At 66.2% G+C, this 115,343-nt stretch carries 70 protein-coding genes and 17 pseudogenes (1 of these 87 running past the window's edge); 31 read left to right on the plus strand and 56 right to left on the minus strand.

The window, feature by feature from the left end; translation table 11 throughout:
* Positions 1-50: 50 nt before the first annotated feature.
* The 3 genes from OHB49_RS43195 to OHB49_RS43205 all read right to left on the minus strand — a co-directional run bounded on the left by OHB49_RS43195 (position 51) and on the right by OHB49_RS43205 (position 6,344).
* Positions 51-3,431 carry an AfsR/SARP family transcriptional regulator gene (locus OHB49_RS43195; RefSeq protein ID WP_329167057.1) on the minus strand — a complete coding sequence of 1,127 codons (3,381 nt, stop codon included), beginning with the start codon at positions 3,429-3,431 and terminating at the stop codon, positions 51-53.
* 94 nt (positions 3,432-3,525) lie between these two features.
* The gene (locus OHB49_RS43200) at positions 3,526-4,038 is read right to left on the minus strand and encodes a sigma-70 family RNA polymerase sigma factor (protein WP_329167058.1); all 513 of its coding nucleotides are present in this window, start codon (positions 4,036-4,038) and stop codon (positions 3,526-3,528) included.
* A gap of 1,208 nt (positions 4,039-5,246) precedes the next feature.
* Positions 5,247-6,344 carry a sugar-binding transcriptional regulator gene (locus OHB49_RS43205; RefSeq protein WP_329167059.1) on the minus strand — a complete coding sequence of 366 codons (1,098 nt, stop codon included), beginning with the start codon at positions 6,342-6,344 and terminating at the stop codon, positions 5,247-5,249.
* A gap of 585 nt (positions 6,345-6,929) precedes the next feature.
* On the opposite strand from OHB49_RS43205, the pseudogene OHB49_RS43210 reads away from it, so the two are divergent.
* Positions 6,930-8,081: pseudogene (locus tag OHB49_RS43210) on the plus strand (IS110 family transposase); the annotation flags it as partial.
* Positions 8,082-8,086: 5 nt separating this feature from the next.
* Here OHB49_RS43210 and OHB49_RS43215 read toward each other — a convergent pair.
* A pseudogene (locus OHB49_RS43215) lies at positions 8,087-8,889 on the minus strand (ISAzo13 family transposase); the annotation flags it as partial.
* 285 nt (positions 8,890-9,174) lie between these two features.
* Here OHB49_RS43215 and OHB49_RS43220 point away from each other — a divergent pair.
* A pseudogene (locus OHB49_RS43220) lies at positions 9,175-10,559 on the plus strand (NF041680 family putative transposase).
* 86 nt (positions 10,560-10,645) lie between these two features.
* On the opposite strand, the pseudogene OHB49_RS43225 reads toward OHB49_RS43220, so the two are convergent.
* The 5 genes and pseudogenes from OHB49_RS43225 to OHB49_RS43245 all read right to left on the minus strand — a co-directional run bounded on the left by OHB49_RS43225 (position 10,646) and on the right by OHB49_RS43245 (position 16,296).
* A pseudogene (locus OHB49_RS43225) lies at positions 10,646-11,081 on the minus strand (heat shock protein transcriptional repressor HspR).
* Positions 11,082-11,086: 5 nt separating this feature from the next.
* A complete protein-coding gene (gene dnaJ, locus OHB49_RS43230; RefSeq protein WP_329167060.1) occupies positions 11,087-12,244 on the minus strand; it encodes a molecular chaperone DnaJ in 1,158 nt (385 codons plus the stop codon).
* Between the two features lie 93 nt (positions 12,245-12,337).
* Complete coding sequence (gene grpE / locus OHB49_RS43235; protein ID WP_313938426.1) at positions 12,338-12,988, minus strand: nucleotide exchange factor GrpE; 651 nt, start codon at positions 12,986-12,988, stop codon at positions 12,338-12,340.
* Positions 12,985-14,838: a molecular chaperone DnaK gene (gene dnaK / locus OHB49_RS43240; RefSeq protein WP_313938425.1), complete on the minus strand. Its 1,854-nt coding sequence runs from the start codon at positions 14,836-14,838 to the stop codon at positions 12,985-12,987. Before dnaK ends, grpE begins: the two co-directional genes overlap by 4 nt.
* 546 nt (positions 14,839-15,384) lie before the next feature.
* On the minus strand, positions 15,385-16,296 hold the full coding sequence (locus OHB49_RS43245) for a glutaminase (RefSeq protein ID WP_329167061.1): 912 nt from the start codon (positions 16,294-16,296) through the stop codon (positions 15,385-15,387).
* A gap of 73 nt (positions 16,297-16,369) precedes the next feature.
* Between OHB49_RS43245 and OHB49_RS43250 the strand changes: the two are divergent.
* Positions 16,370-16,456: pseudogene (locus OHB49_RS43250) on the plus strand (IS5/IS1182 family transposase); the annotation flags it as partial.
* A 122-nt stretch (positions 16,457-16,578) separates the two neighbouring features.
* Here OHB49_RS43250 and OHB49_RS43255 read toward each other — a convergent pair.
* From OHB49_RS43255 to OHB49_RS43280, 6 genes and pseudogenes are all read right to left on the minus strand, one after another.
* Positions 16,579-17,511 (minus strand): PfkB family carbohydrate kinase, encoded by a 933-nt coding sequence (locus tag OHB49_RS43255; protein WP_329167458.1) that lies wholly within the window; start codon positions 17,509-17,511, stop codon positions 16,579-16,581.
* 398 nt (positions 17,512-17,909) lie between these two features.
* Entirely contained in the window at positions 17,910-18,659 is a 750-nt protein-coding gene (locus OHB49_RS43260) for a sigma-70 family RNA polymerase sigma factor (RefSeq protein ID WP_329167064.1), read from the minus strand.
* 385 nt (positions 18,660-19,044) lie between these two features.
* Positions 19,045-19,503: pseudogene (locus tag OHB49_RS43265) on the minus strand (RidA family protein); the annotation flags it as partial.
* Positions 19,500-20,909, minus strand: coding sequence for an amino acid permease (locus tag OHB49_RS43270; RefSeq protein ID WP_329167067.1), 1,410 nt, complete (start codon positions 20,907-20,909; stop codon positions 19,500-19,502). The gene OHB49_RS43270 and the pseudogene OHB49_RS43265, both read right to left, overlap by 4 nt.
* A 52-nt stretch (positions 20,910-20,961) precedes the next feature.
* A complete protein-coding gene (locus OHB49_RS43275) occupies positions 20,962-22,146 on the minus strand; it encodes a M20/M25/M40 family metallo-hydrolase (RefSeq protein ID WP_329167068.1) in 1,185 nt (394 codons plus the stop codon).
* 615 nt (positions 22,147-22,761) lie between these two features.
* Positions 22,762-23,883 carry a diaminopropionate ammonia-lyase gene (locus OHB49_RS43280; RefSeq protein WP_329167070.1) on the minus strand — a complete coding sequence of 374 codons (1,122 nt, stop codon included), beginning with the start codon at positions 23,881-23,883 and terminating at the stop codon, positions 22,762-22,764.
* Positions 23,884-24,000: 117 nt separating this feature from the next.
* Here OHB49_RS43280 and OHB49_RS43285 point away from each other — a divergent pair, with 117 nt between their 5' ends.
* The gene (locus OHB49_RS43285) at positions 24,001-24,921 is read left to right on the plus strand and encodes a LysR substrate-binding domain-containing protein (protein WP_329167071.1); all 921 of its coding nucleotides are present in this window, start codon (positions 24,001-24,003) and stop codon (positions 24,919-24,921) included.
* Between the two features lie 50 nt (positions 24,922-24,971).
* Here OHB49_RS43285 and OHB49_RS43290 read toward each other — a convergent pair.
* Positions 24,972-25,139, minus strand: a pseudogene (locus OHB49_RS43290) (IS5 family transposase); the annotation flags it as partial.
* Positions 25,140-25,830: 691 nt separating this feature from the next.
* Between OHB49_RS43290 and OHB49_RS43295 the strand changes: the two are divergent.
* From OHB49_RS43295 to OHB49_RS43310, 4 genes are all read left to right on the plus strand, one after another.
* Complete coding sequence (locus tag OHB49_RS43295; protein ID WP_329167073.1) at positions 25,831-25,986, plus strand: hypothetical protein; 156 nt, start codon at positions 25,831-25,833, stop codon at positions 25,984-25,986.
* A gap of 765 nt (positions 25,987-26,751) precedes the next feature.
* Positions 26,752-27,552, plus strand: coding sequence for an RICIN domain-containing protein (locus OHB49_RS43300; RefSeq protein ID WP_329167074.1), 801 nt, complete (start codon positions 26,752-26,754; stop codon positions 27,550-27,552).
* A 797-nt stretch (positions 27,553-28,349) separates the two neighbouring features.
* Positions 28,350-29,444 carry a sugar-binding transcriptional regulator gene (locus OHB49_RS43305; protein WP_329167075.1) on the plus strand — a complete coding sequence of 365 codons (1,095 nt, stop codon included), beginning with the start codon at positions 28,350-28,352 and terminating at the stop codon, positions 29,442-29,444.
* A 307-nt stretch (positions 29,445-29,751) separates the two neighbouring features.
* The gene (locus tag OHB49_RS43310) at positions 29,752-30,780 is read left to right on the plus strand and encodes a CAP domain-containing protein (RefSeq protein ID WP_329167077.1); all 1,029 of its coding nucleotides are present in this window, start codon (positions 29,752-29,754) and stop codon (positions 30,778-30,780) included.
* Between the two features lie 850 nt (positions 30,781-31,630).
* Here OHB49_RS43310 and OHB49_RS43315 read toward each other — a convergent pair.
* The 9 genes from OHB49_RS43315 to OHB49_RS43355 all read right to left on the minus strand — a co-directional run bounded on the left by OHB49_RS43315 (position 31,631) and on the right by OHB49_RS43355 (position 39,384).
* A complete protein-coding gene (locus OHB49_RS43315; protein WP_329167079.1) occupies positions 31,631-31,948 on the minus strand; it encodes a hypothetical protein in 318 nt (105 codons plus the stop codon).
* 48 nt (positions 31,949-31,996) lie between these two features.
* Positions 31,997-32,251 (minus strand): hypothetical protein, encoded by a 255-nt coding sequence (locus OHB49_RS43320; protein ID WP_329167081.1) that lies wholly within the window; start codon positions 32,249-32,251, stop codon positions 31,997-31,999.
* Positions 32,252-32,468: 217 nt separating this feature from the next.
* The gene (locus OHB49_RS43325; protein ID WP_329167083.1) at positions 32,469-32,618 is read right to left on the minus strand and encodes a hypothetical protein; all 150 of its coding nucleotides are present in this window, start codon (positions 32,616-32,618) and stop codon (positions 32,469-32,471) included.
* Between the two features lie 209 nt (positions 32,619-32,827).
* On the minus strand, positions 32,828-34,066 hold the full coding sequence (locus tag OHB49_RS43330) for a branched-chain amino acid ABC transporter substrate-binding protein (RefSeq protein WP_329167085.1): 1,239 nt from the start codon (positions 34,064-34,066) through the stop codon (positions 32,828-32,830).
* Positions 34,067-34,180: 114 nt separating this feature from the next.
* Positions 34,181-34,828, minus strand: a complete 648-nt coding sequence (locus OHB49_RS43335; protein WP_443079717.1) for a GTP-binding protein — start codon at positions 34,826-34,828, stop codon at positions 34,181-34,183.
* Positions 34,767-35,135, minus strand: coding sequence for a DUF742 domain-containing protein (locus OHB49_RS43340; RefSeq protein ID WP_329167087.1), 369 nt, complete (start codon positions 35,133-35,135; stop codon positions 34,767-34,769). The genes OHB49_RS43335 and OHB49_RS43340 overlap by 62 nt, the downstream gene beginning before the upstream one ends.
* A 59-nt stretch (positions 35,136-35,194) precedes the next feature.
* The gene (locus OHB49_RS43345) at positions 35,195-35,647 is read right to left on the minus strand and encodes a roadblock/LC7 domain-containing protein (protein ID WP_329167089.1); all 453 of its coding nucleotides are present in this window, start codon (positions 35,645-35,647) and stop codon (positions 35,195-35,197) included.
* A gap of 1 nt (position 35,648) precedes the next feature.
* Complete coding sequence (locus tag OHB49_RS43350) at positions 35,649-38,228, minus strand: sensor histidine kinase (RefSeq protein ID WP_329167090.1); 2,580 nt, start codon at positions 38,226-38,228, stop codon at positions 35,649-35,651.
* Complete coding sequence (locus tag OHB49_RS43355; protein WP_329167091.1) at positions 38,215-39,384, minus strand: hypothetical protein; 1,170 nt, start codon at positions 39,382-39,384, stop codon at positions 38,215-38,217. The genes OHB49_RS43350 and OHB49_RS43355 overlap by 14 nt, the downstream gene beginning before the upstream one ends.
* Positions 39,385-39,612: 228 nt before the next feature.
* Between OHB49_RS43355 and OHB49_RS43360 the strand changes: the two genes are divergently transcribed.
* Together OHB49_RS43360 and OHB49_RS43365 are read left to right on the plus strand one after the other, a co-directional pair.
* Positions 39,613-39,969, plus strand: coding sequence for a hypothetical protein (locus OHB49_RS43360; RefSeq protein WP_329167093.1), 357 nt, complete (start codon positions 39,613-39,615; stop codon positions 39,967-39,969).
* 58 nt (positions 39,970-40,027) lie between these two features.
* A complete protein-coding gene (locus OHB49_RS43365; RefSeq protein ID WP_329167094.1) occupies positions 40,028-40,429 on the plus strand; it encodes a hypothetical protein in 402 nt (133 codons plus the stop codon).
* Positions 40,430-40,439: 10 nt separating this feature from the next.
* Here OHB49_RS43365 and istB (OHB49_RS43370) read toward each other — a convergent pair whose 3' ends face one another.
* Positions 40,440-41,210, minus strand: a complete 771-nt coding sequence (istB, locus tag OHB49_RS43370) for an IS21-like element helper ATPase IstB (RefSeq protein WP_329167095.1) — start codon at positions 41,208-41,210, stop codon at positions 40,440-40,442.
* Positions 41,207-42,625, minus strand: coding sequence for an IS21 family transposase (istA, locus tag OHB49_RS43375; RefSeq protein ID WP_329167096.1), 1,419 nt, complete (start codon positions 42,623-42,625; stop codon positions 41,207-41,209). The genes istB (OHB49_RS43370) and istA (OHB49_RS43375) overlap by 4 nt, the downstream gene beginning before the upstream one ends.
* Before the next feature lie 130 nt (positions 42,626-42,755).
* Between istA (OHB49_RS43375) and OHB49_RS43380 the strand changes: the two are divergent.
* A pseudogene (locus OHB49_RS43380) lies at positions 42,756-43,112 on the plus strand (transposase); the annotation flags it as partial.
* Positions 43,113-43,347: 235 nt separating this feature from the next.
* On the opposite strand, the gene OHB49_RS43385 reads toward OHB49_RS43380, so the two are convergent.
* Together OHB49_RS43385 and OHB49_RS43390 are read right to left on the minus strand one after the other, a co-directional pair.
* Positions 43,348-43,827 (minus strand): hypothetical protein, encoded by a 480-nt coding sequence (locus OHB49_RS43385; RefSeq protein ID WP_329167097.1) that lies wholly within the window; start codon positions 43,825-43,827, stop codon positions 43,348-43,350.
* Between the two features lie 66 nt (positions 43,828-43,893).
* Positions 43,894-44,364 (minus strand): hypothetical protein, encoded by a 471-nt coding sequence (locus OHB49_RS43390; protein ID WP_329167099.1) that lies wholly within the window; start codon positions 44,362-44,364, stop codon positions 43,894-43,896.
* A 596-nt stretch (positions 44,365-44,960) separates the two neighbouring features.
* Here OHB49_RS43390 and OHB49_RS43395 point away from each other — a divergent pair.
* The gene (locus OHB49_RS43395; RefSeq protein WP_329167100.1) at positions 44,961-46,073 is read left to right on the plus strand and encodes a transposase; all 1,113 of its coding nucleotides are present in this window, start codon (positions 44,961-44,963) and stop codon (positions 46,071-46,073) included.
* A 2,426-nt stretch (positions 46,074-48,499) separates the two neighbouring features.
* Positions 48,500-49,315, plus strand: coding sequence for a hypothetical protein (locus tag OHB49_RS43400; protein WP_329167101.1), 816 nt, complete (start codon positions 48,500-48,502; stop codon positions 49,313-49,315).
* Between the two features lie 68 nt (positions 49,316-49,383).
* Here OHB49_RS43400 and OHB49_RS43405 read toward each other — a convergent pair whose 3' ends face one another.
* The 3 genes from OHB49_RS43405 to OHB49_RS43415 form a co-directional block, all read right to left on the minus strand.
* Positions 49,384-49,902 carry a transposase gene (locus OHB49_RS43405; RefSeq protein WP_329167102.1) on the minus strand — a complete coding sequence of 173 codons (519 nt, stop codon included), beginning with the start codon at positions 49,900-49,902 and terminating at the stop codon, positions 49,384-49,386.
* Entirely contained in the window at positions 49,902-50,339 is a 438-nt protein-coding gene (locus tag OHB49_RS43410; RefSeq protein ID WP_329167103.1) for an IS110 family transposase, read from the minus strand. The genes OHB49_RS43405 and OHB49_RS43410 overlap by 1 nt, the downstream gene beginning before the upstream one ends.
* A 366-nt stretch (positions 50,340-50,705) precedes the next feature.
* Positions 50,706-50,927 carry a hypothetical protein gene (locus OHB49_RS43415; RefSeq protein ID WP_329167104.1) on the minus strand — a complete coding sequence of 74 codons (222 nt, stop codon included), beginning with the start codon at positions 50,925-50,927 and terminating at the stop codon, positions 50,706-50,708.
* Between OHB49_RS43415 and OHB49_RS46055 the strand changes: the two genes are divergently transcribed.
* Positions 50,899-51,324, plus strand: a complete 426-nt coding sequence (locus tag OHB49_RS46055; RefSeq protein WP_443079718.1) for a DUF3732 domain-containing protein — start codon at positions 50,899-50,901, stop codon at positions 51,322-51,324. The two genes, OHB49_RS43415 and OHB49_RS46055, sit on opposite strands and share 29 nt — an antisense overlap.
* Positions 51,325-51,468: 144 nt before the next feature.
* Here the strand turns inward: OHB49_RS46055 and OHB49_RS43420 are convergent, their stop codons facing one another.
* Positions 51,469-52,101 carry a C40 family peptidase gene (locus tag OHB49_RS43420; RefSeq protein ID WP_329167106.1) on the minus strand — a complete coding sequence of 211 codons (633 nt, stop codon included), beginning with the start codon at positions 52,099-52,101 and terminating at the stop codon, positions 51,469-51,471.
* A gap of 313 nt (positions 52,102-52,414) precedes the next feature.
* A pseudogene (locus OHB49_RS43425) lies at positions 52,415-52,754 on the minus strand (transposase); the annotation flags it as partial.
* Positions 52,755-53,102: 348 nt separating this feature from the next.
* On the opposite strand from OHB49_RS43425, the gene OHB49_RS43430 reads away from it, so the two are divergent.
* Positions 53,103-53,405, plus strand: coding sequence for a hypothetical protein (locus OHB49_RS43430; RefSeq protein WP_329167108.1), 303 nt, complete (start codon positions 53,103-53,105; stop codon positions 53,403-53,405).
* 30 nt (positions 53,406-53,435) lie between these two features.
* Here the strand turns inward: OHB49_RS43430 and OHB49_RS46060 are convergent.
* Positions 53,436-53,699, minus strand: a pseudogene (locus tag OHB49_RS46060) (WhiB family transcriptional regulator); the annotation flags it as partial.
* A 208-nt stretch (positions 53,700-53,907) separates the two neighbouring features.
* Positions 53,908-55,569 (minus strand): annotated as a pseudogene (locus tag OHB49_RS43435) (IS200/IS605 family accessory protein TnpB-related protein).
* Between the two features lie 1,421 nt (positions 55,570-56,990).
* Between OHB49_RS43435 and OHB49_RS43440 the strand changes: the two are divergent.
* Positions 56,991-57,113, plus strand: coding sequence for a hypothetical protein (locus OHB49_RS43440; protein ID WP_329167109.1), 123 nt, complete (start codon positions 56,991-56,993; stop codon positions 57,111-57,113).
* Between the two features lie 4 nt (positions 57,114-57,117).
* On the opposite strand, the pseudogene OHB49_RS46065 reads toward OHB49_RS43440, so the two are convergent.
* The 7 genes and pseudogenes from OHB49_RS46065 to OHB49_RS43475 all read right to left on the minus strand — a co-directional run.
* Positions 57,118-57,668, minus strand: a pseudogene (locus tag OHB49_RS46065) (transposase); the annotation flags it as partial.
* Between the two features lie 104 nt (positions 57,669-57,772).
* Positions 57,773-58,627 (minus strand): reverse transcriptase domain-containing protein, encoded by an 855-nt coding sequence (locus tag OHB49_RS43450; RefSeq protein WP_329167111.1) that lies wholly within the window; start codon positions 58,625-58,627, stop codon positions 57,773-57,775.
* A gap of 407 nt (positions 58,628-59,034) precedes the next feature.
* Complete coding sequence (locus OHB49_RS43455; protein ID WP_329167113.1) at positions 59,035-59,556, minus strand: hypothetical protein; 522 nt, start codon at positions 59,554-59,556, stop codon at positions 59,035-59,037.
* 356 nt (positions 59,557-59,912) lie between these two features.
* On the minus strand, positions 59,913-60,299 hold the full coding sequence (locus tag OHB49_RS43460; protein ID WP_329167114.1) for a transposase: 387 nt from the start codon (positions 60,297-60,299) through the stop codon (positions 59,913-59,915).
* Positions 60,300-60,504: 205 nt separating this feature from the next.
* The gene (gene istB / locus OHB49_RS43465) at positions 60,505-61,308 is read right to left on the minus strand and encodes an IS21-like element helper ATPase IstB (protein WP_326603524.1); all 804 of its coding nucleotides are present in this window, start codon (positions 61,306-61,308) and stop codon (positions 60,505-60,507) included.
* Entirely contained in the window at positions 61,308-62,555 is a 1,248-nt protein-coding gene (gene istA / locus OHB49_RS43470; RefSeq protein WP_329167116.1) for an IS21 family transposase, read from the minus strand. Before istA (OHB49_RS43470) ends, istB (OHB49_RS43465) begins: the two co-directional genes overlap by 1 nt.
* A 75-nt stretch (positions 62,556-62,630) precedes the next feature.
* Complete coding sequence (locus tag OHB49_RS43475; protein ID WP_329167117.1) at positions 62,631-62,759, minus strand: hypothetical protein; 129 nt, start codon at positions 62,757-62,759, stop codon at positions 62,631-62,633.
* A 488-nt stretch (positions 62,760-63,247) separates the two neighbouring features.
* On the opposite strand from OHB49_RS43475, the gene OHB49_RS43480 reads away from it, so the two are divergent.
* From OHB49_RS43480 to OHB49_RS43490, 3 genes and pseudogenes are all read left to right on the plus strand, one after another.
* Positions 63,248-64,345 (plus strand): SgcJ/EcaC family oxidoreductase, encoded by a 1,098-nt coding sequence (locus OHB49_RS43480; protein ID WP_329167118.1) that lies wholly within the window; start codon positions 63,248-63,250, stop codon positions 64,343-64,345.
* A 277-nt stretch (positions 64,346-64,622) separates the two neighbouring features.
* Positions 64,623-64,988 carry a VOC family protein gene (locus OHB49_RS43485; RefSeq protein ID WP_329167119.1) on the plus strand — a complete coding sequence of 122 codons (366 nt, stop codon included), beginning with the start codon at positions 64,623-64,625 and terminating at the stop codon, positions 64,986-64,988.
* Positions 64,989-65,154: 166 nt separating this feature from the next.
* Positions 65,155-65,739: pseudogene (locus OHB49_RS43490) on the plus strand (transposase family protein); the annotation flags it as partial.
* A 208-nt stretch (positions 65,740-65,947) separates the two neighbouring features.
* On the opposite strand, the gene OHB49_RS43495 reads toward OHB49_RS43490, so the two are convergent.
* Positions 65,948-66,214: a hypothetical protein gene (locus tag OHB49_RS43495; protein WP_329167121.1), complete on the minus strand. Its 267-nt coding sequence runs from the start codon at positions 66,212-66,214 to the stop codon at positions 65,948-65,950.
* A gap of 268 nt (positions 66,215-66,482) precedes the next feature.
* Here OHB49_RS43495 and OHB49_RS43500 point away from each other — a divergent pair, with 268 nt between their 5' ends.
* The 3 genes from OHB49_RS43500 (at position 66,483) to OHB49_RS43510 (ending at position 68,264) form a co-directional block, all read left to right on the plus strand.
* Positions 66,483-66,818, plus strand: coding sequence for a transposase (locus OHB49_RS43500; RefSeq protein WP_443079720.1), 336 nt, complete (start codon positions 66,483-66,485; stop codon positions 66,816-66,818).
* A gap of 382 nt (positions 66,819-67,200) precedes the next feature.
* Complete coding sequence (locus OHB49_RS43505) at positions 67,201-67,785, plus strand: LAETG motif-containing sortase-dependent surface protein (protein ID WP_329167123.1); 585 nt, start codon at positions 67,201-67,203, stop codon at positions 67,783-67,785.
* Positions 67,786-68,051: 266 nt separating this feature from the next.
* Entirely contained in the window at positions 68,052-68,264 is a 213-nt protein-coding gene (locus tag OHB49_RS43510; RefSeq protein ID WP_329167124.1) for a hypothetical protein, read from the plus strand.
* Positions 68,265-68,866: 602 nt separating this feature from the next.
* On the opposite strand, the gene OHB49_RS43515 is transcribed toward OHB49_RS43510, so the two are convergent.
* Positions 68,867-69,798, minus strand: a protein-coding gene (locus OHB49_RS43515; protein WP_443079468.1) for an IS5 family transposase whose coding sequence is annotated in 2 segments (ribosomal slippage) — positions 68,867-69,393 and positions 69,393-69,798 — 933 coding nt in all. Because the reading frame shifts where the segments join, the coding sequence is not laid out codon by codon here.
* 143 nt (positions 69,799-69,941) lie between these two features.
* Positions 69,942-70,277 (minus strand): hypothetical protein, encoded by a 336-nt coding sequence (locus OHB49_RS43520; protein ID WP_329167125.1) that lies wholly within the window; start codon positions 70,275-70,277, stop codon positions 69,942-69,944.
* Positions 70,278-70,520: 243 nt separating this feature from the next.
* Here OHB49_RS43520 and OHB49_RS46070 point away from each other — a divergent pair.
* From OHB49_RS46070 to OHB49_RS43540, 3 genes and pseudogenes are all read left to right on the plus strand, one after another.
* A protein-coding gene (locus OHB49_RS46070) for an IS630 family transposase (protein WP_443079721.1) occupies positions 70,521-71,533 on the plus strand; the annotation gives its coding sequence in 2 pieces (ribosomal slippage) (positions 70,521-70,923 and positions 70,923-71,533; 1,014 coding nt in all).
* 74 nt (positions 71,534-71,607) lie between these two features.
* Complete coding sequence (locus OHB49_RS43535; protein WP_329167127.1) at positions 71,608-71,970, plus strand: hypothetical protein; 363 nt, start codon at positions 71,608-71,610, stop codon at positions 71,968-71,970.
* Positions 71,971-72,119: 149 nt separating this feature from the next.
* Positions 72,120-72,443: pseudogene (locus OHB49_RS43540) on the plus strand (transposase); the annotation flags it as partial.
* Between the two features lie 119 nt (positions 72,444-72,562).
* Here the strand turns inward: OHB49_RS43540 and OHB49_RS43545 are convergent.
* The 5 genes and pseudogenes from OHB49_RS43545 to OHB49_RS43565 all read right to left on the minus strand — a co-directional run bounded on the left by OHB49_RS43545 (position 72,563) and on the right by OHB49_RS43565 (position 78,278).
* Positions 72,563-73,453 (minus strand): hypothetical protein, encoded by an 891-nt coding sequence (locus OHB49_RS43545; RefSeq protein ID WP_329167484.1) that lies wholly within the window; start codon positions 73,451-73,453, stop codon positions 72,563-72,565.
* Positions 73,454-73,790: 337 nt separating this feature from the next.
* Positions 73,791-74,431, minus strand: a pseudogene (locus tag OHB49_RS43550) (transposase); the annotation flags it as partial.
* A 279-nt stretch (positions 74,432-74,710) separates the two neighbouring features.
* Positions 74,711-76,021 carry an amidohydrolase family protein gene (locus OHB49_RS43555; protein WP_329167462.1) on the minus strand — a complete coding sequence of 437 codons (1,311 nt, stop codon included), beginning with the start codon at positions 76,019-76,021 and terminating at the stop codon, positions 74,711-74,713.
* Positions 76,022-76,386: 365 nt separating this feature from the next.
* Positions 76,387-77,073: a helix-turn-helix transcriptional regulator gene (locus OHB49_RS43560; RefSeq protein WP_329167128.1), complete on the minus strand. Its 687-nt coding sequence runs from the start codon at positions 77,071-77,073 to the stop codon at positions 76,387-76,389.
* Between the two features lie 653 nt (positions 77,074-77,726).
* Positions 77,727-78,278 carry a site-specific integrase gene (locus OHB49_RS43565; RefSeq protein WP_329167129.1) on the minus strand — a complete coding sequence of 184 codons (552 nt, stop codon included), beginning with the start codon at positions 78,276-78,278 and terminating at the stop codon, positions 77,727-77,729.
* Positions 78,279-79,246: 968 nt separating this feature from the next.
* Here OHB49_RS43565 and OHB49_RS43570 point away from each other — a divergent pair.
* A pseudogene (locus OHB49_RS43570) lies at positions 79,247-79,597 on the plus strand (enolase C-terminal domain-like protein); the annotation flags it as partial.
* An 8-nt stretch (positions 79,598-79,605) separates the two neighbouring features.
* Here OHB49_RS43570 and OHB49_RS43575 read toward each other — a convergent pair.
* On the minus strand, positions 79,606-97,017 hold the full coding sequence (locus tag OHB49_RS43575) for an ADP-ribosyltransferase (protein WP_329167130.1): 17,412 nt from the start codon (positions 97,015-97,017) through the stop codon (positions 79,606-79,608).
* A gap of 232 nt (positions 97,018-97,249) precedes the next feature.
* On the opposite strand from OHB49_RS43575, the gene OHB49_RS43580 reads away from it, so the two are divergent.
* The 5 genes from OHB49_RS43580 (at position 97,250) to OHB49_RS43600 (ending at position 103,148) form a co-directional block, all read left to right on the plus strand.
* Positions 97,250-97,639 (plus strand): hypothetical protein, encoded by a 390-nt coding sequence (locus tag OHB49_RS43580; RefSeq protein ID WP_329167131.1) that lies wholly within the window; start codon positions 97,250-97,252, stop codon positions 97,637-97,639.
* A 1,049-nt stretch (positions 97,640-98,688) separates the two neighbouring features.
* A complete protein-coding gene (locus tag OHB49_RS43585; protein ID WP_329167132.1) occupies positions 98,689-99,843 on the plus strand; it encodes a hypothetical protein in 1,155 nt (384 codons plus the stop codon).
* A gap of 721 nt (positions 99,844-100,564) precedes the next feature.
* Positions 100,565-101,230 carry a bifunctional DNA primase/polymerase gene (locus tag OHB49_RS43590; protein WP_329167133.1) on the plus strand — a complete coding sequence of 222 codons (666 nt, stop codon included), beginning with the start codon at positions 100,565-100,567 and terminating at the stop codon, positions 101,228-101,230.
* Entirely contained in the window at positions 101,227-102,750 is a 1,524-nt protein-coding gene (locus tag OHB49_RS43595) for a DNA primase family protein (protein WP_329167134.1), read from the plus strand. The genes OHB49_RS43590 and OHB49_RS43595 overlap by 4 nt, the downstream gene beginning before the upstream one ends.
* The gene (locus OHB49_RS43600; protein WP_329167136.1) at positions 102,747-103,148 is read left to right on the plus strand and encodes a DUF6009 family protein; all 402 of its coding nucleotides are present in this window, start codon (positions 102,747-102,749) and stop codon (positions 103,146-103,148) included. The genes OHB49_RS43595 and OHB49_RS43600 overlap by 4 nt, the downstream gene beginning before the upstream one ends.
* 38 nt (positions 103,149-103,186) lie before the next feature.
* On the opposite strand, the pseudogene OHB49_RS46075 reads toward OHB49_RS43600, so the two are convergent.
* The 4 genes and pseudogenes from OHB49_RS46075 to OHB49_RS43615 all read right to left on the minus strand — a co-directional run.
* Positions 103,187-103,396: pseudogene (locus OHB49_RS46075) on the minus strand (ISL3 family transposase); the annotation flags it as partial.
* Positions 103,397-103,739: 343 nt separating this feature from the next.
* The gene (locus OHB49_RS43605) at positions 103,740-104,150 is read right to left on the minus strand and encodes a roadblock/LC7 domain-containing protein (RefSeq protein ID WP_329167137.1); all 411 of its coding nucleotides are present in this window, start codon (positions 104,148-104,150) and stop codon (positions 103,740-103,742) included.
* Between the two features lie 4 nt (positions 104,151-104,154).
* A complete protein-coding gene (locus OHB49_RS43610) occupies positions 104,155-105,822 on the minus strand; it encodes an ATP-binding protein (RefSeq protein WP_329167139.1) in 1,668 nt (555 codons plus the stop codon).
* Positions 105,823-106,436: 614 nt separating this feature from the next.
* Positions 106,437-115,343: the 3' portion of a neuraminidase-like domain-containing protein gene (locus OHB49_RS43615; RefSeq protein ID WP_329167140.1), read on the minus strand. The gene runs 1,125 nt beyond the window's last position; only the last 8,907 of its 10,032 coding nucleotides appear in the window; its start codon lies beyond the right edge, outside the window; the stop codon is at positions 106,437-106,439.

The following is a 115,343-nucleotide window of genomic DNA, read 5'->3' on the forward strand; positions in this document are numbered from 1 at the left end:
TGCCGCCGGGTGAGCTGACCACGCAGAGGCGCGGGCAGCCGCTGCCCCCTCTATGCCTCGGTACGCCCCGAACGCTCTGGAGCCGTGCCGGGGTCGGGGCGGTGATGCGCAGGGAATGCGCCGCTGTGGGGCAGTGGGTCGACGAACGTTCCGGCCGGTTCGGTGGACAGGGCCAAACCTCGTGTCAGCTGCTCGCCGAGGAACAGCGTCACCACGCGGCCGGGAGTCTCCGGCTCGTCCGGGCACAACCCCTCCAGCCAGCAAGTGCTGTCCAAAACGTGAACGCGGTCCTGGACTTGGGTGGTCCAGGCCGCCATCTCACGCTCCGCCCTCTGCACGGACCAGCGCAGCCATGGTGCGAGGTGCTCCGTCACGGCGGAGAACTGCTCGGTCCAACGCGACACGGCGGTCCGATCGTCGCGCAGCTGGGCGATGTGGCGCAGCGTCAGAGCCGTCACCGCCCGTCGCACAGGATGACCGTGCGGACCGAGCAGCTCGAGGGCGGTCAGGAGAGTCCGCTCTGCGTCGTCCGGCCTCCCCAGCAACAGCTGCGCCATGGCGCGGAGGTTGAGCGCGGCGGTCGGCAGGTCATGGCCTGGGAGATTCTGGAACACGGGGTCGTTCAGGGATTCCAGGGCCGCTGCGTACCGGGCGGCTGCGACGTCGGCGTAGGCCAGCCGGAAACGGCCCTGTATCTCCCAGATATCCTCGCGGGCTTCGCAGGCGATACGGACGACGTCCCGCCAGTGCTGCCGTGCCTCTTCTGGCTGCCCGCCGACGTTTCGGATGTCGCCCAGCCGCAGTAGTGCGCCCAGGAGGTGCGTCCTGTTGCTGGATCGGAGGGCGCTGTGGACGGCGGCCTTCGCCTTGCGCGCGGCAGCGTCGACATTCCCCTCGATCACGTGGCAGCTTGCCCACAGGGAGTCGAGCGGTGAGCGGGCCGCCGTCTGGCCTTCGGCATCGGCCGCCTTGTCAGCCTCGATGAGCGCAACGCGGGCCTCGTCGAGCGTCCCGTGGCTCACGGTGGTCCAGAAGGTTAGCCCAAGGGTCTTGATGAGGACATCGGTGTCCGTCAGGAGTCGGGCCACGTCCACCGCTTGCCATGCGTGCAGGATGGGGTCGGCCAGCAGTCCGCTCACGGCGCCGAGCCATGCGTACCAGCTCAGCGCATGGGCCAGTGACAGTTGGTATTGAGCCAGAGTGACCGGGCCGAGCGACCCGTCGGGCTGTGGACCGGGAGGATCTTTCCGGTCCAGCAGGTTCTGCAGCCAGTGGACCGCCTCGGCGCCCATGCCCATGGCGGCCCAGTAGTAGCCGAGTCGTCCAAGAAGGACTACGCGGCATACGTGCTCGTCGCGGCTCTGCAGCCAGTCCAACGTGTACCGCACGTTGGCGTGTTCGGAGGTGAGTTCCCACATGTATGCCACCGGCAGTCGGTACTGTTCTGAGGCCAGTTGGGCGGTCGCCTCGAGCAGCCAGTGGGCCATCCGTTGGTGCACCTCCTCGCCCCGCCCGTCGGCCATGAGCCTAGCCCGGGCGTACTCGCGCACCGTGTCGAGCATGCGGTAGCGCACCTGGTCGTTGGCCTCTGTGTCCGTACGGAGGAGGAGCGACTTGTCTATCAGCCGACTGAGCACCTCGGTGAGCGGTGACGAGGCGGTCAGATCGGGGCCGCAGACTGTCTCGGCCGCGGTCAGAGTGCATCCGCCGGCGAACACAGAGAGGGCCTGAAGCACGCGCCGTTCGGACGGGGTCAGCAGGTCGTAGCTCCACTGCAGGGCGGCTGCCATGGTCTGGTGTCGTGGTGGTGCGGATCGGGAGCGAACGGCCAGCAGAGGGAAGCGGTCTACTAGCCGCCGAGCGATCTCGATCGGCGGCAGCAGGGCCACCCGGGATGCCGCCAGTTCGACCGCGAGCGGCAACCGGTCCAACTTCGCGCAGATCTCGTGAATGGCTGAGTCGCCCGCTTCGAACGGCAAGTCGGGACGTTTGAGTTCGGCCCTCAGCACAAAGAGCTCTACGGCCTCCTGCTGAGTGAGCGGCGGAAGCGGGAGCAGACTCTCCCCGTCGATGGCCAGTGCCTCGCGGCTGGTGGCTACCACCACGACCCACGGGCATTCCAGCAACAGCGACTGGATGAGCTCGGCCACCTCATCGATCACGTGCTCGCAGTTGTCAAGGATCAGCAGCGCCCGGCGGCCGCGCAGCCCGTCTATCAGCTGGGCTCCGGGCGAGTGTGCTACCGCGTCGTCGGGGTCATTCGGCTGCACCACGCCGAGAACCCGCTCGGTGACGTTGTCGCCGCGGCCCAGCACAGACAGGTCGACGAACCAGGTTCCGTCGGCGTAGCGATGCGCGATGGTACGGCACACTTCCAGGACGGTTCGTGTCTTTCCCACGCCTCCTGTGCCCACCACGGTGACCAGCCGGTGTTGGCCGATCTTGGCGCGCAATGATTCCAGGGTCGAGGCGCGGCCGACGAACCGGTCCAGTGGCGCCCGCAGATTGCCGATGGTTGAGGCGGCCGGTGCGGCGGAGGGGATCGGGGCTTGTGGTACGTCCCTCCCGTCCTTGCGCAGAGCGATGCGGGAGCCGTCATCCCGGTCGGCCGATGCGGGAGCGCTGGGCTCCGTGCGGCTAAGTTCCGCAGCCGCGGGCCGGGCCGCGGGGTCATCCCGGTCGCCCGAGGCGGCTGACAGCGAGCGGTCGTGCTGGAGGATCAGCCGGTGCAGCCGCGCCAGTGGAGGGGACGGTTCGGTGCCCAGAGTGTTCGACAGGAGGCGGCGGAGTTCAGCGTAGGAGTCCAGAGCTTCGGCTTGCCGACCGGTTCGGTACAAGGCGAGCATCAGCTGGGCGCGCCGCCGCTCTCGGTACGGGTGGCGGGCAACGTCGACCTCGAGCTCGGGTATTAGCTCCGCGTTGTCTCCCAGGGCGAGAGCGGCGTCGGTTCGGTCCTCCTCAGCCAACTGCCGGAGCCGGGTCAACTGGGTGCGAGCCGCCTCGACGCTGCTGCTGCTGGGAATGCCGACCAGCATCTCACCGCGCCAGAGCTGGAGGGCCTCGTCCATCAGCCTGCGTGCGGCGGTGAAGGAGTGCCGGCGTAGGGCCTCCTTGCCTTCGGCGGCCAGCTGTGCGAACCGGCTGCTGTCCAGCGCTGCCGGGACCGCGAGACGGTAGTTGTCACCAGACCGCTGCACGGACTCAGAGCCCAGCCGAGCGCGCAACTTGGAGACATGGGCCTGCAATGCGTTCAGGGGGTCCCGACCTTCGTGCTCGCCCCACAGCTCGTCGATGAGCTGGTGGGTCGATGCCGGCCCGGGCAGCCTGAGCAGCAGCAGAGCCAGCAGATGCCGCAGCTTTTCGCCCGGCAGCTGGATCAACTCGCCATCTTCGTCGGCCACTTCGAGAGGGCCGAGCAGCCGAAACTCCACACGAGGAGTATGGCGTAAAACGCCAGGTAGCTGAGGTCTTCGACCGAATCATAGTGATGTTTCGACTGATGTGGTTCCATGCATCCACCCCGGATCAGCCGGCGCGCTCGGCACGGGCGTCCGCCCGGTCCAGAATCGCCCGCATCGATCGCAAGGCGTAGAACAGCCGCGACTTGACGGTTCCCACCGGGATGCCGAGCCGATTGGCTATTTCTTCCATCGAGAGGTCCATCAGATAGGCGAGACGGAGGACCTCCTGCTGCTCGGACTTGAGCTTCGGCAGCGTCCGCTGCACGGTTATAGCGGCAACGACTTGAGCGTACCCGTCGTGGCTGTGTGGCATGTTCCATGTCAGTGTGGCGTCGCAAGCCACCTCCTTGGGCCTGGCCTGGCGGCGCCGATGGGTGTCGACAAGCACGTTCTTGGCGACGGTGGTCAGCCACGCCTGCGTGGCCTCAGGGCAGGTGTCCAGCCGCTCGGCATTGCGCCAGGCGCGCACCATGGTCTCCTGCAGGATGTCTTCCGCCAGGTGTCTGTCCCCATCGACCCGAGACAGCAGCAGACACATCAGATACCGGTAGTGGTCCCGGTAGACCTGCTCGAGCACGGCCTCGCGCCGCGACGGTGTCAGAGCGGGGAGCGACGTGCCCTGAGGCACAAGCGACCCCTGCCATCCGGCGTGCGGGCGAGGCATGGGGTTCGGCGCCTTGTTGGGCGCCTTCCATGGAATGGCAGCGGACACAGGCGACTTTGGTCCATGGGCGGGTCCGTCCACCTTTACGTCGGTGGACGGTGCGTATGTAGCGGGCGCGAACATGGCTCTCTCGCTTTCTGGGGCGGCGGCAAGCCGAATTCCGTTTGCCCGGACGGGCATGTGACGGATTCCACCCGGTGGCGCTGAAGAGTTCCCGACGTGGCGCTGACGTGGCGGCCATTCGCTGACGTGCCGCTGAAAGTCGCAGACCGGAGGGGCCCCGATGGTCTTGCCTGAACATCTCCGGCGTCAGCGGGGGAGCGAAACGCACGGCAGCAGTCCACGTAGCTCAAGGGGATTCGGGCGTTCGCCCCGGAGCGTCAGGGACGCTGGTCCCTCTCCCTGCAAGCGATGCTTGGTCGTCTCGGCAAGACATTCTCCGTGTTCTTCCGCCGTATAAGTGCCGGGGGCAAGCCGGGTTACCCACGTCTTCGCGGAGTCGTCCGCTTCGAAATGGTGGACTTCCCCAGGTACGGCGACGGCTGCCAGTGAGACTTCACCCCGCACGGCCTTGTTACCCGCGTGCGCTTCCAGGGCATCGGGCACGTCCCGGGTGCACCAGCATCGTGCCTGGCCGGCAAGGTCAAGTCCGTCTCGGTCAAGAGTGAGAGCAAGCGCTGGTACATGGCCCTGGCTGTCGAGCGGTCCGAGCCCGCGCCGCTGTCGCGACTGGCAGTAATTTCGGCATCGCGAGGGGCATAGCCTCGTTTCTCACCGCATTCACCGGTGAGCGCGTCTGCCAACCCGCGCCACGGCAGCAAGGCCGCAGCGAAACTCGAAGCCGCACAGCAGTCGCTCAGCCGGTACAAACAGGGATCGGAGCGTCGTCGTAAGGCCGCTGTCAAGGTGGCCACTCTGCCACGCAAGGTACGTCGACGGCCCCTGTGCCACGCACGCAAGACTGCGCTTGATCCCCGAGGAGGAGCCGACTGAGCGGCGGTCGTGGACGCTGCCGTCGCTGCGGAAGGCATTCAACGAGGACAAGCGCACCAACCCGCGCTTCGCCGGCTGGAGGGAGGAGAACTCCAAGGAGGCGTACAACGCCGGCCTCAAGGCGAGCTCTACCCGACCCGGACGGCCTCCAGAGGAACTGCGGCGGATATATCGCGCACGATCGCCCCAGTCGCCGCACGTGTCGGCGGCCGACGGGCAGTGTCGCGCACGGGCAGATCACCGGACGGGGGGACGCTCAGGATATGGAGCGCCGCTGCCCTGTCCGTGACGATCCCCGTCAGCAGGCCGGATGTAAGGACTGCGCCGATCGCCTCCGCTTTCTGAGCGCCTCCGGCGACGCCGATCACCTCAGGAATGTGGACGAGCTGCTCATTGGTGACGGAGATCGTACGCTCATTGAGATCGGTCCTGATCACGCTGCCGTCGGAACCGAAGAGCAGGGCCGTCATCTCCGCGACGACCCCGAGCTTGCGGTAGAGCTCGCGTTCCTCTTCGCAGAGGGCGTCGTAGACGGTGGAGAGGGTGGGGCCCCAGCCGCCGATGGGAACGACCGCCTTGGTGACTTGGTTGAACTGGTCGAGGGACTCGGCGATGCTTGGCTGGCAGCGGAGGATGTCGGCCGTGAGTTTGTTGGGCAGGACCAACGGTGCGTAGATGGGATAGCTCTTGCCGCCGGAGATGGCCGCGGTCTTGCGGACTGCCTCAACGGAGTTCGCGTTGATGGGTTCAAGCGGGTGCACGCCGGTCAGCTGGACCACGGTGCACGGGGGCAGTTTGGTGAAGCCCTCGCTCACGGAGTTCACGGCGCGGCCCCATGCCAGCCCGAGGACGTCGTCGGGCTCCACGATCTCCGCGATGAGCTGGGCGGCGACCGGGCCAAGCCACTCCGTGACCGGCTCGGGACCCGCTGGGTCCTGCGTCGGCGCCTGTACCACGATCGCATGCTTGAGGCCGAACCGGCGGCGCATCGCCGCCGACAGCCTTGCGTCGATCTCCGCGGGGACCGTGATCCTGATTTCCACGATGCCCTGGGCCACAGCTGTTTCGAGGAGGCGGGCTACCTTGAAGCGGCTGATGTCGAACTCCTCGGCAATCTCCACCTTCGACAGGTTGTCGAGATAGAACCGCCTGGCGACAGAGGCGGCAAGCAATACCTCGGTCGGCGGCAGGGGAGACGGCGCACTACCCGTGTCTGATCCATCCATGTCTGCTCTCTTTCACGGCGCATGGGAGGCTTCAGTACGTGCCACCCCATCCCGGAGCAGGTGTGGCCTGTCCCGCCGGGGAGCACTCAGTCATGGCATCAACATGCTGTCCGGCGGGATCTGCAAGGAAGCTCTATTAGTTCAACGCAGTGGGCGTGAGCTGGTTCAGCGGGATCTAGTGCCGCATCAGGTTCGTCGGGTTGGGCGGTCTGCGCCGATAGCTCCGTGACTCCTCCCCCTCGTGCACGAGGGGGCTGCTCGCTATGCCGGTGAGGCTTCGCGACGGGCCAGCCCGGCCCGTAGAACGTTCAGGGCGCCCACCGTGTCCGCGTGCGCGCTGTGGTCGCACGAGACGCAGTGATAACTCGTTGGAGTTGGTGGTGCGAGCCCGTCGCACGGTGATCTCTTGCATTCCCCGAGCCGTCCGAGCTCTGGGAACAGACCGAAGCCCGTGCGGTGAGCTGGTGCCACGAACGGCTTGTGAGGTGTCGGCCCGTTCCCTGATCGAGGCCTGGAATTAGGTCGCTGCGTGGCCCCGCATGCGCTCGTGACCAGCGCAAACACCCACACTTCGGGGAGGGAAAGTTGATCTACTGCGGCATCGACTGGGCCGAGAAGACACACGACGTCGCGCTGGTCGACGACGACGGCACACTACTCCTGGCCAAGCGCCACATCACCGACGACGCGACCGGCTACAAGATCCTGCTGGATCTGCTCGCCGAGCACGGCGACACCGAGGACACCCCGATCCCGGTTGCCATCGAGACCTCCCGCGGCCTGCTCGTCGCGGTCCTGCGGACCGGGAAGCGCCAGGCCCGCCGCCCTCGACGCCTACCTGCACTGGCAGAACTGACTCTGCCGCCCCGCGACCCGCATCCTGCTCGTGGCCGCCGCACGCTACCGCGACCGTCACGCGGTCACACGGAAGAAGTCCGGCCCCGGCGACGCCCTCGTCCCGGCGAACATCCTCCGCACCGATATGCACGCCCACCGGCCGTTGCCCAAGGACAGCGATCTCGCCCGCGCCATCGCCGTCCTCGCCCGCGCCCAGCAGGACGCCATTTGGAACCGGCAGCAGCTCGCCAACCAGCTCCGCTCGCTCCTGCGCGAGTACTTCAGCTCGCCCCCACACCCTCACGGGCGGCCCGGCTGTCGCTCGCGCAACTGCGCTCGGCACTCAAGCGCGCCGGCCGCCAGCGCCGCATCGACGCCGACGCCGAGCGCATCCGCGAGGTCCTGCGGGCCGAATACGCGCACCAGCCACCGCTGGTCGAGGACGCACTGGGCAAACAGATGCTCGCACTGCTGCGGCAGCTCGACGCCGCCTGCACGGCCGCCGACCAGCTCGCCGAGGCGGTGGAAGAGGCCTTCCCTCAGCATCCGGACGCCGAGATCATCCTGAGCCTCCCCGGGCTCGGCACCCAGCTCGGCGCCCGGATCCTCGCTGAGATCGGGGACGACCACGCCCGCTTCGCCACTGCCCGCGGAATGAAGGCCTACGCCGGTGCGTCCCCCATCACCAGGGCGTCCGGCAAGAAGTCCAGCATCACCAGACGCTGGGTGAAGAACGACCGGCTCAACCACGCCAGCTACCTGTGGGCCTTCGCCTCACTGACCCACTCACCGGGCGCAAAGGCCCACTACGACCGCCGCCGCGAGGCCGGGGACTGGCACGCCGCCGCTCAGAGAAACCTCTTCAACAAGATGATCAGCCAGTTCTACCACTGCCTCCAGAAGCAGGCGAGTTCGGTCTTCCAGGTGCGGGTGCGATATCCGTTGGAGCCGACGGCATCAGCGTGATCAGTGGCCGGTCGGCTGTTGGATAGGCGGTTCGTCCGGCGCCGTTCCACCATCGGCGGATCGATTTGACAGCGAATGCGGCGGTGTCGTGGTCGGTGCCCACGTTGACCCAGCCGGTGTTCGTGGTGACGTCGTAGATGCCGTAGGGCACTGCTCTGCCCAGCTCGCAGTCGGGGAAGTCGTGGGTGTCGACTCGCACCGGCTCGCCTCTCGGTTCCCATTCGCGGCCGTTGTTCTTGAAGGGGCCGACCAGTTCCTTCTTCTTCGTGTCCACGCTGATCACCGGAGCCCCGCCGTCCTGATGGTCGCGGGCCTGTTCGTTGAGGTAGTGGAACTGCGCGTCTCGGTCGGGGTGCTGCTTGCCTTCAAGGGTCTTGGCGTTGCTCTGCAGGCTGAAGCCCTCCTCGCGCAGGAGGTCGCCCACCGTGTCCGCGCAGATCCTGTGGCCCTGCCGGGTCAGCTGTTCGGCGAGCTTGCGGGTGGATTTGGTGGTCCAGCGCAACGGCGACATGGGATCTCCGCGGACATCGGGCTCGACCAATGCGAGAAGCACCTTGCGGACGACTGGGTTGAGGTTGGCGACCCGTTTACGGCCGCCGCCAGGCCAGCGCACACGTCCCAACGGCGCTTCTTGAGAGCCGAATTCTCGCACTCCGGCCGAGACTGTGGCCTCACGAACACCGACGGCACGAGCGACTGCTCTGATCCCGCCGTGACCGAGGGACTGGGCCTCCGCCCCCATCAACAGACGACGCTGCCGCTCATCGAGATGCGGCAGAATCACCTCGAACTTCACTGCCAACACGTCCCGTTGCTCTTCCAGCCCGCTCACGCCAGACCAACGAACCACCGAGCGGAAAGCTACGAGTTAATGATCTGCACGCCCATAGCTTGGCGTTTATGGTCTGGGGTCGAACATGGCCTCGAACTTGCTGATGGGTTTGGTTGTCCCCCGGACGTGAGAGCGGCCTTCGTATGATCCTGTGCTCCGTCACAGAGGCATGGGATCAGCACGAAGGCCGTATCAATGAGTCTGCTGCAACACCGCGTCCCACGGGATGCGTTTGCCGAACTGTCACGCTTTCGGACGGAGCTCTATGCCTGTCTGACCGGGCGGCGCGATGCACTGTTCGAGCTGAGCGACGCCCTGCTGTGCACGGACGGGCCGGTGAAGACATTGGTCGAGCTCTCGCTGGCGCCCGAGCACCGACGCGGGCATGGCGCCTGATACGGCGGTCTGAACTGCGGGAATCTGGATGTGGCACGGCTGCGTACAGCGCTGGCGGGACCTGCGCTTCCCCGCACGGCGGAGGGGCGGCTGGTCCTGGCCGTCGATGTGAGCAACTGGTTGCGGCCGGATGCGAATACCAGCCCGGAGCGGCTGTTCTGTCACACATACGGTCGGGGCAGGGGCTCGGCTCAGATGATCCCCGGTTGGCCCTACTCCTTCGTTGCCGCCCTGGAGCCGGGTCGGACGTCGTGGACGGCATTGCTGGACGTGCTCCGGCTGCGGCCGTGGGACGACGCGATCGCCGTCACCGCAGTCCAGGTGAGGGAGGTGTTCCAGCGGTTGTATGTGGCCGGCCAGTGGCAGATTGGCGACCCGCCCGTTCTCATCGTCGTCGATGCCGGCTACGACGTGACCCGTCTGGCCTTCTTGCTTGCAGACCTGCCCGTGGAGTTACTGGGGCGGATGCGGTCGGACCGGGTCCTGTTCTTCCCGCCTCCGCCACAACCGGCAGGCAAGCGCGGACGCAAGCCCAAGCACGGCGCGAAGAGGACCCGTCCACCCATCCCGTCCCGTCCATCACCACGGTGACCGACACAGCTCACTACGGACAGGCCACCGCCAGGGCCTGGGACCGCCTGCATCCGCTGCTGACCCGACGCTCGGCATGGACCGACCATCTCGCGGAGCTGCCGGTCATCGAAGGCACCGTCATCCGTCTACAGGTAGACCACCTCCGCGGCGACCGCAACCCTCGGCCCATCTGGCTGTGGTGGTCGGCCACCGATGCCACCGCAGCAGACGTGGACCGGCTCTGGCAGGCCTTCCTGCGCAGATTCGACCTGGAACATACCTTTCGGATGTTCAAGCAGACGCTGGGCTGGACAACTCCCAAGCTCCGCGAGCCGGCTGCCGCTGACCGCTGGACCTGGCTCGTCATCGCCGCCCACACTCAGCTCCGCCTGGCCCGGCCCCTGGCCGAAGACCTCCGCAGACCCTGGGAGCGGCCTGCACGTCAGGGGCGTCTCACGCCAGCACGGGTCCGCCGAGGATTTCGCCGCCTCCACGGCAAGGCCCCTCAGCCGACCAGTGCACCGAAACTCAGTACCGCTGGCCCGGGCCGGCCCATCGGCATGAAGAACAAGCACCGCGCACAGGAACGCACCGTCGGGAAACAGGGCTAACCGGACCTCACGGCAACCATCACAAGTAGCAGAGCTGGATAAACGTCAAGCTTAGGCTGACGCGGTTCTGTTAGATGCCGGGCGAGTCAGGCGTTCCGCTTCGGCCGCCACACCACGAGCGCGCTGGTCTGCTGCATATCCTGGTACGGCACCAGATCACGCCGGTACAGGGCGTGCACCTGCGCCTCGCGCTGCTGCATCGCTGCCGCGCCGTCGAAGGCCGCCTGGAGTTCGGCGCCCTGGGACTGGAGGGCGGCCACCTGGTTCTCCAGCTCGATGATGCGCTTGATGCCCGCGAGCCCTCGTCCTGCGACAGTTGCTGAACCTGGCGGAGCAGTTCGATGTCGCGGGCGCCGAATAGCGGCGGCTCCGGCCGGCCGTGCGGTCCGGGGAGACCAGACCGAGGCGGTCGTACTGGCGCAGTGTCTGCGGGTGCAGACCCGAGAGCTGGGCCGCGATCGAGATGACGTAGACCGCGGTATTCTCGGTCAGTTCATCCGGGTTGCGTCGTCGGCCGTCCATGTGACTCATGCTCTCTTCAAACCCTGGAACAGGTCCGCTCGCGGGTCCTCGCCCGCGGTCGCCTCGCGGTACGCCTCCAGTGCGTCACGAGCCCTCCCCGACAGGTCCCTGGGGACACTCACCTCAACGGTGATCAGAAGGTCGCCGCGGACGCCGTTCCTGCCGACCACGCCCTTGCCCCGCGCCCGCATGAGGCAGCCGTTGGGTGTGCCGGGCGGCAGTTTCAGGGTGACAGCGGGGCCGCCGAGGGTCGGGACCCGGACCTCGCCGCCGAGCGCCGCCTCGGTGAACGTCACCGGGACGGTCACCATGAGGTTGTCGTCCTTGCGGCCGAACACCCGGTGCTCGCCGACGTGCACGACGACATACAGGTCGCCGGCTGGGCCGCCCCGTCCGCCGGGGGTGCCCTTGCCGCGTAGCCGGATGCGCTGCCCGTCGGTCACGCCTGCTGGGATGCGGACCCGCATCGTGCGGGACGATATGGCTCGGCTGCTGCCTTTGCACTCCATGCAGGGGTGCTCGGAGGTCAGGCCGCGGCCCTCGCAGTCGGGGCACGGGTCGGTTAGTGAGAAACCGCCACCCGAACCCTGAGCCACTTGACCGCTGCCGACGCAGGTCGGGCAGACCCTCGGGGTGCCGTTCTTGTCGCCGGTGCCCGAACACGCCTTGCAGGGGGCCTGGCTGGACATCCGCAGCGGGACCGTGGCCCCGTCGACCGCCTCGGTGAAGCTGAGCGTCACCTCGGACTCGATGTCCTGGCCGCGCTGGGGCTGGGTACGGGTTCCCGCGGCGCCGCCCCTGTTGAACGGGTCCCCCAGGACGTCATCGAAGCCGGCTCCGCTGCCTTGGGTGCCTCCGAAGAGGTCGCCGAGGTCGAAGTTGAAGTTGCCTCCCGCACCACCGGGCCCGGCCCGGAAGCCGCCGTTGCCGAAGAGGGCGCGCGCCTCGTCGTACTCCTTGCGCTTCTTGGAGTCGCCGAGGATGTCATTGGCCTCGGAGATCTCCTTGAAGCGCTCCTCCGCCTTGTCGTCGCCCTTGTTGGCGTCCGGGTGGAACTCGCGGGCGAGCTTGCGGTACGCCTTCTTGATCTCGGCGTCGGTGGCGTCCTTGGGGACGCCGAGGACCTTGTAGTAGTCCTTCTCGACGAAGTCCTTCGTGCTCATCGACGTCCCTCCTTCCGGACGATCGGCCGGGCGACCGGCCCGAGGGCCGGTCGCCGGGGCAGACGGTGGGCCCCTCGGTGGTCGGACGAGATGTCAGACCTCCTCGGTGCCACCGCTCTCCTCGTCGTCTGTCTGCTCTTCCTTCGCCGCCGCAGGGGCCGCCCCCGGCTGGGGTTCGGCCACAGCCACCCGCGCGGGGCGGATGGTGCGCTCGCCGATGCGATACCCCGGCTGGAGGATCGCCACGCAGGTCGTCTCGGTGACGTCCGGCGCGTACGAGTGCATCAGCGCCTCGTGGATCGTCGGGTCGAAGGGCTCGCCCTCCTTGCCGAACTGCTGCAGGCCCAGCTTGGCGACGACCGTCTCGAGCGATTCGGCCACCGACTTGAACCCGCCCACGAGCTCGCCGTGTTCCCTGGCGCGACCGACGTCATCGAGCACGGGCAGGAGCTCGGACAGGAGACCCGCGACAGCGATCTCCTTGACCGTGACCCGGTCCCGCTCGACGCGGCGGCGGTAGTTCTGGTACTCGGCCTGGAGCCGCTGGAGGTCGCCCGTGCGCTCGGCGAGCGCGGTGCGGACCTGGTCCAGCTGGGCGGTGAGGCCGACTGTCTGTACTGAGTCCCCGGCCGGGGACGCCCCCTCCTCCGAAGAGGGGGCGGCGTCCTTCGGCTCAGCTCCGTCAGGGGTGGCGCCGGAGGGGACGTCAGGCTTCTCCTCGAAGCCCGGAGTCTCCTCGGTCACACCGCACCGCCCTTGGCGTCCCGCTCGTCGTCCACGATCTCGGCGTCGACGACGTCGTCCGCGCCGTCGGCGTGCGCCTGGCCGGGCTGCGGCTCGGCCTGCGGGCCGCCCTCGGCCTGTGCGTTGGCGTACATCGCCTGGCCCAGCTTCTGCGAGACGGCCGCGACCTTCTCGGTGGCGGTACGGATCTCGGCGGTGTCCTCGCCCTTGAGCTTCTCCTTCAGCTCGGTGAGCGCGTCCTCCACCTCCGTCTTCACGTCACCGGGGACCTTGTCCTCGTTGTCCTTGAGGAACTTCTCCGTCTGGTAGACGAGCTGCTCGCCCTGGTTGCGGGACTCGGCGGCCTCGCGACGGCGGTGGTCCTCCTCCGCGTACTGCTCGGCCTCCTCACGCATCCGGTTGACCTCGTCCTTCGGCAGCGAGGAGCCACCGGTGACGGTCATCTTCTGCTCCTTGCCGGTGCCGAGGTCCTTGGCAGCGACGTGCATGATGCCGTTGGCGTCGATGTCGAACGCGACCTCGATCTGCGGGACACCACGCGGGGCCGGCGGCAGACCGGTCAGCTCGAACATGCCGAGCTTCTTGTTGTACGCCGCGATCTCGCGCTCGCCCTGGTAGACCTGGATCTGCACCGACGGCTGGTTGTCCTCGGCCGTCGTGAAGATCTCGGACCGCTTGGTCGGGATCGTGGTGTTGCGCTCGATGAGCTTCGTCATGATGCCGCCCTTGGTCTCGATACCGAGGGACAGCGGCGTGACGTCGAGGAGCAGAACGTCCTTGACCTCACCCTTGAGGACACCGGCCTGGAGCGAGGCACCGATGGCGACGACCTCGTCCGGGTTCACACCCTTGTTGGCCTCCTGGCCACCGGTCAGCTCCTTGACGAGCTCGGCGACGGCCGGCATACGGGTCGAGCCACCGACGAGAACGACGTGGTCGATCTCGGAGAGCTGGATGCCCGCGTCCTTGATGACGTTGTGGAACGGGTTCTTGCAGCGCTCCAGGAGGTCCGCGGTGAGCTGCTGGAACTGGGCGCGCGTGAGCTTCTCGTCCAGGTGCAGCGGGCCCTCGGCGGATGCCGTGATGTAGGGCAGGTTGATCGTGGTCTCCGTCGAGGAGGACAGCTCGATCTTCGCCTTCTCCGCGGCCTCGCGGAGACGCTGGAGAGCCATCTTGTCCTTGGACAGGTCCACACCGTGACCGTTGGCGAACTGCTTCACCAGGTAGTCGACGACGCGCTGGTCCCAGTCGTCACCACCGAGGTGGTTGTCACCGTTGGTGGCCTTCACCTCGACGACGCCGTCGCCGATCTCCAGGAGCGACACGTCGAAGGTGCCGCCACCGAGGTCGAAGACGAGGATCGTCTGGTCGTCCTTGTCGAGCCCGTACGCCAGCGCGGCGGCGGTCGGCTCGTTGACGATACGCAGGACGTTCAGGCCCGCGATCTCGCCGGCCTCCTTCGTCGCCTGACGCTCGGAGTCGTTGAAGTACGCCGGGACGGTGATCACCGCGTCGGTGACCTTCTCGCCCAGGTACGCCTCAGCGTCGCGCTTCAGCTTCTGCAGGATGAAGGCGCTCATCTGCTGCGGGTTGAAGCTCTTGCCGTCGAGGTCGATCTTCCAGTCGGTGCCCATGTGGCGCTTGACCGACCGGATGGTCCTGTCGACGTTGGTCACCGCCTGACGCTTGGCGACCTCGCCGACCAGCACCTCGCCGTTCTTCGCGAAGGCGACGACGGACGGCGTGGTCCTGGCGCCTTCGGCGTTGGTGATGACGGTGGGCTCGCCGCCTTCGAGAACGCTGACGACGGAGTTAGTCGTGCCCAGGTCGATGCCGACCGCACGTGCCATTTCAATTCCTCCAACTGATGTCGCATGCGGAAAGCACGTGCGTCGGGTAGCTGCAGCCCACCCGATACTGACACTCTCCTCCAGGTCCACGCGAGAGGACTCACTTCGGTTCAGCCAACCTGCATCAAGGAGGGAGCTTGCAACACAATCACGAGTGGGCCTTCTTGAGCAGCTCGAGCAGATGAAGATGCTGGCCAACGAGACGGGAGGGCGTTGTGAAGTTCGAGTCTTCGTTCCCAGGGGGTTGACTTCTCTCCGCCCTGATGGAGGTGGCCTCTCGCTATTGCTTGGTTGGCGTTGCGACGCTCCAGCCGTGATCGAGCCGCTGATGCCGCACCCAGCTGTACAAGGCCGCGCACCTCCCGTTGGTGGGGGTGTGCGCTTGCGGCGACCCTGCGCCCGTACCTGGGTTGGGCACGAACCCGCCGTCCGAGTCGGCGAGGAAATGCGCGATGCCCAGGTCGATGCCGACCACCGACCCGGTCGCCGCGAGCGGTCCTGTTCGGCGGTCAGCACGTAGCCTAGGGATGCCGCTCCGCCGACGTCTCAGAATATAGAGAGCCCGGTGGCAGTGGTGAACGCCTCGATCGCCGCCACTGCGCCTACGGAGTTACCAGCCCGGTCCAGGGCAGGACTCCAGGCGCACAGCGCCGCCCGGCCCGGCAGTATCGCGAGCACTCCACCCCCGACGCCGCTCTTGGCAGGCAGACCGACCCGGTAGGCGAACTCCCCAGCGGCGTCGTAGGTGCCGCAGGTCAGCAGGACGGCGTTGACACGCTTGGCCTCGGTGCTGCTGAGCATCCGCGTTCCGTCGGCCCGCACCCCGTGACTCGCGAGGAAGCGGCCTGCGAGGGCCAGGTCGCCACAGCTGGCGCTGATGGAGCAGTGAGCGAAGTACTCCTCGAGCACGACGGCGACAGTGTTGTCCAGATTGCCGTGGCTGGCGATGAAGTGGGCCAGGGCTGCGTTCCGGTGGCCGTGGGCCGCCTCGGACGCGGCGACCGCCGGATCGATGCTGATCCCGGGGTTTCCGGACTCGGCTCGGAGGAAACCGAGGACACTCCGGGAGGCGTCCCCGGTTAGCGTCTGCAGCCGGTCGGTGACGACGACGGCGCCTGCGTTGATGAACGGATTGCGCGGGATGCCGCGCTCGGCCTCCAGTTGCACGAGTGAGTTGAATGGCGTCCCGGAGGGTTCTCGCCCGACACGGGTCCATAGCGCGTTCCCTCCCTCGGCCAGGACCAGTGCCAGGGAGAACAGCTTTGAGATGCTCTGGATGGAAAAGGGTTCCTTCCAGTTCCCCACGCCGTGGAGCTCACCGTCGACTGTGGCCAGCGCCATCCCGAAGGCGTCCGGGACCGCCCCTGCCAATGCTGGGATGTAATCGGCGACATGCCCCTTTCCCGCCTCACGGTGAGCCGCGACCATCGCCGTGCGCAGGAATTCCGGGTAGTTCATGCCGTCCTTCAGGGCTGCGTTGATGATTTCTGCGCAGAATAGCGGCCGCTCACACCCGCCCCGCGCACGCGTGCGCATCGACCGCAAGGGCATCGAGTCCAGCGAACGATTAGGACCTCGTCGATGGGTCATCGAGCGGACCATGTTCTGGCTGACCGGCTAACGAAGACTCAACCACCACTACGAACGCTATCCGCCGTGCGTCCGCGGGCGCAACGAGTGACGGCGTTTGCGGTCATCAGTTGATGCGTCAGCCTGCCACGGAGTCCGGCCGGAGCGGCGTCAGGTGCGCGCCGGCCCTGATGGTTCCGCGCTGACCTGTCCGCACACGGAGGCGGCCGTCTCGGAGGCGAAGTTCAGCATGGCCTCAGCCTCGCGAGCAGTGAGTGCCGCCGCCGACCGGCCAAGCCGGATGCCCGTGGTGCCAAGCCACGACAGCATCCCTGCCGTGAAGGCGTCCCCAGCCCCGATGGTGTTGAGAACATCCATCGGAGCGGCACCGACGGAGAACGGCTCGGCGTCTGCGGTGAAAGCCGTACTGCCGTGGGCCCCGCGAGTCATGACGATCAGGCGCCCGGCCCGGGCAAGTGTCCGGGCGATGGCCTCCGGGTCCCTTCCGGGCCAAAGGCGGACCAGGTCCTCGTCACTGGCCTTGACGACGTGGGCCAGGGATACCAGTCCCCGCAGGAGTCCTCGGCACACCACCGGTTCCAGCATGCCGAACTCACGCACGTTCGGGTCCACCACGAGCAGCGAAGTCCGGGCCGCTGCACGAGCCGTAGCCGCGACGACACGCGCTGCTGGGTCGACGACGGCGGCGAGGCCACCCACGTATACCGCTTCGAAACGGCTTAGCGTCGGCCTGAGGTCTGGCAGCTGGAAGCTGGCGGTTTCCTTGAAGTGGCAGTTGTAGCTGGCACCGGCCCCATCCGAGTCGCTGACGGCCAGCGCCGTGGGAAGGCCCGAACGGACGCAGAGGGAGAGGTCGACACCAGCCGAGTCGAGTCGTTCCTCGAGCATCCGGGCGAAGGCGTCTTCACCAAGCCCTCCCGCGAGCGTCGGCGACATCCCCAGGCGACCCAATCCGACGGCCACGTTGGCCGGCCCGCCGCCGGGCTGCACGTGCAACAGGGTGGGCTCGCCGACCGCCTGTTCTAGCACCGGCACGAGGTCGACGAGAGCCTCGCCTAGCACGAGGATGTCTCCGCGACTCATGGCTGCACCACGATCGTGCGGCCGCAATCGGCCCGGAACCGGTCGAGCGTTTGCTCGCTATCCCCCAAAGACACGCGGTCGCTGATGAAGGTGCCCGGCCGGGCAGGGAGCACGGGCAGATGCCCGTCATGCTGGTGCGCCGCGGGTGCCGCCCCTACCCCCAGGCTCTCGCCGACCCTCCGTTCTCTGCGCTGACGTCGCATGGACATGGAATCTCCTGATCATTCGTAGTGACCGATGGTTTCGGGTCTGTCGAAGGAGTTCGTGAACGCCGTTACGGTGTGGCTTCGATGGCAGGCGGTTCGACGCCTAGGAATTCGCGGCTCGACGACCGAGGCGCTCCGCCTGGGCCCGCTCTCCTGCATCGGACACGGCCGCTGCTAGCGAGTCCAGTTCGGTTAGCGCGCTCTGTCGGCACGGGCGTCTGCGCGCTCCAGGATCTGCCGCATCAACCGCAGCGCGTAGAACAGACGTGACTTGACCGTGCCCGAAGGTATGCCGAGTTGGTTGGCTGCCTCCTCGACGGAGCGCTCCGACAAGTAGATCAAGCGGACGACGTCGCGGTGCTCTGGGCTGAGCCTCGGCAGAATTTCCTCCACGGTCATGGAGGCCAGGATGTCGGCGTACTTGTCGTGGGTGAGGGGCGTGCCGTGTTCCAGATATGGCTGGTAGGCAACCTCCTGTGGTCTGGTCTGGCGGCGTCGATGGGAGTCGATGAGCAGGTTTTTGGCGACGGTCGTCAGCCAGGCCTGGGTAAATTCAGGGCCGCCGTCAAACTTCTCGGCGTAGCGCCAGGCGCGCAGCATCGTCTCTTGGACGACGTCTTCCGCCAGTTCCCAGTCGCCGCCGGCCCGTGAGCGCACCAGACATCTGAGGTAATGGGAGTGGTCTTTGTAGACCTGCTCGAGCAGCGCGGTGCGCCTTGCCGGTGTCAGGGGCGAATTCGGTGCTCCGGGCGGCTCTTGCGCCGGCGGGCCTGCCGAGCCCGGGCGCGACTTCCGCCGCGGAAGCGTGGAGGAGGCGTAGCCACGCTGCTTGGGGATGAACGCCCGGGGGAGGCTCTTCGCCGAAGCGGGAGTGCAGGCAGGCAGTGCAAGGCGGGCGACGGCGCGAATGCCAGGGCGTTGTGCTGCGGTTGGAGCGAACAAAGGATTCTCGCTTCCGGGATGTGGCGTAGGGAACACACCTAGCCCGCAGCGACGAGACGGTGCTCTCTGGCAGGCGCGATGCAATTGGTATTCGTGGTGCGTGGGGTGAACACGGTGAGTGCAAACGGCACAGGGCCGGTGTTGTCGAACGCAGTGCCGGAGGAGCAGTTGATGAGGTTGGACTGTCCCTTGACCGGTTCCCACCACCAGCCGAAGGCGGTGAAGCCCCCGGTGGTGGATGCCAGGACCACCGGTTATCGACAGGGTGGGGATGCCGTCCGTTGTCCACACCATGTGCGGGTTATGGGTGCCGCGGGTTGCCCCTTCGCACCCTCGCACGCCCTGAGTCGACGATCAGGCTTCCTGCAGGGCGGTCCGTCGTATCAGCCAGCTCGACCAGAAGCTCGACCTCAACTGGAGCGTTGAGCGGGAGGACCGCGACGCCGACCGCGCTGCGGGCGTGGACGCCCCGGTCTGCCAGGACTTCGCCGAGCAGTTCGCTGGCGCCGTTGATGACGCCGGGCTGGCCGGTGAAGTCCGGCGCGGAGGCGACGTATCCGACGACCTTGACGACGCGGGCGATGCGATCGAGGTCACCAGCGATCTGCTTCACGGCGGCCAGCGCGTTTAGGGCGCAGGTACGGGCAAGTTCCTTGGCTTGCTCCGGGGTGACGTCGGCGCCGACCTTGCCGGTGAGTGGCAGTGAGCCGTCGACGAGGGGGAGCTGGCCTGAGGTGTGGATGAAGGAGCCAGCCTGGACGGCGGGGACGTATGCGGCGAGCGGGGGCGCGACCTGGGGCAGGGACAGGCCCAGGGCTTGGAGGTTCTTCTCCGCGGTGCTCATCCGCGTGCCTTTCGGGTGAGGGTGAGGTAGCCGGCGCTGAGCAGTGCGAACCAGCTGGCCCAGACGTAAAGCGCCATGCGGGTGTCGGCGTCCATCCCGATGAGGATCACGATGGAGAAGAGAGCGGCAATGGCGATCCAGTTGGTGACGGGAGCGCCGGGCATCCGGAAGTCGGTGGCGGGCAGGAGGCCGGCGCGGACCTTGCCGTGGTAGCGCAGGTGGGCGGCGAGGATCATGGTCCAGGTCCACAGGCCGGCACAGGTGCCGACGGCTGTGATGTACACGAACGCCTTGTCCGGGGAGACGATGTTGATGACGACACCGATGCCCATGACCAGTGTGGACAGTGTCAGGGCGGCGAGCGGGAGTCGGCGGCCGTTGAGCTTCTTCACGACGTCGGGGGCTTCGCCGTTGACAGCCAGGCCGCGGAGCATCCGGCCCGTGGAGTAGATGCCGGAGTTGCAGGAGGACAGGGCGGCGGTCAGGACGACGAAATTCATGATTCCGGCGGCGCCGGGTATGCCGACCTTGGCGAAGACCTGGACGAACGGGCTGACGCCGGGGGCGTATTCGGTCCAGGACTGGACGGATAGGACGACGACGAGTGCGCCGACATAGAAGATCGCGATGCGGACAGGGAGGGTGTTGATCGCCTTGCGGAGGGTCTGCTTGGGGTTTTCTGCCTCGCCGGCGGTGACGCCGACGAGTTCGACGCCGAGGTAGGCGAAGACGACGCCTTGCATGGCGAGCAGGGACTGCCAAGCGCCGTTGGGTGCGAAGCCGCCGTCGGCCCACAGGTGGGTGACGGAGGCGGTGTCCCCGATGGAGGAGAACCCGAAGGTGAGGACGCCGGCGCCGATGACGAGCATCGCGATGATGGCGACCACCTTGATTGTGGAGAACCAGAACTCCAGCTCGCCAAAGACCTTGACGGAGACGAGGTTGGCGATGAAGAGGATGGCGAGGGCGGTCGCGGCCGTGGCCCACACAGGTACCGAGGGCCACCAGTAGGCGATGTAGTGGCCGGCTGCGGTCACTTCGGCCATGCAGGCAGAGACCCACACAGCCCAGTACGACCAGCCGGTGACGAAGCCCGCGAAGGGGCCGAAGAACTCGCGGGCGTAGTCGGCGAAGCTGCCGGAGGTGGGACGGTAGGTGAGCAGTTCGCCCAGGGCCCGCATGATCAGGAAGACGACGACTCCGGCGCCGGCGTAGCAGGCGATCAGGCTCGGTCCGATCCGGGCGATGCCGGCGCCGGATCCGTAGAAGAGGCCGACGCCGATGGCGCCGCCGATGGCCATCATCTGGACTTGGCGGGCGGTGAGGCCGCGCTGGTAGCCCTCGTCGGACGTGCTGTTGGTGGCGGCCAGGCCGTCGCCTTGCCGCTGGTCTACCGGGGTGGTCATGGTGATGCACCTTTCGTTCCGTACGGGGCCCGGGGTAGGTCCAGCCGAGGGCTCAGACACAGAAGTCGGCGATGGTGTCGGTGAGGATGTCGGTGAGGCGGTCCAGCGAGGCGAGGTCGACGTGCTCGGTGGCCGCGTGGGCGCCTGCGCCGTCGACGCCGAAGAGCAGGCAGGGAATGCCCGCGCGGTCCAGGAGGGCGCAGTCGGTCCAGAAGGGCTCGGCGCGCACCACGGGCGGGTGGCCGAGGGCCCGCTCGGCGTTGCGGATCAGGGTGCGGACGATGAGTGCCTCGGGGTCAGCCTCGAAGGGCTCACGGTGCAGGCCGCGGGTCAGCTGGTAGCGGAAGTCGGGGACCGTGGCGGCGAGGTAGTCGAGGACGACGGTCAGTTCGCGCTCAACACGGTCGGCGTTCTCGCCGGGGACAGTGCGGCGCTCCAGGGTGATGCGGCAGTGGGCGGGGTAGGTGGAGGGTTCCTCGCCGCCGTGGATGATGGAGGCGTGCACGGTGCCGGTGCCCAGGAGGGGGTGTGCCGGGCCCTGCGCGAGGCGCTGTCCCAGTTCCTCGAGCGCGACGAGGGCGTGACCGGCCTTGGCGATCGAGTCGATGCCGAGTTCCGGTCGTGAACCGTGGGCTGCGCGGCCCACGATCTCCACGTCGAACCAGGCGAAGCCCTTGTGGGCGAGGGTGACTTCGAGGTGGCTCGGCTCGGCGACGATCGCTGCGTCGGCGGTGAACGACTCCAGCACCTCCTCGGTGCCCGAGCTGCTGTGCTCCTCGTCGGCGACGCAGGCGAGTATGACATCGCCGCGCAGGGGAGCGTGGGCGGTGGCGCGGGCGGCGGCGACCATCATGGCCGCGATGCCACCCTTCATGTCGAAGGTGCCGCGGCCGAACATCTTGCCGTCGCGGATCTGCGGGTCGAGCGGGTCGCCGTCGTAGTCGGCGAGGCTGACCGTGTCGAGGTGGCCGTTGAGCATGAGGGAGCGGCCTCCGCCAATGCCACGGGCGATCGCAACGAGTGAGGGCCGGCCGGGGCGCTTTTCCAGGGTGTGGACCTCGAAGCCGCGGGCAGCCAGCCATTCGCTGCAGAAGTCGGCGATGACGCTCTCGCCGGCCCCGCCGGGTACGAGGTCCGGGTTGACGGAGTCGATGGCGATCAGCCGGGCCAGCAGGCGGCCGGTATCCAAGTCCAAGGGATCGGGCGACACTGGAGTCGAGGCAGTCTCGGGGAGCATGAGGGCCTTCCGAAGTCTGACGCCGCCCCGGGAGTCAGGGGCGGGGCACCCGGGCGTGACGGTGTTTGCGGAGCACTGTGCCCCAGCTGCCTCGGATCGGTCCAGCGAAGGTTTCCGAGTGATAGTCATCGGAAATTCCGAACAATGCAGCCCGGGTCCTCCCTGTATGCAGGCATGCTGATCCCGGGGAGCGCCTGTTGGCTCTCCCCGGGATCAGCTGTGGGCTCTGTCTCGGGCGTCTTGGTGTGTGCTGGTGCCGCTGGGGACCGCGTTCAGTCCTGGTTGGCTAGGCGCAGGAGGGTGGTGGCGAGGGCCTCCTCGGCCCGGACCGTCTGGACGTCGTACGGGGTGCGCAGGTCCACGGTCAACTCGGCGCGGGCCGACACGATGTTGGTCAGGTCTCGGTGGACGGTCAGATGGCCGAAGGTGACCCGCAGGTCGCCGTAGACCAGCGCGCCATGTCCGGGCCGCGCACGATGGTCAGCAGGCCGAGGACACCAAGTGCAGCGGCGAAGTGGGGCAGCACGTTGCCGCCCTGCTCATGGTCCAGCCGGTCTGATGCGGGGTGATGAAGGTGCGGTGGTTCAACACAGCGGTCTTTCGGGTGTTGCGTGTTCAGTGATCGGCGGTGGAGTGCGGGTTGGCGGCCTGGCCCTCGGTGCTCAGCAGCACGACCACCGAGGTCGCATCGAGCCCCAGTGCCGTACGGCGGTCTTCGGCGCCCACACCGGTGAGGACCACGCGGAGACCGGCAAGCGTGGCGGCTCCACACGGACCCGAGGAGATACCGAGGGCGGCGAGATCAGCGGCCGCGCCGGTGCTGTCGGGGTCGGAGACGGCGACAGCGGCATCCAGTCCGCTGTGCAGGTAGGGCCAGGCGATGCTCGAGGGAGTGCCGCAGTTCAGTCCGGCCATGACAGTATCGCCGGTGGTGACGCTGACGGGCTCACCGATGGTGAGACTTTCGAGGACGCAGGCCGCGGTCTTCGGTTCCACCGACAACAGCGCCGGAGCCCATCCGGACGGGCGGCTTCGGTAGTGGGTGACCACAGCCTGGGCCAGTGACCCCACACCCACCGGGATGGAGACCAGGTCAGGTCCTGCGACGACCCCTTCGGCTACCAGCTGCTCGTCGATCTCGACACAGAGGGTGGAGTAGCCCTCGACGATCCACCCCGGGATCTGCTCATAGCCCAGCCAGGCGGTGTCCTGGACCAGGACCGCGTCCGGCGCGGCAGCCGCCACGGCCGCCAGGCGCACGGCCTCGTCGTACGGTCCCGCAACCTCGGTAACCTTCGCCTGCTCGGCGACGATGGCCGCCACGGCCTGCGGATGCACGCCCTGCGGGACGAAAACGTGGGCGTGCTGCCCGAGCAGGCGTGCCGTGCGGGCCACCGCCCGGCCGTGGTTGCCGTCGGTGGCCGTCACCAGGGTGACCGGAGTCGTTTCCTTGCCACTCGCTGCGCGCTCGGCAAGGGTGCGGTGGACCGCCCAGGACGCACCCAGCGCCTTGAACGCGGGCAGCCCCAGACGGCTCGACTCGTCCTTGACGAATACACGACCTACGGCGAACTCCGCTGCAAGCGAAGGAAGTTCGGTCAACGGGGTGGGTGAGTAGTCGGGCAGCGCGGCATGGAACCCCCGCACCTCGGCAGGCGCGGGTTCACACCGCCAAGTACGGGCGCTAGGCCGCACAGACCAGGGCAGGGCACGGAGGGAGGACACGTTCTCAGACACACGATCAGGGTGTATCATCCGCCTCCGGTCGGTCTAGCGATACTTTTCGACCTGTACTCATCGGAGAAACCAACCACTTAGCTATCGCTCCGCGTCGGTGAGGAGGGCGGTCTGCCGATGTTCGACCTGCACCGACTGCGCCTGCTGCGCGAACTCAAGCACCGCGGCACCCTGGCGGCCGTAGCCGCAGCCCTGTGCTACGCCCCGTCCTCCGTCTCCCAGCAGCTCTCGCAGTTGGAGACCGAAGTGGGCGTTCGGCTGCTGGAACCGGTCGGGCGGCGGGTGCGGCTGACCGAGCAGGCCGAGATCCTCGTCGCCCACACCGAAGCGGTTCTCGAACGCCTGGAGCGTGCGGAGGCGGACATCGCCACCTCCCTGACAGACCTGACCGGCACCCTGCGCATCGCCTCGTTCCAGACGGCCGCCCTGGCCTTGGTTCCCACTGCGCTCGACCTCCTGCGTGATCGGCACCCGCGCCTGCGGGTCCACGTCACACACATGGAGCCGGAAAGGGCCCTGCTTGCCCTGCAGGCCCACGACTTCGACCTGGTCCTCACCGAGGAATACCCCGGCAACCCCAACCCGCGGCCCGCCGAACTCGAAGAGGAAGAGCTGCTCGACGACCCCCTCCACCTCGCACTGCCGAAGCCTTCGGACGACGCGCATGCTGGTAGCCCGATGGCGGCACTGCGCTCACTCGCGGACCATCCCTGGGCAATGGAACCGGAAGGCACACCCGCCCGGCAGTGGGCCATGACGCTGTGCCGCAACGCCGGCTTCGAACCTGACGTACGGTTCGAGACCACCGACCTCCTCCTCCATGTCCGCCTCGTCGAGCAGAAACACGCCGCCGCCTTCCTTCCCAACCTCGTCTGGTGCGGACAGCGCCCGACCCTCACTCTGCGGCAACTCCCCCGCGGACAGCGCACACGCTGCATTTTCACCGTCGTACGCCGTGGCCGCAGCCAGCACCCCGCCATCCTCGCCTGCCGGGACACCCTCCGCCGCGCGGTCACCCTCCGCTCCAGCCAGACATAGGACGTCGGCTCACCGTTGGAGGTCGTGTTCTCCCGGTGTTCCCCCGGAATTCAAGGCTGGTCCTGTGCTGTCGGCTCACGCCAAGAGACCGTGGTCGCGCCGGTGAGGCGGCAAGCCATCAGGTCGGTCATGATCAGGTGGATCACCACTTCGGAACGGACCGACAGGGACTTGCAGCCGCGGGCCAGTCGGCGGTGGAACATCAGCCAGCCGTAGGTGCACCGTTCCTAGCCAGTGCACATAAGTGAGTCCTGGACCCACTGTTGTGTACTGGGCGCATCCCGAACGGTGTTGGATGCACTGGGTTCCCGCGTTCGCTTCCCGCTCGGCGACGGCCCTCCAGGGGGCCGGTCCGTGGTGGGTGGGCGGGTTCCCTCACGCCCCTGGTCGCCTGACGCCGCCTAGATCGCGATCGGGCGACGCCCTACGCGATCACTCCGGTAGTGCGGGGGCGGTGCCGTCCGACGCCGGACCGGGTACCCGAGAGCGCGTCGCCCGATCGTGATCTAGGCGGCGTCGCTCCCGGGCTACTAGGGGAAGTGCTGTGCCGGACGCGGCTCCTGGTGCTTCCGGCACAGTGCTCCGTTGGCACCGCGACCTCGTGGCCCGCCGACGCGCCGTCCAGCCCAAACCGAAGTGCGGAGGCCAGCCCCGCACCGTGCACTCGATCCGAACGCTCCTGCTGCGCCTGGTCGCCAGCACGCCTTTTGCTCAGGGACCGGGACGGGAAGTTCCCGCAGTTGTTCGAGGACGCTGGTATCAGAGTGGTTCTCAGCGGTGCACTAATGCCGAGAATGAACTCGGTCATGGAGCAGTGGATGCAGAGTTGCAGACGAGATCGGCTGCACCGCACTTTGATCTGGCACAAGCGCCAACTCCTGTACAGTCTGCGCGAGTTCGAGTTCTTCGATGACGAGCAACAGGCCGCACCAGGGCCTCGCCAACGCCCGGCCCCTCCACCCGCTGCCCGCTCCGATCGAGGATCCGGAACGGATCGCCCATCTGGACATACGACGACGAGCCCGACTTGGTGGCACCCTCTACGAGTACCGACATGCTGCCTGACCAGCATGGATGAGGTATTCGGCAAGCGCAGGCACGGGCCGACAGGCTGTGTGCTGCAGAGGCTGCGACCTATCCCGTTGCGAACTCACGCGAACGAAACCGCCTGGGCAGCGTGGTGAAAGGCAACAGGGCGATCCACGCGCGGCCGCGTGCTGCGCGCCATGCGCATTACCGAAGGACGGCATAACTGCCCGTCAAGCTCACCCACCATGCGAGAAAGTGGAGGAACATACGATGCCCAAGGGACGACGGCCAGACAGCGGCGAACGTCTGACTGAGATCGGCTCAGGCGAACTCGCCCCGGTGATCGCCGCTCGCCAGACGTCCGTGCGTCAACCAGTTGTGATGTCCGTCGTGGCGGGCGACTCCGGTGAGGCCCTGGCAGCGGTCGCCGTACAGGCGAATACCGAAGAGGGGGCCCCCGCGCCCGCGGCTGGCACGCAAGAGCCCGAGGCTGCCGAGGGGAACACGGAAGCCGCGCAGAGCGACAAGAAGACGTCGCGGGAACAGACGCGGACGGAGTCCAGGGAGAGGGACTTGCCACGCCTTGCCCGTCTTGGCAAGGCAAGGAAGGAATCCGGCAGGGGCGCAGCGGCGCCGAGCGAGCCCGAGGCTGACGCCGACGCCCCGCCAGCAGAAACCGCGCGGAGCGCCGAGGGCGGAGCAGCCGGGAAGGGGGATGTCGGCCTTGACGCTCCGGACGGCACCGGGCCGTTGGAGGAGGGTGCTGACGGGCGGTCCTGGGGAGGCCGCCCCAAGAAGCCGATGCTGGCCGCCGCGGCTCTGGTCGGCGCAATATTGCTTGGCGTCCCGCTCCTGCTCGTGGGCGAGGACCACGACAATCCGCATGACTCAGCCGCGAACTTCCCCCAGGACGCCCGTATGACGGATTCCAGCACGACGGGCGGAGATCTCGGGAATTACGTTCCGCAACCACCGTCCACCAGCTCGCAACCGGACGGATCACCGGAGTCGAAGAAGCACCACTTCAAGAAGACCGCGTCCGACGGCAAACCGAAGACGGCGGCCACTTCCCCCGGCAGCGATAGCGGAAAAGTACGACAGAGTGCGCCACAGCCCCAGAGGTCTGGCACGGCAGAGCAGAAGAAGCCAAGCGCCTCCAACGCACCGGCCGCGGATCCTGTCACGCAAGGCCGCTGGGCCACGTACACCTTCAGCATGACGAACCGGCTCCTCGGCAGGTGCCTGGTCAAGAACTCTTCCTCCACAGACGTCGCACAGGGCTCCTGCGACTACGACAACGACAACGACAAGTGGCGGTTCAACGCCGTGGGCGACGGCACGTATCTGATCAAGAACGAAGCGGCTAATCAGTGCCTGGACACCAACGGCAAGGACATGTACTTCTCTGGCTGCGCCACAGGGGACATCGGACAGCGCTGGCACTTTTTGGCGGCGGAAGGGTGCAGCCTCGTGATCAAGAGCAAACAGTACGGCGACTATCTGACGGCGTGGAACGACAGAAGGGTCACCCTGGCGGACCCCAGCACGGTGGACAATCCGGGCAAGTACAAGTGGGAAGCCCCGTCGCTGCGCAGGTGCTGACGATCCGCGGCCGCGGGCGCATCGTCCGCGCGAAGCGCGTTCGACGGCCGTCACGGTCACAGCAGTAAGACTCCGCGGCACGGGCTTGCCGCCGTCGGTGGAATTCACCATCGATAAGACGTCGGTGGTGCGTTACGGTGCCGCGGCCGGGCTCCTTGACCGTTGCACCGGGTACCACCGCCGCGCCCCAGAGTTCTTTCCTCAACGTGTTCCGCGTGAAGACCTCGCTTTGAGCCGTTGACCACGTACGTCGTCTCGCTCTCGGTCAAACGGCGTGCCGGTACCCATTGGTCAGACCCCGCGCCTGATTGGGTGCGGGCGGAACCTTCGCACAGCACAGCACTGCCCGCGCTGTTGCCGCCGAGACGGTGATGCCCGACCGGGGCCGACGCGCCTTGTACGCGGTAGTGCCCCCACAGCGGGTTCTCACGAGCGGGGGCAGGATCAACTCCCGCGTATCCTCCCGTATCGGCGGTCTACCCGGCTTCTTGCTACAGCAGGGTCCACGTGCTCGCGTTCAGCCTCCCGGTCCAGGCGGAGCACCGTTGCCAGGGTGACGAAGACGCTGCTCCAGCATTCTCTGGGCAGCAGCCTCGACAACGCCGCAAGCAGCACCCGGTCCCCCGACCTCGTCATCGGCCTCCTTCCTGGGCCGCCAGTCAGCCGTGATAGACGGAGCGGCCGACCTCCACGACTCGGCAAAGGGCGGTGGCACTGAACCCGGGCTCGGCTGCTGCGTCTGAATCTAGGAGGCCGTCGCCGGAAAGTCCTCTCGTGCGCCACTGAGGAGGTTAGACATGGCTGGCTTAGACACGAACAGCTCACAGCCCTCGCTGCCGCCGAAGGTGATACTGCTTGCCGCCTCCGTCGCCCGACGGTTCAATCTCGACCACCAGTCCAGGGTGGTGATCTCCATGGAATTCGACATCAGCCGGTTCAAGGTCGCCCACCTGCTGGAGGCGGCCGTGGCTCTGGCCATCGTCGAAATCAGCATCACGGTCCCGGCCGAGATCGACACCGAGCTGTCCACGGCAACGCGTCGACGATTTGGGCTCAAGCACGCGATCGTGGTCAAGGCAACAGCCGGCGACCCCGGAGGCGCGGATCCGGTCACTCAATGGCTGGCCCCGACCGCGGCCCACCTCATCGCGACGGTGGTGGAGCCGGACGACGTGCTCGGGCTGGCATGGGACCACGCCGTGAATTCCGTGACCGCGGGATTCACCAATCTGCTGCTGTGCACCGTCGTCCAGTTGACCAGTGTCCACCCGCTGCACTCCATCACCGTCGACTCCGGTGAGGCAGTCCGCAGAGCCGCGGCCGCCTCCGGTGGCAAGGGTTACCCCATTTGCGCGCCACTGGTCCTGCCCAACAAGCTCACCGCCGACATCCTCCGCTGTCAGCCGGGCATCGCTGAATCCCTCAACCAGTTCGACCGGGTCACCAAAGCGGTCATGGCCATCGGCGCCTGGGGCAGTACCCTCTCCACCGTCTACGACAGCCTGACCGCGGACGAACGCGAGCTGTACCGCCGGCTCGGCGTCGTCGCCGAGATGGGGGCTTTGCTGTTCAGCAGGGATGGCAGGGAAATCTCCACCGAACTGAACGCCCGCGTCATCTCCGTCGGAAGCGAACAGTTCCGCCGCATCCCCGAGGTGATCGGCGTCGCGGGAGGGATTCAGAAGGCGGAGGCGATCGGCGCCGTCCTCAGGTCCGGCCTGCTGACGAGCCTCGTCACGGACAGTTCGGCGGCGCTCCACAGCCTGGGTGGCTCCCCCTGCAGCGAGCCGAACGGGGAACCGGACCTCGGTCCGCGATTGCGCACGGACAAGGCGGATGTCGTCCGGGACACCTCTCACATAGGGCTCGCGGAGCCTGCCTGCCCTGGATGAAGCGCTGGGCCGACGGCGGATGAACGAGCTACTCCCGGGCAGGACCGTGGCATTGCCGGGGGGGGAGCGCTGTACATCCGGGGGCCCGACCCCGTCGACCTCACCCTGGCGATGACCGCTGGCGACGGGCGGGTCGCGGGGGTCGACGGCCTCGTCGTCCCCGGGCACCGCCCGCTACGGGGCTCCGCCCCCACAGTGACACCGCCACGTCGACCCAAGACGCCTGCGTCCAGGAACCTCAGGAGCCATGGTGATCGTCACCTCCGCCGCCCTACGGACTTCCCTCAGCCAGCTACCGTCGCCCTGGATGAGCGTCACCAGCACGGACGGAATGCTGTTGGCCCGGTTCCGTCCACCACTTCCCAACCCAGACCCTTTGGCGCTCGCCCACATCCACCGTCACGGCGGTGGCTGGGCACTGACGGTGCTCGAACCCACGCCCGCCAGCGGGCGGTCGGGAGTGAACCGGAGCACCAATCGCGGCGGACCGCTCGACGGCGACCCGGCCCCGCGACGTTCATTCCCCGGGCAAGCGTCCTGTGGCGAGGATCTTCAGGAGACTCTCCCGGCACTACTCAACGCCGACCGAATCCGTTACTGCGCACCGCCATTGGCCCTGGACGGCCGGTTCGCGATTGCCGCACAGGAGCGCGCGGTCGCCATGGCCGCGCAGGGACGACCCGGCCGGGAGAGCCCCGTAGGAATCTCGATCTTCCAACGCGTCAAGGCGGCGGGCCACCGGGCCGTTACCGTCGCCCCGCACATGGTCCGGGGGCCTCGCACTGCCGCAGAATTCGCCTCTTCCTGCCAACAGGCCGCGCAGCGGTGGCGGCCGGCGCACCTGGACGAGGAACTCGTGCACATGGGCACAGGGCACGCAGTGGAGGACCTGCGCGGTGTCGTCTACTGGACCGTCGTGTGGGCCCGGCCGTTCACGACTCAGGCGATGGCCGAGCTGATGATCGACGTTCTCGTACTCACCAACGCCGAACGCGCGGCGGCTGGAGTAGCGCCGCTACTTGCGGACCTGCGGCTGACCGAGGCGGCCCAGGCCCACAGCACGGACATGGTCGTACGGGTCTTCTACTCCCACACCTGCCCCGAGGGGCGAGAGCCAAGGCACCGGGCCGCAGCGGCGGGCTGGCCCCACCCCGTCGTCGGCGAGAACATCGCGTGCGGCCAGCGCTCCCCGGTGGAAGTGGTACGCGGCTGGATGGACAGCCCCGCCCACCGGGCCAACATCCTCAACCCGACCTTCACGCACGTCGGTATCGGCTACGCAGTCGGCGGCCTGGCAGGGGGCTACTGGACACAGCTCTTCGGCACGAGTGCTTGAACACCGGAGTCCTTGAGGCGGCAGCTCAGCGGGGGCGAGGGGCGTAATGCGGTCGAGTAGTCGGAGTATGCACCGTTCCGGACGAGTGTGCGTGAGTGAGTCTTGGACCCACTGCTGCGTGCTGGGCGCGTCCCGAACGGTTTTAGATGTGCTGGGTTCCGCATTCGTTTCCCACTCGGCGACGGTCCTTCGTAGGCCGGCCCTTTGGAGGTGGTCGGATGACCTCACACGCCGGTGCCCGGTCCGGCCTTGGACGGTCCAATGCCCCGCACACTCACTCCTGTCGTGTGGGGGCGGTGAGGTCTTTCCCTATGCTCTCAACTCCGTTCGAGCAGGGGGTACTCCATCGTGGATCGGGTATCCAAGGGCGCGTCGTCTGATCGCGATAGCTGCGGCGTCATGGCGGGACGTGGTGCGGCGTGGGGTGACCAGCGGTGTCTGCTAATGCCGGTCACCTCACATGCTGGTGCAGGCGGGAGCCACCGCGACAAAAGCAACGGCGGGTTCGGCGGCCATGGGGATCAGCCGGGCCGTGAACTTGCCGATGGGCAGGATGGAGATGTGCTGCCGGAATCGCTTCTGGCTGCTGTGATTCTCGGGTTGTTCACGGTGGTGAAGTCGAACCTTCCGATGCCGATTGCAGCACAGTGTCGTTCACCCCTGAGAACCAACGCCGCGTCAGCCCGCCGGGGGCCTCCGCACTCGCCGGAGCCCATCAGCAGGTACCCCAGGGTCACCACTCCGGCGGCGACGAGCAGGGCGACGCCGACGTCTGGGTGCGCGTACGCGATGTATCCCGTGAACGCTCCGACGAGGAGAAGGACAAGGACGCGCAGATCGAGGGGACCGTTCACCGGGTCACCGCCGAGCTGACCGAGGGGGTCACGATGACGTCAGCTGCGGCGAGCTTCCGGGCACGCTGTCGGACCTTGCTCAGGCGCCGCTCGACCGACTTCCGCGTAGTTCCGAGCCGCTGCGCGATCTGCTCCTGAGTGGCGTCGGTGGTGAGCATGGCCTTGCACACCGCCCGCTCTTCCATCCAGGCCCCCGCCAAGATGATGTCCAGGGTCTCCTGCAGAACGGTCTGGTTCTCGGGGCCCGGCACGGGGCCATGGCCCCATACAGAGTTGTACTCCGGGATCGTGTCGGGCCCGAGGATCTCGCGCATCCGCTGCCGGTGGCCGCCGGCCCACTGGCGGTAGGCGTCCCAGTAGAATCACAGGGCGAGGTGCAGGAAGAAGGTGTTCAGACTCCGTCCGCCCTCAGGCTTCCACTCCTGCCGGCAGCTGGACATGAAGTAGGGGACCGCCCGGCCCAGGCAGTCGATGGCGATGTCCTGCCGGACGTCGTCCCGGCGCATCATCTCCTCGACTTCGGTGTAGGGCGCCGGGAAGTGGATCTGGCGCTCACGGCACCGTTCGATGATCGTGCCGTCCGGCATCCAGGCGCGCAGCACCTTCCACTCGTACATCCAGAGGCGGTCGTCCGCCGAAGAGCGGGCAGCTGACGGGGAACTGTTCGAGCAACTGGAGGCGGACGGGTTCGAGGGCCCGCGCTTCGACATGCTCAAAAGGGCTACTTCGAAGACGGCGACGGCTGGGAGGAGAACGCCCTGGTCAAGGTGTCCTGACTCGCCGGACAGGCAAGAGAACCCCTTCTTCTGTTCGGCGGACGTGCCGGACAGCCCTTCACAGGAAGTCGACCCGCTCGAGGAGCCGGACGGCCAACGGGTCGGCGTCGAACCTGCCGGGCCTCCGGGAGCCGGTGCCGTCCGGTCCGTGCACGATGCCGGCGTAGTCGATGCTGCCCCCGGCCGTCGGCTGGTCGTACTCACTCACCGCTGGTCTTCCCTCCGTCGCGAGGCAGCCAGCCTCCCGAATTGTACCGAACACGTCAAGCGCCCGCCCGACACCACAGACCGTCACACCCGTCACCCCCATCGTGGCCACGTGCGCCTAACCAGCTTGCATGCCCAGCAGTGTGAGCCCCCACCGGCACCCGGCTGTCAGCCGCACGGAGCCAACGTCATCCCATCGATTTCGTTGCATCAGCTCACGTAGATGCCTGTGTTCAGCGTCGCCCACTTCCCGTTCCGCACACCGTAAACCGTCAGCTGCTTGTCGGTGGCGTCTCCGAACTGGTCGAACGCTACGGGGCCGGTCATACCGGCAAATGTGACCTCCGACATGGCGGCCGAGACCGCCGCGCGGGCATGGGCGGGCAGCCTACTTCCGTTGTCGGCCACGACGCTCTTGACGGCTTCGACGATGGCCCAGGCACTGTCGTAGGCATAGCCGCCGTACGGGCCCGGTGGCGTCGCGTAGCCGGCGATCTTGTAACTGGTGACGAAAGCCCGGGCCGAGTTGACCATATCCACGGGGGCTCCCACGGAGACCGCGACGTCACCCTCGGCCTGGTCGCCGGCCAGGTCCATGTAGGTGGGCTCGTAGATGGCGTCGCCGCCCACGACGGGAATCGCCGCGCTGACCGCCTTCACTTGTCTGCTGATGCGTCCGCACTCGGGGTAGGCGCCTCCGCAGAAGACGAATTCGGCACCCGAGCCTGCGATCCGGGCGGCCAGGGCGGTGAAATCCTGGTCCCCCACGCTGATGCTGCTCTTTCCTGCCACCGTGCCGCCGAGCCGAGTGAACTCTGCCTTGAAGGTTGCAGCCAGGCCCAGGCCGTATGGCTCGTCGTCATCAATCACGAAGACTCGCTGCTTGCCGAGTTCCCTGTAGACGAATTGAGCGACGAAGGGGCCTTGGCTCGCGTCCGTGGTGACTGTTCTGAAGTAGGACTGGTACGGCCGCACGGTGCGACCGGAGAGCCAGTCGGGGCCCAGCGTCAGGGCCGGGTTGGTGTTGGCTGGCGACACCAGGGTGAGGTCGGCCTGGTCCATGGTCTGTTGCATGGTCAGGGCAACTCGGGAATTTAGTGGCCCGACAACGCCGATCACATCTGGCTGGCGGACAAAGAGCCTGGCATTAACCTTTCCTCGGTCCGCCATGGCGCGATCGTCCAGGGTTTTTACTTTGAAGTTGACGCTGGGCACCACTCGTTTCTCATTGGCCTGCTGGGCCGCGAGTTGCACCGAGTTCACGATGCCTTTGCCTGTATCCGCAAGCGGGCCTGTGAGCGGCGCGCTGACCCCGATCGTGACCGTGGGGAGACGGATGCCGCCGTCGTTCGTGCCGGCGTCGGTGCCGCAAGCGCCGAGGACGGCAAGCCCCACGGTCAGGGCGGCGCTACCGGCCAGCGCCTTTCGGTACTTCCTTCGGTGGAGCACGTCATTCCTTCCCGGCAGTCGATGGATCTGCCGCGGCGACTGCCGCGGGGAGCCCGAACGTGTGGATGCAGCGATGTCTAGAGAGCTTTCGTTGACCGGCCCTCAGGTCGTGACTCATCTGGGTGCTGCGGCTTGAGCGAAAACGAGTGCCTGGTCGAGTACGACGAGCAGCGCGTCCCGTACGGACACTTTCTCGCGTGCGTCGAACTCCACCACTGGCACTTCGTGATCGACCGCGAGAGCCCAGCGCAACTCTTCCTGCGAAATATGTTCCCGGGTAGGGAAGCGGTTCACTCCGATGGCGAAGGGCACTCCGGCCCTCTCGAAGTAGTCCACTGCGGGGAAACAGTCCTCTATACGGCGTGTGTCGACGATGACCAGGGCGCCCAGTGCTCCGCGGATCAGGTCGCCCCACATGAATCCGAAGCGGTCTTGGCCAGGTGTACCAAACAAATACAGCTTTATGCCCTCATCAATGGCCAGCGAGCCGAAGTCCATGGCCACGGTGGTGGTCCGCTTGTCAGGCGTAAGACTGTTGTCATCGATCCCGAATCCCACCGACGTCATGACGGCTTCTGTGGTGAGTGGGATGCTGTCGGAGATGCTGCCGACCGTGGTCGTCTTACCCACGCCGAATCCGCCCGCGACAATGATCTTCACGGGCATCGGCGGGCGTTTTCCCGATGCGCGGCGGCTTTGTTCAGGAGATTGCGCGGAGACCACGGATGACCCTCCGGAGGGTGTCGACGTCCCGGGAAGCATCGAACTCGGCTAGATGGGCGAGGACGCGGCCTTCCGCGTACAGGTCGGCGACCAGTACGCGGACCACATTTAGGTGCAGGCCGAGTCGGGCGGATATTTCGGCAACCGACAGCGGTTCACGGCACAGCTCAACGATGTCCCGGCGCTCGAAGGTTGTGTGTCTGTAGTCGGTAAGGCCAAGTTCGGTCGCCACCACCTGGGTCTCGATGGCAATGGCCTCGCTCGAGCCTTGGGTGCGTCCCTGAGTGATAAGGAAGGGGCGGGGCACCAAATCCAGCGGAGGAGGATCAGCGGATGGTGCGTCCACAGGCCCGGTATTTCCATAACCGCTCTCCCATGACGTTGGCGGTTCGGGTCCGTACGCGGTCATGCCTGGATGTGATTCTTGAGCTCACGGATGAGTTCCGGGGTAAGGGCGGCGCCCGCCCGGTTGGCGAAGAGAGTCATCTCGTAAGCGACCTGCCCGAGGTTCGCTTGCTTCGAGGCGATCACCCCCATCACCGATCCGCATCCGATGGCGGAGATGAGCAGGTAGCCGTCGTTCATGTCGACGATGACCTTGTTGAGTGAACCGAGCTGGTAGGATCCCGCGACCCCACCCGCGAGACTCGTCATGCCCGCAACGATGGCAGCGAGGCGGTCCACATCGGCCCGCTCTCCCTCGATGCACTGGGCGATCATGAGCCCGTCGGAGGATACGGCGATGGCGTCGCGCACCCCCGCGGTATTCCCAGCGAAACGGCTCAGCAGCCAATTGAAGTTCTCGGCATCCTGGCTCAGGCTGCTCGACGTTCCCAGGTGCATGTCCGAGCTATTCATCTCAATCTCCTTCTGGGCTTGGGCCGGACTGCGAGGCCCGGGCTATGCCGGCCTCGAACTGCTCGATCATGGCGCGCGCCGCCTCGGGATCCATGGGATCGCTCCCTAGATGTCCGGTGTTCGGGACGAAGGACCCGGCCGGCATCTGAGCTCCCGGCACCCGGCGCACCAGCCGAGCGGGCTTGCCCGCGCCGCCTCCAGGGCGCTCGGCCAACGGCAGCACCACGGCCGAAGCAGGTTCACCAGTCGGAGTCGGAGGCAGCGCCATGGTTCGGCGCGACTTTCTCACCGGCAGCCGCTCGGGTGTGAGCCCCGGGGCAGCCGAAAGGGCTCGCACACTCCGTGACCCTGCACTTGTCGCGGTCGGGAGACCCTCGTTCAGCACGGGTTCGATCCCGCTCCCCTGTTCCGCTTTGAACCAGTCGAAGGGTCCGGGGCCGGACCGGGCGAGGGACGCGGCACTCATGGCGTCAAGGTTGATGCTCTCGACGGTGACCGGCTGCTCTTCGGACGGCGAGTCGACGGAGGGTGAGAGCGTCCCGCCGAGATGCTGCATCGTGTCGGCCTCGGTGGTCCGACGCAGAACGGAAGGCCGGATATCGGATGCCGATGCGAGGGCCGGTTGCTGAGCCATGCCCGCCGTCAGTTCCCGGTGCTCGTCAGGGTCGGCAGCGATGTGGAACACCCCCGCGGGCAACAGGACCCGGGCGGTGACGCCTCTGTTCGGGGTGTGCCCCAGGCGGACCTGGAAGTGGTGGCGTCGGCTCAGCCGACCCACCACGAACAGGCCGAGGAAGTCGGTCGACACGAGGTCCAGCCGCTCCTTGCGGACCAGCCGGTCGTTTTCCTCCGCAAGCCGCGAGTCCGCCATGCCCACGCCCTGGTCGACAATCTGGATCAGGCACAGTCCGCCAGGGAGCACCTCGGCGGAGAACTCAACAGGCGTAGTCGGAGGTGAGAAGGAGGTGGCGTTGTCCAACAACTCAGCGATCACAAGAGCGAGGTCCGCGGCAACCTGGGGAGACACCAGAAGCGGAGGGATGTCCCCCAGACGGACACGACGGAACCCCTCGATCTTTCCCAGGGCCGAACGCGTCAGCTCCCCCAACGGAACAGGAGCGCTCGCCAGAACGGGCTCCGTCCACCCCGAGAGCACGACCAGGCTGTTCGCATACCGTCGCAGCCGGGACGAAACGTGGTCCAGCCGATACAGACGCTCGAGGACCTCAGGATCGGTCTCCGAACGCTCCATCCTGTCGATCATCGACAGCTGCAGCGCGGCGAGGTTCTGGGTCCGGCGTCCCACGTTGCCCAGCATGGCCGCCGCGTTGTCGCGACTGCGTACTTGACGTTCGATCAGAGCGACCGCCGCGTCCTGGACCCGGTTGAACGCCACCGCCAGTTGCCCGAGTTCGTCCCTCGTCAGAGCTGGCACCCGCCTGATCCGGACCGATGTCTGTCCGGAGGACGACCCCGCCGTCTCCTCCACCACCCGCGTCAACTCGACCTCGGCGGCCTGCGCGACCTGCTCAGCAGCACCATGGAGAAGACCCAGCGGTCTCGCAATGGACCGGGCCATCCACACCGTGAGCCAGACCATCGTGACCGTGAAGACCAAGACGGCCAAGGTGAAGGCAAGCGCCCACCAGCCGGCATCTGACGCGTTGTCGGAGGCAACCGCAGCAGAGTCACGAGCGATCTTGTTCTGGACCAGCAGGCGAAGCTGGTCCAGAGAGTCGCAAGCCGCGAAGATGCGTGAGGCCGTCACTCCGTCGGGCAGGTCGCTCCGCTGGCCGGTGCCGCGCGGGTTGGCGTATGCCCAAAGACCCAGCGCATCGGCGTAGGTCTTGATCTTCGCGGCCTCGCCGCCAGACTCGACCTTCTGGAAAAGGTCCACCTCCGAGGGGCTCGCACCCCGAAGGAACCGGCCTCTCTCGGTGTTCGCTACAGCCGTGCGACTCTCGACGTCAGCCATCAACTGCCGTGCCTGCCCGCGGTCCGACACCACGGTCAGCAGCAGCGCACCAACACTGCTGCTGCTCTCATTCACACGCAACAGCTCTTCCACCGTGGCCTGGTCCCGGCCGAAGGCCTCCTGGCCGTTTCCCTGTGCTCCACCGCTGGAAGGCAGCGCGTCGAGCAGCGCGGAGATCACTGAACCGTAGTGGGTGTCCACATCAATCGGTGTCAGGTCTCGCTTCATTACCAGATATCTGGTGCGGTCCAGATCGGAGGCCTCCCGGAACGCGGCTGTGAGCGCGGCAGGCGCGCCCGGTCCGAGCCAGTTTTCCCGGAAGTCGCTGACGTCAGCGTCCGTTTGTGAAGCCTGCCGCACGACCGGGTTGCCGTCGCCGTCCGGCGTTGCGAGATATGCACTGGAGTACAGGCGCTCCCGCTGGAGGTCCGCGATGACGTCGCCCACTTGCCGGGCCAGTCCCAGCTCCGTGGCCGACTGCGTCGACTCCCGAGCCGCCTGAACGCGCTCGGTGACCAAGGGTGCGGTGAGCAGCACTGCGGCCGTGAGCGGAAGGGCTGCGAGCGCGATGATCCGTTGGCGTACTTGAAGATCAGCGAGACGCACCGGCCGCCCTCTTTCGCGTGGAACGGCCATGCTTCGGTCGAGAGGGCAGGACATCGTCCGGCTGAAGCCTCGAGAGCGCATCGTCTTCGGGTTGCTTCTCCTGGTCCGCATCGGCGAAGCCGCCCGCCCAATTCGGGGTTCCTGCCCGCGGTCCCTTCCCCCGGGCGCGTGATGCCCTTGCTCGCCAAGCCAGCGCGACTGCCGCGAGAGCTAGACCCGTTATGAGGACCATCAACACGACGAATCGGTTCTGCTCGATGTCCCGCTCTCGTGTGGCGAGCAAGTGATCCAGCTCGTCCAGTGCAGCGATGTTGAGCTCCAGTGCTGTCCGAGCTAGCTCGGACCGACGGCTCTCCAGGAGTTCCGACCGCGGGGGGAGGGGCTGATCGACGAGCGGGGAGCTCGGTGCCAGCGGTTCGAGCGCCGTATGAAATGCGTCGATCTTGCCAAGGAGATCCTTACCAATGGATCGGCTGGCGCTGCTGCCGAAGCTCTTTGGTAGCCCAGCCTCGACAGCGGATGCCGCCGCGCTCACGCGGTCCCGGGCCACAAGCACGCGGGCCAGTGGGAGGTCTTTGCTCGTGCCCTGATCACGCAGCACCTCCAGATCGGCCATCCGGCCGCTGTCGGCGATGACCGATGGAAGCCGCAGCATCCCTGCGTCCATCAGGTAGTAGCTGTCGATCTCAGGGTCGAGAATGAGCTTTGAGGTGTCCCCCACCCGCAGTGTCAAGAAGAGGGCGACGTCCATGGCCTCCGAGTAGGCCCGGTAAGCGTTCTGGCCGGAAAGGGATGCGGCGGCCAACTCGGCTAGCCTGGTCCGCAGATCCCGCCAGCTGTCCTGGACCCGCAAGCTTCCGCCCACGGTCCTGTCCGCTTCCGCCACCGCCGCGACGGCCTTTGTGAGAGCGCGCGGATCCGGACGGCGTCCTGCCACCGCCGCGGACTGACCGTCCGCAATGGCGGCGATCAGCGTGGCCATCGGCCGTAGATACACCACACCGCGACGCTCGGACTGCGCGAACTCGAGGTCACTGCTGGACACTTGGCCGAAACGCACGGTGGTGTAGGTGAGCGGCGTCAAAAGACCGAGGACCACACACAGCACGGCGAACAGCCGGAGGCCGCGCGACGGGACTCGCTTCGCCTGGAACATTCCTGGCATGGTCAGAAAAACCAACTTCCCACGGTGACGAGATCTGAGCTGTCTTCCCATAGCTGGAAACGTGCTCAGGTCTTACCGAGTTCAGAACATTCCCGCGCCAATCCGGGTCGGACCAGGTGGGCCCCACCTGCGCGTTCTGCGCCGACGCAGACGGCCCCGCACCCGGCCGGAGGTGGGCGCACCATCCGCGAGCACCAGCGCAGGCGCGAGACCAGGACGGTGTTCCCCGTCCCAACGGGCCAGCAGCGCGCCAACGGCAACCGGCGGCGTGAGGATCAAGAGGTCCCGGTCCCCTTCGGCACCTCCCAGGGTGACGTAGTCAAGGACAGTGCGGGCAGGTACTTCGCGAGCTTCGTCCGGACGACCGACGGACCCGAAGTGCTGCCGCAGACCACCGACCAAGTGGGTTTCGGCCTCGGCCTGACGCACTTCACCGTGCTTTGCGACGGCGGAAAACCAACTCCCCTAAACACACTCCAACTCAGCCCGGATGCCTCGCGCTCGACCGCGCTGCGGATGCTGATGCGGCTGCCCGTGTCGGCGTACACGTCTATGTGCAGAGCCGCGTACGGATGAACGTGCAGAGCAAGGAGCCCTGTGAAGCGCGAGCGTCGTGGTTCGAGATGATGGGGCGGTGTCTCTTCGCTATTTCAATCAGACCGGCTGGACCGCGATCTTCAGTGGCACCGACACGGAGATCGGCCGCATGGTGCGTGTGGAGGGCTGGGACCAGACGACCGGGACGGCTCTGGTCGTCGATCCCAAGCGTGGCGCCCTGCGTGCGGTGACTGACTATGAGGACTTCTCCCACTTGGAGCGAGCCGATCAGGTCGTGGCCGCGGTGCCTGGTGGAGGGTGGCGGGTGCACTGGAAGGACGAGGGCCGGGGTGGAACGCCGCTGACGGAACAGGTGCTGGCCTGGTTGATCTCCTCGCAGGGGCGGGCGACGGCCATCACGGTCGATGCCCAGGGGCATGTCGAGGATGCTGATGGCGCCGACGCCTTCATCCCGCCAGGTGAGAGCCCGGATTCCTGATCGCAGCTGGTCAGGCCACGTCGTTCTCTCGCTCGATGGCCTTGAGGCGGTTCTTCAGCCGGTAGCTGGGGCCGTTGATGGAGATCACTTCGCAGTGGTGGAGGAGTCGGTCGAGGATGGCGGTGGCGAGGACCTCGTCGCCGAAGACCTGGCCCCATTCGCTGAAGGTCTTGTTCGAGGTCAGGATGATCGAGCCCTTTTCGTAGCGCTTTGAGATGACCTGGAAGACCAGGTTCGCCTCGGCTCGTTCGAGGGGTTGGTAGCCGACCTCGTCGACGACGAGGACGCCGGGCCGCAGGTAGGTGCCGAGCTTGTTCGTCAGCCGGCCTGCGGCCTCGGCGGCCTTGAGGTTGCGGACCATGTCGTCGAGGCTGGTGAAGTAGATCGAGTAGCCGGCCCGGCAGGCAGCGACCGCCAGGGCGACGGCGATGTGCGTCTTGCCGACCCCGGGCGGCCCGAGCAGAGCGGCGTTCGCCGTGCCCTCGACGAACGAGAGGGTGGCGAGGTCCTTGACCTTGCGCGGGTCGAGGTCGGGCTGGAAGGAGAAGTCGTACTCGTCGAGCGTTTTGTGGTGCGGCAGCTTCGAGAGTCTCAGGCCCTGGCGGAAGCGGCGGTCGTCGCGGACGGCCAGTTCCTCGGAGAGGACCAGGTCGAGGAAGTCGAGGTAGCCCATCTTCCCCTCGTCGGCCCGACGGGTGTATTCCCTGATGGTTTCCGCGAGGTGGGGCAGGCCGAGTTTGCCGGCCGTGTTGCGGATACGGGTGCTGACCAGCTCGCTCAAGACGTTTCCCTCGCGCTCGGGTGGGTGGTGAAGGGGCGGGTTCCGGTCAGCTCGTCATAGACGGACAGCGGACGGCGGCCGACCTCGATATGGGCGGCCACAGCCCGGTTCAGCAGAGCCTGCAAAGACCCTGTCTCCTCGCCCCGAGGACGTTCACGACGGGGCTGTGGCAGGACATCGCCGGTGGTGGTCCGGCGTCCCTTGCCCGTGGGCAGACCATCCCAGTGGGCCTCTTCGACGACGCGGACCCCGCGGCCGATCGCCCGAGGATGGGTGGCCAGCAGCGTCTCGCCGCTGGAGCCGGCGACGGTGGAATGCAGCATGATCTGCGACTTCGTGGCCCGGATCTCCACCAGCTGCCGGGGGCGGACCCTGCGGGCGGGCACCGAGTAGAGGTTGCCGCCGAAGGCGACCAGGCAGTCCTTGCCGACCGGCCGCAAGTGCCGCTCGGCCACCAGATACGGGGTCGGCGGCAAAGGCTTGAGAGCCACGTGATCACGGGCAGCACGCTCTCCGATGATCTGCAGGTGAGTCCTGTGGGCCTGAGCCCGTCGCTGCGGGACCCAGGTAGTGAAGGCGGCGTCCATCTCCTCAACGGAGGAGAAGGACCGGCCGGACAGGACGTGGTCGCGGACGATCAGAACCTGACGCTCGACACGTCCCTTGCCCGTGGGCCGGTAGGCGGCCAGGACGTCGATGTCGAAGTCGTAGTGGCCGGCGAACCCGACCGCTTCCGGGTGCAGCGGGACCGCCTCACCTGGGGCGACGTGGCGTCGGACGACGGTCTTGGTCCGGTCGTAGACGATCGTCATCGGCACCCCGCCGAAGTGGGCGAACGCGCGGCGGTGGCAGTCGAAGAACGTCTGGAGGTCCTGGCCGGTGGTGAAGCAGCAGAACGGGTCGCGTGAGTACGACAACGTCATGTGGAAGGAGTAGACCTTCTCGATGCCCATGTGGGCGAGGATCTTGCCCTCGTCTCCCCAGTCCACCTTGGCCTGGGCGCCGGGGATGACTTCGAAGCGGCGGTGCATGCCCGCCAGTTCATTCGGCGTGATGCCGAGTTCCTCGGCGATCCGGGGCCGGGCTTCCTGGACGTAGAGCTTGGTCCGCTGGTAGTTGCCGGTGAACCCATACTCCTGCGCGAGCCGCTCGTGGATCACAGCGGCCTTCATCAAGATCTCCGCCCGCAACATCGAGTCGACCAGCGGGGCGAACTCGTCGATCGCCCTGACCCGTGACCGGCCATTCGGTGACCGGCGCGGAGGCGAGGCGGGTCCGGCCGCCGACAGGTACTTGCTGACCGTCCGCCAGTTCAGGCCCGTCTCCTTGGCGACCTCGCTCAGGGTCATCGCTCCGGACTCGACCAGGCCACGAAAACGCCGCAGTTCCAGCCAGCGCTGCGGATCCAGGACCACGGCCACCCCATCTCTGCGACCTCGACCAACAGGCAGCAGACTGCCGAATCCTGAACCTCAACACATCAGGAACCCTGCACGTTCATCCGTACGCGGCCCTGCACGTTCACGTGTACGCCGACAGCCCGCGCGCGTGCCGCGGGTGCACGGTGTCGACGACCGTGCCCTGAAGCGGCGTCACCGCTACGGCAGCATCCTGATCGACGCCGCGACCGGCGAGCGGATCGACGTACTGGCGGACCGCAGCGCGGCCACACTCGAGCGGTGGCTGTGTGAACATCCCGGCGTCGAGGTCGTCTGCCGCGACGGCTCAGGGGCCTACGGCGAGACATTCTTCTGGGACCTGCCCGACGCGGTGCAGGTCAGCGACCGCTGGCACATCTGGAAGAGCCTCTGCGACAAGAATCTGGCCGAGGTCCGCTCCCACAGTTCCTGCTGGGCAACCGCCAACCCGCCCCGCCATGGAGGGGTACGTGAGCTGACGGTGTGATCAAGGTCAACGCGTCGTTGGGCCAGCAGGAGTCGACTCTCTTGACGCTTGGGGTTCCTGCACACCTCATCCAGAAGACTCGACGTGCCTGCCGCTACCCCGACTGCGGGCTTCGCCTGCCCTGACCTGACCACTTTCAGCCGTCTGGACGAGTTCGGCCTCGCCGTCACCGGGCAGCGACTCGAGCCCGACCTGTCCTGAGACAGACCGGGAAGCGCGGTTTGCCGGCCTTTCACTGAGCAGCTCGAACGTTCAGAGAAAAGCAACTTCCCTCGCTGTTGCCGTGCCTCTCAGGATTGATGGGATAACTGATCAGCTTCGATCCTTGCGGGGGCAGGGTGAACGTTGCTGGACTACCGTCTCCACGTTCGAGGATCACCCCATCTACCTGCGCAGAGAAGGTCTCCTGGGCGTCTCCGTTGTTCACGAATCGGATCTGGGCGACGCGGGCAGGCAGCATCGCCGAGCTTCCCTCTGGCCTGAACAATTGAGTTTGCGAGCAGTCGACAACAGAGGCACTTACGTGCCCCGCTCCTTTCTCACCGCTCATGAAGGCATATGCGCCGCTCGCAATGGCCAATCCCGCGGCCGCTCCGGCTGCCGCCATCAGCCAGTCAGGACGCCTCCACGTGAGCGGATTCCAGGGTTTAGGTGGTGCACCAACAGGGGCGTAGGCGCGCGATGCGGCCCATCCTTCGATGTAGATGTCCATGCCCCCCACACACAAGTCGCTTGATCTGGTTCTGAAGCCCGAGATGCCGAGCGATCGATCGGAGCGTCACAGCGCACCCCACTCGCACAGAACCCTCACAACATCTGACCGAATTAGACCAGACAAGCGGGTGAGGAAGAAGTGCCTTCCGCAACCCTCGACAAGCTGGAGGCCCTTCCTGAGGTCGGCGGCGGGGTCGTGCTCAGCCTCACCCGCAGCCTTGACCCGCCGCACTCCATTGACACGGCCCATGGATCGGCTGCGTCGAAGTCCACCTCGGCCGGGCGTCGTGGCCTCCGCCTGCGTCGGCACCCGTGCCCCGTTGCGGTAGATCACGTACTGCAGTTGACGCTCGGCGGCCAGCCGATCGGCGAGGGCCTCTGCGGCCTGCAGCGCCGTGGTGTTCCCTGCCGCGAGCAGCGCCACCGCACGGCGCGCGGTCTCGCGTACAGCCCGGTAGAACGCGGCCGCCCAGCGCTGCTTCTCCTGTGAGCGGCGCAGGAGGTCGGCGTACGAGTCGGACGCCAGCAACGGCAAGGCCTCGGCGTGGATCCGCTCTAATCTGCCGGTCAGAGCAGCGTTCAGAATCGCTTCACCACCGGGCTTAAGGACTCTGCTGAGGAATCCGTGATTCGGGCAGGGCTAGGTCGTTGGTCCTCCACGATTGTTGTGGTTGTGGGCGGGAGGGCCGAGAGGGATGTCGCTGGAGCCTCGGGCTGATCAGGGGGTGCCGGAGCTGACGGCCCGGGTGGTGCGGGCGGCGTTCCCGAAGGGGACGCTCGAGGTGCGGATCCGGGAGGCGTTAGGCCCACTGTTTGAGGACGAGGCGTTCGCAGTGCGGGGACGTCCGGCTGTCTCGCCGGGGGCGTTGGTCTTGGTGTCGGTGTTGCAGTATGCGGAGGGGCTGATCGACCGGTAGGCCGCTGACCAGGTGCGGGCCTGGATGGACTGAAAGTTCCTGCTCGGCCTGGAGCTGGACGATCCCGGGTTCGAAGCTTCCGTACTGAGCCTGTTCCGTTCCCGTCTCATCGAGCACGGACTGGAACAGGCGAGGCTAGAGCTGGTGCTGGAACGCCTGCGCGGGCTGGGCTGGTGGCCGGCAGCGGACCGATTACACGCGTGTGCTCGCGGCGGTGCGGACGCTGAACCGGATGGAGTTCGTCGGCGAGACGCTGCGAGCCGCACTGGAGGCGCTGGTCGCGGCCCCGGCATGGCTGTCCGGCCTGGTTGCAACCGAGTGGGCTGAGCGCTACGGGCCGCGCGTGGACGACTACCGCTTCCCAAGGGCGAAGAGGTCCGTGAACAGTGGTCAGAGCCGGTCGGGCGGGACGGAATTCGTCCTGCTGGAGGCGGCCTACGCCTCCACGGCTCCGGACTGGCTGCGCAAGATCGAGGCGGTGCAGGTGCTGCGGAATGCCTGGATCCAGCAGTACCACCGCGACGAGAAGGGGGTGCGCTGGCGGGAGGGAAAGGACCTCCCGCCAGTTCATCACCGATTGTGCTCGCCCTCCGACACCGATGCCCGCTACGGGATCAAGCGCGGACGGGGCTGGACCGGCTACAAGATGCATCTGACCGAGACCTGCGAGCCGGATACACCGCACGTGAACACGCAGGTGGCTACCACCGACGCCGTGGCCGCGGACACGGACACGGAGATGATCGAACCGGTCCACCAGACGCTCACAGGGTGGGAGTTGCTGCCGGACGTGCATGTCGTGGATGCCGGCTACACCACTGCCGCCTTGGTCCTGGCTGCGACCGAGCAGGGTATGGAACTGCCCGGCCCCGCCCCGCACGACAGCAGCCGCCAGTCCCGGGAGGATCAGGGGTTCTCCCGCGCCGACTTCACCATCGGCTGGGATGACGAGAGCGCCGTATGTCCAGGCGGACATCGAAGTTTCGAGTGGTGGGAGCAGAAGAACCACCGCAACGGGACCCCGGTGATCAAGGTGTTTCTTCTCCGCGAGCACTGCAGCTCGTGCCTGAAGCAGACGTCATGCACCAAGCCCCCGACCGGCCGCCGGGGCAGGGGTATCACCTTCCTGCCACGAGAACGGCACGAGGCCCTCGAAGCCGTCCGCGTCACCAAAATCCGCCGCACCCGTTACCGCGACCTGCCCTCAGTCGGCCACGACTTCGCCGCCACCGCGCTCAACATCATCCGCATCAACCGATGGCTGACCGGCCCCCCACTCGGCGGGAGCCGTACCTCTCACCTCAAACCCCTCATCCTCGCGGCCTGACAGCCCAGTTCGCGAAATTCTGAGCAGAGTACTTAAACCCGGTGCACTGCGATTAGTCCCGGTAGCGGTAGGTGCTGAACAGCTCGCCCTGCCCCGGAACTTTTGAGGCGCCAGCGCTTCGCGCGGGCTCGCCGGTGAACCGGCCCATCGGCGCCCTCGTATCCCGGGGAGACAGATGAAGCAGAGGGAATCCGGAGCAGCTCCGGGTCCGTTGCCAGGCTCGCGAGTGTGGACACGTCTCGAAGGGGGTCGCCATGTCATCTCGGTTCAAGCATCTGCCGGATCCGCTTCTGGGAACCGTCAGTGAGGTTGGGGGGCTTGTGATGCACGCCCCGCCGGTGACGGCGTACGAGTGGTCGGGAGCATTGTCCAACGGAGTGTTCAACACCAAGCCGTGGTGGGAGGAGTATTTGGCGGCTGGGCTGCCCGCCCCGCCTGGACCCTGGAAGGCACGGCTGATCCCGGCGGGCATCTGGCTCTACTCGGGAACCCCGTCGATACAGGATGCGACCCGAGTGGCGAGCATTCCCGTGGAATCGGACCGTATGGCAATCGCTGTTGGCGTCGGGGCCCCGAGCCAGGCCATCCTCGACATAATCGCTCCCCTCCTGAGTGTGCTGCCGCCGGACTCACCACGCGCTGTGCGCCTTTTGCTTCCGCTTCTCGACATGCGAGTGGCCCAGGCGTTCGCAGTCCAGCACCGGGTCGACCTGGTCGCAACCCAGGGGCAGCTATCCCTCGAACCAGGACGTGTGATCACGTCAGGTCTGGACGGAACCTGGGGGGAGGGCTTCTGGCAATGGTACCGAGTGCGCCCCGATCGGCCCCAGGAACCATATGGTGCTTTGCATCCCCGGCCTGCGTGGGAGCGCGCCCTGACCGCCGCCGGCCGGCACCCCGCTGTGCCGAGTGCCAGAATCGGGCGTGTGGCGGCCGGGCTGACCTTGGGGCCCCTCGGTGTACCGGATCCCCGCTTTGTCGAGTTCGCCTCCCGAATCAGACCGAGTGCCGATTTCAGAGTGATCGTGCAGGCGAACGGTGTCGATCCTCTTCTCATGTCTGCCTGCACCGCGCTGCTGAGCGAACTGCCGTGGGAGACCGCTCGCCAGACCCAGCTCATCTGGCCTTACGCGGCATCTGCCGAGGCGGCACGCCAGTCGATCCGGGAGCTCGCCGAGAACATCGGCGTAGAGATCACCGCCCCTACGGCCGGACTTCGCTTGTGTGAAGGCGGCGGTGACGTGCACGGGGCACGCTCCGATGGGACGCTCAGCCCCTGGGTGCGCTTCGCACCCGGCGAGCCGGACATGTGGGAAGGAGCGTTGCTACCGGCCCCCTCGTGGAACGCCAGATTGCACAACAGTCTCAGCACATTACCCACAAACACGATTCCCGTGAGGGTCGAAGCCGGGCTCTACCTCACGGCAGGGCAGGGGGACCCTGAGTACAACACGCTAGTCGGTGAGTTGGTGCCTGACCGCGAGGTCATGACTGTCTTCGCGGACGGCGACGCGGCACGCCCTCGGGAGCGTCGGTCGCTTCAGACGCTCCTTGACGGTCTCGACCCCTCGTTGCTGCCAGGGATGCGGCTGGTCATGCGCTCGGCAGCTGATGGCGGCAGGGGCTCTTTCGCTCAGATGCTGGCCAACCGCTACCGGGTGAGGATCAACGTCGCCACGACCGAGTCCCTGAGAGAGACCGTTGCCCGGAAGGGGCAGGCACAACTGAGGTGGAATCCCTTCCGCCCTCTGACCACAGCACCTGAACCCATCCGTTCAACCGGGACGAGTGCGATCAACGCCTCATGGAGACCAGCGCCCGCCTCATTGACTCCAGCCATTGCCAAGGCTTCAGCAGTGCAGCCGGTCACGGACAATGCCGAGAGCCTCCCCACTACCGCCCGATCGGCACGTGAAGGACCAGCCTTGGCACCTGAGGTATTCGGAGGGCCCGGGGTCCGTGCCATCTCTGGTGTGCACCCGATACCCGCCGCTACATCGATTCCAGCCGCGACAACCGTGGCGATGCCGGCGGAGGAACCGCAACCTCACGCTGAACCGGTGGTCGAACCCAGCCCGCGGGCGACCGCCGAATCGACCCCAGGAGCCGATGCAGTCGGCCCCGGGCCGGGCCATGCGCAGCGCAACCTACCGCCACCCACGCCTTTGCCGGTTCCGCGGGTCGAAGGAGACGGGGTTGATATGGCAGTAGCTCCCATTGCCGCCCTCTTGACCCAGCGCGCGCCGAACGACGACGCCGCAACGCTCGGCAATGGATCTGGCACCGACACTCGGTCCGTGGGAAACCCTCCCCCGCACAGAACCCCGGACACACAAGGGACCCGCCCGGCTGGCCCGCATGTCCCGGCGGAGCCGGAGGAGCCACAGTCGGCCCCGGTCGTCAGCGAACCCGACCCAGCATTGAGCATGCGACCAAGCCGGGATCCGGAGCAGGCCGAGCCCGCACCCTCCCTCACCCTCCTGGTCCGACGCACCGACCGAAGTACGGACGAGGAACGACGAGGTTGGCGAGATCTGATCGGCCCCCGGTGCGACACCCACCTCATCGCTGTCAACCATGTACTGGCACAGCACCCCGCCCTGCGCGGTGCGCTGTCCCGCAAGTCGCTTAACGGTGTCACCTCGGACCTTGCCGCCCTGCGCTCGTATCTGGAGGGCGATCTGCCCGGCATAGAGTTCGCCCTACGCGAACAGAACCCGCAGATCAGGGATGCTGCGGTGTGCGTGGTGTCCGGGCTCCGGATGCTGCCGGTGCACAGTGGGATCGCCTATCGGACGGCGCAACTCCCCGCTTCCGCACTCGATGTGTACATCTCCGGCACCACCGTTGTCGAGCCCGGATTTGTGGCCGCTACCATCCGCAAGGCCATCTTCGGCGGGAATGTCCTGTACGCGATCTGGAGCCGCACTGCGAGGCGCACGGCAGTGATCGACCGCACCGGGACACCTGATGAGGTCCTCTTCCCCGCCGGCGCAGAGTTCTCCGTCCTCGCCGTGCAGCCCTGGGCCGATGGCTCCGGCCGCCTTGTGATGCTCGACGAGCGGATACCCGAGGCACGTCCTGCTGAGGGCCATGCCGACAAGGGCGACAGACTTCTGGAACGGATGCGTAGCTGCGCCTCCTTGGTCACTGTCGGGCCCGAGGACCTGGCCGACGCGCCGGAAAGACACCGTCTTGCGATTGGCCTCGACGAACGCAACCAGCTCGTTCGGCGAAGCTGATCGCTCGCCCTCGACTGGGGCGCGAGCATCGGTTCGATCGCAGAACCACTTCATAGCGCCTCTGTGTGTCAAGCGGCTTGATCGAGGTGGGTGCGTTGGTCGCGTTTCATGATCCGGTAGACCACGTTGGACAGGCGTCGTTTGAGGGCCCTGCGGGCTTCGGACGGCGTCTTCCCCTCACTGATTTTGCGCAGGTAGTAGTCCTGCCCGCGCCCGCCGTCGCGGATCTGGCAGATGGCGATGGTGTGCAGAACCGAGTTCAGCGCGCGGTTGCCGCCGGTGTTGAGCCGGCGGCGGACGTTGTTGCCGCTGGAGGCGTCCAGGGGTGCGCTGCCTGTGTAGCTGGCGAAGTGGTGCTCGGTGGGGAAGCGGCTGATGTTCCCGATGTGGCCGATGACCTTCGCGGCCAGCACGGTGCCCAGGCCCGGCAGAGTGGTCAGCGTGGTGCGGGTCGCAGCGACGGCCTCGCGCATTTCGGCTTCGTTGTCCTTGACCTGCCGGTCCAGTCTGCGCAGGTCGGCCAGCAGGTCACGGGCTATGTCCCGGCGGCAGTTGTCGGTGGCCGTGACCGGTCGGATGCCCTTCATCAGGCGGCGGCCTTGTCGGCCGACAGCCCAGTGGGTGCTCCGCCGTGCAGGAGATCGCGCAGGACAGCGTGGAGTCGGTCGAGGACGCGGGTGCGTTCGTGGACCAGGTCGTCTCGGCGCTCGGTCAGCAGTCGCAGGATCGTGGTCTGATCTTCCTGGGCCACGGGGCGCAGGTCATGACGGAAGAGGGCGGCCTGGGCAACGTGGAGGGCGTCCTTGGCGTCGGTCTTGCGGTCGCCGCCGGTGGCCAGCAGTCGGGCCCGAGCGGAAAGGGTGGAGGGCACGTCGACCACGTTCTCGCCCGCGGTGGCCAGCTGTTGGGCGAGCGAGCGGCCCAGGCCGCCGGCACCCTCGACCGCGAAGCGACGGTCGGGCCATTGCTCGCACCAGCTGGCGGATGGCGACGGCGATGTGGGATGACTTGTGGGGATCGACACCGATCAAGATCACAGACTGCTGCCCTTGCACTCGATGAGACAGGAAGGAGAGTGCGGTGGGCACCCTGACTTGAAGTCACTGCGTCACCTTCATGCCTCTGTCGAGCCACACCGCGCGGGTGTCGGCCGGCGCCGGCACGCTATCAGTGAGCCAGCCCGAGGGCGGCAAGGAGCACTGCGGGCCCATGCCGGCCGACACCCTGGACGCTACGGCTGCAGACCGAGCGTCTGGGGTCGATTCAACAAGTCAGGAGCCCAATTTTCCATCAGAGATGCCGGATCCTATGAAACTCCCGGGAGCCTCGCTCAAGAGCATCCACGCGTCCCGCGGCGACGATGCGGACGTCGTATCAGCTCGTAACACGATCACGATCGGTGTTTCTTGAGGCGTCTCCAGCAGGTGAGGCCGCATGCCAACGAGACAGGTACATAGTGGAGTTCGGTTCGCCGTTCCCAGCGGACGGCGAGGTGCTGGAACTGGTGGAGCAGGGCGCAGATCTGCTCGACGACGTAGCGGAGCTTGCCCAGGCCCTTGATGTTCGGGGCGCCCTTGCGGGAGATGAGCCTGCACGAATGGTTCAACGACATCGACAGCCCGGTCCCGCGCTTCCTCATCCTTGATCAACCCTCGCAGGCCGGACTCCCCTACGAGACTCGCGGCGGCGGGTTCGGATCCGCCCGCGCCACGCTCCTCAATCCCTACGAGGCGATCCACTCCAGCATCGAATCCCTCGCCGGTTTCTTCCAGGTCATCGTCCTTGAGCATGGTGACCTGGAGATGAAACCTTCCGCAGTGCTGTTCATGCACGATGGAGGCGCAGCAACGGCGAGGAACTCGTCCCTGAGCACTAAATTAACTACGACTCAGGCGAGTGACCTGGTGGGGCAACTAATCAGCGCTGTACGTGAGGCAGAGGCTTGCTGCAAGGTAAGCCAGCCCGTGACATCTATGACGACAAGCAACGCTCGGTGGCCAAGATCGTGAGACAAGACTCTGGCTGGCCACGGATGAGACAGCCGAGGGCCTCCAGGTCAGGCCATCGGCTGTGGTCATGAGAATCGAGAATCCACACTCTGCTCCGCAGGAGTCCGTCTCCTCTCCGTCCTGAAGGGCGGAGTGTGATGCGGGTCAGGTGGGGCGCACCACTGCATAGACCGGCATCGCGTGCAACGGCTGCACCGTGACATTGCGGCCCGGCCGCGGTGCATGGATGACCCGGCCGTCACCTATGTACATCCCGACATGAGCAGCGCCGCGATAGAAGACGAGGTCACCGGGCCGGGCCTCGGATACCGGTACGCGTCGGCCGGCGTTGATCTGACCCCATGTTGTCCGAGGCAGCTCCAGGCCTGCACGGCGATAGGCGTACTGCATGAGTCCCGAGCAGTCGAAGGAAGAGGGGCCCTCCGCCCCCCAGACGTAGGGCTTTCCACGCTGAGCGAGAGCCTCGCTCAGCGCAATCCTGACTCGGCCCGCGGCCGGAACGTGTGCCGAGTGTTCTCTTCTTATCTTCTGCGCTTCCAGGACGGCTTGCCGCTCTGCGGCCCTTCGCTCGCGGGCGAGCCTTCTTTGCTTGGCCTGGGCCTGCTTCTTGCGCAGAGTGGCAGCGGCCTCCCTGCGCGCGATGCTCCGCCGGGCCTCCAGCGCAGCCTCCTCTGCGGCCATATCCCGCCGGGCCTCCAGTGCAGCCTCCTCTGCAGCCGTATCCCGCCGGGCCTCCATGTCAGCCTGTTCTGCGGCCGCGTCCCGCCGGGCCTCCATTGCGGCTTCCTCTGCAGCCGAGTCGAGTGACCGCCGGATTGAGGCACGGTCGGTGCGCGTATTCGCCCGGAGCTTGCTTACGTCGGTATCACCCCTATGGCCATCAGGTCTTGGCGGGGCATCACCGGACTGCGGCGCGGCAGTGGCAGTGGCAGTGGTGGCCATCAGGACAGCCACGGATACAGCCACGCGGGGAACTCTGATCGACACCATCGGGACCGCCTTCTTTCCAATTCTGCAGCTTGGGAGGACCTACGTAGACGAGACGGAACTGGTTCAGACGGCCCTGCCCGGAGATCCACACCGATCGCCGCGCCGTAGACGTGGCAGCACAGCCGGTCGTCGCTGGTCGGGACGTCCGGACGGCACCAGTTGGTGATGTCCACGGCCAGCACGATCCGCCCGTCGGCGGACTTCGGAAGTGGCAGGCCGGCTAGCGTGCAGCGCAACGGCGTCGGCTCCAGCCAGCCCCGTTCCAACGCGGTATACAGGGCCTCGTGGCCCCGTCGGTGCTCGACCGCCAGGCAGAGTTCGACCAGGGTCTTCACCGGCCCGTCCGCGCACAAGATCGCGTCGGTGAGCTCGAAGAGCGCCTCGGCACGGCTGTACAGGCAGTAGCAGAAGTCGACGCATAAGCGGGACAACGCGCTCATTGCCTCGCCTGCGGGCGCGTCGACGGGGAGACTCATCGTCAGCGGCCGTTCCTTCATGCCTCGTTACTCGACATCTCGAAGCGTGAAGAACGGCCGCGTCGCGTGCCGCACGAGTCCTGGGATCTGAGCAGGTCGAGTAACCTGCGATGTTAAACGCCAAGCAGAGGAGGATGGACAGAGGTCTGCCGCAGCCAAGGTGGATTTTGATGGCCAGGCCTCCTCGGGATTGACCGAGGGCATGATCGTCCGGTTCGTCCTGCCGGTGGTGCCACAGGGTGCCTGGCTCACGTTGCCCGGTGCAGGGTCTGGCGCGGTTGCGTGCGACCGCGAAGTTCAGGCTGGGCGACCGTGGATGAGAAGCCATCGGCGGATCACGCAGGATTGCCGGCCGCCCGGTTTGAGCTACATTGCATATTCTGCGCACATTTGCTTCGCTCGATCATGCGCACGGATGAAGAACTCGAGTTCAAGTTGGGCTCGCATGTCCATCCGTACCGCGAAGGGGGCAAGCTTCATAGCATCGGCTATTCGAAGTTCGTCCCACCCTCGGCGGTACAGGCCCATGACTACCGCCGACCGTTCCAGCACGTCGACTTCGACGATGTGGCCCGCCGCAACTCTCTCGATCAACTGGTGATCGAACTTTGGTAGGGCAATTGCTCGGGAGCTCAGGCGCCTTCGCTCTCGCGGGGTGAATCCAGCCCAGATCCCCTCCTCTGCATCGAATCGGATCGCCTCCGTCAGGCAGTTAAGCCGAACGGGGCAGGCAAAGCACACTTGCTTGGTTTCCATCACTTGCGAGTCGACAGCAGGACCGAAGCCATCGGGGAAGAACATGGACGGATCCGATCCAGCACAGAGGGGCCCGGCCGGTTCTGCAGGCACGGCGCCTGTAGCCGCGAGTCCACGCACGTCGCTGTTCGGAAACATATGGTCGTGTGTCATTGGGGCACCTCATCGTGGGAGGGCGGCAGTCGGACGTTTGACACGGTTGCAAGACAGGAGCAGCGTGGGGGGCCGTTTTCTGTGGAACGGACGCAACCAGAGGAAGATGACGGGAACCGAAGGACGGTCGCGTATTACCCATACGCATCGGGGCCCGGAGCGGTTCACGACCTTCGAATAGGCCCTGGAAGCTGCTGTGCGCGGCGTGTCAGGGCGCCTGAAGGGCCGTTGTCCCATCGATCAAGTTGCCCGCTCTCCCCTGGTGAGACGGGAAACCGTTCCTAACGAGTGCGTGAGTGAGTCTTCGACCCACTGCTGCGTTCGGGTCGCATCCCGAACGGGTTTGGATGTGCTTGGTTCCAGGGGGCCGGTCCGTGGTGGGTGGGCGGGTTCCCTCACGCCCCTGGTCGCCTGGTGCGGCCTGGGCGGTCCGATGCCCCGCACGATCACTCCGGTCGTGCGGGGGCGGTGTCGCCCGTCGCCGTATCGCGTGTCCGAGGGCGCGTCGTCCGATCGCGATGCCGGCGGCATCGTGACGGGACATCTTTCGACGTGGGGTGGCCAGTAGTTTCTGCCAGTGCTGGGCACCCCACAGGCCGGTGTAGGCCGGATCCGACCGCGACAACGCCCAGACCGTGCCCGGCGGCCATCGACACCAGCCGGGCCTTGAGTTTCCCGGTCGGGATACCGGAGATGAGCTGCCGGAAATGCTTCCTGCTGCCGTGCTTCTCGCGGGTCTTCTCAGGCGTGAAGGCGAGGTCTTCGATGCCGATCGCGGCGACACCGGCACGCACCGCCCAGTTGATCAACCGGGTCAGCGCGTGGCGGATCTGTGCGTCACGGTGACCGGCCGAACCGGACAGGTCGTAGCCGAAGCGGTGCGGCCCGCCGACGGGGTTGCCGTGCCGGTCGAGCCGGTAGGCAGCGAAATGGTCCGCGTTGGTGTCGACACCGATCATCCCCGAGCGCGGGCGGTCTCCAGCGGGACGGTCTGCACGGCGGGGCGTTGCCAGGAAGCGGTGAGGCACCAGCGGCCGCGCTGCGTGTCGAGGTGGATGCGGTAGGCCACCGCCCGGTTCGCAGTGATGCGGTCGGCCCACTCCGCACCCCGGTGCGCGAACCCGATACGGCCGGTGAGGGTGTACCGGCCGTGCCCGGTGCTGGCCAGGTGCGCGACCGGAACGGGCAGCTTGATGGACACTTCGCCGTCCGGGGTGACGCGGATCGTCTCGTTCCCGAACCGCTTCCCCGACTCACCATCAGCAGCAAGGAACCAGCGTTCCGCCTCCCACCGTTCCCGCCACTCGTCTTCGGTGAGACCGGCCTGGGCGAGGTGGTGGCGGGTGTTCAGGGAACGCTTGCCGCCCCGCACCACCCGCAGCCGTCCGGCCTGCCAGTCGGCTACAGCCGCGGCGTGCCGCGCCTCGAGTGCCGCGAGGCGGCGGGACTTGCTAAACCACTCGTTCTTCGACCGGTAGCCGCGCGCTTGGTGCCCTTCTCCCCGAGCGGGAGGGACAGGCGGTGCCGCAGCGTCCTGATCCCGGCCGCCAGGTTCTGGATATGCGCCGCCTGGCAACGGCGCGCCGGCGCCCACTGATCATGCGTGGCTCTTCGTGATCGCACCCGCGATCCGCGACGACGACACCCCGGTCAGTTCCCGCTTACGCGCCGCCCAGGTGTCCGCATTGTGCTCCAGATCGTCCGCGCAGCGGGCCTTGAGATCACGGGAAGCCAGCGCACCCTGATGCGCACCGACCGCACGCAGAACCACCTCGTCCTGGGACGTGAGGTGCTTGAGACGGTCGCGGATCGCCACCCCGCACGGGCCGGGCACCACGAAGGAGGCCGCCAGTTCCCGCAAGTCACCCACCCCATCCCCCCGGGGCTGTACACCTGTCACCCAGCCCAACGAGCACCAGCCACCAAGGTCACCCATTCGACCCCAGAACCCCCGTTCCCACGTCCACCAACCCACCCACAGGGCTCACTCCCGCTCACCATCACTCACTTCATGCAGTAAACCGACAGCAGCTCGCAACCCCACACCTTACGAACTACAGCTGCTGCGCCTGCCGGAATAATAGTGTTCGTTCGGCCAGCATGATTGCACGCTCAGGCAATTCATTGAGACGTGCTGCTTCGCATATGGCCGACCGAGTAGCCGGCGGGGGCGGTTTCGGTCACTGAGCAACTGGCTCACGGCAACGTTCCGGTTCTGCCTGACCAGTAGAACTGTGCGAGCGCGGCCAAGTCGCCCCTACGGAACCTCACTAAGAGTTGTGAGTAGCTGGCCTTATCTGAAGGTGTCTCCAGCACTGAATAGTTACTGACTAGTTGCCCTTAAGATCGCACGCGGCCCGCTGGCGCCTGACTCGTGTCGTGCAGCAGGGGCCGGTGATCATTGTCGTTGATCTTGCGTCTTTGAGTCACAGATATTTTGTCTTCTCATACCCACAGAAAGGCTTCGGCCCTGAGATTTACATCCGAGCAGAGAATAGGTCATCTGCTGAGCTGGGCGGCAGAATGGAATGAGAGCGGTGAGGGGAGAAGCATGTGGTCCTACTCCCTGAGCCTAGGAGCCTCGCATGCCCTTCTAAACGATTCGCTCAAAAATGCAAAGATCACGAACCTGCTTACCCCTGACGAGCGTAACTTGATAGATGCAGCACGAAAACTGGCAGCGCAATCGGGACGCTCACGGAACAATGCCGTTAAATGCCCTCCGAGTTGAGGACGAGTTTGTCCGGGATACGCGTCGCCAACAAGCCCCCGAAGCGCGAGTTCAACCCCGGCGAAAGGGGCTACTGAACTTGAATAGGTGATGTCGGGGTCGGCTGCCCGGCGGGAGTTGCCCGCCTCGCGGGGCTATGGGTGTTGCCGGGCAGTCCATCGGGAGGATCTTCCCGTGAGCCAGCTCCTGCCGCAGCTACCGAAGCCCGAGTTCGTCTTGATCACCATCGAGACGCCACCCGAGGCGCGCACCCATATCGCTGTTGATCTCAGGGAGACCGGTATCCCAGGTGGGTTGATCGGATACGAGTACCGGCCACCGAGCGAACCGGTGTGCTTCGGGGGGATCGGTGAACGGGGGCTGGTCGCCACCGCGACGAGTGGCCTGTTCGGACGTATCGCCGTCGACGTGGCCAGTGGTCACGTGGTGCAGATCCCCAGTGTCGAGTCATCGACGACCCATCACGTGAACTGCGACCTCGACTCGTTCAGCCGATGTATCGCAGCCGTGATCGCACGCTTCCCGTTCTATGCGGAGGGCAACGAGGAGAGGTTCGAGGAATGGCGGAAGAACTGCGCGAGCTCGTCTCCGGCATCGACGGGACCGCTCTCGCGGACAACGGGTTCTGGGAGACCTTCTGCGACGACGTGGCGATCGGAGACTATGCGGACTGGGATGCGTGATCCGGCCGTCCAGGCTCAGGCCGGTGGCAGTGATGCAGCAGTCGACGAGGGCAGGGCGGTACTGGATCTTCTTGATCCGACGTTTCACGGCTCTGGTGATCTCGCCGAGGTCCGCAGCGGCCAGGTTGCCCAGGTCGCGCTTCACCAGCGCCCAGATGCCCTCGGTCGGATTGAGGTCAGGGGCGTAAGCCGGCAGTTGGAACACGGTCAGCCAGCGGCATTCACCTCGATGAATTCCTTCATGCCGGCGGTCAGATGGAGGCGGACGTTGTCCCAGACCAGCACGATCGGGCCCCCAAGCTGGATCCGAGCGCGGACGACCAGGTCACGGAAGTCCCGCCATCCGAAGCCCTTCGGCTCATCGTTGCGTCCGCGATACTCGCGGATCGCATGGATGAGCCGGGACCGCCGGCCCGGCTTGAAACAGGCCATGCCCGCCATCGACACCCGCCCGGAGCCCCGGCCACGCACCCGTACAACCGGGGTCTATCCGATCCGACCCCAGGTCCTGGCACGCGGCGGAGTCATCGACTGCCCGGCCTCGTCGCTGAGTAGGCCCGGGGCGCGGTGCCGGGATTGCTCCCGGCCCGTCTCCCCGGACCTCTCGCCGAACCCGCCGTGCCTATTACTAGGCAACGGGCTCTCCACGGTCTCTGCCGTCAGGTGGTTGCAGTGGTCCAGGGGTTGGGAATCGTGTTGCCGCGGTAGCGATACCGGGTGACCGGGATCGCGCTGATCTTCCGCAACTCGATCTCGCCCGCGCTGATCGGCCGCCACCGCCCGGTGGGGGTGGTGAGCCGTCTGCGGACGTCCGTCCAGTTCCAGTGATGCCGTTCTTGCAGCAGCCGGATGACTCGCCACCAGACGAGGTTGTCCAGGTTGCTGAAGGTGCGCTTTGCGACGGCATGCCTGAAATAGTTGGCCCATCCGTGCGTGACCTGGTTGAGGTTCACCAGGACCACGGCCAGGTCCTGCTGCGATGTTCTGTGGGTGAGGGTACGGATCTTCGCCTTCACCGACCGGGCTGGCCGGTCGGCGATGAAGGTGTAGACGTACCACTTGTCCGTTCCGCGTTTGCGGCGCCACTGGATGTGAAACCCCAGGAAGTCGAACCCCTCGCTCAGGTGCACCAGTTGGGTCTTGGCTTCCGAGAGCCGCAACCTCATCGGTGCGAGAACCTGGGCGATCTCCTCGCGCAGTGCCTCGGTGTCCTGCCTGGTCCCCTTGACCAGGACGACGAAGTCGTCCGCGTAGCGGACCAGCCGCCACGAGGGCAGACCCTTGGCACCCCGTCGTTCGCGCCGACCGCTGGTGGACAGCTCTCCGTCTGGTTCCCATGCCCGGTGCAGGTGCTCATCGAGCACCGACAGGGCGATGTTCGCCAGGAGCGGGGAGATGATGCCCCCTTGCGGAGTGCCGGTGAATGTCTCCTGATGTTCCCCGAGCTCCGTGAGGAGACCGGACTTCAGGAATGCCTTCACCAGTGCCAGCACCCGCTTGTCCTTGATCCTCATCCGGACGCGGTCCATCCTCACCTACGCAGGCGGCGTGTTGAGTGTGTTCGACCACACGATGCTCCTGCTGGCCGATGCCGGCTTCGATGCGAACGAGTTCGCCCGGGACGTCCGGGCCACCGACGCCCAATTCCCGGTGCGCTCCTCCGCCCGCCGGATACGCACCGTGCCTAAGCTTGACTCTGTCGGGGATCTTGGATGGTCGGGCTCAGCTGCCGAGGGTTCGCCAGGACTACGGTCGGGGGATCTCGTTCTGGTCCAGGAAGGTCTGGAAGGCGGTCGGCGGTCTCGGTGAAGAAGCTTCGTCGGTCACTGACCGCCCACGTTCCGGGCGCTCTCGTGGGAACTGGTGCACCGAGGGCGGTCCGGAAACGGCTGGCACTGGTTCTTGTTGAACCGCGCCACGATCAGGGGTGCCTCGGTGGGCGAGGAGGCCGGGTAGGGGCCGTGCCAGCCCTGGCTGACCTGGCCCCGGGGGCAGGTGCCCGTCGGCGGTCGAAGCCGATGTGGAAGTCGTCCCGGTCGAAGCCTTCGTTCCTGCGGTGCTGACGGGTGGGGTTGCCCGGCAACGGCCCGCTGACGGCGACCTGATGTTCGCGGGCGGCTCGTTCCAGGCGGACCAGAGAGGTGTAGCCGCCGTCGACCAGGTGCTCGGCCGGCAGCAGTCCGCGACGCGCCAGGCGGGTGTGGATGCCGGGCAGGGACTGGCCGTCGTTCGCGGCGGCCGAGGTGGTGGCCACGTCCGTGATCACGTTGGCGGTGTCGGAGGCACACGTCTCGGTGGCATGCGCAGCGAATCCCTTCCAGCTGATGATGTGTCCGTGCCGCACGTAGCGCGCCGTGGTGTCGTAGGGGGAGACGATCGCCGAGGAGGGTGGCAGACCGCCGTCGTCGGCAGTGCGCCAGCGCAGGCGGCCTGCCGTGTTCACGGTAGTAGTTCTGCACGACGATCTGCCGCAGCACCTCGGCCTGTGGTCCGGGCCGGTAACCCGATTCGTGCCGGTAGAGGCGTTGCAGCAGTCGGCAGGCGTCGTCACCAGCGGCAAGGATCCTGGTTTTGGGGCGGGTGGGGTTCTTGCCCAGACGGACCGGACGGCCGTAGCGGCGTCCCCAGTCCTCGTCGACCAGGCCGGTCAGCAGGTGCGAAGCGGTGCGGGCCACTTCTTCCAGCACGGCACGGACGGCCTCGGTGACCAGTTCCAGCCGGGTCAGGTCACGCAACGCGGCCAGGACGTGGGTGGAGTCGGTGCGCTGCGTGGTGCGCTCGTGTACGAGTCCGGCCTTTTCACGCGCGCGAGCGCCAGATCGAGGAGGCTGTCGGCGCGGTCGCCCCGGGTGAGCGCTCGCGGAAGTCGGCCAGCACGCTGTGGTGGAAGCCGGGATCATCCAGCTCCATGGCCAGGGCGTACTTGAAATCGATGCGGCAGCGAACTGCTTCCGCTGCCTTCCGGTCCGACAGACCGAGCAGGAACTGCAACACACAGACAGTGGCCAGCTGGGCGGGCGAGATGCCCGGGCGTCCGTCGCGCGGGTAGCCCGCGAAGTCCTCGTCGCACCACAGCCCGTCCAGCCGGTCTCTCACCCACATCGCCGTCGTACCGCCTGGGTTGCTCGCCCGCGCGATCTGCGCGGTCAGGGACGGGACTTGCTCACCGGAACGGGGACGGAGCAACAACTGACACCTCGACAACTGCAACGATCTTCGAAACAGCCCCGAGCATGCCTGCTGATCATGCTGGCGCACCGGGAAGCTCCAAGTGCGCCCGCCAGGGATTGCGGGACAGCCCTTAGCAGTGGCACCTGCTGTCGGCGACGCCTGAATCATGACCCACTTTCGACGGTTGAAAAGTAACCCCCGGTCGGTCAGTTGATGTTGGTCATTCCCCGGTGCTGGCTGCTGGAACCCGTCCGAGGTCGCGTCCGCGCATCCGGTAGCTGTCGCCCTTGAGGGAGGTCACTTCGGCATGGTGGACGAGGCGGTCGATCATCGCGGCGGCGACGGTGTCGTCGCCGAAGACCTCGCCCCAGCGTCCGAAGGGCTTGTTGCTGGTGACGATCACGGACGCGCGTTCGTATCTTCCTGAGATGAACTGGAAGAACAGGTTCGCGGCCTCGGGCTCGAACGGAATGTAGCCGACCTCGTCGACCACGATCAGCGGGATCCGGCCGAGACGGGTGAGCTCGTCGCTGAGCCGCCCTGCCGAGTGGGCCTCGGCGAGGCGGGTGACCCACTGGGCGGCGGTGGCGAACGCGACCCGGTGGCCGGCCTGGCAGGCTCTGATCCCCAGCCCGGTGGCCAGGTGGGTCTTGCCGGTTCCGGGCGGTCCGAGGAAGATCACGTTCTCCTTCCCGACGACAAAGTCGAGCGTCCCGAGGTGAGAGATGACCTCGCGCTTGACCGACCGCTGGTGGTCGAAGTCGAAGTCCTCGAGCGACTTGCGGGAAGGAAAACGAGCCGCTCGGATGCGTCCCTCGGCGCCGTGAGAGTCGCGGGCGGCGACCTCCCGCTGCAGACAGGCGGCCAGATACTCCTCGTGGCTCCACTCCTCCGAGCGAGCCCGATCGGCAAGCCGGGCAGCCGCATCTCGCAGAGCAGGAGCCTTCAATGCCTTGGTGAGATAGATGAGTTCGGACGTGACATCGCGATTGCTGCCTGCCTGCTTCGTATTGTTCGAGCTCATCAAGCTGCCCCTTCACCGGTGATCAGTCCGCCGTCGATGACGCCGAAGATGCGGTCATAGGACTCGAGCGACCGCTCTTCGACCTCAGCGACGTCCGCGGGGATCTGCTTCGCACCGGCCGTCTTGCGGCCGGCAACGGCAGCGGCAGCATGGTCGAGATCGGTGATCGTCTGGTGTCTGGCCCAGCAGCGGGTATGTCGGGCGACCTCGACTCCGCCGCAGGTCACCAGGACCTGGTCCAGGTCGGCGGCCACCTCGACGCGGCGGCCGATAGCCAGCGGATGGACGGAGTAGTCGCAGGTGTCCAGGCGGACATAGTGGTCCCGCGGCAACCTGAGCGACGCCTTCCACCAGCCCGGCGGAGAGATGGGAGGCAGCGACAGCATCCGCGACCGGTCGGCCTCGAGCCGGTCGGACGGCCGGGCCTGCAGAGTGCGGTGGATGCGCCGGTTGGCCTTGGTGAGCCAGTCGGCCAGCTGGACGTTGAAGTCAGCCGGCGAGGTGAACACCCGCCCCGGCAGAAACGACGTCTCGAGATAGCCGTTCGCCCGCTCGACCAGGCCCTTCGCCTCCGGATCCCGCGGCTTGCAGAGCACGAACCTAACGCCCAGCAGCCCGGCGAACGCAGCGAACTCATCGGTCAGCCGTGGCCCGCCGGACCGCCAGGAGCCGACGGCTCCCTCGTTTTCCCAGACCAGCGTCCTCGGGACAGCGCCGAGGTCGGTCAGCAGCCGCCAGTGCCCGGCGATCAGGTCGGCCGCCGACCGCGACGGCAGCATCCGGGCGGTGATCCACCGCGAATAGCCGGCCACCATCACCAGCACTGGCGGATGTCCCACCTGCCCGAAGCCCAGCGGGATCTCGGCCGGCGGGAACCACAGATCGCACTGGGCCAGCTCGCCGGGTTCATAGACCGTCCGCGACGCTGGATCGACAGGACGATAGGCAGGCCTCAGTTCGCGGACCCGGTCCTTGAGAACGGTCAGGCCCCGGTCCCAGCCGAGACGTTCGGCGATCACTGTCGCCGGCATATCGGGCCACTGCTGGAGCAGTTCGCGGATCTGCGGCTCGACGACGTCGACGATCGAGCCCTTTGACGCCCTCTGGTACTTCGGCGGTGCGTCGTCCGCGATGGCTCTGCGAACGGTGTTCCTCGAGATTCCCAGCTTCCTTGCGATGGCTCTCACCGGCATCTCCTCGGCCCGGTGCAGCCGGCGGATCTCCGCCCAGTCCTCCACGCTGATCACCACTCCTCCCGGTCTGGCTAACGAGCCAGACCCCTGGAGGGGGTCAACTTTCAAGCGTCGCTACTGGTCCACTTTTCAGCCGTCGCCGACAACCTGCTCCCCAGCCTCCTCGAGCCGACCGCTCAATCCGCCGCCGGGCTCGTGGCTCTCCACCACGAAGCGGTGGCAGTCGGTAACGACGTATTTCTCGATCAAAGCGACCATGCTGGATTGGTGGTGAACCAGATAGTCCTTGTAGCCGTTTTCTCTGGCAGGTCCAGCACGAATCGAAGGGAAGCAGGGTCACACGGCGTGGAAGATCGGAAGACCTTGAACAGGCTGCAGTGCTCGCTGAAGCAGTCGCGTGCGGCGGCGGATACGCGGGCTGCTGCTGCGGCATGCCCCGCAAACGGGTCGCTCCGACCACTCGTGGTGGCAGATCTTGGTGTGGAGTCCACTGGTGCGGCAGCGGGTGCCCTACGCGGAGCCACCTGCCGGACCGGGCCGCTCCGAGTCCTTGTGAGCGGCCCTGGGCGCAGGTTATGCGGAGCATGACGGTTGCAACGATGCACGCAACTACGAGTGCAACGAAAAGCGATGGACGTTACGGCCGGCGATCGGGCAACCGAGGCGCTCGGGCCAACGGTTACGGCAACAGCAGTTGCTACGACCTCATGATCGGCTGTGGTTATCGAGCATAGGAGAGCAAGTCCATGATTCCAGTAGCCGGGAACGAAGGCGCTCAGGGCGCGGCTGTGATCATGGGGCATCGAACTCTTGAACCGTTCGTCAGCGCCGCACTGTCCGCATACGAGACGTGTACGCCCGAGAAGCCGCCATCGTGTTTCGCCGTCCTGGTCGGCGAGCTCGTCAAGGGCGAGGCTCTGGTCCATGGAGTGGAGTTCGGGCGTAACGTGCGGGCCACGGAACTGGCCGCTACGGATGAGTACAGGTCGACGATCGTGCCACGCTTCGGGCCGGCCTACGACAACGAACACCGTGGGTTTTGGTGCGACTCCACCGACCTGTTGAACATCAGCCGAAAGGCCGAGGCGCAAGGCTGGGACATTCTCGGGTCCATCCACCTGCACCCCGACTGGCATCGCATAGGTCCGCCCGCTGAGCGTGGGCTCACGATCAGCGAGGCGCCCACCCCCATGGATGCCTACATGATCAGCAGCACCTCCTGGCCGGTGAACATGATCTGTTACCTGGAGCGCCCGAACCAGGATGTTCACTACACTCTGGCTGCGTGGGGCCCTGGTGCCGAGCCAGGCGACTGTGTGCCGATTCCGATTCAGTTCCTGATCAATGCCGAGGCGACGCCCCCACCCAGCGACCAGGCAATTCCTTCGATCTTTGCGGACATGGTCCACGCCTGGTCCAGGGCTGATCCCGAAGCATTCACCCGGGCCTTCGCCCCGGACGCCGACTTCACGTCCGTGCGCTCCAACCACTTCAGAGGAAGCCAGGAGATCGCGGCGGCGCACAGCCAACTCTTCAAGACGGTGTACGCCGGTACTCGTCTCACGGCAACCGTGCAGCGGGTGAGCAATCCGAGGCCGGACATCGCCATCGCCCATGTGGAATTTGGCCTGGCCCACGTGGACGGAAGGCCGGCACGGGGCTTGGGAGGCAATCCGGGCCACACCATGCATGCGCAGGCCGTGCTCGAAAGACGCCACGGCGACTGGCAGATCATTTCGTTCATGAACATGGTGCCGCTGCAGCCACCGCCCGAGCCTCGTTCTACGGGGACGGCCGGTGAGGACTTGGGCATGAAGACGCAGACGCGGGGCGGGTCTCGATGATGCGCTTTCCCGAGCGGGGTGGACAGCATCGGGGACGCCGGCTGCAGCTCGGCGCTATGCGGACACGTTCGAGGTGCTCCGCGCTCCCTCGGCGCCGGGTACGCTCTCTGGCCCGTTCACCCCACGGTTATTCGCGGCAACCGCATGCGGTGCAGCAGCGGTTTCCGCGGAATCCGGCCGTGCGCACGCTGCTGTTGCCCGGTGCCGGGCAGATCACGTTCATGCGAACCCCGCTTCTGCTGCTGACCACGATCTGCACACCAACAATGGAGACGACATGACCCGGCCGAAACTTCGTCACCTGGCTCTTTACGCCCGCAATCCGGAGGTCCTGGCGAAGTTCTATTGCGAGCATTTCGCCATGGAAATCTTTTTCAGCGACGCGGAGGGCAACCATTTCCTGAGCGACGGATATCTGACCCTCGCGCTACTGAAGCTCCAGATGGCAGGTGAGGCACCAGTGGGGCTGAATCATTTCGGCTTCCACATCGACGACGCCGCGAGTACGTGCGCGGCCCTCACAGCGGACGGGCTGGAGGAACCGGCCCTCCGTGCAACCACGCGGCCGTTCGCCGAGTTCCGGGCAATTGACCCGGAGGGCAACTGGTTCGACCTGTCGGAACACGGCTACGGCGTCCCGTAGGCACTGAGGTCGCCTCGGCAACGTGATGGTTGCAGTGCATGACGCTGCGGGGGCCGAGTCGGCCGCCGCTGGGTGACGTGGTGTCGGATATGGGTGAAGCCCCTGGTAGGAACAGGTCAGCGAAGATCGCGTTCCAGAGTGCCAGAGGCTTCACACATTAACCAGTATCAGCCACATCGCCGTGCTCAATGTCGGTAGGGAGACTGCCGAGACCCTGGCCCGGTTGCTGCACGAGCACCGCGAGCGGCTTGGCATCGGCAAGAACACCCGCGCTCTGGGCGTCTTCAAGTAAAGCGTCCTGGTCCTGCGGTGGTTCATTGACGGGGCCCGGCTGGCCCAACTTGCCCTGAACAACGGGATCTCCGTCCCCACGGACTTATCGCTACCTGCGCGAAGGGCTGTCCATGCTCGTCGACCACGCCCCGGGCCCGTCCACCGCTCTTGAACGCCCGGCAGCCGTCAGATGCACCCGCCTCAACCTGGACGGCACCGTCATCGGCACCGACCGCGTCGGAGCCCCCGGGCGCCGACCTGTGGTGGTCCGGGAACCACAAGCACTGTGGCGCGAACGTCCAGGTCATCTCTGCTCCCGACGGCTGGCCGATCTGGGTTTCCCCGGTCCGCCCCGGCCGCGAACGCAACCACCTGCGCCCGCACCCACGGCCTGATTGACGCACTCAACCGGCTCGCCGCCAGGCTGGACATCCCTACCCTGACCGACCTTGGCTACGAGAACGCTGGCGACGGGTTCTGCGTAGCACACCAACGAGCCAGAACCTGGAAGCTACGGTTTGCTTCTCTGCAAGCCCTAACTGAACGGCGTTGCTTCTAAGCGGCCATGGATGCTTGCGGTGTGTCACGCGACATCCGGGGGCGGGGGGTCGCGGTGACCCTCATGCTTCCCCCGCCCGGCCTCCCGGTCCGAGCGGGTCCCCAACCCTGCGGTGCCGCCGCGCCGCTCACGCTGCGGCCGGCTGCTGCTCCTCGGCCTCGAACTCGACGTCGAGGCTCGGGTCGAACGCATCAGGCCCCGCAGTCAGCTCGGTGGTGGTGTACGAATCGAACCTGGACGGGTCGTCGATGAGGTTGTGGAGGACGACGGTGTCGGCGCCGTCGTCGGTCCGGTGAACCTCGAACAATCCCTCGACGATGTCGCGACAGCTCATCAGCATCGCGGGCTCGTCCTCGGTCAGGCGCGGCCGTCGCTGTGCGACGAACCGCTCCACGACCGTAGTGCCGTCGTGCGGCCGGTACTGCAAAGCGAACTGAATCGATGGGGCGCACCGCGGCGCCCTCATCCAGCATTCCGTAGCCCCCGCCGCAAGCAGACGAGCTGTCAGCTCCTTGGCGAAACGGGTCTACTGGGAGAAGTCCACCAACTCGCCCTTCAGGGTCCCGCTCGGAGCCACCAGTTCATCAACCGGCACGGCCGACTGTTCTGCCGCCGCACCGCCGCCACTGTCTGGCGTGTCATCGTCACAGGGCACCTGAGACATGGCCACCTGGATCACCTTCAGGCGGAACAAACGCGTGGCAACAGATCGGGTCCAACGACCCCAGAAGCGGTTGAACAAGGAAATCAGGCGCCGGGCCGACGTCGTCGGAAGCTTCCACGGCCGAGGCGCCATCGGCCGCCTGATCCGCTCCATCCTGGCCGAGCAAAGCGACGAATGGGCCAAACAACGCCGCCATATGGGACCCGAGATCCTCGGCCACTACCGCCTACACCTGATCAAAGGAAAGCCCACCGAGACAACCGAACCGACAGCCCGACTAACATCCACAGCGGATCACCGAGTCACCGTCGATACACCACGCCACCGGACGTGACCCATGGTCCTGCCCCCGCCCGCGGGAGGACGCAGGGACAGGACCGTCGAAGGACCGCGCTAGCTGCCGAGCCGGGGAAACTCAGCTTGCTGACTCGGAGGCAAGAGCCGCCCCACCATCGGGAAATGGCGGAGTCGAGACGGCCGTCCCCACCTGCCGCGATCTGATGTGGTGGCAGGCACCTTCAAACAACTCAACGCGGCGAAGATAAAAGGGGTTCATTACCGTCCGCGCGCCCGTTCTTCCGCGCCGGATCGTGCCGGTCATAGCCCAAATGAACCGTCATCTCGCCCTAGAGTGCGGACGGGTACACGGCGTTGTACAGGGGGGAGTACTGTCCGCTCGAATCAACCCCTGATGTACAGATGTGCGTGGAGGACAGATGAAGGCACCCACCCGTGCGGGGAAGCGCTCGGGCGCCCTGATATCGGGCGTGGTCATGGGTTTCGTTGGTGTGGGCCTGTGTGCCACTCCGGTGTCAGCCCACACACCCACGTGGCAGGTGACCTGTTCCGAGGTCACCATCGATCTCACGGCATACAACGACAACGTCATCAACACGGTGACTGTCACCGTTGACGGCAAGGACCTGTTGCCCACTGAGGAGTTCGGGCGTGAGTTCCACAAGACGCTGAAGCTGCCCGAGCACAAGATCGCAGTCCCAGTGCACCTCGTCGTGAAGGCCGGCGACGACGAGAGGTACTCCCGTGACGAGATCAGGACCTCGCCGGTCTGTGAAGTCACGTCACCGCCTCCGACGAAGCCGACGCCCTCGGACACCCCGAGCACTGAGCCGCCCAAGCCCGAGACTCCCGCTCCGTCGACCAGCGCCCCTGCGCCGCATCTTGCAGAGACTGGTGGATCAAGCACCACCCCGCTGATCGCCGGTGCCGCGGTCGCTGCGGTTCTGGCGGGTGGTGGCATCCTGGTCGCGATCCGCAAGCGCCGCCCGGCCACTCGCGGCTGACTTCATCGAGGCAGCACGTGTCCTGCGGTCGAACAGACCGCAGGACACGTCCATCCGCGATCTTGCGTGGGTATCCCTGGCTTCAGCCGCGGAGGGAAACACATCCTTGGTGTGGAGGCGCGAAGCACCGTGGATCTCTGCGCCTGTGCCGTGATGGTCACATGGGCCGCTTCAGGCCCTCGACGTACCGTTTTGACCGTGGCCTGACCCTTGTGGGTCAGGCCAATCTGCGCCGGATCGCTTTGCGAGAGCGGGACCGGCCCAGCGTGGCAAGTATCGGCACGCTCGATACCGGCTACTACGTCGTCCGGGACGGCATCGTGTACGCCGACCACTACGGGGATACGCTCCCTCAGCTCCGCACCGAAAACCGCGGCCTGACCCACGCCTACTACCTGTACGTGTCGTTCACGGAGACTCTCGCTCGCCACGCTCGCTGGCCGACGCCATGGCCTCGAAACCAATCCTCACAGACGTGAACCGGCTACGGATCGTCGCCGTTGTAAGCGATGAAGGCTCCTGTCTCCGTGGAGGATGGCAGGAAAGAGGCGGCCAACTCCCCCGGCCGCCCGCCTGAATCAGTTTGCTCTCTCTGCGCCTCGAGGGCGAACTGCAGTTGGCCTCGCGCTCCCCGCCGAGGCCACGGGGCCGTGCGTACGGCGGTCCTAGGCCGCCCTGCCCCTGAAATGATCCCGTCAGAGGCAGGGTGGCCTTCCCCTGAGTGCGGACTTCCCTCAGTCACACTGAGGCCGGAGATGAACACGTTGTCTTTTTCGACCATATGACGCTGTCCCTGCCGCCCGACCGCTCCTAGCCAGTGCACATGAGTGAGTCCTGGACCCACTGCCGCGTACTGGGCGCACCCCGAACGGTGTTGGATGCACTGGTCCCCCGCTTTCGCTTCCCGCTCGGCAACGGCCCTCCAGGGGGCCGGTCCGTTGCGGGCGGGCGGGCGGGCTCCCTCACGCCCCCGAGTGCCCGGTCCAGCCTGGGCGGTCCGATGCCCCGCACGATCACTCCGGTCGTGCGGGGGCGGTGCCGTCCGACGCCGGGCCGGGTGCCCTAGGCACTGTTTCTCGGATCATGTTCGGAGCCAGATCATGATGGCTGCGAGGGTGACGGTTCCGAGGTAGATGTAGGCGCGTTTCTCGTAGCGGGTGGCGACGGCGCGGAAGCCTTTGAGTCGGTTGATGGCGCGTTCGACGGTGTTGCGTTTCTTGTAGCGCTCGCTGTCGAACCCGGTGGGCCGGCCGCCTCGAGAACCTCGGTTCTGCCGGTGTCTTTGCTGGTCGAGACGTTCGGGGATGGTGTGCCGGATTCCGCGTCGTCGTAGGTAACGGCGGTTCTTCCGGGACGTGTAGGCCTTGTCCGCCAAGACATGGTCGGGTCGCGTGCGGGGCCGTCCGACTCCGGTGCGGGGCACGGAGACCTGCTCCAACACACGCTCGAGCTGCGGGCCGTCACCGTAGTGTCCGGGCGTCAGGACGAAAGCGAGGGGGCGGCATCGTCCCTCGGCGACGAGGTGGATCTTGGTGGTGAAGCCGCCGCGGGAACGTCCCAGACACTCGCCGATCTGACCACCTCCTCCAGCCGGACGGCCAGTCTCCGCAGCACCGGATCGACCTGGTTCGTCCCCCGGCCGGCCCCCTTTTCAGGGACCGCGGCCGCCGACGCTTTCCTCGCGCCGGCGGCGTGCTGGTGGGCCCGCACCGCCGTCGAGTCCACCGACACATCCCAGTCGATCCCGCCCGCGGCGTCCTCGGCAGCCTGGATGCGAGACAGCAGCATCTTCCAGGTTCCATCAGCTGACCAGCGACGATGCCGCTTATAGACCGTTTCCCACGGCCCGAACCGCTCCGGCAGATCCCGCCACTGCACACCCGTCCGCACCCTGTAGAGAACCCCGTTGATCACCCGCCGATGATCGCTCCACCGACCTCCACGCGCACCACCAGGAGGTAAGAACGACTCCAGCCGATCCCACTCCGCATTCGTCAGATCCCCACGGCCCATGCAACCAGCCTGACCCCAACACCCCACTCACGTCCGGAGATCCGAGAAACAGTGCCTAGAGCGCATCGCCCGATCGCGATACCGGCGGCATCGTGACGGGACGTCCTGAGCCGCTGGCTTGCGACCACGGGCGTCTTGCCGCGTCAGGTGATGCTTCGGGTGATCGTGACGTCGCTGGCTTGGTCGTCCGCGCCTGGGGAGTCCACTGCGACGCGCACCTTGAACTCGCTGCGGTTTCCCACCCGGTATACGTACCGGGTCGATTGCTCAACGTCGACGCCGCCGATGCAGCCGTCCAGCAGGAGTAGTGAGCCGTCGAAGACCGTGGTAAATGCGAGGTCGGCTACCTCGCGGTCCTCAGACTGCGGCACGAAGAAACGTATCTTGATGAGTCCCGTCTGAGGCCGGACTCGAACCGCCACGTGGGTATCGCCGCTGGCTGCGGCTGCCTCCGCCAGGGCGAGGAGAGGGGCACCCAATCGGTCGCCCCGAGGTGCAGCACAGCATGGTTCACGTAGATATCGACTCCAGCGACCTGCACTGCGCTCCTCATCCTCAACACCTCAGACCGCCGATCAGGCTGCTATTCCGTAAGTTGTGTGGACTACTGAACTTGAATGGGTGATGTCGGGGCCGTTCGCCTGACGGTAGATGCTTGGGTTCGATAGGCAAGGCATGTGAGGTAGGCGCAGGGCGGAGGGCTGACCGACGCCGAGAGAGCCATGCGGGAGCGGTTACGGCTGCAGGCCGTCGAGCGCTTTGAGGGCGGGCAGAAGAACGGCGAGATCGCTGTCGCGCTACGGGTGAGCGTGCGGTCGGTGGAGCGGTGGCGACGTGCCTGGCGCGAGCAGGGCGAGGGTGGGGTGCTGTCGAAGGGATCTCCGGGGCGGCCCCGACTCAGCGATGGCCAGATCGCCCGGCTGGAGCGGGAGTTGGAGCGAGGTCCGCTTGCGCACGGCTGGGCCGATCAGCGGTGGACGCTGGCTCGGATCAAGACGGTGATAGGCCGGCTGTTCCACGTCTCGTACACGATCGAGGGCACCTGGCGGTTCCTGAAGCGGCACGGGTGGAGCTGGCAGCAGCCCGCACGGCGGGCCATCGAGCGCGACGACGATGCAGTTGAGGTGTGGAGGAGGGAGACCTGGCCGCGGGTAAGAGCATCGCAGCGGAAGGCGGCGCCTGGGTGGTCTTCGAGGACGAGGCCGGGCAGTCGATGACTCCGCCGCGCGCCAGGAACTGGGGCCGGATCGGTCGGACTCCGGTTGTTCGGGGCCGGGGCTCGGGGCGGGTGTCGATGGCGGGCATGACCTGCTACAAGACGGGTGATCGCTCCCGGCTCATCTACGCGATGCGCGAGTACCGGGGCCGCAAGGACGAACCGAAGGGCTTCGGCTGGCGGGACTTTCGCGACCTGATCGTTCGCGCTCACACCCAGCTCGGCGGGCCGATCGTGCTGGTCTGGGACAACGTCCGCCTCCACCTGACCACCGGAATGCGCGAGTTCATCGCCGCGAGCGCCGAGTGGCTCACCGTGTTCCAGCTGCCCACGTACGCGCCCGACCTCAACCCGCAGGAAGGCATTTGGTCGCTGGTCAAGCGCGATATCGGTAACCTTGCCGCGGCTGACCTTACCCAGATCACTCGCGCGGTCAAGCGCAAGCTAACGATGCTGCAGTACCGACGCGAGGTCCTCGACGGCTGCCTTGCGGGCACCGGGCTGGCCTTGGACGTGTGACCGTCTCGGCCACCCCAGGGGCGACGGGCCGAATGCGGTCGAAGACAACGCTACTGGTCAGCTACGGTGACGCGATGACCGAGAGCCTGCCCGACGACGTAGCCGACGTACTTGGGCTTGTCCTCAACACGGACGAGCCGGTTCACGCCGCGCTCCGAAGGCAGGTCCCGCACCTCCACGTGAAATCCCGCTGCACATGCGGGTGCGGTACCGCATATTTCGAGCTCAACACCAACGAGGTGGAGCCCGCCTCGACCGGTCCCGGCACCGTCGTGGCTGCCGATGCACAGCTTTACACCGAAGCCGGCGATTGCCCCGGCGAGGTCCTGGTCTTCACGCAAGTCGGCTACCTGTCGTGGCTGGAGGTCTGCTCCTGGTGCGAGGAGATCGAGGTCAATCTGACTGCGGCGCGTCGGTGGCTCCAGGCACCCCCGTGAGCCCGAACAGCCAGTGCGCGACAATCTCGGACCAGGACATCACCACGATCAACCCGACATCACGAGTTCAAGTTCAGTAGCGAAGAGACGGTGTCCGCGGGCCACAGCGTAGATCCCGTAAGCCGGCGGCAGTCTTTTTCGAGGCGGTCTTGAGCCAGATCGCGGGCCGGTTCACCCGGGTCGAACCCCCGTCGCCGTGCGCGGAGCCTGCTCCTGGGCTTGTTGTCGGACCTGCTCCGCAGCACTGCTGGACGATCGCCAAGTGGGTCGGCGAGGCGACCCCGCAAGGGATGCAGCACTTGTTGTGCCAGGCTTCCCGGGATGCTGATGCTGTCCGTGACGACGTGCGGGAGTGCGTGGACGAACACCTCCAGGACCCCGACGCCGTGCTGGTGGTCGATGAGACGGTGGACCTGAAGAGGGGCGGCAACCGACGTAGTGCTCCTTGCCAGTGGCGCGGGGGACCGGCGCGGAGCCGGCGTGGAATCTCTTGCTTGGCCAGATCCACCACTGCCTGGCCAGCCACAAGAAGTTCGACAAGCCATCGTCTTCAACACCCAGCGCGTTCACTTCATACTGCGGTCTCGAACGCCTACTTCGCCACGATCAGCCCTGGGGGGCGGCCACGCGGTCCCATGAGCTCGATAGGGCGGACGGAAGGCACCGCCGCTGCCCGGTGTAGCTCTACCGCTGCCCGTTGCATCTCTGCCACCGTGCTCTCGTCCAGCCATTCGCCATGGCCGCTGCCAGAATCCGCACGACGGTGCTCATAGGGCTCCTGCGGGAACATCTCGCGCATCAACACGACAGGCCGCTGCCCTTCGAACACTTGCAGCACTTTGAAACGAGTACCAGGAAGAAAGACCAACCTCTCCGGGGTATATGGGTCGACTGCTCCCGTACGACGCCCCGTTAGTGACCAGACCAAAAACCCGGGTCCACCCTCGCTGACTGCGGCTGCCGACGCCGTCGCGCTCCAGAAGCCCTGATCGACGACGACTCGGTTCTCGCGATACCAGTCTGTCAAGCTGGCGCCCATGCTGGTGCGCACGATCGCGGGACCGCGATAGGCAGGCAGCCTGCGAAGGCCCGAGGCGACGCAACGAGCAAGGGGCAAATGTGCACCCGGGGTCCCTTTGAGTAGAGCCGCGTCAAGCCATGCCCATTCCTCGGCCAGATGCAGGTGGACTGCTGCCAGGTCGGCGAGAACGGCGAGCCGGTCGTCAGGACGACGCCCCTGAGGGCTCCGGACTTCTGGCAGGGCCCGTGCCATATCCGACACGGTCTGGCGGAATCGCCTGCCGTACAGGCTCCACAGTTGGAGCCGATCTCGGGCAATGCCGCGTCCGCCCGTCGGTACGATCCGGGCAAGGGCTCTGGGAACTGGTTGCACCCGGACCTCGGTGTCGCCCCGGAGATCCTGCAGAATGGATGCCGAGCCCGCGTCGGGGTCTGTGTCGGGGAACTGCTTGGCAACACTCATCGCGTCGGTTCTCCCTGCAACGTGGAGGGTGGCGGCGCCCGGCAGGAGCGCCGTCAGTGAAACGCTGTCGACGACAGTACGAACGGTTTACGACCCAAGACGGGCTCCAGGGAAATATCTGCACGACAGGACACTTGTGACTTCCCGTTCGCGCCGACCGGGGCCTGTCGTGACGATGCATAGTGCGGAGTGTGGTAATCGCCCCAAGGACGAGGGGAGGTTAGCCGTTTGCTATCGCCGGAGCGGACGGCGCCGCGAAATCTGCTGGTGTGCGCTCGGACGGGGAAGTGGCCAGTTAACGGATCCGTCTCACTTGCGGTGTTTGCGGAGGGCGAAGTTATCCCGAGAGGATGCGATGGCGGAGAAGGGGTGAATCTTGCCCGGCCATACACTTGGCGCTTGATCAGTTTGGTTTTGTTGATGACTCCCTCGGTGCCACCGTTGTGAAACGGGCAGGTGAGTGCGGTAGTCACAGCGTCGCGGTCTCGCTCGAGGCCACAGGCGAAGGGCACGCAAATGGAGCAGGTTTGGCCTGCACCGAGGTGATCCACGTGTTCCACAGGGCGTCGTTCTCCTCCGCAGGCTTCAGCAGTGTGGCGAAGGTGTGAATCGTCGCGGCGAGCGCGGCCATCGGCGGGCAGGCCGCGGTAACGGTCTCCGTCCGTTCGCGCTGGTGGTGATTGAGGCGATCAGGTCGGGTGAGGAAGTAGCGGGCCAGCCGACGCGGTGAGAGCGCCGGACGGCCAGCCTCGACACGCCCCTGGTTGATGTACTTGTGGAGCAGGTTGAGGCTGCCGTAAATGGCCGAACTCTTTGATCTCCCGGAACAGATGCCTGACCGGGACGGCCGGGTCTTCCTCGCGACGTCGGCGCAGGTGGTCGCGGTAGGGATCAAGCAGTGTGCCGGTACTTGGGGGCGCGGATGAGTCGCTCGGGCTCGTCGATGTGTGGGTAGCGTTTGACCGTGTTCAGTGCGAGGTCACGATGCGACGGCGAGCAGCGAGCTCGTGCTGTTCCAGTAGCCCGACGACCGACGGAATCCGCAACCTCCCCTGGAGCAACGACACGACACACCACCACTCCCACAGGACTGCAGCTCCCGCGCCCAACCAGTGAAAACGTCGTCCTCAAGCCCGGAAGACAACAGGTTGTAAAGCCACTGAGAGAACAAGATCAGGAAACCCCGTCGTGCGGCGGTGTCCCCCACGGCTGGCCAGTGCGTGCCAAGTCCACCGACGCGCCCGCGTGACAAATTGCTCACCGGATGCGAGTTGTGGCATCAGCTAAGGCACGCTGTGCAGCAATCCGGTCAACGCGGACTGTCTCACCGTTCACAACTACGGGCTCACCCGCGACCCACACATCCTTCACAGCCCGGGAGCCGGCCGCCCACATGAGATTCGCTAAGAGTTGCTCGTCTGCGACGTCAAGGCCCGCCGCGAAGTAGGGCCCGTCCACGTCGATGTGCGTCATGTCTGCCCAGTTTCCAGGCCTCAGAGCTCCAATGTCAGTTCTTCCGAGTGCCGCTGCCCCTCCCGCCGTGGCCATCAAGAACGCATCCTTCGCGGTAAGCGCCAATGGGTCAGACATGGACAACCGCGAGAACATCATCGCGAGTCGGGCCTCCTCCCATAGGTCTAGGTCATCGCTACTCACAGGCCCATCGGTACCGAGACCGACAGGAATCGAGGCTGAACGGAGCGCATGAAGCGGGGCCATTCCAGCAGCGAGTTTGGCGTTCGACCCCGGGCAGTGAGCTACACCAGTGCCTGACTCAGCCAGCAGACGTATGTCATTGTCGGAGAGGTGTACGGCATGGGCTGCGAGTAGCCGCCCCTTCAGGAGGCCTGTCTTCTGCAGCAACTGGATGGTCGATCCGTGCTCCCACCGCTGCGCGAGATCTTCATCAACGGTTTCAGCAAGGTGGATGTGGACGAGAGCTCCGCGGCCCGCGGACTCTTCCGCCGTCACGTGCAACGCCTGGGTTGGCAAGGTGTAGGCGGAGTGAGGCCCATAACACAATTCGATTCGATCCCCTGGCCCGAACCGCAAGCCATCTGCGTCTATCCACTTTCCAATAGCTTTAATCTCGCTGTACCAGTCGATTCCTGGCCTGTTGATGTAGGCAGGCGCGACGAGTACACGGCTCCCCGCTTCAAGCGCTGCTTCCACCAGTTCTTCGGCATGAGCGTACATCTCAGCGCTGGTAGTCACGCCGTACCGCAACATTTCAATGCACCCAAGCAGCATTCCTGCGCGGGCATCGCGTGCCCGCATCCGCGCCTCAGTTGGCCAGATTACGTTCTGGCGCCGCGCCATCGACGGCAGGTCGCCGCCTATACCCCTCAGAATGGTCATTGGAGAGTGAGCGTGGGTATTGACCAGTCCAGGTGTAAGGATGCCGGGCAAGACGCTACAGGCGACATTTTCAGTGATCGAAGGAGCGGCTGATGCTGCACCACAGTATGTGATGCGCCCATCTGGGCCTACGTCGACCACTGCGTCCCGAAGTACGGAGCAGTCCGGATCGGCCGGCAGAACCACCGGGACAAAGAAGCGTTGCGCTATCGGCATCACAGGAGCAAGCCCATCAAGTCGGTATCTTGGAAAGGGGATTCCTTACCAGTGCCCCGGCAACGAAGTTGGCTCTGACGCTGATACTGGCATCCCCAGTGTGCGTTCCGCGCGGCCCAGTGGATGAACCCTCGGCCAGGTCAAAGGATCTCGATCGGACCATGCCGAACCTTAATGACATCTGCCAAGGTTGGGCGAGTTCAGCCTGACATGAGCACATAAAAATCGGCGCATTCGATGCGCAATAAGAATACTGAAGTACCCGACGGGGGAGAATGTGAGGGGAGTTCCGATTCACTCCTAGTCTTGTTGGACCTGCCGCCGATTATTCTGGGCAAATCCGACGGAGACACAGTGCGTCAGAGGATACCAACCCTCATTGCATACGCAACAGCGTGAGTTCTGTTTCTGAGCTTCCATCGCTTCACAACATCATGAATTATTCCTTTAATCGTCCGCTCCGAGTAACTCATTCTTGCAGCGATCTCACCCGTATCCATTCCCTCCGATAGCATGCGAAGCACTTCTATCTCGCGTGCCGACATTCCGCTATCTTGCAGCACCTCCGCTAGGATTGTCTTCCGCTTCCGCTGGCGCAACTCGGCAACCAGTTGAAACACCAGCATCTCCGGCATTTGACTATGCCCGGCGCTCGCCTCGACAACCGCATCAACGAGTTGATCAAGATTCGTTTGACTTCGAGGCAAAAAACTAGTCATTCCATACTCGATCGCCAAATTGAGCTGGCTCTCGCTGATTGCGTCGGCCACGATCACAACAGGGATAGGGTAATGGAAAGTTCGAGCGGCGTCGTGTTTCAGCACCTTCAGCCATTCGTCGTCCATATTGTTCAGAACCAACACGGAGACGTCCGCCTCAAGTAGGCTCCCTCGCGGCAGCACGCTTACGCGGGGAGACGATGTCAGGTAGGCGTTGATTCCATGCTCAAGGATCGCGTCACTAGCTCTAAGAGCGACCGAGATGGGGGCGCTCTCCCGGCCCCCCTCCACGTCCTGTTGCCGGGCGAATGTCGTGTTATCGCGCATGGAGTTCTCGCTTCTCCGAGGTGCCGTCAACATCCCCACGCAACCCATGCCGTAAAGTTCGACCTCTTTCTTATGATTCTCATCACACAGACAAGATGAACTCGCCGCCGTGGTGGTGGGCAGACGGCCCGGGTGCCCGGCTCACGAGCCGGATCCCACCCGCACAGGTCACAGTCTGAGTGCATCCGGCCCAGCGCCTGTACTGGCAAGTCACTTGAGCGGAAATGCCAGGCGGGCACGCCATAACCGACATCCAGTGTCCGGCCGCTTCGAGGTCTTGGTATCTCTCGCGCGGCAGACAGGTCGGCCCCCTGCCCTGGCGCCCGGTCAGGGACTTGGTTGATCGGTAGCCGCAGAGCGTTTGGTGGGGGCTGATCTGCCGGGCCTGGGTGAGAGCAGAGCTTCGTCGTGCTGCCTCATCTCGACCACGGCCGACGTCTTGTGGAGCCTAACGTTCGTCGGACCGAAGCTGAGCCAGCGGATTTCGGATGCGTCGCCGGTCTGCTCTGCGCAGCGCTTCGCCTCATGCTCACGATCGGGATTGAGTGTCCAGTGTCGTGGCAACAATCTCGCCCTGAGGAGGAGCTCTCCTGAAGCGCGAACGCCCGTCGTTCTCGCAACGGAGCGCTTCGGGGCGCCCCAAACCGTGCAGGTCAGCTAGCGAATGACGCCTCCAGAGCTGCAGCGATCCCCCGGTCGTAGCCCTCTCGAACTGGCATCAGATCCTTGCGCGTCTCCGCCTTCTCGAGTCCGAAGTACGCCTCGATGTGTGACATTGGCGTGCCATCCTCCAGCGCCGCGGCGATCGCGGCATGGCGCAGGTCGTGTACGCCGACCTTTAGGCCAGCCCGCCGCATTGCGTTCCCGAACAGACGGGGCAGAGCTCCCTCACGCTCCAGGCCAAGGAGCAAGGGCTCGTCCGCATCCGCGGTCTGCCCGGCCCGGTAGCCATCCAGTAGGACGGCGGCTGACGGGGCGATCCGGATGGTCCGCTCGCAGCATCCGTCACGAATGGTCAGCCGGGGGTCCTCGCCCGGCTGCCAGTCCCGCACCTGCAGTGCCTGTACCTCGCCGCGACGGAGGCCGGCCACCAGCATTAGCCGGGTCCCGGCCTGAAGCAGAACGTCGTCGGCGGTCGCGGCGAGGGCTTCGCGTGCCACCTCGATCGACAGGGTGTGGTGGGACGGGATCCTCGAAGTCGTCATGCGGCGACGATAGCGATGGGCGCTGACAGGTGGAGCCGAAATGCACGTCCGCCCCACCCGGGCGCTGTTCGGGGCGGGGCGGTCTCGTAGCTGCGCCCAGCCATAGGCACGAGTGATGAGTCCGGGTATCGGGCCGGTATGACAACCGGTCCGGGTCAGGGGCCGCAGTCCCACCAATGTTCGGCTGCAGCTTCACACTGACTGCGCGACTCAGCGGCCTGCTGCGCGCTGGCCGTCTGATCGAGGGCTGTCTGCGCCTCTCCGCGCCCCCCGAGCCGAGAAGCAGTCCGGGTTCTGAAGGACCATGTTCAACTGGGAGCGTGCGATGTTGGCGGCCTGCGCAGATCCCGCCCCCGCCTGAATGAATTCTTGGTGGATGTCGCGGACGGCTTTCCCGGTCTCATCGCAGCTTGCCGTATCAGCGCCCTTCACGGTCGTCCTGCGACCGATGAAGTAGCCTCACCCGGCTCCAGCCGCAAGGCACAGGACGGCGCCCATGGCGATCCCTGCCTTCGCTCGGCTGCTGAGCTTCCGCAGTTAAGGTCTGGCAGGTTCGGGTGATGCCGTGGTGTCGGTCATGGATCCCCCCTCGGGACGATGGAGCAGCAGGATAGAGGCTGCACTCGGTGCGACCTGCGATCCGACCTACCCCGCCTCCGCACCCTGCGGGCTTGGTACGCCATATGGTTGGCCCGCCTCGACGAGGCCATCGCGGCAGCCGAGCAGCAGGAAAGGGAGCGGGAGCAGGGCGAGCAGGCACGGGCGCCGGCGCCGCACTGGCTGTTGAGCTCGGCATCGGCGTCGGCTCCCCACCCATCGAGGTGAACGTCGGCGGGTACTACGCGGCCGGGAAGCGTTGCCGGGCCATCAGCCGGGCGCAAGACCTGACAGCCCTGGCCGACGGGATCCGGTCAACGGTGTGCCCTGGCGGCCATCGCTGCACGCCGGGCCATGCTTGTCCGCGCAGGCGCACGCGCGAACTGGCCGCGCTCTGCCGCACGTACGTCGTCGGGCTCGCACCTACTCCAATACCCACCTCGGCATCAGCTTCGCGGCTATGACCCCAGGTGGCCGCGATGCTGCCGCATCTGGACCAGGCCTGCGACACCCACTACCCCCGGCACACCGAGGACGTCGTCGCCACCCGCCCCGCGGTCCGTGACGGGTGCCTAGCGGTCTCCGACGCCCTGGGCCTCGGCGTCGAACTGGACAGCGACGCGCTCGCGGTGCTGCACCGCCGCTGGCTCGACGACAACGGCACCCATCACGACCGCAACGACGCGACGGCGATGCGAAGGCTGTGCGCGCGGGAGGGGTGACGGCAGCGTCAGGGGAGAGTGAGTGGTTGGGTTTTGTCTCCGGGTGCGGGGGCGGGCCGGTCGGGGTGGATCGCGACGAGTCGGGCGTTGCCCTGCGCGAAGGTGCTCTCCCGGCCGAAGAACTGGTAGCCGGACTCGATGAGCTGGAGGATCTCGTGCCCCAGCACCGCCGAGGGGCCTCCCTCGTCGGGCGACCTGTTGCTGTCCCAGAGGGCGCCGTTGCCCAGGTTCTCGATCTCCTGCCAGAAGTTTCCCGCGTTCAGCTGCCCGCCGATCAGCATGCCTTCGATCCGCGGACCGAGACTGGTGACGATTTTGAACACGGCGCGCTCCGCGATGCCGCCGTCCACAAAGGCGTAGTTGGCGGCAACGGACCAGTTGGAGATGTTCAGCCGCCGGCCTATCCGCGCGTCCTCGGACAGCCGGTCCCCGACCTGCCGCTTGCCCTGCTGGTACGCGGCCCACTGACTGATGTCGCCCTTGCGGCCGAGGACGAGCTTGCGCTTCGCACCGAGCGCCGCCGCCCGGAAGTTCGCCATCGTCTTCGACGCGGTGGCGGTCAGGTCGGCACGGATGCTCGTCTCCAGGGCTGCCACCAGCTCGCCCCTGCCCCGCCCCTGGGGCGGACCCACCAGCCTCTTCAGGTACTCAATGCTGTTATTAGGTTCCGAGTTGAGAATGCCCCATTTCGGGCTTTTGTGATTCGCCTGCCAGGTGTCGTACTCGGCGAGGTACCTGTCGATTCCGCCCTCCGCCTTGGCGACCAGCCTGGGCACCTCACCGTCGATCTTGCCCGGGTAGTGCATGCGAGGATCGACGCCAGCGGTGAGGACCTGTTCGACCGCGTCAGACATGTCGCTGACCCCCTCGAACCGCTCCTGACCGCTGCTGCCCGAGCCCGGGGAAGAGGCAATGGCTGCGGAGCTGCCGCTGTTCCAGCCGTCGGACGGGAAGACGGCCGTCGTGCCGGGGGAGGTTCCGCGCGCGCCAAGCGGGGTGTTGCCGTTCCAGTCCCGGGGGATGTCCTTGACGTCGACGAGCTGAACCAAAATCACTTTCTTGCCGTGCACCTGGATGTTCTTGCCGTACACCGTGGTGACCGTGTCGCCCACTGAGACGTTTTCGTGCCGGCCTACGACGCGGAACGTGGAGCCGCGCGGCAGCAGCCGCTCACGTTCGACGTTCCCGTACTTGGCAATTTCAGCGACTGCGGCGCCGCGGCTGGAGACCACCTCGAACACCACGCTCCGCGAGACAAAGTGACGCTCGCCGTCATGCTGTACGTAGTCTTTGGCGAACCCGCTGGCGGTCTGCGGGCAGTGCGAGCTGGACATGTAGGGGGCGTGTCGGTAGGTGCTGCCCACGGGGAATGCCTTGCGCACCCAGTCCTCGACGTTCTCGGCCTTGAGAACCTCTGGCGGGATGTTGTGACCGTGGTAGGTGATGTGCGGAGTGTTCGGGGTCGCGGCCTTGGCGATCGCCAAGTCCAGGTGGCCAAGGACTGTCTCCATCGGCGCGCCCAGCTTGCTCCCCGGGATGTCGAGGAAGTCCTCCTTCTTCAGGTGCATGTTGATCGGCTTGAAGGCATAGTCGGTATAGCCCCTGACGTACTTGCGCTCGGCCGCGCTGAGGCTCGTGGCCCACTTCTGCGACTCCGGCACGAGCCTGTTCGCCCTGTCGGCCTCCAGTTTCGTGCGGGGTTCGGCGCCGCCCAGGCCGTATCGCTGCCATGGCCTTCCCGCCTTGCCGGTTGCGGCGGCCTGGAGGATCTGCCCAACCTGGTCGGCCGCCAACCGGCCATAGACGACCGAATCGTTCTCCACGCGGTACGGCCACGGGGAGTCAGCCAGCGCCTGGTGCCGGACGCTGTCGAGGGAGGAGAAGACGAGCTCGGCACGAGGGTGCCCGCCCTCGTCCTCGGTACCCGGGTAGACCGTCACCCGGCCTGCGAAAGCCCGGTCCGAACGGTGCTTCCTCCACCACAGTGAAGACCTCTTATCGCCCCAGGCCACGCTCTGCCCGCCGCCCTTGGGGTCGGCGGACCTCTTCCGGGCACCAACACCGGCGACGTCAAGGACCTCTTCGACCCTGCGCAGGAAGTCATCGGCAGCAGACATGCTGGTGTTGTTCCAGCCTAGAGGGAACGGCGTTGTTGTGGCGGGGGCAGTCCCACGCGCCGTCTTGCCGAGGCCCGCGGCGCCGCTCGCGGTGGCGGACTTGCCCCAGGGGTGGAAGGTGCGCCAGGCGGTGGCCTTGCCGTCGGCGTCGTAATTCAGGTGAACACGTGGGGCTTCGCCTTCTGACTGGCTGAAGGTCACCTGGCCGACGGGTGCGTTGACCGTCAAGCCGGTGATGTCCGCGATGATCTGGGCGTCGGGCTGTGCGTGGCTGGCGGTGGCGGACTGCGCTCCTGCCGTGCAGGACAGCAAAGTGATCTCGTTGAATTCCGACCAGTCATTCTTGGCAGTGTGCAGTACCTGGCCGAGTTCCTCGGCGGACCAGACCCTGGTGCTGCCGTCCGGGCCGACGACCTCGAACCCTTTGTCGTCATGGTGGAGCGCCAGGAAAAAGGACTTTCCGAACCCTTCCGGAAGATCCCACTCCTCACCGACCCGCTTCCGGCCATCCACCCGCCACTGCAAATAAGTCTTCTGCTCGGCAAGCTTGCGGTAGACGTCCTTACGCTTCTCGAGGTCCTTGGCGTCGAAGGACATCAAACCGATGCGCTTGCCCTTGGAGTCGGCGATCGCCTGTACTTGCGCGTTGACGGCAGCCCACCGCTCCCGCTCGTCGCTGGACGGCGTCGATGGCTGCTCCGACGACGAGGCCGCAGACTGCGGCGCGTGGTCGCGTCCCGCACCGCTCTGTCCTGGGTCGGCCAGCGTGCTGCTGCGTGTGGAGCTTGCGTCCGGCGTTGGCAGGGCCGGAGTCGAGACCGCCAGCCCGTAATCCATGACGTCCGATTGCCCTGGTATCGAGTTCCAGCCTTCCTTGGGGAATTGCGCTTCCGTCAGAGGTGTCTGGTCAGGTGTGTCCTGGGTCCCCGCCTCGGTCGGGGGCCGCGGCGTCGGGGAAGGGAGCGGGGTCGCCTCGGAGACGGTCACTTCCACGTAAGCCGAACCCGCTCGGCCTCGGACGGCGCGCTTGTCGACCACGGTGAATTTCATGTCCGGCGGGAAGAGGACCAGGTTCGTGTCCGGCCGGTCGGAGAAGGGCCTGACATCACGTCCCGTGGAGTTGCGCACACGGAAGACGACCAGATGCTGCGGCCCGTCGCTGTTCGGTTTGGGCAGGAGCTGGAGCGCCTTCTCTAGGTCCGTCGTGGCTCTCTGGACCAGCGCGAGACGTACCTCACCCCCAAGCTGGGCGGGGCTCTCGACGGCGGTCCCTGGCATCCATACCGGCAGGAAGACTTCCTTGCCCACAGGCGGCAGTGCTGTCAACGCCTCCTTCACCATGTACGCGTGGACGGGCAGGAAGCTCAGGGTGGTTTCGGCGATCTGGTCCAGACGCCGCGTGACGGCACGGACGGAATGCCCGGGCCAGTCAGCCGTGTTTCGGGTGACGACCTGGTCCAGCTCCTCCACCGTCTTGGTGAATTGCGGGCTCTGGACGAGAAGCCGCGGCAGCATCTCGGCGGCGCCGCTGTACGGGCCCAGGGCACGCGCTTCCACCCGCGCAGCCGCGATGTTCTTCCACCGGTTGAGCCAGTTGGTGAGCAGTTGGCCGGTGGCGTCGTCGAAACGAGACGTGAACTTCTTGAAAGCGTCTTCGGGTTGTTCGGTCGTGGCGTGCAGTTGCAGGGCGGCTATGTGCGCCTGCTGCAGGTGGACGGAGCCCTGCTGCCGGTGATCGGCCTTCCACCGCTCGACCGCGGCAGCCACGCTGAGGGTCTGACTCGTCACCGCGCCCCGCCACTGGTTGCCGGGCGACGCGAACACCTGCTGCAGGTCGTCAGGCGCGGGCGCTTGCGCCTCCCGCCTGGTCGCCTGGCTCATCAGCCTGTAGAAGCCCAGGTGGGGCAGAGTCAGTCCCGCCCGGAGCTCTTCAGGGGCGGGCTCGGGCAGCACGGCGGCGACCGTCTCGTCGGCCCACTGGTACATGCCCAGCGCGTCGCCTGAGAGGATCTCGGCACGCTTCTTCGTGGGGTGCACCGCCTGTATGGCTTGGAGCACCTCGATCATCGAGGCCGTGCCGGTTTCCAGCGAGTGGCTCATCACCGCCAGATGGAAGGGGCCCGGGTTGTCGGCCCCGCTCACCTGGTCGTACGCGGCCAGCAGCCACTTCTCGCTGTCGGCCGGACCGGCCGACAGCATAAATCCCCGCAGGGTCAAGCTCTGCCGTTGGTCGGCGGGGTAGGGCAGGTCGGCCGGCGGGCGTGCGGTCAAGCTGGCCGGCCTCAACTCGGGCTCGCTCTCCCACAGGTCGGCGAAGGTGTTCGGCTGTTCCTCGGTATTGGCGTAGGCGGCACGCCGGAACGCGTCCATCAAGTCGGCCAGGGCCGCCTCACCGCTCTCGCCGAGCAGGTGGTCGAAGGCCTGCACCGCCTCAGCGGCGTTACGCGGCTCAGCGTCCAGGAACACCCGGGATGCCGCCTCCGCACCGTAATGGCCCGCCAACAGCGCATACAGCTCGGACACCGCCCGCCGGGCCCCTTCGATCACCGCCGGGCTGGCAGCAAGCGCCCGACCGACCATGCCTTCATACAGCAGACTCTGCCAGGTCCAGGCAGGATCGTCGTACACCGCGTCGAAGGGCGACAGCCTCTCTCCCGAGCCGAACCCCGAAGGGTCAGCAATTATCCACTTGGCTTCCTCAAGCATCTCCTTGGTGCGTGCGGTGACCTGGGCCTGCTTGTCCGCCCGCTCCTTGAGCAGCCGCTCGGCAAGCTCCCGGCGGCTGCCCTCAGCGTCAGACAGGAATACGACGAGCCTGTCGAACACCTCCTTCTCAGCACTCTCGTAGAGAGGAAGATTTGTCACTAGAATGTGCCGGAACGCCTTGGCGCTTTCCCGCATTACGTCGTCTTTGTCCGCCATCGAGGACGCCTGGATTTCCGCGACCTCCATCTCGAAGCGGGTCTCAAGGAATTCCAAGATGACCGCCAGTTCGTCCGCCTTCTTGGCGTCCTTACTTGCTGCCTTAGCCAGTGGGTCGATGGTGCCGTCGGGCAGATAGCGGCCGTCGCCGTCCGGGTTGTGCACCACGATGGGCCGGGGCCATCCGGTCGGCTGCTGTGTGAGCCCGAGGTCGATCGGCAACCCGGAGGCGAACTTCGCCTCCGGCCGGTACAAACGCGAGACCAGCTTGCCGAGCCCTTCCTCGTCGAGGCGGAACGCATGCCGGGGGAAGTCCCCGCCGATCCGCGCCACCTCGCGCAGCACGGACAAGGCGATGCCCTCACGCACGTCCGCACCGTGGAAGACCTCCTCCTCGAAGGAGACCAGAACCCGCCGCCGGCCGGCCAGCCCATCCGGGTAGGTGTTCACCCACTGAATGCGCTCCCCGTGGAAGTCGATGCCATCCAGGACCCTGGCGGAGCGCAGAGGCCTCTCACGGCCCGGCATCCGCAGCTCGCGCATGCTGGCCCGGCCCAGCGGGTCCCCCTGGTCGTGCAGGGACACCCAGCCGCCGAGCCGCTCCAGCTCCTCGATGCCGAAGACCAGCGTGGTGGGACCGTACCGGGTCTGCATCGGGGCGTCCCCGGACTCCACCCGGAAGAACGCGAAGTCCCCGTTGCCAAACGGCTCCGCGTCTGTCTTACTCCAGCCCGAGGCGAGGAAGGCATCGCCCTGCCGTTCCAGAGCCGACAGGGAAACCAGCACACCGCTGTTGGCGATGGCATGGAAAGCAGGGGTGGCGTGCTTGAGCCTCAGCGGAAGATTCCGCAGCCGCTCATACAGGTCCTGCCACTGCTTGTCGCCCAGCAGGTCAGCCACATCCGACCGCAGTGCCGCGACGTTGCCGCGCGACAACTCCCGCACGAACTCCGCCCTATCCGCACGCGACATCTTCTCAAGATCCAGCACGACGGAGCCCCACTGCTTCCCTTCCGGGACGCTGGCATACGCCTTGCGCCCGCGGTAGGCCCGCACAAGTTCGGCCAGCGCCCCCAACGTGCTCGGAGCCACAGGCCGCAAACCATCCCGGACCAGCTCGCGGGCATTACCGGCCGCCACCGCGCGCTGCACCGCGTCCGCGAGATTCCGGGCCGCCGCCACCGTCGGCACAAAACTGTCCCTCAAGTGGTACTGGCCGCCGAAACGGGCAGCGTCCACCATGAAACCGTTCAACGCCTGCGCCACCACATCGGCGAAACGCCGCACCTCGCCCGCATGCTCGAGTACGCGGCGGACAGCGGCCCCTGAATCGCCAACTTTTCGATGGAGCAACCGATTCCACCGGTTGCGGAACCGGTCAATCTCGGTGAGAGCGTTGTAGAAGTCCCCGCCGCTCAGCAGCTGTTCCAGGCCGTCCAGTGACGCCTTCAGCTCCTGGAAGCGAGCTTGGACCTCCTCACCGGTCCACAGAACCTGGCTACCGTCCCCACCGCCGGCGGCGCGGGCCGCACGGTCCAGACGGGAAGCAAAGTCCCGAACCCTGCGAGCCCACCTGGACCCATCCAGCCCCGCGAACCGGTCCACCAACTCGTGCAGCTCCCGCTGCGACAGAATGCCGGTGTCAATCAGCACCTTCGTCGTATCCCGCGTGTCGGGATCCAGCGCCCGCCATTCCCGCCAGGGCAAGACGCCCCGCGCGCGAGCATCACTCAACGAGCCCAGCGACGTGACCTCCTCGCCGTCGAACACGAAATAGGGCGGGTTGAGTTCCTCGCCCTGGTTTGTTGGCGAGTTCCAACCGTTGGACGGGAATTGCATCGCGGTGTCGGGGGCGGTCCCGCCAACCGCGTTCCGGAGGCCCCCGGACCCGTCACCAGTCCCGGACGAGCCCTGAGGATGGAAGGTGCGCCAGGCGGTGGCGTTGCCGTCGGCGTCGTATTTCAGGTTGACACGCGCATCCTGGCCCCACTCGGTGAACGCCACCTCGCCGACAGGCGCGTTGACCGTCCACCCGGAAACGTCCGCAACGATCTGCGCATCGGCCTGGGTGCGGTCCGGGGTCGTGGACTCCGCGCCCGCGGTGCAGGACAGCAAAGTGATCTGCTTGAAGCCGGACAGCTCCTTCTTACGCGCGCGCAGTTCCCGGCCGACCTCCTCCGCACTCCACACCCGGCTGCGCCCGTCCGGCCCCACGACATGGAACCCCTGCTCGTTATGGTGAAGCGCCAGGAAGAACGACTCCCCGAACCCTCGCGGAAGGTCCCGCCACTCACCGACCTTCCCCTTGACCGCGTCCTTCCGCCACTGCACATAACTCCTCTGCCCGCCAAGCTTGCCGTACACGTCCTTACGCGCCGCGCCTTCCCTGGCGTCGAAGGACATCACCCCGATACGCCGACCGCTGGAATCAGTAATCTCCCCCGCCACCACCTCAGGAGCCTGCCACCGCGACCCAGCCCGCCCACCCATGGACGGCATACGGTCACCAGCGGAAGCGAAGACGCCGGAGAAAGACCGACCCGCCGACGCAGCCGCGGCCCGGAACTGCCCAGAACGCCCACCGGGTACGCCGTCGCGCCCCGCACTACGTTCGCGGACCTCATCACCGGTCCACTGGATACGGCCACCGGTCCAGTCACCGGCCGCACGCGCCGCATGGTCCACCTCGGACGCGAACCGGGCAACCCGCTCAGCCCAGTCCGCGCCGGTGCGGGCGAAGTGATCGACCACTGCGGCCAAGTCCAGCTGAGAGTACGCCTCTCCATCCACCCGGAACGGCGTCTTAGACTGCAGCTCTACCGTCAGGTTGCGCCATTCCCGCCAGTCCATGGCCTCGACGGGCATGCCGTCGGCTGAGGAATACTCCTGGATCACGCCCTGGTGACTGTAGAGGTAAAGCGTCGGCATAACGGGATCCGAGCTCGTCAGCTCGTCATCCATCACGTCCGATTGCCCTGGCGTCGAGTTCCAGCCTTCCTTGGGGAATTGTGCTTCCGCCAGAGGCGTCTGGTCGGGTGTGTCCTGGGTCGCAGCATCGGTCGGGGGCCGCGGCGTGGGAGAGGGGAGCGCGGTCGCCTCGTCGACGGTCACGTCCAGGTAAGCCGAACCCGCTGGGCCCTCGACGACGCGCATTTCGACCACGGTGAATTTCGTGCCCGGCGGGAAGAGGACCAGCTTCGTGTCCGGCCGGTCGGAGAAGGGGGTGACATCGCGGCCTGTGGAGTTGCGCACACGCAAGACGGTCAGATGCTTCGGCCCGTTGATGTGCGGTTTGGGCAGGAGTTCGAGCGCCTCCCCTGGGTCCGTCGTGGCTTTGTGGACCGCATCGAAACTTACGTCGCTCCCAGGCCAGAGAGTGCTCTCGTCGACCGTCCTTTCCATCCATCGAGGCAGGAAGATGTCCTTGCCTATGCCCGGCAGTGCTGCCAACGCCTCTTTCACCGTGTACGCGTGGACGGGCAAGAAGCGCAGGGTGGTTTCGGCGATCTGGTCCAGACTCCGTGTGACGGCACGGATACGATGTCCGGGCCAGTCGGCTGTGTTTCGGGTGACGACCTGGTCCAGCTCCTCCGCCGTCTTTCTGAATTGCGGGCTCTGGACGAGAAGCCGTGGCAGCAGCTTGGCGTCGCCGCTGTATGGGCCCAGGGTGCGCGCTTTCACCCGCGCAGCCGCAAGGTTCTTCCACACGTCGAGCCAGGTGGCGAGCAGTTTGCGGGTGGCGACGTTGAAACGAGAGGTGAACTTCTTGAAAGCGTCTTCGGGCAGTTCGGTCATGGCGTACAGCTGCAGGGCAGCTATGTGCGCCGGCTGCAGGTGCACGGAGCCCTGCTGCCCGTGATCGGCCTTCCACCGCTCGACGGCGATACCCATGCTTCTGGCCTGACTCGTCAGCGCGCCCGGCCACTGGATCTCAGGCGACGCGAACACCTGCTGGAGGTCATCGGGCCCCACCGACCAGGCCTCCCGTCTGACAGCCTGACTCATCAGCCTGTAGAAACCCAAGTGAGGCAAAGTCAACGCCTCACGGAGCCATTCAGGTACGAACTCGGGCAGCTCGGCGTCGACCACACCCTCGAACTTCTGGTACATGCCCAGCGCGTCGCCTGAGAGGATCTCGGCACGCTTATTCGTGGGGTGCACCGCCTGTATGGCTTGGAGCACCTCGATCAGCGAGGCCGTGCCGGTTTCCAGCGAGTGGCCCGTCACCGCCAGATGGAAGAGGTTCGGGTTGCCGGTCACGCTCGACTGGTCGTACGCGGCCAGCAGCCACTTCTCGCTGTCGGCCGGACCGGACGACAGCGGGAATCCCCGCAGGGTCAGGCTCCGCCGCTCGTCGGCGGAGTAGGGCAAGTCGGCCGGCGGGCGTGCAGCCAGGCCCGCCGGCCTCAGCTCGGGCTTGCTCTCCCACAGGTCGGCGAGGGTGTTCGGCCGTTCCTCGGTATTGGCGTAGGCGGCACGCCGGAACGCGTCCATCAAGTCGGCCAGGGCCGCCTCACCGCTCTCGCCGAGCAGGTGGTCGAAGGCCTGCGCCACCTCAGCGGCGTTGCGCCGCTCGGCGTCCAGGAACACCCGGGATGCCGCCTCCGCGCCGTAATGGCTCGCCAACAGCACATGCAGCGCGGAGACCGCCCCCCGGGCCTCTTCGATCACTGCGGGGCTGGCAGCGAGCGCCCGGCCGACCACGCCTTCATACAGCAGACTCTGCCAGTTCCAGGCAGGATCGTCGTACGCCGCGTCGAAGGGCGACAGCCTCTCTCCCGAGCCGAACCCCGAAGGGTCAGCGATTATCCGCTGGAATTCCTCAAGCATCTCCTTGGTGCGTGCGGTGACCTGGGCCTGCTTGTCCGCCCGCTCCTTGAGCAGTCGCTCGGCAAGCTCCCGGCGACCGCCCGCAGCGTCAGACCGGAATACGACGAGCCTGTCGAACACCTTGCGGTCGGCGCTCCGGTAATCATCGAGAATTTCCTCTAGAAAGGTCCGGAACTTCTTGGCTTTCTCCCGCAGTACGTCGTCCTTGTTCGCCCTCGACGACGCGTGGAGTTCCGCGGCTTCCGTCTGGAATTCGGCCCAGTAATTCTCCGATTCGAGCGCCAGTTGGTCCGCTTTGGGGGTGGCCTTGGTCGCCGCCATGGCCAGTGGGTCGATGGTGCCGTCGGGCAGATAGCGGCCGTCGCCGTCCGGGTTGTGCACGACGATGGGCCGGGGCCATCCGGTCGGCTGCTTGGTGAGCCCGAGGTCGATCGGCAGCCCTGAGGCGAACTTCGCCTCGGGCCGGTACAGGCGTGTGACCAGCTTGCCGAGCCCTTCCTCATCGAGGCGGAACGCGTGCTGGGGGAAGTCCCCGCCGATCCGCGCCACCTCGCGCAGCACGGACAAGGCGATACCCTCACGCACGTCCGCACCGTGGAAGACCTCCTCCTCGAAGGAGACCAGAACCCGCCGCCGGCCGGCCGGCGCATCCGGGTAGGTGTTCACCCACTGAATGCGCTGCCCGTGGAAGTCGATGCCATCCAGGACCCTGGAGGAGCGCAGAGGCCTCTCGCGGCCCGGCATCCGCAGCTCGCGCATGCTGGCCCGGCCCAGCGGGTCTCCCTGGTCGTGCAGGGACACCCAGCCGCCGAGCCGTTCCAGCTCCTCGATGCCGAAGACCAGCGTGGTGGGACCGTACCGGGTCTGCATCGGGGCGTCCCCGGACTCCACCCGGAAGAACGCGAAGTCCCCGTTGCCCAATAGCTGTGCGTCTGCCTCGCTCCAGCCCGAGGCGAGGAAGGCCTCTCCCCGCCGTTCCAGAGCCGACAGGGAAACCAGCACACCGCTGTTGGCAATGGCATGGAAAGCAGGGGTGGCGTGCTTGAGCCTCAGCGGAAGATTCCGCAGCCGCTCATACAGGTCCTGCCACTGCTTGTCGCCCAGTAGGACACCCACGTCCGACCGCAGCGCCGTGACGTTGCCGCGCGACAACTCCCGCACGAACTTCGCCCTATCCGCACGCGTCATCTTCTCGAGATCCGGCACGACGAGATGCCACAGGACCCCATCCGGGAGGCTGGCATATGCCTTGCGCCCGCGGTAGGCCCGCACAAGTTCGGCGAGCACCTCCAACGTGCGCGGAGCCACAGGCCGCAAACCATCCCGGACCAGCTCGCGGGCATTACCGGCGGCCGCGGCGCGCTGCACCGCGTCCGCCAGGTTCCGGGCCGCCGCCACCGTCGGCACAAAACTGTCCCTCAAGTGGTACTGACCGCCGAAACGGGCAGCGTCCACCATGAAACCGTTCAACGCCTGCGCCACCGCATCAGCGGAACGCCGCACCTCGCCCGCACGCTCGCGCGCCACCGCCTCGTCGAAGTCCCCGCCGCTCAGCAGTCGTTCCAGGACCTCTAGCGACGCCTTCAGCTCCTGGAAGCGAGCTTGGACCTCCTCACCACTCCACCGAACCTGACTGCCGTCCCCACCGCCGGCGGCACGAGCCACACGGTCCAGACGGGAAGCGAAGTCCCCAACCTCGCGAGCCCACCTGGACTCGTCCAGCCCCGCGAGCCGGTCCACCAACGCGTGCAGCTCCCGCTGCGACAGAATGCCGGTGTCAATCAGCACCTTCGTCCTACGCCGCGTGAAGGGATCCAGGGCCCGCCACTCCCGCCAAGGCAGCACGCCCTGCGCGCGAGCATCACTCAACGAGCCCAGCGACGTGACCTCCTGGCCATCGACCAGAAGGTGGAGCGGGTTGAGTTCCTCGGCCTGGTTTGTTGGCGAGTTCCAGCCGTTGGGCGGGTATTTCGTCGTGGTGTCGGGGGCGGTCCTGCCCGCCGCGTTCCGGAGGCCCCCGGACCCGTCACCAGTCCCGGATGAGCCCTGAGGGTGGAAGGTGCGCCAGGCGGTGGCGTTGCCGTCGGCGTCGTATTTCAGGTTGACGCGCGCATCCTGGCCCCACTCGGTGAACGCCACCTCGCCGACGGGTGCGTTGACCGTCCACCCGGAAACGTCCGCGACGATCTGCGCATCGGCCTGGGTGCGGTCCGTGGTCGTGGACTCCGCGCCCGCGGTGCAGGACAGCAAAGTGATCTGCTTGAAGCCGGACAGCTCCTTCTTACGCGCGCGCAGTTCCCGGCCGACCTCCTCCGCACTCCAGACCCGGCTGCGCCCGTCCGGCCCCACGACATGGAACCCCTGCTCGTTATGGTGAAGCGCCAGGAAGAACGACTCCCCGAACCCTCGCGGAAGGTCCCGCCACTCACCGACCTTCCCCTTGACCGCGTCCTTCCGCCACTGCACATAACGCCTCTGCCCGCCAAGCTTGCCGTACACGTCCTTACGCGCCGCGCCTTCCTTGGCGTCGAAGGACATCACCCCGATACGCCGGCCGCTGGAATCAGTGATCTCCCGCGCCACCACCTCAGGAGCCTGCCACCGCGACCCAGCCCGCCCACCCATGGACGGCATACGGTCACCAGCGGAAGCGAAGACGCCGGAGAAAGACCGACCCGCCGACGCAGCCGCGGCCCGGGACTGCCCAGAACGCCCACCGGGTACGCCGTCGCGCCCCGCACCGCGTTCGCGGACCTCATCACCGGTCCACTGGATACGGCGACCGGTCCAGTCACCGGCCGCACGCGCCGCATGGTCCACCTCGGACGCGAACCGGGCAACCCGCTCAGCCCAGTCCGCGCCGGTGCGGGCGAAGTGATCGACCACTGCGGCCAAGTCCAGCTGAGAGTAAGCCTCTCCATCCACCCGGAACGGCGTCTTAGACTGCAGCTCTACCGTCAGGTTGCGCCATTCCCGCCAGTCCATGGCCTCGACGGGCATGCCGTCGGCTGAGGAATACTCCTGGATCACGCCCTGGTGACTGTAGAGGTAAAGCGTCGGCATAACGGGATCCGAGCTCGTCAGCTCGTCATCCATCACGTCCGATTGCCCTGGCGTCGAGTTCCAGCCTTCCTTGGGGAATTGTGCTTCCGCCAGAGGCGTCTGGTCGGGTGTGTCCTGGGTCGCAGCATCGGTCGGGGGCCGCGGCGTGGGGGAAGGGAGCCGGGTCGCCTCGGAGGCGATCACCAGGCAAGCCGGACCAGCTGGGCCCTGGACGAAGCGCTTGTCGACCACGGTGAATTTCATGCCCGGCGGGAACAGGACCAGCTTCGTGTCCGGCCGGTCGGAGAAGGGCGCGACATCGCGGCCCGTGGAGGCGAGCACACGGAAAACGGCCCGAAACTGCGGCCGGTCGATGTTCAGTTTGAGCAGGGGCTGGAGCGCCTTCTCTAGGTCCGTCGTGGCTCTCTGGACCACCTCAAAATGTATCTCGCGCCCAGGCCAGAGAATGTCGTCGACGGTCCCTTCCATCCATGTCGGCAGGAAGACTTCCTTGCCCACAGGCGGCAGTGCTGTCAACGCCTCTTTCACCATGTACGCGTGGACGGGCAGGAAGCGCAGGGTGGTTTCGGCGATCTGATCGAGACGCCGCGTGATGGCACGGAGGAGATGTCCGGGCCAGTCGGCCGTGTTTTGGGTGACGACCTGGTCCAGCTCCTCCGCCGTCTTTCTGAATTGCGGGCTCTGGACGAGAAGCCGCGGCAGCAGCTCGGCGTCGCCACTGTACGAGCCCCGTGCACGCGCTTTCACCCGCGCAGCCGCAAGGTCCTTCCACACGTCGAGCCAGGTGGCGAGCAGTTTGCGGGTGGCGACGTTGAAACGAGAGGTGAACTTCTTGAAAGCGTCTTCGGGCTGTTCGGTCATGGCGTACAGCTGCAGGGCAGCTATGTGCGCCGGCTGCAAGTGGACGGAGCCCTGCTGCCCGTGATCGGCCTTCCACCGCTCGACGGCGATACCCACGCTTCTGGCCTGACTCGTCAGCGCGCCCGGCCACTGGATATCAGGCGACGCGAACACCTGCTGGAGGTCATCGGGCCCCACCGACCAGGCCTCCCGGCTGACAGCCTGACTCATCAGCCTGTAGAAGCCCAAGTGAGGCAGAGTCAACGCCTCACGGAGCCATTCAGGTACGAACTCGGGCAGCCCGGCGGCGACCGTCTCGTCGGCCCACTGGTACATGCCAAGCGCGTCGCCTGAGAGGATCTCGGCACGCTTATTCGTGGAATACACCGCCTGCATGGCTTGGAGCACCTCGACCATCGAGGCCGTACCGGTTTCCAGCGAGTGGCTCATCACCGCCCGAGCGAAGGGGCCCAAGATGCTGGCCCCGCTGACCTGGTGGTACGCGGCCAGCAGCCACTGCTCGCGGGCGGCCGGACCGGCCGACAGCGGGAATCCCCGCAGGGTCAAGCTCTGCCGTTGGTCGGCGGAGTAGGGCAAGTCGGCCGGCGGGCGTGCAGCCAGGCCCGCCGGCCTCAGCTCGGGCTTGCTCTCCCACAGGTCGGCGAGGGTGTTCGGCTGTTCCTCGGTATTGGCGTAGGCGGCACGCCGGAACGCGTCCATCAGGTCGGCCAGGGTCGCCTCGCCGCTCTCGTCGAGCAGTTGGTCGAAGGCCTGCGCCACCTCAGCGGCGTTGCGCGGCTCGGCGTCCAGGAACACCCGGGATGCCGCCTCCGCACCGTAATGGCTCGCCAACAGCGCATGCAGCGCGGAGACCGCCCGCCGGGCCCCTTCGATCACCGCCGGGCTGGCAGCAAGCGCCCGGCCGACCACGCCTTCATACAGCAGACTCTGCCAGTTCCAGGCAGGATCGTCGTACACCGCGTCGAAGGGCGACAGCCTCTCTCCCGAGCCGAACCCCGAACGGTCAGCAATTACCCGCTCAACTCCCTCAAGCATCTCCTTGGCGCGCGCGGTGACCTGGGCCCGCTTGTCCGCCCGCTCCTTGAGTAGCCGCTCGGCAACCTCCCGGCGACCACCCTCAGCGTCAGACCGGAATACGACGAGCCTGTCGAACACCTTGCGGTCGGCGCTCCGGTAATCATCAAGAATTTCCTCTAGCCTGGTCCGGAACCTCTCGGCTTTATACTGCAATACATATACATAGGTATTGTCCTCTCTTGACAATGCGTGGAGTTCCGCGGCTTCCATCTGGAAGCCGGTCCAAAGCGGCTCCAGTCCGAGCGCCAGTTCGTCCGCTTTACGGGTGGCCGTGCTCACCGCCATGGCCAGTGGGTCGATGGTGCCGTCGGGCAGATAGCGGCCGTCGCCGTCCGGGTTGTGCACCACGATGGGCCGCGGCCATCCGGTCGGCTGCTTGGTGAGCCCGAGGTCGATCGGCAACCCGGAGGCGAACTTCGCCTCCGGCCGGTACAAACGCGAGACCAGCTTGCCAAGACCCTCCTCGTCGAGACCGAACGCATGCCGGGGAAAGTCCCCGCCGATCCGCGCCACCTCGCGCAGCACGGACAAGGCGATGCCCTCACGCACGTCCGCACCGTGGAAGACCTCCTCCTCGAACGAGACCAGAACCCGCCGCCGGCCGGCCGGCGCATCCGGGTAGGTGTTCACCCACTGAATGCGCTCCCCCTGGAAGTCGATGCCATCCAGGACCCTGGAGGAGCGAAGAGACAGGTCACGGTCCGGCATTCGCAGCTCGCGCATGCTGGCCCGGCCCAGCGGGTCTCCCTGGTCGTGCAGGGACACCCAGCCGCCGAGCCGTTCCAGCTCCTCGATGCCGAAGACCAGCGTGGTGGGACCGTACCGGGTCTGCATCGGGGCGTCCCCGGACTCCACCCGGAAGAACGCGAAGTCCCCGTTGCCCAATAGCGCTGTGTCATCTTCGCTCCAGCCCGAGGCGAGGAAGGTATCGCCCTGCCGTTCCAGAGCCGACAGGGAGACCAGCACACCGCTGTTGGCGATGGCGTGAAAGGCGGGCGTGGCGTGCTTGAGCCTCAGCGGAAGATTCCGCAGCCGCTCATACAGGTCCCGCCACTGCCTGTCGCCCAGCAGGTCAGCCACATCCGACCGCAGCGCCGCGACGTTGCCGCGCGACAACTCCCGCACGAACTCCGCCCTATCCGCACGCGACATCTTCGCGAGATCCGGCACGACGTGGCCCCACTGCTCCCCTTCCGGGAGGCTGGCATATGCCTTGCGCCCGCGGTAGGCCCGCACAAGTTCGGCGAACGCCCCCAACGTGCGCGGAGCCACAGGCCGCAAACCATCCCGGACCAGCTCGCGGGCATTACCGGCCGCCGCCGCGCGCTGCACCGCGTCCGCCAGATTCCGGGCCGCCGCCACCGTCGGCACATAACTGTTCCTCAGGTAGTACTGGCCGCCGAAACGGGCAGCGTCCACCATGAAACCGTTCAACGCCTGCGCCACCGCATCAGCGGAACGCCGCACCTCGCCCGCACGCTCGCGCGCCACCGCCTCGTCGAACTCCACGCCGCTCCACAGCCCCTCCAGGCCGCCCAACGACGCCTTCAGCTCCTGGAAGCGAGCTTGGACCTCCTCACCACTCCACCGAACCTGACTGCCGTCCCCACCGCCGGCGGCACGAGCCACACGATCCAGACGGGAAGCGAAGTCCCCAACCTCGCGAGCCCACCTGGCCCCATCCAGCCCCGCCAGCTGATCCACCAACTCGTGCAGCTCCCGCTGCGACAGAACCCCGGTGTCAATCAGCACCTTCGACGTATCCCGCGTGTCGGGATCCAGCGCCCGCCATTCCCGCCAGGGCAGGACGCCCTGCGCGGGAGCATCGCTCAGCGAGCCCAGCGACGTGACCTCCTGGCCATCGACCAGAAGGTGGAGCGGGTTGAGTTCCTCGGCCTGGTTTGTTGGCGAGTTCCAGCCGTGGAGCGGGAATTGCGTCGTGGTGTCGGGGGCGGTCCTGCCCGCCGCGTTCCGGAGGCCCCCGGACCCGTCCCCAGTCCCGGACGAGCCCTGAGGATGGAAGGTGCGCCAGGCGGTGGCGTTGCCGTCGGCGTCGTATTTCAGGTTGACGCGTGGGGCTTCGCCTTCGGGCTGGCTGAAGTTCACCTCGCCGACGGGTGCGTTGACCGTCCACCCAGAAACGTCCGCAACGATCTGCGCATCGGCCTGCGCCCGGTCCGGGGTCGGGGACTCCGCGCCCGCGGTGCAGGACAGCAAAGTGATCTGCTTGAAGCCGGACAGCTCCTTCTTACGCGCGCGCAGTTCCCGGCCGACCTCCTCCGCACTCCACACCCGGCTGCGCCCGTCCGGCCCCACGACATGGAACCCCTGCTCGTTATGGTGAAGCGCCAGGAAGAACGACTCCCCGAACCCTCGCGGAAGGTCCCGCCACTCACCGACCTTCCCCTTGACCGCGTCCTTCCGCCACTGCACATAACGCCTCTGCCCACCAAGCTTGCCGTACACGTCCCTACGCGCCGCGCCTTCCCTGGCGTCGAAGGACATCACCCCGATACGCCGCCCGCTGGAATCAGCGATCTCCCCCGCCACCACCTCAGGAGCCTGCCACCGCGACCCAGCCCGCCCACCACCGGACGGCATACGGTCACCAGCGGAAGCGAAGACGCCGGAGAAAGACCGACCCGCCGACGCAGCCGCGGCCCGGGACTGCCCAAAACGTCCACCGGGTACGCCGTCGCGCCCCGCACCGCGCTGCCCTTGCGCGGGCAGCACACCACCCTGCGTGACACCCGCAACCGGCTCCACCACAATCCGCGGGACCGTGCTCTCCACAGACGGCCTGACCACACCCGGCACGGACTGCCAGCCCGGTCGACCACCACTCGTACCCATCACCCCTGCGCCAGTGACGGCCGCGGGACGGGCCGGGGCGCCGACAGTCCCGGAGTCCCCGCTGATCGTGGCCGTCCGGGTGCCGGAGATCGTGGCAGCAGAAGAGGCGGGTGTGACGGACGACGTCGGCATCCCCGTCGGTGTCGAGGCAGTACTCGTGGTCGCGGTGCCGGACGTGCTGTCCTGCCAGACCCCGGTGCCCGTCGCGGATCCGGTTGCGGTCGGAGCGGGGACGAAGGGGGCACCCTGCACAGGAGCGGTCGGCACGGTCGGCGACGGAGCCGAAGCGATGACCTCGCTGTCACCCGCAGGGATCTGACCCGCAACGGCCGACACGCCCGCAGCGGAGACGGCGGGGCGCACCGGGCCGGTCGGGCCGCTGAGCGCCGGCATGGATTCGACCTCGCCCGCGCCACCGTCTTCCCGCTCCTGGGACACCTCCGTGTCCGCGACCGCGTCAACGCCTTGGCTGTCCTGCCGGCTTATCCGCGGTTCGCTGGTCTGGTGACCCGGCGCGGAGATCGAGCTGCCGGCGCGAGACGAATGAGCAGAACCAGCGCCTGCCGAAGTGCCAGACGTTTCGTCCTGGCCGGCTCCGTGCGCTGTCTCCAACACGAGCCCGGTCTCGTCCTGCGACTGCACACCCTCGACCGTGCCGTCCTCGGCCCGAGCCCCGCTCCCCGACGCCGGACCACGCACCTCCCCGCCGGCCCCCGAGGAACCCGCACCGCGCACCTGCGCACCGGCCCCGGCAGAACCCTCCAAACCCGCCCCGCCCCGCCCCGCCCGCAGCTCACCGCCCGCCTCCCCAGCCTCGGGCAAGCCAGACCTGCTGAACACCCCGGTCGCACCAACAGCCCCATCGGCCCTCACCCCAGGCGCTCCCGCACCCTTCACAAGCCCCAAACCGGTATCCCTACCGGTGTCCGTACCGGTGTCCATACCGGTGTCCGAGACGGACACGGAGTCGTCCTCGACATCGGTGAACGACGACGCATCGCTGACATCGCTGAAAACCGACGCCCCGTCACTGAAATCACTGACCTCACTCAGGTCACTGACACCGCTCAGGTCACTGACACCGCTCAGGTCGCTGACAACGCTGAGGTTGCCGGGGAACCGTGGAGCATCCGTCAAGTCAGGGACGTCCGCACCCGGCAGGGATCCCGAAGCAGCAACCACATCGAGTCCGACCTCCGCACCCGGAACTCCGGGGCCGTTCGGCGGAAGCAGGAGCGGGGGCAGAGAGGACAATGTAACGGCAGGCCGCACCATATCCGGCACGCCAAGACCGACACGTCCCTCAACGCCGAGCGCTTCCGGCGGCACCGTGAACCGCGCGCCCTCCCAGTCCCCGACCGCCAACGGGTGAGCGCTGTTGACCCGCACCGCATCCGCCGAGTCCAGCACACCCGGCTTGTCGACGAAAGAGTTGTCGTTCAGCGAAGGCCTCAGGAAAAACTGGTGATGCAGCCCCAGACCCGCCGCACCCACCACAATCTCCGCGCTGGTCGTCAACGCACCACTGACACCAGCCATCCAAAAATCTCGCCAACTGAGCCCGGCCTTCCCGTCAAATACCAGGTTTTGAAGCCCCATGGCAAACATCTCAGCCTGACCCTCGTTCACAAAAGCGAACGGAACCTCCGAGCCCTCTTTCAGCCAGTGGTTGTCCTTGAAATGCTTCGTGACAAACTTCCCGTACACCTCGGCCAACGCACCGCCGAACAACCCGGCGAAGAACCCCACGAACGCCGACCTGCCGACGTCGACCCAGTCGAAGCCCTTCCGCTGCCGATCCGGATTATCCGGCACCGTCATCGACAAGAACTGCGCGAAGAACGACGTGAACGCCTCCTCAAGCGCCTCCAGCACAGCCGTGAACGGCGTCGGCACAGCACGCCCCATCCGCTGCATGATCAAAATGATCTGCAAAGCAGTGCGCGCCCGCACCGCCATCGCCTCAAGCAGCGACGTCCCACCCGTGAACACCGACAACAACGCGATCAACGCCAACTCAAGATTCATGAAAGAGAACTCGATCAGAATCTCGTACTTGGCCTCGGCCAGCTTCCGCGAACGATCGACCTGCCGATCGCCCGTCTTCTCCAGCTCATCCGACATCCGGTACAGATAATTCACACCGTGGTCGTCGACGAACAGCTTCATCGCCCCGACGAACTGCTCCGCCACCGCCGGCGGCATCGAAATCCCCACCTGCGAGATCGCACCCTGCATCGCAGTCGACAACCCCCGCAGGTCATCCGCCAGCTTCTGATACGGCAACCGGCTGTCATAGCCCAGGTCCTCATTACCCGACGCCACACTGGCGCCCACCCAAACCTCAAGAAACCGCCTGAGGCTCGGAGAGAACTCAATCGCCATAACCGTCTTTCCCTAACAAAGGACCTGCTGCTGAAATCAACTCAACCCGCGCGCCAGGAGTACAGGCGGCGAGGCGTCGCTGCCCGGTTTCTCCCGGCCCAAGTTCTCCGGTGGCGGCACGGATCGCCCGGACGTTGAACCCCTGCCGACAGCCATGCCCCGCCACCACGTCATCGAGGGCCCGCCCCACCGTCCGCAAGCTTCCTTGAAGTGACCTCATCGCACCCGCCCAATTCCCAGTCAGCATGAGCGTTCGGCGGCTTTATGAAGGAGACCCTGCATGCGTGCTCGCCTCGGGTGCGTAGCCGGCAGCGAAATCCGGCACAGACACGACAACGCAGGCACCGCACAGCCTTGCCCGCTCGCCATGCCCCACCCCATGCGGACACAGAACCGCGCTGAGTGAACACTACGACCCCCGTGCCCACTTCCCAGCTTCTGCGACGCCAATTCCACCCCCCGCAGCTACCAGGACCATTCCTGGCCATGTCGGCGCCCTCTCCTCCTGTAAAGGCAACGCCCGCTCAGCACATGGGACACGGTCCGAGCACAGCGAATCAATAAATTTATGCCCGCTAGGGCAGAACCTTTTCCCCTTAGGGCAGGCTTCCCGTTCCTCTGCGTTCCTCTGGGTTTCTGAGTGAGACGCTGAGTAAGCGTTCGAGGTTCCAGAAGTACGGTCGCTTCGGTAGCTGATCTCGAGTATCAACTAGGTTGAACTGCAAGCTCTCCACAACGTATAGGAGGGTGACGCCCGGGTTCGCGACAGCGACCCTTCCGATATGGTCTGAAACCAAGTTCGCTATCTTCGCCGAGAGTTAGTCGATGATGCGCTTCGGTCGCTCATAGGGGGATGCAGATGCCTGTTGAGCTGCGCTTTTCTCGCGGAGATTCCAGGTGCTCTGCATTGGATTCATCAGTAGCTGAGATACCGCTGGCCACAGCTCATTGGTACGCCGGCAGTGGGTGGCCGGTGCACCCACTTACGCCTGGACGCAGGACGCCCCCGCGCAACTGCATCGGCTATCGCGGATCCGAGCACACCCATGGGAACTGCACCTGTCTCCGCGTCGGTCGCCGGTGCCACAGCTTCCACGCCGCACTTGGCCGGCGGCGTATCAGTCGATGGTGGGGTCACTGTTGTCAGTTCGGAGGCCGTGTTGCAGGTGGTCCGGCGAACTTGGCAGTTGTCGATCTCGATGCGCGTCGCGCTTGTCAAGCCGTCCTGGTTGCAGGTGCTGGACGCGATCTCAGCTGTCGGGTGCTGGCCTCTGTTCTCGCATCAGTTGAAGCCTGCGGATGGATTTCGGAGGGAGCAGGGTTCTCCCGGGTCCTCAACCGTGCCGCCTACGCCCTGGGCGGACTAGTTGTCGCACGACGTCTGATGGAGGATGAGGCTTGGAGTGATCTGCTGTCGGCTGCTGTTGGCGCGAGGCCAGGTCAAGGCCGAGGGATCGAACAATTCATCCGCAGCGGCCTCGCTTCCGCTCTGCAAAGGCCCCTTCACTCGGGGAGCCACCCATGAGTTCATCGAGTGACGAAGGTCTTCTCTTTGACTTCGCCCCTCACGCCGTCGCGGCCCGGGTCCGACGCCAGGTTGCGATCCCGGCTACGACTCGAAGCAATGCGTTTTCCGCTGTAGCGGGGGCGGCGACTGCAGGTGGATTGTTGCCCGACACGCTCACCGACCGAGGCAATGCCAAGCTGTTCGTCAATCTCTATGCCAACGACTACAGGCACGTACCGGGCATAGGATGGTATCGGTGGAATGGAACTCGTTGGCAAGTTGACGAGGACGACACTGTTCTTTGGGCGGCAGGTGACCTGGCGGAAAACATCGCGTCATACGACTCCCGTGGCTATTTCACCAGCCAGGCCCTGCAGCAGCATCGGCGACGTGCTCTGTCGACTACCGGCATAAATGCCATGCTTACCCAGGCTAAGTCTGCCCCGGGTATGGTTCTCAATGCCGCTTGCCTAGACGCCGACCCATACGCTCTCTGTACGCCTGACGGCGTGGTGGACGTGCGTACGGGCCTGGTCAAGAAGCCAGATCCGAACGAGGATTTCCATTCTCGTTCTACCAGCGTTGGCCCCCGATGCATGCTTACGCCCCGTTGGAACCGTTTCCTCACGGATACTTTCGGCGATGACGCCGAGGGTCAGGAAATGATCGACTTCTTGCAGTTGTTGCTTGGATATTCCGTCACAGGTGATGTTGGCGGGCAGGTTCTTCCTTTCCTATTCGGTTCCGGTAAGAATGGCAAATCCGTCTTGCTGGATGTGCTTATGAAGCTTCTTGGTGACTACGCCGATGCGGCCCCGTCTGGGTTTCTGATGACCCGTCCCTATGAAGGCCATCCCACCGACCTTGCCGAGTTGCATGGAAGACGCGTCATTGTTTGCTCTGAGGTCAAGCCGGATGACAAGTTTGATGAAGCCCGCGTCAAACTGCTGACAGGTGGTGATCGGATTAAGGCCCGTCGGATGCGGCAGGATTTCTTCAGCTTTCAACCCACCCATAAACTCTGGCTGCTAGGCAACCACCGCCCTGAAGTGGGCAGTGGCGGCTTCGCATTCTGGCGCCGGATGCGTTTGATCCCCTTCGAACGGGTCGTGTCTGATGACCGCAAGATCGATAATCTGGCCGACATGCTGGTTACGGAGGAAGGTCCGGGAATTCTCGGCTGGCTGATCAAAGGCGCTCGTCGCTACCTTTCCGGCGAGAAGGACCTCACAGGTCCCGAGCGCGTACGCATCGCCACTACAGCTTATGCGGAAACCGAAGACCACACCGGCCGGTTCTATGAGGAGTGTTGCATTCTCGGTTCCTCTCTCCGAGCTGAGCAGACCGCGCTATATGCCGCGTACAAGACGTGGTGTCAGCATGAGGGTGCACCAATGATGTCCTCAAGAGCATTCGCCGCCCGCACTCGCGAGCTCATTGGTTTGGCGTCGCCGAAGGAGATGGTCCTGTCGAATCAGCGTAAGCACTACACGGGTATCGGATTGGTCCTCGACGAGGAGAGAGAGGCCACCGCATGAGCTCCCTGATCGCCGAAGAAGAAATTAGTTGCGAAATTGGCATCGTATGGTTGGAAGATGTCAAAAATCTTGACTACGTCCGCCAGAGTTTGGATCGACTGCCGAACCGTGGGAGCAAGCCCGCCTATCACCGCAACGGCCGTATGGTCGGCTATGCCCTCCTCGGTTCTGCCGCCAAACCGTCCCGTTCATCTGGCACTTTTCGCCGTCGGGTCTTCTGGCTGCTACCGCATGACCGTGACAGCGCACCGCATGGCCTGTATGCCAAGGGCGCGCCCGCCGAGGCGGTCGACCCACGCACGTTGGCAGCAGGGTTTAAGGGATACAAGACGGAACGCTCAGAGGGCGGCCCGCCGTCAACGGCCATGTGTGAACTCGGAATTACACTGCCTTTGTGAAGCCTCTGTCGCACTTTCGGTGGTGACGGTGTGGGAGGCTATGTCAAGAGGATGCGGTGACGGAGGAGACTGAGGCCTGCCCTGCCGTACATTTATCCATCTGGTCTTAGTGTTGACGCCCTCGGTTGGGCAATTGCTGTAGGGGGAGGTTGGGTCCGACGACGGCGGCGTGGTCCCCGTCGAGGCCGCTAGGAAGGGTGCCCAGTTCGCAGGCTGGCCTCGGATACCTGGTTGATCCAGGAGTCGAGATCCATGCCGCGTCAGTGGGCCAGGAGGCGGGCGAAGCCGCGCGTTTGGCCGATGTGGTCACCTCGGGGCAGGTGACGAGGAGGCGTCGAGGTGGGCACGGGCCTTGCCGGTCAGGCTCCCGGGACGATTCGTGATCCCCGACGCGAGGCGGCGATCTCGGGTACGCGGGCTGCCTCAACCGGGGAGGTCGCGAACCGGTCGCCTTCCAGACGGCCCTGATTGATGCACTTGTAGGTCGCCACGTCAAGACTCGCCGCAGAACTCCCGGTCCGCTGCAGCTACCGCCAAGGTCGCAGTACCGCTGAGGACCGGACGGGTGGTCCGTGGGAGGGTGGGGAGCACTCATTCAGAGTGCTCGTCCAGACGCGGAGTGGTGCCGAGGAGCTCGCCCATCCTGCGCGCCAGGTCCCTCATCTGATGACCGAGCAGGCCCTGGTCGAGCCCTTCCTTGGCGAGGACTCCGAGGTATGTCTCCACACCTGCTCGCACCACGAAGAGATGACCACCGTCCACCTCGATCATCGCGAGGCGCAACTGCCCCGCGCATCTGGGGAACTGTTTGACCACGGGCTGGGCCAGCGCCTGCAGGCCCGCGACCACGGCGGCGAACCGGTCCACGTCGTCGGGGTCCTCGGCACCATAGGAAGTGATCGCCTTGCCGTCGCTGGAAGCCACGAGGGCGAAGCGGATCTCCTTGATGCTCTCCGTCAGATCGCGGAGCGCCCAGCTCACATCGGTTCCCTGTTGCGTCATGGGACTAGTCGCTCTCTTCAGTGCGGTGCTCGTTGAACTCGCGTACGGCAGTCGTCTCGCCGTCCGTGGCCGGGTCGCGGTCCGTGGTCGTCTCACGCGGCGGGCCGCTTGCCCGTCCGGCCGTGGCAAAGGCGGCCAAGCCGGTGAAGGACGCGTCGGGCGGCGCGACGGCCACGCTCTCCTTGCTGCGGTGAGCAACGCTGAGCTGCGATCCCACAAGGTCGTTCCGTATGCTGCGGCGCCACGGCAGGCCGCCGGGCGTGGTATCCATGGCTTCAATGCTCTCCACGAGTACGGACATGACCGGCTCGCGGACAGTCGCAGACTCCACTGCGGCTGTCGGGGCCGCCGCGATGACGGCGGCGGGTAAGGGGCTGAAGTGTTTATGAGGAACTACCACGACCACTGAGGTGCCGAGCCAGGGCGAGTCCGCGAAGGTGACCTGGATGTCGTAACGACGTGCCAGGGCCCCCACTACTCGCAGACCCAAATTGGCGTCCTCCGAGATACCACCGAGGCCCGGGCCCTTCGAAGTACCCGCGAGGGACTGCTCCGCCTCGCGCTTCTTCTCGTTCAGGCCCTTGCCTGCATCCTGGATCTCGATGCCGATGCCGTTGGGGACCTCTTTGCCGGAGACGACCACGGCCTCGGTGGGCGGAGAGTAACGCGCCGCGTTGTCCAGGAGGTGAGCGAATATCAGTGTGAGGTGGTCCACCAGTCCGCCGTCGACGCCGAGTTCAGGCAGGTGGCGGACCTGGACACGGTCGAAGTCCTTGATCCGGCCGATGCCGCCACGCACCACACTGAGTAGTCGCTGCGGCTCCTGCCACTGGCGTCCGGGCCGGTTCGAACCGCCGAATACGCCGATGCTGGCAGCGAGACAGTCGGCAGGGCCGATCTCCTGGTCCAGCTCCATGAGGCCCTGGGCCACAGCGGGCAGCCGCCCGTGTTTGCCCTGCATCTCGTGCAGCCGTCCGCGTAGTTTGCTGGTAAGCACATGGATCCGGCTGCCGATGCTGACCACGGCCTGCTCGGCCGATGTGGAGCGGTCGAACTCCTCTTCCACGCCTATCAATGCGGTTCGCAGGACCTTGCGCAGGGATGCGCGCAGCTCCGGGCCGGCATCTGTCTCCTGGCCGACTTCCAGAAGGATGTCGTCGATGGCCTCGCCGTCCCGCAGCCGTTCGAGCGCCTCGGGGAGGTAGGTGTCGCCAAGCCTGACGACGACTGCCTGCTGACGTTTGAGTTGCTCGTGTGCCGCGTGGGACTGTGCGGTCATGCTGTTCTCGTAGGCCCGCGTCTGCTTCGAGAGTCGATCCTCAAAGCTCCTGGCCTGTTTGTTCAGTTGTGCGTCCAGGCCCGATCGCTCGGCCGTGAAGTTTCGTTCCAGCTCCGCCACATGCTGCTGCCATTGCTGGGAGTGCTCAGCCTGTGAAATGCGGAAGTCGCCTTTTGCTCGGCGTAGTTGGGACTGGGTGTGGACGAGGAGCTGTACGGATACTGCGCTGGCCGCCGTGGCCGTGGCACCGACGAACGTCGCGGCTATCTGGACCTGGTCGGGTCCCGCGACCGCAGTGGCGACGGTTCCTACTGCTAGGGCGAGCGGCATCAGCCACCAGCTGTACCAGGCGCCCGGTGCCCGCGCCGCCGGGGGCGGAGGGGCTGGTTCCATCTGCATCCTTCGAAAGCAATACGATCGAACAGGGGGGTGTGTGCAGGCGCTGTGCGCATCGAGCACACACAGCTTGAGATGACCGAGGATGTTCGCGTCAACTCGAAGTATCGCAGGGGAGCCTAACGGGTTTGAGATCAAAATGGATCAACCCCCTCCACATACCAGTTCGTTTTGAGTCACGCTCCGAGTAGATCAACGTAGTGCGCCTACTGGCCTTACTGGGAGGCGCACGCCGTTCCTGCTAGGTTCCAGCCAAGTTCCAAGCTATGGCAGGGGCAAACACCCCTCAACGATCTCCGGCCGCACATATACGTCGACCCCAGCCGACAGCCTCGGATGCAGTAGATGAGTTGCATCCCGTGCTCGACCTGACGGGCTGAACCCGGTGGGCAACCACGGCAATTGCTACAACCGGGTGACTCCTCCGTGCCTTAAAGGGGCGGCCCTTTCGGGCAGTCCGGGCCACCAAATGAGCGCAAGACCGATTCGGAGCGGTTGCCGGCCATCACCCGGGCCGGCCAGCAAACTCGGGCCCGGGAACGGCCCCTCGACGTCGTAGGCTCCTCGCTCGAACCGGCAGCCATACCAAGGTTACCGAGCACCGCCTTCGGCTATCGGGACTCGGCCAGCCTGAACCGGTATTCGCACAGGAGCACGAGATCGGTCAGCTCGTCGATGTCCGCGGCTTGAGCCGCGGCGACGGTGACCTCCCACGTGTCTGTTTCGGAGTCTCGGACCTGCAGCGAGAGGGGGCTGTCCGGCTGGAATTCGGTAAGAGCCGGGTGGACCGCCTGTCCTGACGTTCGGAGGACCAGCGGTGAGGCGAGCGGCTGCCCGGACGATGTGTCGGTGAACGTGATCCGCATGTCCTGGATTCCAGCGCCGTCCCCGGGTGACAGCAGGCTCAGCTTGGTGACGGTCACATCGCCCCGGGTGGTGAAGTACGGGAAGCGCTGCTTAGAGATGTTGACGGTGAGCTTGCGGTCCACGTCCGCGGGTGTCCGGAGGAAGCGATGCCATGCGTCGGGGAACTCGTGCCGCAGGCTGACCATACGCTTCAGTGCGGCGGGCGCGTCCGGGGCGGCACCCTCGCCCGAGAAGGTCTTCTTGAGTTCGCCAACGGCCTTGCTGCGCTGCATGGCGCCCGCATCGCGGGCCGTGTAGTGCAGGTGCAGGACCAGGTCGGAGATGGTGTCGTAGTCGAACTGTCGGAACTCGTCGGGTAGTGCGAAGCGCCAGCGCGAGATGGCACCGGCGCCTTCGAAGGGCAGATAGCGCTCGTCGCGGAAACTCAGCTCGAACATGCCGCTGTCGCTCTGGGCCCCGCTCGTCGCGATCGACTGCAGTGGAACGTAATCACGGAGGAAGCGCGGGTCTTGGGTCTGCTCCGCGTACCCACCGGCTTCTCCGCCTGCCGCGCCAGCTCCGTCCGACACGAGGGATTTGACCCTTACGCGGTTGTTCAGCAGCGTGAGGGTGCCAGTGACGCCGGTGTAGGGGCCGACGACGCACGGCACGCTCACGCCGACGGATTTGATCCGGCGGAAGTAGTGACCGGGGAAGTCCAGGTCGAACAGTGTCTCGGGGACCTCGAATTCGCAAACGCCGGTGGCCCGCAACCGGAGGAGCGACTCAGGGTCGAGCTGGAGCAGCGAGATGTGCCGGGTGATCTCGTACTCCCGACGGTTCCGCTCTTGATAGGCGCGATCCATCTGGCGCAGGGCGAGGCCGAGCCGCTCACCGGCGAGCAGCCCCTTGTGCAGGCTGTCCCATGAGCCGGTCCCGATGACGAATGACGTTTCGGGTGTGGAGTCGGGGATGCCCAATTCGAAGCGGTAGCTACGTTCGGCTTGTTTGGCCAGGTCCTGCGCCAGCTGGAAAGCGCGGAAGAAGAGACTTCCGGTCTCGCGTTCCATCCAGCCGTACAGCTCCTGGTTGGTGTACTTCTCCCTTAGGAACCTCTCCACTTCGGCGGCCTGCTCGATCTGCGTGCCGTGGCTGGTGCGGTCTGCATCGTTGAGCGCCCTGCGGATCTGAGCGGTGATCATCTCCCGGTCGATCTGAGCGATCTGCATCACGGCCGAGTTGCGCTGGAAGGCATGGTCCTGCTCGCGCCAGACCACGCCGGCCAGCTTCTGCGCCAGGGACGACCGGAAAGAGTGCCATTTGCCCACGGCTTCGAGCACTTTCGCCACTGCGCTGGCCCCTGCACCCAGCGCCATTCCGCCGAACGCGGCGCCTCCGCCGATACCCAGAGGCTTGAGCGCAAGTTCGAACTGCGGGATGAGATGGAAGAGGGGTGCGATCCCTTCGGCCACCGCACCCGCCATGGTGTGCGTGGTTGCAAGGAACGACTGGAACAGCTCGTCCTGCTCGTATGTGAGGATCTTGGAGCCGCTTTGGGTGGAGGCCACCTCGATGTCACCTGTCGCGCCTCCGATTGCGGCCCCGGCAGCGGCACCCGTAGGTCCGGCGATGAGGCTGCCCGCAGCCGCTCCGACCGCTGCGCCACTCACGATGATCTTGCCACCGTCGGTGAGTTCGAACCGGCCGGTCGGCGCGTAGAGCGGGGTGATGCCGACACCGGGGCGTGCCTGTGGCGACTCGGGGGCGTTCGGTTCCTCGGGCACGGAGGGGGCCTGTTCACCCAGCAGGCGGCCGTAGTGGAAGAGCTGGTGGATGGCCGCATCCCGGGAGGCGCGCAGGGCCGCCACGGTCGCGTCCGCCTCGGCGATCTGCCAGTCCTTGACCATGGTGACGGATTGGAGCAAGGCGCTTTCGTGCTGGGCTCGCACGGCGGCGAGTGCTTCGCCGTCCTTCTTCTCAAGCGCGGCCAAGAGCGCGGCGCCGAACGCGCGGACCTCGTTGCAGATCTCCAGCGCGTTCTGCAGAGCGACCTGGAAACGGTAGCGGGGCAGCGGGGCACCGACATCGGCTACGGCATCGGCGACGTCGATTCCGGCGGCAGCAGCCCGAACCAACAATGCTGGGTCGATCGGTGGTTCGAACAGCGGGAGTTGACGGACCCCACCTTCGATGTTCATGCAGTGTCGGATCTTGAACAGCCGGTCGTCGACGAGATCCCAGTAGCCGAGCAGCTTGTCGTTCTGCGGGATGCAGAAGTACGGCGCAGTGCCCGTACCCAGCAAAACTGACATCCCGGCCGAGGACGGAGCCGGACCTAGCATCGATGCGAACGGCAATCTGTTCTCCAGCTCGGCCAGCGCGTTTCCCGCCTCGTCGAGCCGTGGCCGCAGCTGGAAGAAGCTCTGCGGTTCGGTCCGCCCGCTCCGTGTGATGCGTTCGGGACGCGTGCCCAGGAGCCGGGCGGCCAGGACATAGAGCTGGGTTGCCTCGTTGACGGACTCGATGGTGTCGCGGCTGTAGAGTTGGTCGCCCCAGGAGATCAGATTGTCGAGATATTTCATGACCACGAACTTCTGATACGCGGCGTGACGCATACGGGCAATGCGGTGCGGCTGGAAAGGGTGCTCCGCCAGGATCTCAAGCTGGTCGACCACCTCCTGCTCTTCCGGAGTGTTGGCCTGACCGGGCGTGACCTTGGCGAACAGATCCGCCAACGACTCGGACGTGGCGTCACGCAGTGGCTTCATTTTCCAGAACCGACCGGTGCCGGCCTGCGGTGAATTGTCCGTGGGGTCGAAGACGTAGTGGAACCAACGTTGAGCCTCGGCGAAGCGCTGGTGACGGCTCAACCGGGTGGCAAGCAGCACTGGTACGTGGAAGAACAGCTCCCAGTTGTAGATGGAGTAGGCGCCCCCGGGCGTGAAGTCCACTCCGTGCTGAGGGTACGGACCGGCGACGCGCTCACCCACCGGCTGGTAGGTCTGGGCGAATTCCGCGTCGTCGCCGAGCGACTGGCTTTCGAGGCTGAGCAACCCGGGCAGGCCCTGCCTCTGCAGTCGGTGCGCGAACGTGCTCATCTGGGGGTGGAAGAAGGTCACGAATCGGGCGTTCACGGTCGGGCGGGTGTCCGCTCGTGTGATGAGACCTCCGACCACCAGGTCGCTGATGTCGCGGGTCATGGCGTTCAGCATGGCATCCGCCACCTGTCGAGGGGCACGCCCCGTGCTCACCCCGCCAGCCATGTCCATCGCCTTGAAGCCACCGTTGAGCACTGTGGTGCGCAGGCCTGTCGTGGTTGCGGCCCGCTGGATCGCCGACGGCAGCAGGGTGTGCATCGCCGCCCGCCAAGGGGAGCCGTGGACGGAGAACTCGGGCGGGCGGGGAAGATTTAGTTGAGGGATACGGAACCCGGGGTCGATCAGCTGCGGCAAAGTCACTTCGGGTCGGGGTTCTGCCGGTGGCGCGGAGACGAGTTGGGGCCACACCGTCTCGTGGTCCTCGGAGAGGAGTACCAGGTAGCCGTGGTGGTCGTCCTGGTAGAACATCAGCGAGTCGAGGGGCGGAAGGTCGTGCTGTGCAGCTGGTGTCACCCAGTAGGAGGTCGGACACGTGCCGAGGATCGGCACGGGGGGATACATCCGCTTTTCCATGGACACCAGGCGGAGCGTGTCGCGGAACCACTGCCGCTGAAAGCGTCCGGTGCCGGCGCTCAAGGGCCGGCGCACGATGTCGAGGCTCTGGACGAAGGTGGGGGCAGCGGTTGGGTCCGGGAACACGACCTCGAATGCGTGGGTGTCGAAGGGGTACACCCAGGTGTCGACTGTGCGCATCAGCATGTCGATATGGAGGGAGTCATTCTCGATGCGGGACCGCAGGAGAATTCGCATCGGATCGCCTGCGGCGTCGTCCAGGGTGAATTCGCGCCGTCTGCCCTTGCCCAGGGCCCTGACCGGTCGAGTGGCTGGCGTGCTCGGCCACTCGGCGAGGTCGCTCGACACCTGTTTCGGTGTCCAGGTGCCGTGCTCGTAACGGCTCCAGGCGAGCTTGACCTCCCAGTATGAGACAGGCTCTTCCAGAGGCATACCGTCGGCCCTGGCTGTCGTCCCGACCGCCTGGCTCTTGCGGTTCTTCTTCACGAACTGCGGCCAGAACAAGTGGAGCTTGCCGCGCCAGACGACCGGCAGCAGATGCACGCCGCTTTGACTGTCGGTGTCCTCCTTCTCCACGCCTTGGATGTCTACGGGCACTGGCTCCCAAGGAGTCCATTCCTTGCCGCCGAGGAGACGTCGGTAGTAGTAGCCGCGAGGAACGCCGGTCCGCGTCCGCCCGAACACATGCAGGACGCTCGTGTCGTTTTCGTTCTGCATGTGGAAGCCGCACACTTCGAGGTTCGCCACAGCCTCGGCTTTGCGGAGGTATGCGAGCATCCCGCGCTCGACGGTGTCGGTGTTGACGTCCGCCTGCAGCAGCTCGGACTCCAGTTCGGCGAAGAACGGGCTTTTGTCGTCCCGCAGTTCCGGCTCGATCCAGTTCTCCGGGTAGAGGAAGATCTTCCGGTTGGCCTCCCAGACGCGGTAGCTCTTGCGCCACTGCCATTGTTCGCTGTCGATGGCGTCGGGCGTGGCGTCGCTCTCCAGGTTGAGCAGGCAACGCTGGACGAACAACTGGACTGATGAGATGGCCTGCTTGATGCGGGAGGTGAGCATGCATGCGCTCATCGCGACGTCGATCAGGAAGTGCTCGAAGAGCTCTTCCTGGGAGCGTGCTCCGATCAGCGTCGAGACGTGAGCGACGAGAGCGTCTCGTTGCCGCTCCCGCAGTGGGTCGTTGATCGCGCGGGTCACTTCCTGCCAACTGTCGTGGTCGTACTTCGCCTTGACGGCGTCCACGATCGCCTGCGCCTGCTGTTGCGAGTGCGGCTCGGACGATGATGTCGAGGGGTTTTGTGCTCCCCACGCCTTGAGAGTCGAGGGCAGGACGCCGACCTTGTGGGCGAGTTGTGCGACGTGCTCCAAGGTCAGGAGGGCACGCTCGTCCCGTAGGTCCTCCGGCGTCTTGCCGCAGGCCGCGAGCGCGTCCATCACCATCACATCGTCCCAATGGGTGGCTGCGATCAGCGCGGCCACACGCTGTGCCGCAGGTGCGGTGAGGACGTCCAGAAGCCGGACGGGGCCCGGGGTGAGCCGGTCCCGCAGCGCTGCATAGGCCGCCAGCCGCCCGAAGGCGGCGAAGCCCGAAGGGTCCGGAGAGGTAGCGAAGGCCCTGAGATCGAATCCGCCGAAGTCGTCGCCGTGCCGGGCGAAGTGGCGCAGCTCGTCGACCCCGAGTGAGAGGGTGCGCGCCAGCAGGGCGATCTTGTACAAGCGGGTGAGGGAGGTGAACAAGGCCGAGGAGGGCTCGGGAGGCCCGTCGGGAGCCACCGTCGCGACTTTCGGGAGGAAGTCCTGGACGGCTGGCTGCTCGCTGTTGTCGATGCCGCCCAGCACCTCGGTTTCCTCCAGCAGCACCCGAAGGACGTCGGCGTCCAGACCGAGGGCCTGTTGGAGGGTCTGCCGGACGCGGGATTGGCCGAGCACGTTGTGCAGCAAAGGCAGCAGGGCCTTGACCGCCGCCAAGCGCCGGGAGCGCCGTCTTTCCTCGTCCTCCTCCGTGTTGCCCAGGGTGACCGGTGGAGGGAAGACGGCACTGGCGGCGGCCTGAGCGAGCTCGCGTGAGGTGGGGTACCTTTCGGTGAACCGAGTGCGCATTTGCTGGAGTTGGCTGCCGTAGGGGATGTCGCCGTTCGCCGGTCGCCCTTCGATGAGCGACATCGCGAGCGGGAGCGTCGTGGGGTCGAGCAACATTGCCAGCTTCGTCTGCAACTGTTCTGTGGTGACTTCCGCGTTCGCGGTGTGCTCCCGCGTGACTTCCGCCCAGGCGGAGCGCAGCTCAGCGGCTGTCGCGGCGAGCTCCTGGCCGGTTGGCCCGATGGACTCCGGGCCGGGGGCCGGCTCACCGTACAGATAGTTCAACTGTGCGATGCTCAGACCGGACTGGCGGACCGAACCGACTAGCTCGCCGAAGTCCAGCGTGGCTTGCGGACCAGTGAACGGGTCGGTGCCGACCAGGCGCAGGAGGGTGATCAGGTCTGTGATGCTCAGGTCGTGCAGGCGGGCCAGAAGCACGTAGCGGTGCAGGACGGACAAGTTGCCGAGGCAGAGCCACCGGCGCTCGGGGCTGCTGTCGAGTTCCCCGCATCGTACGGCTTCGGCTGTGATCGACCGCAACTCGTCTTCGCTGACACGCAAGGCGGCGAGGATCGTCGGGACCTTGTCCTGAAGGCGCCGCCGATCCGTCTCTGGTTCGTCCATGGTGACCAGTTCGTCGCCCCCGGGGCGCAACTGGAAGTCGCCGTCGGTGGGATTCTGCACCGAACGGTTCTGGAACAGACGGTGGTACGGAGAGGTCGGCCCGCGGGTGTCCAGCGCTCCCCACAGGCTCAGCAGCGTCGGCAGGTCGGCATCGCTGGTCTGCCGGAGCCGTTTGAGCCGGGCAAGCTCCGTCAAGAGGTCCGGGGAGGCACCGTCCTCTGCAGCCCCGAACGCCAGCAGGGCGGTGTCCAGCTCCGGCATCGTCCAGCGGAGCTTGCGCCATAGCCGGAGGAAGACGGCAATTCTGCGCAGCTCGCCTCCGCCGAGGGCGGTGCCATCCAAGTTCTGCATCCGCATCCCGGCTGGGTCGCAGTCACGGCCCTGCTCGGAGTGCAGAACAATCAGCTCTGCCATCCGCTCCGGGGGGAATTCGGATTCGAGCCTCACTTTGAGCTGGGCCGGGGTCCTGTGCACACCGGCCAGCTTCGCGGTCAGCTGCGCGTCGGCGACGTATCCAGCGTCGATGAAGGCGCGCAGCTCCTTGCTGGTCACCTCGAACTCTCCGTGGACCGCCTCCAGGCGCTCGTAGAGCACCTGGGCGGGGCCGATGAATCGGCAGGTGAGAAGCTCCACCAGGTCGGCGAAGCGCAGCTGGGAGCGATCGAGGAAGCTTGGTACGTCAGTGCCTACTGCGGTGCCGCCCTCGGCCGATCCGAAGAGTTCGACCAATTCGACCCACCTGGGCGTGCCGGAGAAGTCGTGGCCAGTAATGATCTCGTGCTCGCGAGCTGAGATGCCCAGTGATTCGGCGAGCGATTCACGCCGCTTGGCTGCCTCTGTGCCGGCGTCGGCGTAGCTGCCCTCGAACGCGGCGAGCAGCTCGTGGCGGGCGACGCCCAGCTGTCCCAGGTAGGCCCGAGAGATCTCCAGTCCGCGGTCGAACGGCAGGGACGGCGGGTAGGTGGCCCTGGCGAGCTGCCTGTATGCCGATTCCTGCACGTTACGCGGCGAATCCCGCGGCTCCTGAGCCGTCTCGTCGGTGACGTCGTGGGCGGCGGAGGCGTCTGGAACACCCCCTGAGACCGCGTAGGTCTCCAACACCTCGTTGACCAGGTCGATGTAGGGCAGGGTTGTGTCCGTGTTCTCACAGGAGAGCTTGAGGTGCCCGAGATCAGGGCGCCGCGCCAGAAGGACTTCCAGTGGGGTCTTCGTCTGGTCGGCGGTGTGTTTCTTGTCGAGGAAGAGCAGCAGGTCCACGAAGTACGCTGCCGGACTGAGCCAGGACCGGCACTGCCCGCACTCGCACCCGCTCGCCGTCCCGAAGAGCTGCGCCCACGACGGCACCTCTTTCATTCCGCCGGACACGGAGTATGGGGTCACATCGGTGCCGAGCTGATGAACGTGGAGGGCCATCATCATGTTCGCCGCCGAGACCGCCGCCGCCCGGCGGTAGGTCAGAGCCGTCTCCGCCTCGCCACCCAGTGCCTGCCGGTGGTTGGCGACGAACCCCTCCAAGGTCATTTTGCGTGTGATGTCGAAGGAGGAGCTGAAACCGCTCCTGAGCAGGCCCTCGAGATTGCCCTCGCTGGTACTGATCCGAAACAGCCGCTGCACGCGGAGGACGTCACGGAGCGCAGCCTCGCGCTCCTCCTCGCTGCCGCCGATGTGGTCGGCGAAGTCCGTGATCCTGGACGTTGCCAGATTAAAGTCCTCACGGCTCAAGGCCACTTCCTTGAGGAACCTGGCCGCGTGCGTGGTGACTACCGAGTCCGCGCCCTCGTCGGCCAGTTCGCCGATCTTCCGCGCCACCGACACGGTGGGATAGGCGTTGCGCAACAGGCCGAGGACGCCGTCCGCGTAATGCCGGCGTCGTGCCGTGTCACTGTCGCCGGGCAGATCCGCCGGCACGGTGACCGCAGGGTCGCTCGCGAGCCCCCGGACGGTCTCCGGCTCGAGCGCGAACGCCAGCGCGCGCATCGACGTCGCACCAGTGGTGGTTTCCAACGCCCGCATCATCGGCACGTTGTCCCGGGTGAGTGAACCCAGCTGCGTCACGAAGCCGATCCGTTCCGCCTGGTCCTGGAGCCCTTCGTGACCGTGCAACGACTCGGTGAACTCGGCGTGGCTCCCCTCGAAGTCAGCGGCGAGTTGCAACAACTCCAGCTGCTGCCCCTCGTCCTGCACGGCGAGCGACAGAACCTCGCGCAGCGACGCGCGCTCGCCGCTGGTCGGTTGGTCCAGGACTTGAACGGGCGCGAGCCGGTGAATCGTCTGCACGGCCGCGGCGAGGAGCCCCTCCCC

Origin of the sequence: Streptomyces sp. NBC_01717 (genome assembly GCF_036248255.1) — a bacterium.
Lineage (GTDB): Bacteria > Actinomycetota > Actinomycetes > Streptomycetales > Streptomycetaceae > Streptomyces.

What these genes read in the sequence shown, in the direction of transcription:
- OHB49_RS43205 (WP_329167059.1), bottom strand. Translation starts at nt 6,344, where the DNA reads ATGGATGGATCAGACACGGGTAGTGCGCCGTCTCCCCTGCCGCCGACC.
- dnaJ (WP_329167060.1), bottom strand. Translation starts at nt 12,244, where the DNA reads ATGAGCACGAAGGACTTCGTCGAGAAGGACTACTACAAGGTCCTCGGC.
- dnaK (WP_313938425.1), bottom strand. Translation starts at nt 14,838, where the DNA reads ATGGCACGTGCGGTCGGCATCGACCTGGGCACGACTAACTCCGTCGTC.
- OHB49_RS43245 (WP_329167061.1), bottom strand. Translation starts at nt 16,296, where the DNA reads ATGAACTACCCGGAATTCCTGCGCACGGCGATGGTCGCGGCTCACCGT.
- OHB49_RS43255 (WP_329167458.1), bottom strand. Translation starts at nt 17,511, where the DNA reads ATGAGTCGCGGAGACATCCTCGTGCTAGGCGAGGCTCTCGTCGACCTC.
- OHB49_RS43270 (WP_329167067.1), bottom strand. Translation starts at nt 20,909, where the DNA reads ATGACCACCCCGGTAGACCAGCGGCAAGGCGACGGCCTGGCCGCCACC.
- OHB49_RS43275 (WP_329167068.1), bottom strand. Translation starts at nt 22,146, where the DNA reads ATGCTCCCCGAGACTGCCTCGACTCCAGTGTCGCCCGATCCCTTGGAC.
- OHB49_RS43285 (WP_329167071.1), top strand. Translation starts at nt 24,001, where the DNA reads ATGTTCGACCTGCACCGACTGCGCCTGCTGCGCGAACTCAAGCACCGC.
- OHB49_RS43295 (WP_329167073.1), top strand. Translation starts at nt 25,831, where the DNA reads ATGACGAGCAACAGGCCGCACCAGGGCCTCGCCAACGCCCGGCCCCTC.
- OHB49_RS43300 (WP_329167074.1), top strand. Translation starts at nt 26,752, where the DNA reads ATGCTGGCCGCCGCGGCTCTGGTCGGCGCAATATTGCTTGGCGTCCCG.
- OHB49_RS43305 (WP_329167075.1), top strand. Translation starts at nt 28,350, where the DNA reads ATGGCTGGCTTAGACACGAACAGCTCACAGCCCTCGCTGCCGCCGAAG.
- OHB49_RS43310 (WP_329167077.1), top strand. Translation starts at nt 29,752, where the DNA reads ATGAGCGTCACCAGCACGGACGGAATGCTGTTGGCCCGGTTCCGTCCA.
- OHB49_RS43315 (WP_329167079.1), bottom strand. Translation starts at nt 31,948, where the DNA reads ATGCGCGAGATCCTCGGGCCCGACACGATCCCGGAGTACAACTCTGTA.
- OHB49_RS43320 (WP_329167081.1), bottom strand. Translation starts at nt 32,251, where the DNA reads ATGTACGAGTGGAAGGTGCTGCGCGCCTGGATGCCGGACGGCACGATC.
- OHB49_RS43335 (WP_443079717.1), bottom strand. Translation starts at nt 34,828, where the DNA reads ATGCTTCCCGGGACGTCGACACCCTCCGGAGGGTCATCCGTGGTCTCC.
- OHB49_RS43345 (WP_329167089.1), bottom strand. Translation starts at nt 35,647, where the DNA reads ATGAATAGCTCGGACATGCACCTGGGAACGTCGAGCAGCCTGAGCCAG.
- OHB49_RS43355 (WP_329167091.1), bottom strand. Translation starts at nt 39,384, where the DNA reads ATGTTCCAGGCGAAGCGAGTCCCGTCGCGCGGCCTCCGGCTGTTCGCC.
- OHB49_RS43385 (WP_329167097.1), bottom strand. Translation starts at nt 43,827, where the DNA reads ATGGACATCTACATCGAAGGATGGGCCGCATCGCGCGCCTACGCCCCT.
- OHB49_RS43400 (WP_329167101.1), top strand. Translation starts at nt 48,500, where the DNA reads ATGCGACCAAGCCGGGATCCGGAGCAGGCCGAGCCCGCACCCTCCCTC.
- OHB49_RS43405 (WP_329167102.1), bottom strand. Translation starts at nt 49,902, where the DNA reads ATGAAGGGCATCCGACCGGTCACGGCCACCGACAACTGCCGCCGGGAC.
- OHB49_RS46055 (WP_443079718.1), top strand. Translation starts at nt 50,899, where the DNA reads ATGAGCCTGCACGAATGGTTCAACGACATCGACAGCCCGGTCCCGCGC.
- OHB49_RS43415 (WP_329167104.1), bottom strand. Translation starts at nt 50,927, where the DNA reads ATGTCGTTGAACCATTCGTGCAGGCTCATCTCCCGCAAGGGCGCCCCG.
- OHB49_RS43420 (WP_329167106.1), bottom strand. Translation starts at nt 52,101, where the DNA reads ATGGAGGCCCGGCGGGACGCGGCCGCAGAACAGGCTGACATGGAGGCC.
- OHB49_RS43440 (WP_329167109.1), top strand. Translation starts at nt 56,991, where the DNA reads ATGGCGGAAGAACTGCGCGAGCTCGTCTCCGGCATCGACGGGACCGCT.
- OHB49_RS43450 (WP_329167111.1), bottom strand. Translation starts at nt 58,627, where the DNA reads ATGAGGATCAAGGACAAGCGGGTGCTGGCACTGGTGAAGGCATTCCTG.
- istB (WP_326603524.1), bottom strand. Translation starts at nt 61,308, where the DNA reads ATGAGCTCGAACAATACGAAGCAGGCAGGCAGCAATCGCGATGTCACG.
- OHB49_RS43475 (WP_329167117.1), bottom strand. Translation starts at nt 62,759, where the DNA reads ATGGTCGCTTTGATCGAGAAATACGTCGTTACCGACTGCCACCGCTTC.
- OHB49_RS43480 (WP_329167118.1), top strand. Translation starts at nt 63,248, where the DNA reads ATGATTCCAGTAGCCGGGAACGAAGGCGCTCAGGGCGCGGCTGTGATC.
- OHB49_RS43485 (WP_329167119.1), top strand. Translation starts at nt 64,623, where the DNA reads ATGACCCGGCCGAAACTTCGTCACCTGGCTCTTTACGCCCGCAATCCG.
- OHB49_RS43500 (WP_443079720.1), top strand. Translation starts at nt 66,483, where the DNA reads ATGGCCACCTGGATCACCTTCAGGCGGAACAAACGCGTGGCAACAGAT.
- OHB49_RS43505 (WP_329167123.1), top strand. Translation starts at nt 67,201, where the DNA reads ATGAAGGCACCCACCCGTGCGGGGAAGCGCTCGGGCGCCCTGATATCG.
- OHB49_RS43535 (WP_329167127.1), top strand. Translation starts at nt 71,608, where the DNA reads ATGACCGAGAGCCTGCCCGACGACGTAGCCGACGTACTTGGGCTTGTC.
- OHB49_RS43545 (WP_329167484.1), bottom strand. Translation starts at nt 73,453, where the DNA reads ATGAGTGTTGCCAAGCAGTTCCCCGACACAGACCCCGACGCGGGCTCG.
- OHB49_RS43560 (WP_329167128.1), bottom strand. Translation starts at nt 77,073, where the DNA reads ATGCGCGATAACACGACATTCGCCCGGCAACAGGACGTGGAGGGGGGC.
- OHB49_RS43565 (WP_329167129.1), bottom strand. Translation starts at nt 78,278, where the DNA reads ATGACGACTTCGAGGATCCCGTCCCACCACACCCTGTCGATCGAGGTG.
- OHB49_RS43590 (WP_329167133.1), top strand. Translation starts at nt 100,565, where the DNA reads ATGCCTGTTGAGCTGCGCTTTTCTCGCGGAGATTCCAGGTGCTCTGCA.
- OHB49_RS43595 (WP_329167134.1), top strand. Translation starts at nt 101,227, where the DNA reads ATGAGTTCATCGAGTGACGAAGGTCTTCTCTTTGACTTCGCCCCTCAC.
- OHB49_RS43600 (WP_329167136.1), top strand. Translation starts at nt 102,747, where the DNA reads ATGAGCTCCCTGATCGCCGAAGAAGAAATTAGTTGCGAAATTGGCATC.
- OHB49_RS43605 (WP_329167137.1), bottom strand. Translation starts at nt 104,150, where the DNA reads ATGACGCAACAGGGAACCGATGTGAGCTGGGCGCTCCGCGATCTGACG.
- OHB49_RS43610 (WP_329167139.1), bottom strand. Translation starts at nt 105,822, where the DNA reads ATGGAACCAGCCCCTCCGCCCCCGGCGGCGCGGGCACCGGGCGCCTGG.